A 115,343-nucleotide genomic window follows, 5' to 3' on the forward strand; every position below is an offset into this window, starting at 1 on the left:
GATAAGATTTCCCACCGTAAGGGTAAGACCCCAGGAAGACTACCTGGTTGATAGGTCGGAGGTGGAAGTGCAGTAATGTATGTAGCTTACCGATACTAATAGGTCGAGGACTTGACCAAACTTAAATGATTAAATCATAAATGATATGCAGTTTTTAGAGTACTAACTTAAAAATATCATATATACTTAATGTATAATGTGTTAATATTCTATATGTGTGATAATTTAAAATTATGTGGTTATTATAGCAAAGAGGATACACCTGTTCCCATTCCGAACACAGAAGTTAAGCTCTTTAGCGCTGATGGTACTTGGGGGGCAACCTCCTGGGAGAGTAAGACATAGCCACGTAAAGTGCCGAAGTGGCGGAACTGGCAGACGCACAGGACTTAAAATCCTGCGGGACTTACCTCTCGTACCGGTTCGATTCCGGTCTTCGGCACCATATTTAATATCGCGGGGTGGAGCAGTTGGCAGCTCGTCGGGCTCATAACCCGAAGGTCGCAGGTTCAAGTCCTGCCTCCGCAACCATTAAAATGGCCCATTGGTCAAGCGGTCAAGACACCGCCCTTTCACGGCGGTAACAGGGGTTCGATTCCCCTATGGGTCACCATATATCCCGGGACTATAGCTCAGCTGGGAGAGCACCTGCCTTACAAGCAGGGGGTCACAGGTTCGAGCCCTGTTAGTCCCACCATTTGCGGCCTGGTAGTTCAGCTGGTTAGAATGCCAGCCTGTCACGCTGGAGGTCGAGGGTTCGAGTCCCTTCCAGGTCGCCATTTAAGCGGGAATAGTTCAGTGGTAGAGCGCAACCTTGCCAAGGTTGAAGTCGCGAGTTCGAATCTCGTTTCCCGCTCCATTAATTTAAATATATGGGTGCATAGCTCAGCTGGATAGAGCAACGCCCTTCTAAGGCGTGTGTCCGGGGTTCGAATCCCTGTGCGCTCACCAATATAAAAAGTTTCACTTAGGTGAAACTTTTTTTTTATAAAAATAAATATTCTAAATATAAGTAGATACTAAATAATTTGTATATACTTATATTAATATAGTATAATACATAGTATAAATTAGAAGTAATTATTAAACAGGAGGATAAGACTGTGTTCGATATAAAGTCTTTTTTTGATGGATTTATAGATATAATCTTAAGAATGAGTATATTTGATTTAATAGATATATCTATAGTAGCATATATCTTTTATAAAATTTTTATGTTTATAAAAGATACAAGAGCTGAACAAGTTCTTAAAGGAATAGTATTTTTATTATTAGCAACTCAGCTTAGTTCAACCTTTAAATTACATACACTTTATTGGTTGCTTGTAAATACCCTTCAAATAGGGCTTTTATCGGCAATTATAATTTTCCAACCTGAACTTAGAGCAGGTTTAGAACATATAGGAAGAACTCAGTTCAATTTCTTTGTAAAAGGAAATAATACAAATGAGGATTTAAATAAGACGATAGAAGAAATTATAGAGGCTCTGTACTCTTTATCAAGACAAAAGATAGGTGCACTTATTATAATGGAAAGAAAGACGAAAATATCAGATATAATAAGTACAGGTACTGAAATAGATGGAGATGTATCTAGACAATTGTTAATAAATATATTTATACCAAATACTCCGTTACATGATGGCGCTGTAGTTATAAGGGGATCAAAGGTAAAAGCAGCTGCTTGCTTTTTACCATTAACTCAAAGCAAAGATTTGAGTAAAGATTTAGGTACTAGACATAGAGCAGGTGTAGGAGTAAGTGAAGTATCTGACTGTATAACGTTAATAGTATCAGAAGAGACAGGCGAAGTATCTATAGCTAAATCAGGTAAATTATATAGAAATATTTCAAAGGAGAGAATGACCAATATATTACAGAATAACTTAAAAAGCAATACAGAAGAAAGAAGTTTTTTAAAAGGTGGTATATTTAGATGATAGAAAAGCTTAAAGAAAATACAAAAATAAAATTAATATCTCTCTTAAGTGCAATAGTTTTATGGATGTATGTGATGGCTATAGTTGATCCTCAAGAAACAAAGTTGTTTGAAAACATACCTGTTACAATAACTAATCTTGATGAATTGGATGCTAATGATTTTGTTATATATCCAGAAGTAAATTTAAATACAGATATATATGTTACTGGAAAGTTATCTGTACTAAAAAATATATCAAAAGATGATATAACAGTTTATGGAACTATGACTAATCTCATAGAAGGTAATAATGGTGTATTCTTGAAAGCAAATATATCTAAGGGTGTTACATATGAACTTAAGCCAGATACTATAGTGATTCCTTTAGAAAAGATAGTTGAAGAAAAAAGATCTGTGGATGTAGTAGTCACAGGTAAATATAAAAATAATTTTGATTCAGTTCAATTAGAAGAAGATAGTGTAAAGATATCAGGACCAAGAAGTTTAGTTAAAGAAGTACAAAAATTACAAGCAACACTTGATGTAGATGAAAATAAAGATATTTATACAACAACATTAAACCTTATACCTATTAATGATAAAGGTCAAAAAGTAGAGGGTGTAACTATGGAAACTTCTTCAGTAAACGCTACAGTATCACTATTAGTAGAAAAAAATGTGCCTATAAATCCTGTATTTACAGAAAGCAGTGAAAGCTTAAGTACATATGAATTAAGTCAAAATAATATAACAATTAAAGGTAAAAAGGATATAGTTGATAATATAACATCTATTAATACAAAAGCCATAAATTTAAAGGATGTCAATGCAGGATCATCTAAAGATGTTCAACTAGATATTCCTGTGGGAATTAAAATTGATGAAAGTGTAAGGATAACTATAAAAATAAATGAAGTAAAAAATTTAGTAACTAAATTAACATATACTAATGATGAAGTAGAAATAAGAAATAATAATAACTCTATAGACGTAGCAACCTTAAAAATACCAAACACAATAGATATAGATGTTGAACACAAAGAAAATATTCCAGATTTGAATAAATCTGATATTACTTTATACATAGATTTATCTGATGGTAATGATAGTTTTACTATAAAATATGAATCTAAATATGATTTTGAAAATGTTAAAATAAATCCGGATGTTGTTACAGTTGAATAAAGAAAAATAAGGTGATAATGTAATTTATGTTAATTATGTTATCACCTTATTTTTGTCTGAAAATAGAGTAATTATTAAGCTGATAAATTGTAATAATTGAGCAGAGTATGCACATATATATAACTGTAGAAAAATTAATTTATATAACTACTGATACAATAAAAATATTGATTAATGATGTTAAAGGGTGAAAAAAGATGAGTAAAGTGTTTAAGGTTTTAACTATCAATCCTGGTTCTACATCAACTAAAATAGCAATATTTAAAAACGATGATTTAATACTAGAAAAAACATTAAGGCATTCTGTGGAAGAAATAAATAAATATAAAAGGATATCAGATCAACTTGAATTTAGAAGCAATTTAATTAAAAAATGTTTAATGGAAAATAATATACCAATGACAGAGCTAGATGCAGTAGTAGGTAGAGGAGGATTACTCATGCCTATAGAAGGAGGTACTTATCATGTGAATAGCAAGATGTTATCAGATTTAAGAGAGGGTGTATTAGGAGAACATGCATCAAATTTAGGTGGAATAATTGCTCATGAAATAGCTCAAAAGTTAAATATACCATCTTATATTGTTGACCCTGTAGTAGTAGATGAACTAGATGAGGTTGCAAGGATATCTGGCATACCGGAAATTAAAAGGAAAAGCATATTTCATGCTCTAAATCAAAAAGCAATAGGTAGAAGAGCTGCAAAAGATTTAAATAAGGTATATGAACAATGTAATTTTATAATAGCTCATATGGGTGGTGGGATTTCAGTAGGTGCTCATTCAAAAGGCAGAGTTATAGATGTAACGAATGGATTAGATGGAGAAGGTCCTTTTTCTCCAGAAAGAAGCGGAGGATTACCTGTGGGTGATTTAATAAAGTTATGTTTTAATAAAAAATACTCACAAGATGAAATTAATAAAAAGATAAAAGGAATGGGCGGATTAGTTGCATATTTAAATACCAATGATATAAGGGAAATAGAGAGAAAAATAGATGATGGTGATGAAGATGCAAGGTTAATTCATCATGCTATGGTATATCAAATATGCAAAGAAATAGGAGCGTATTCGACTGTTTTAAAAGGAAATATTGATGCAATACTTTTAACTGGAGGAATAGCATATTCAAATCTTATTACATCAATGATTAAAGAATCTGTAAAGTTTATTGCACCAGTTATAGTATATCCTGGTGAGGATGAAATGATTGCGTTGGCTCAAGGTGCTCTTAGGGTATTAAAATGTGAAGAACAGGAAAAGGTTTACAAATAAAATCTGAAGATATAAATAGGTGATATATATGATAATTAACGATAAAAGAATAAGAATCATAACAGGGCATTATGGGAGTGGAAAGACAGAATTTGCAATAAATTATGTTATGAGATTAAGAGAATTAACAAATAAGAATATAGCTGTAGCAGATTTAGATGTAGTAAATGCATATTTCAGAATAAGAGAGAAAAAGAAAGAACTAGAAAATGCTAACATATTAACTATAGATAGTTCAATTGATGCACCAAACTTAGATTTACCTGCACTATCAGCTCAAATTATGACACCAATAAATGATAAATCTTATGAATATGTAATGGATGTAGGCGGAGATAATGTAGGAGCAAGAGTTGTTGGAAGATTTTCAGATATAATAGAAAAAGAGGAATACGATATGTTATTTGTAGTAAATGCTAATAGAGAGAAAACACAAACACCAGATCAAGTTATACAATATATAAAATCAATAGAAAACTCATCAAAATTAAAAATAACAGGTTTAATCAATAATACACACCTAATTAGAGATACAAGAGTAGAAGACATATTAAAAGGAGAGAAAGTTGTAAAAAAGGTTTCTGAAGATTTATGTATTCCTGTTAAGTATACTTCTTGTTTAGAAAATCTTGTATGTGAATTACCTAAAAATATAGAAGGCGAAATTATTCCTATAAAACTTCATATGAGAGAAGATTGGATGTAATAAATTTAAAAATATATTTTTAAGGGGGATATAAAATGGCTAAAGGAAAGGTTGCTTTCGATAATGAAAGATGTAAAAGTTGTGGTTTATGCATAGAGGCCTGTCCAAATAGAATTATTCAAATTGATAAATCTACTATAAATCAAAAAGGGTATAATCCAGCGATTGTAGTAGATATGGATAAATGCGTGGGTTGTGCAAATTGTGCTCTTATGTGTCCAGATGTAGTTATAACTGTGGAAAGAGAATAATTTTATAAGGGGGGAATTAAAATGGATAAGGTACTTATGAAAGGAAATGAAGCATTTGGTAGAGCTGCCATAGAAGCAGGATGTAAATATTTTTTTGGGTATCCAATAACTCCACAAAGTGAATTACCAGAGTACTTATCAAGAGAATTACCTAAAATAGGTGGAGTCTTCTTGCAAGCAGAATCAGAAATTTCTGCAATAAATATGGTTTATGGTGCAGCAGGTTCAGGCGCTAGAGTAATGACATCTTCATCTTCTCCAGGCATAGCACTTAAACAAGAAGGAATAACATATGCTGCGGGAGCAGAACTTCCATGTGTAATTATAAATGTAATGAGAGGTGGACCAGGATTAGGTAGCATACAAGCATCACAATCAGATTATTTTATGGCAACAAGAGGAGGGGGAAATGGTGATTATAGAACACCTGTATTTGCACCATCTTCTGTACAAGAAGCTGTAGATATGATTATAGAAGCATTTGATGTTGCTGATAAATATAGAACTCCTGTCGTAGTTTTAGCTGATGGTATGATAGGTCAAATGATGGAACCTGTTGAGTTTAACAATGCTAATAAAAAAGATATACCATCAAAAGACTGGGCTACAGTAGGTACTAAGGGGAAAAGAAAACCGAATGTAATAAACTCTTTATATTTAGCTCCAGAAGCATTAGAAGAGCATTGTATTAATTTAGATAAGAAGTTTAAAAAAATAGAAGAAAATGAAGTTCAATATGAAATGTATAAAACAGAAGATGCAGAATTTGTATTTGTAGCTTATGGAACTACATCAAGAATTGTAAAGACTACAATTGAAAATTTAAGAGAAGAAGGAATTAAAGTAGGTTTAATAAGACCTAAAGTTTTATGGCCATTCCCTTTTGAAGCTTTCAAACAAATACCTAATGCGAAGAATATACTTACAGTTGAAATGAGTACAGGGCAGATGGTTGATGATGTTAAGATAGCAGTTGAAGGAAAATTACCAGTATATTTTTATGGTAGAACAGGTGGAATGACACCGTCACCAATAGAAATATCAAATAAAGTAAAGGAAATAATAGGGTATAACATTTGTGCAGGAGGTGCAGAGTAATGGCTGTTGTATTTAAGAAAACTAAAGGTTTAACGGATGCAAAAACACATTATTGTCCAGGATGTACACATGGAATTATTCATAGATTAGTAGCTGAAGTATTAGAAGAGTTGGGGGTATTAGGGGATACTATAGGTGTTGTACCAGTAGGATGTTCCGTATTAGCATATAACTACTTTAATTGTGACGTACAAGAAGCTGCTCACGGAAGAGCTCCAGCTTGTGCGACAGGAGTAAAAAGAGTACATCCTGATAAAATCGTATTTACTTATCAAGGTGATGGAGATTTAGCATCTATAGGTACTGCAGAAATTGTTCATGCAGCAGCTAGAGGTGAAAAAATAACTACTATATTTGTAAACAACACAACATATGGAATGACAGGAGGGCAAATGGCACCAACAACTTTAATTGGTCAAAAAGCGACAACTGCACCATATGGTAGGGATCCAAGATTACAGGGATATCCTATAAAAATGAGTGAGATGTTATCTACTCTAACTGGAGCAGTATTTGTAGAGAGGGTTACTGTGGATACACCAGCAAATGTTAGAAAAGCTAAAAAAGCTATAAAGAAAGCTTTCCAAGTTCAATTATCAGGTTTAGGGTTTGCTATAGTAGAAGTACTATCTACTTGTCCTACTAACTGGGGGTTAGCTCCAAATGATGCACTTAAGTGGTTAAGAGAGAATATGATTCCATACTACCCAATTAAAAACTTTAAAGATATAGAGATTAATGGGGAGGTGAAATAATATGTCTACTTACAGGGTGATTTGTGCAGGATTTGGAGGGCAAGGTGTAATGTCTATGGGTCAATTATTAACATATGCAGGAATGATAGAGGGTAAAGAGGTTTCCTGGTTGCCATCTTATGGTCCTGAAATGCGTGGAGGGACTGCAAATTGTTCGGTTACAGTGTCTGATAAGCCAATAGGATCTCCTATTATATCAGGTGATGCAACTTGTGCTATAATAATGAATTTACCATCTTTAGAAAAATTTGAACAAGAAATAGAGCCAGGAGGAATATTATTGATAAATAGCTCATTAATCCATCAAAAACCTAAGAGAGATGATATTAATTCTTATTACATTCCAGCGAATGAATTATCACAGGAATTAGGAGGAACTAAATTTGCAAATATGATAATGCTAGGTGCATATTTAAAATTAACTAATACAGTAGAAGTAGAATCAGTACTAGAAGCATTTAAAAAAGTATTCGGTCCTAAAAAAGAAAAATATTTAGGTGTAAATAGAGAAGCAATACAACTTGGAATGAAGCAAATATTATAAATTAAGTTAGAAGAAAAATATTCAGATAAAGTAAAAAGATAAAGCAAAGAAGGCAATAGAGTTTTGTTTCTATTGTCTTTTTTTTACTTTAGTATTAAAATACTCATATGACTTATAATATCAAATATAACAAATATAAAAATAATAGAATATAGATAGATATAGAATATATTTATAAAGCTTTTCAACTTGAAAGGAGATTATCAATGAGAAAATATTTTGGTACTGATGGTGTAAGAGGAGTAGCTAATACAGAATTAACATGTGACTTAGCTTATAAGTTAGGTAGAGCAGGGGGGTATGTTTTAGCTCAAGGAGATCACAGAGTTAAAGTTGTAGTAGGAAAAGATACTAGAATATCAGGAGATATGCTAGAGGCAGCTTTAATATCAGGTTTAATGTCTGTAGGCTGTGATGTTATAACAGTTGGAGTAGTACCTACACCAGCAGTTGCTTATTTAACTAAAAAATACAATGCAGACTGTGGGGTAGTTATATCGGCTTCACACAATCCAGTAGAATATAATGGAATAAAATTCTTTAATAAAGATGGATATAAATTAGATGATGCAATAGAACTAGAAATAGAGAAATATATAGACGATATAGATAAGGTAGAATGTTCACCTATAGGAGAGCATGTAGGTAGAAGAATACACAAGCATGATGCTAAAAAAGATTATGTAAATTATCTAAAATCAATTATAAATGTAGATTTTAAAGGATTAAAAGTTGTACTAGACTGTGCTAATGGAGCTGCATACGAAGTGGCACCAACAGTATTTAAAGAATTAGGAGCAGAAGTAGTATCTATAAATAGTAATCCAGATGGAAATAATATAAATGATAAGTGTGGATCAACTCATCCAGAGCAACTGAAAGAAGCTGTTTTAGAATATAAAGCAGACTTAGGTTTAGCATATGATGGTGATGCAGACAGACTAATTGCTGTAAATGAGAAGGGACAAATAGTTGATGGCGACCATATAATGATATTAAGTGCTATCTATTTAAAGAAAAATAATAAATTAGCTCAAGATACTTTAGTTGTAACAGTAATGAGTAATATAGGATTAACTATAGCAGCTAAGGAAAATGGGATAAAATTAGCAACTACATCAGTAGGAGATAGATATGTACTTGAAGAAATGAAAAATAGTGGTTATAATTTAGGAGGAGAACAATCAGGACATATGATTTTCTTAGATTATAATACTACTGGAGATGGAGTTTTAAGTTCTTTAGTTCTTTCTAAAATAGTACTAGAAGAAAATAAAACTTTATCAGAACTTGCATCTGTGATGACTCAATACCCACAAGTATTAGTTAATGCAAGAATCAGCAATGAAAATAAAAATAAATACATGGAAATAAAAGAGATAAGCGATGAAATATCGAGAATAGAAAGCTTATTAGATGGTTGTGGAAGAGTATTAATAAGACCATCAGGAACAGAACCATTAGTAAGAGTTATGTTAGAGGGTAAAGAGGAAGGTCAAATAAAAGAATTAGCTACAAATTTAGCAAATCTTATACAAGAAAAATTATCATAATTAATATAGGTTGCCAATGTATTAAAATGAATTTATACGATATCTAGGTCGAAGAGGAAGTTAAATTTTCCTCTTAAACCTTGATATTATTTAAGTCTTTTGTACATTTAACTATATTTGATAAGCGCCAGAACTTAGATGTCGTCTCTTTAAGATTAAAGCAAATTAGTTCTAAGTTGACGAGGACAGAGTTAATCGAACTATCGGCGGATGCTCTGCGGTGCGTTTACCATCGAAAGAACTTCTTCAAATCATAAGAGTGATCTTGTGGACAAAGAGAAGCTCAAGTAAACTTATATGACCTACTCTTAAAAAATATAATTTTTTTAGGAGGCTACAATATATGTGTGGTATAGTTGGATATTTAGGAAATAGACAGGCAACAGAAGTACTTGTTGAAGGACTTTCAAAGTTAGAGTACAGAGGATATGACTCAGCAGGTGTTGCAGTAAATGTTGGAAATGAATTAGAAATAAGAAAGTTTAAAGGAAGACTTGCAATTCTTGCAGAAGATTTAGAAAAAAATCCTATTAATGGTGGATTAGGAATAGGACATACAAGATGGGCAACTCATGGAGAACCATCAGATGTAAATTCACATCCTCATTTCAATATGGCGAAAACAATAGCTGTAGTGCACAATGGTATAATAGAAAACTACATGGAATTAAGAGAAGAATTACAAGCAGAAGGTGTTGTATTCTTATCTCAAACAGATACAGAGGTTGTTGCTCACTTAGTAGATAAGTTCTATGAAGGAAACTTATTAGATGCAGTTTATAAGGCAACTGAAAAGTTAAGAGGAGCATATGCATTAGGTGTTATATGTAAAGATAATAATAATGAATTAGTTGCTGTAAGAAAAGATAGTCCATTAATAGTAGGTATAGGAGAAGATGAAAACTTTATAGCATCTGATATACCTGCAATATTAAAATATACTAGAAATGTTTATTTCTTAGAAAATGATGAATATGTTCATATTCAAGGATCTAATGTAACTATTTTAGATGAAAATAGAAATGTTGTAGAAAAGGAATTAAATGAAATAACTTGGGATGTAGAGGCTGCTTCTAAAGCTGGGTATGATCATTTTATGTTAAAAGAGATATATGAACAACCAAGCGGGGTTAAAGAAACTTTAATAAGACGATTAAATTCTGATGGAGAAATCCAATTAGATGATATAAAAATGACTAAGGAAGACCTAGATAAAATAAATAGAGTTTATATAGTTGCATGTGGTACTGCATATCATGCAGGGCTTGTTGGAAAATTTGCAATAGAGAAGTTTGCTCATATACCAGTAATAACTGATATAGCATCTGAATTTAGATACAGAGATCCATTTATAGATGATAAGACTTTATTAATATTAGTAAGTCAATCAGGTGAAACTGCTGATACTTTAGCATCTTTAAGATATGCAAAAGAAAAAGGAGCTAGAATATTATCGGTAACTAATGTTGTTGGTTCTTCTATAGCTAGAGAATCAGATGATGTATTCTACACTTGGGCAGGACCTGAAATCTCAGTTGCATCAACTAAAGCATATACAACTCAATTAGTATCATTCTATATGATAGCGTTAGACTTTGCTATAAGGAAAGGTACTATAAGCAGAGAATACTACAATGAAATGATAGAAAAATTAAAAGATATGCCTGAATTAGTTTCTAAAGCTTTAGAACAAGAAACTCATATAAAAGAAGATGTAGCTAAAGAGTTAAAAAATGCAACTAGTGCATTCTATTTAGGTAGAGGATTAGATTATAATTTAGCTATGGAAGGTGCATTAAAGATAAAAGAAATATCTTATATCCATGCAGAAGCTTTTGCAGCTGGAGAATTAAAGCATGGTACAATAGCATTAATAGAAGAAGGAACTCCTGTTATCGCAATAGCTACTCAAGAAGAGCTATTTGAAAAAATGGTTTCTAATATGCAAGAAGTTAAGGCTAGAGGAGCTTACGTTATAGCAGTAGCTCAAGAGCATAATAAAGAAGTAGAAAAAGCAGCAGATAAGGTAATATATATACCAAATGTTGATGATATATTATCAAGTATATTAACTGTTTTACCACTTCAATTATTATCTTACTATGTTGCAGTTCAAAGGGGCTGTGATGTAGATAAACCAAGAAACTTAGCAAAATCGGTAACTGTAGAATAGATGAAAAATAAAGGTAGAAATATCTTAAAATTAAGTTAATTGTAAGGCTTTTGGGCTGGAATTAAATTTTAGATTCCAGTCCTTATTTATTATTACTAAAAAATATTTTAAGACAATAACATATTTATTTTTTAGATGAATAATAGTTTGACAAGCAGTATATCCTCCTTAAAGTTGTCAATAATTTAAGTATAAATTATAAACTTAAGGGGGATTTATTATGAATAAAATAAAATATATTGCTATATTTATAGTGTTGTTATTATTAGGAGCTATATCATCCTATGCTGATATTAAGTTTGATAATTCATATGATAGATTTTTAGAAGCTTTTGAAAATAGTGAAGCTAAATTTAAATTTTATAGTATGAAAGCTAATGTTCCTATAGAATATGATATAAATAGTGATGAAATAAAAAGTATATGCATAGAATTAATGAGTAATCTAGGGATGGAAGAAAGTAATGTAAAGATAGAAGATAAATGGAATAAAGAAGAAAAACAAATATACCTTCAGGCCAAGGATGAAGATACTAGTATATCAATTATCGGAATCAAAAAAAGTAGTTCTGAATCATATATAATGGTTGACATATTAGATAATAAAGTATATAAAAATATAGTAGATATTTATGCCATTTTGGAAAATAATCTGAATAAGTATTCTCAAGAGGTTGAAATCTATACTTGTATAGCTGGAGAATATGGCAAAAAGTTACAAATCGATAAATATGATGATATTTTGAATAAAATATTATATAATATGAATGCTGAAGTTATAGATAAAGTACAAGAAGAAAACTTTTTATCTATAACAGCATATAGTAAAGTATTAAAAGAAAATTACTTAGAATGTTTTGGAAATAAGATAAATTTAAATATAGGAATTAGGTATAGCGAGGACGATGAAAAAACTTTAATATATATTGCTACACCGATTATAAAATTAGATTATTAATGAGGAGAGGCAAATAACATGGCTAAAATAATTGTAAAAAAGAGTAACCCACTTAAAGGTAGTGTTAAAATAGATGGAGCAAAGAATGCTGTATTACCGATAATAGCAGCAACATTATTAGCAAAAGGAAAATCAGTAATAAAGGAAGTTCCTAACTTAAGAGATGTTCACGTTATATCAGATTTATTAAGACATTTAGGTGCAGAAGTTGAATACGAAGGGAAAACTTTAACTGTAGATGCTACGAATATAACTACATGTGAAGCACCATATGAATTAGTAAGAAAAATGAGAGCGTCATTCTTAGTTATGGGACCATTATTGTCTAGATTTAATCATACAAAAATATCTATGCCAGGAGGATGTGCTATAGGAACAAGACCTATAGACTTACATTTAAAAGGATTTAAATGTTTAGGTGCAGATGTTGAAATAGACCACGGATTTGTAGAAGCTAGAACAGAAAAGTTAAAAGGGGCTAAATTATATTTAGATTTCCCATCTGTTGGAGCAACTGAAAATATAATGATGGCGGCATGTTTAGCAGAAGGAACTACTATAATTGAGAATGCAGCGGAAGAACCAGAGATAGTAGACTTAGCTAATTTCTTAAATGAAATGGGTGCAGATGTAAAAGGTGCAGGGACAAATACTATAAGAATAAAAGGTGTTAAAGAATTAATAGGTGCAGAGCATACTGTTATACCTGATAGAATAGAAGCAGCGACTTATATGGTTGCAGCAGCTATGACTAAGGGAGATATAGTTATAGAGAACGTATTAATGGAGCATTTGAAGCCTGTTACTGCAAAATTAAAAGAAGCAGGATGTAAAATCATAGAATTAGAAAATGCTGTTAGAGTTATAGGCCCTGAAACTTTAAAGCCTATAGATATAAAAACTTTACCACATCCAGGATTCCCTACAGATGTTCAAGCTCAATTTATGGCAATGCTTACTGTAGCTAAAGGAACTGGTGTAGTTATAGAAACTGTTTTTGAAAATAGATATATGCACGTAGCTGAATTTAATAGAATGGGTGCAAATATAAAAATAGAAGGAAGAACAGCTGTGGTAAAAGGTGTAGACCAATTATACGGAGCAAAGGTAAATGCTACAGACTTAAGAGCTGGTGCAGCTCTTATACTATGTGGACTTATAGCAGAAGGAGATACTGAAATAGGTGAAATATACCACATACAAAGAGGTTATGTAGATATAGATAAAAAAATAACTGCATTAGGTGGAAATATAGAAATAGTAGAAGACTAATTAATATAAATAGTTCAGTAATAAATATACAGGGTTTTTCATATACTTTAAGGATATTAGCTAAGCTAAGGAGGAAAGAATATGAAAAACCCTTTAGTAATTTTAGCGGGATTAGTTTTTTTATGTATATCTATACCCGTTATTTTAAGTACAGCATTTTATAAAGATTCAGAAATAAGTAGCATAAATGAAGACATTAAAATAGATGTCGAGACTAAGAAAGATAAACAAGAACAAAAAGAGAAAGAAGTAATAAGCTATGAGACTGTAGATAAAGAGGCACCAAAAATAAAGGTATATAATCATAATAAAGGTATAATAGAATCTATGGACATAGAAACTTATCTTTATGGTGTTCTATCAGGTGAAATGTCTGCAAAATTTAATATAGAGGCATTGAAGGCTCAAGCAATAGCAGCAAGAACATTTGTAATTAATAAAAAAGAAAATACTGCTTCGAGTGGTCATAAGAATGCAGTAGTTTGTACCAACTATAAACATTGTCAAGAATATAAAAGTTATGAAGAGTTAAAATCAACTAATGGAACTCAATGGATGGAGGAATACTATCCAAAAATAAAAAAAGCTGTAGATGAAACCAAAGGTCAAATTATAGTTTATGAAGATAAGCCGATATTACCATTATACTTCTCTACATCATCAGGAAAAACTGAAAATAGTGAAGAAGTTTTTTCGACACAATATCCGTATTTAAAATCTGTGGACAGCCCATATGATGGACAATCTCCTAAATACACATCAAAAGTAGTTATAAGCAAATTTGATTTCATTAACAATATGAAGAAGAGTTATCCGAACATAAGCATAAATTCAAATAATCTAAAAGATGATGTTAAAATATTAAATAGGAATGAAGGTGGATCTGTAGACAAAATAAAAATCGGTAATAAAGAACTTACGGGTGTAAATATTAGAAGTATATTTACCCTTAATTCTGCTAATTTTGAAATAGAATTTAAGGATGATAATGTGATATTTAATGTAAAAGGATATGGTCATGGAGTAGGGATGAGTCAATGGGGAGCAGAAGGTATGGCAGAAGAAGGATTTTTATATTATGAAATATTAAGATATTATTATACAGGTACGGAAATTAAAGACCTATATTAAATAAAAATATATGGACAAATTGTATAAAAATAGAAAATAGAGGAAACACTCCAAATGTATTAATATATTTGGAGGTGCTGTATGAAAAAGAAGTTATTAGAAAATGATATTTTTTATCTATCGTTATTTGTATGCGTATGCTTAGTAGCAGTAGGCGGAGTTTGGCTTACAAATAGTAATGTTAATAAATTGGCTAGTAATGATGCAGAGAGAAATGAAGAGATACATTTAATAGATAATGATAAAAAAGAAGATGCAATACCAACGACTACTGATTCTGATCAAAATTTAGCTAAGGCGAAAGAAGAGAAAGAAAATAGTAGTGATAAATTAAGTTTCTTAGGGACTAAGGTAATAAGAGATTTCTCAGAAAAAGAGCCTAGTTACTCAGAAACACTAAATGTATGGGAAATACATAAAGGTATTGATGTAAGTACAAAAAAAGGTCAAGAAATAAAGTCATTATTAAATGGAAAAGTAATAGACGTTTATAAAGATGATGAACATGGTATGTCTGTTAAAGTGAAATATGATAATGACATTATAGTGGTTTATTCAAATTTAAGTGAAGATATTAAAGTAGAAAAAAATCAAGAAGTAAAAGAAGGACAATGTATAGGCTTAGCAGGAAATACAACAACTGTTGAAAGTAAAAGTGAACAACATGTACATGTAGAGGCATTTAAAGGAGAAGAGTCTATAAATCCAATGTCTTTAATAGATTAAAAAATATAACAGACTTAATCATTATGATTAAGTCTGTTATATTTTTTGCTGTTTTTACATATATATCATTAAGGCTATTAGGTTAGGGGGGGAAATCTTGAAGTCGCATATAGAGGAAAGAGCCATAGTTGTAGCAAAATATATACTAGAGAAAAATACTACAGTTAGACAAACAGCCAAAACCTTTGGAGTAAGTAAAAGTACAATCCATAAAGATGTAACCGAACGATTAGAAGAAATAAACCCATCTCTAGCGAAAGAGGTTAAGAAGGTTTTAGAAAAAAATAAATCTGAGAGACACATCAGAGGGGGATTAGCTACAAAACTAAAATATGAAAAAGAAAACAAAAAAGATGTAGGGTAAAACCTACATTTTTTCTTGACTAAAGCAAATTTTTTGTATATCTTGTATCTAGGAGTATAAAGACAAATAAGATATGAAAATAAAGAGGAGTTGAAGAAATGGCTAGAGTTGACATAGGTATAGACTTAGGGACGGCAAACGTAATAGTTTATGTAAGTGGGAAAGGTATTGTTTTAGAAGAGCCATCTGTAGTAGCTATAGATAAAAGAACGAATTCTGTATTAGCTGTAGGAGCAGAAGCTAGGAAAATGATAGGGAGAACACCAGGCAATATAGTAGCAATAAGACCTTTAAGAGATGGTGTAATATCAGATTATGATGTAACGGAAAAAATGTTAAAATATTTCGTAGAGAAGGTAGTGGATAAAAAAGGCTTCGGAAGATTTTTTATGCCTAGAATAATGGTATGTGTTCCAACAGGGGTTACAGAGGTTGAAAAAAGAGCGGTAGAAGAAGCTACAAGACAAGCTGGTGCAAGAGAAGTTTATATAATTGAAGAACCTATAGCAGCAGCAATAGGAGCTGGAATAGACATATCTCAGCCTAATGGAAATATGGTAATAGATATAGGTGGAGGTACAGCTGATATAGCTGTAATATCTCTAGGAGGAGCTGTTGTTAGTGAATCTATTAAAATCGGTGGAGATAGATTTGACGAAGCTATAGTTAGATATATCAAAAAGCAAAAAAATCTTCTAATAGGGGAAAGAAGTGCAGAAAAATTAAAGATGGAAATAGGAACTGCAATTAAACCAAAAGAAGAAAAATATATGAAAATCAGTGGAAGAAATTTAGTTACAGGTCTTCCTGAATCTATGGAAATAGCATCTTCAGAAATATTAGAAGCTGTTAGTGAATGTGTAGAGCAAATAGTCATTGCAACTCGTTATGTTTTAGAGCAAACACCTCCAGAGCTAGCTGCAGACATAAGTGATAGAGGCATAATAATGACAGGTGGTGGATCTTTACTAAAAGGTTTAGATAAAAAGATACAGGAAAGTACTAATATAAAAGTATCAGTAGCAGAAGATGCCCTATCATGTGTAGCAAAAGGAACTGGAAGTTCATTAAGTTCGTTAGATTTATTAGAAATGGGCGGGACTTTTAAAAAGAAATAATTAAATTTTATATAAAAGAGCTATCTAAATTTTCTTAGATAGCTCTTTACTTTGATTGTGAAATTACGATTAAGTCGCTAAAAGAAGAGATAGTGCAATAGTTTCAGCTAACTCTAGTACAAAGCTAAGTCTGACATTATTGAATGAAAATCTATTGTTTTCATCAATTTTATCTACTATACCTACTATTGAAAAGTTTCCAACTTGAGGAAGTTTTTTACCGACTCCTTTTCCAGGAAGAATAGGTCCTTTTCTAATTTGTATATTACCTATACTATTTTTAGATCCGAGACAAGCATCAATGGCTAAAAACTCACCTTTAGGGTGAAGTTTTTTTACTTCTTCAATTGACTCATATATATTTAAAGCATGGATAGGATTATCTAAGGTACCGTAAACTGGGCATTTAAAATCGCTATTTTTTAGCATAGTTCCAACTAAAGGGCCTAGAGCATCACCTATAGCCCGATCTGTTCCTATACAAATAACAATAGTATTTTCATTTATAATATCTTTTAGTATTAAGCTTAATACTTGAGCTACATTCTCTTTTTTATAATTTACTTTAGCTAGATACATAGGAACACCCCCTTCAAAAATATATGAACTTTCAATATGAAAAATGCCTAACTTTAGATTACATATAAATATCATATTTATAATATGTAACCAATGATTAAATAATCATACCTACTATATAGTATATAGTTATAAGGTTTAAAAATTGTTATATACTAAAGAATAATTATCAAATTATAAATGCTTGACAGAAAAATTAAAAAATAGTAACATATAGTTAATTAATAAACAGAATATAAATTGATTTTAATAAATATGAAAATATTTATTACCTTATCAAGAGTGGCAGAGGGATAGGCCCTGTGAAGCCCGGCAACCGCCCGAAAGGGAAACGGTGCTAAATCCTACAAGATTTTATAATCTTGAAAGATGAGGTTAGTTAATTAATGCATAAAATTTGTGATAATTAGCCTCTTCTTTTTAAGAAGAGGTTTTTTTATTTTTATACTTTTATATGCAAATTAATATAAACTCAGAAAATAAACAAAATAAATATAGAACTAAGAAAATTTAAAGGAGGAAATAAAAATGGCAAGACATTTATTTACATCAGAATCAGTTACAGAAGGTCATCCAGATAAAATATGTGATCAAATATCAGATGCAATACTAGATGCTTTATTAGAAAAAGATCCACTATCAAGGGTAGCATGTGAGACAACTGTTACAACAGGGTTAGTTCTAGTTGCGGGAGAAATAACTACATCGGCATATGTTGATATTCCTAAACTAGTAAGAAATACTGTTGAAGAAATAGGATATACAAGAGCTAAGTTTGGATTTGACTGTAATACTTGTGCTGTTATAACATCTATAGATGAGCAATCAGGGGATATAGCTATGGGTGTTGATGAAGCTTTAGAAAATAAAGTTGGAGAAGAAACAGAAGATGAAATAGAAAAAGTAGGTGCTGGAGATCAAGGTATAATGTTTGGTTTTGCATGTAACGAAACAGAAGAATTAATGCCACTTCCAATATCTTTAGCTCATAAATTAGCAAGAAGATTAACTGAAGTTAGAAAATCTGGATTATTAGATTACTTAAGACCAGATGGAAAAACTCAGGTTACAGTTGAATATGATGGAAATAAAGCTGTTAGAGTACATACAGTTCTTATATCTACTCAACACTCAGAAGATGTAGACAATAATACAATAAGAAAAGATTTAATAGAACAAGTAATAAAGCATGTGATACCTGCTGAATTGCTTGATGAAGAAACTATGATATATATAAACCCTACAGGAAGATTCGTTATAGGAGGACCTCAAGGGGATACAGGACTTACTGGTAGAAAAATAATAATAGATACTTATGGTGGATACTCTAGACACGGAGGGGGAGCATTCTCAGGAAAAGATCCTACTAAGGTTGATAGATCAGCTGCATATGCTGCAAGATATGTTGCTAAAAATATAGTAGCAGCCGGACTTGCTGATAAGTGTGAAATAGAATTAGCTTACGCTATCGGGGTTGCTAAACCATTATCAATATTTATAGATACTTTTGGAACTGGAAAAGTTTCAGAAGAAAAATTAGTTGAATTAGTAAATAATAATTTTGACTTAAGACCAGGAGCTATAATAAGAGATTTAGATTTAAGAAAACCTATGTATAAGCAAGTTGCTGCTTATGGACACTTTGGAAGAACTGACTTAGATTTACCATGGGAAAGAACTGATAAAGCAGAAGCATTAAAACAACAAGCATTAAAAGCATAATAATAGATAAGGGCTGTTTCAAATTTGAATTTGAAACATGCCCTTTATTTTATTGTTTATAAAATGTATAATAATTACAAATTAAGTATATTATAAAAACACTATTTGTTTGTAGGAGAAAAGATATGGAAAGATTAGAAGGAATGATAAGTGATATAGTATTTAAAAATGAAGAAAATGGATATACTATAGCTCATTTAGCCAACAGCATGGATGATATTGTAATAGTAGGATGTATGCCGACTTTATCAGTAGGAGAGAGTATAGAGGTAGAGGGAAAATGGGTAAATCACAAAACTTATGGAACTCAATTTGAAGTAAGTAAATTTATGCCGGTTATACCATCTTCATTAGAAGGAATATATGCCTATTTAGCATCCGGAATGATACATGGTATAGGTGAAAAAATGGCTAAAAGGATTGTTGATAAATTTGGTGTTAGTACCTTAGATATAATACAAAATAATCCAGAACGTTTAGAAGAAGTAGAAGGTATTGGCGGTAAAAAATTAAAACAAATAGTAAAAAGCTATGAAGAAAATAGAGAACTGAGAAATATAATAATAGAACTATCTCCATATGGTATAACTCCTAATTACTGTTTAAAAATATACAAAAAATATAAGAATAAATCGATAGAAGTTATTAATAAAAATCCATATAAACTAGCAGAAGATATAAGAGGTATTGGATTTAAAATAGCCGATGAAATAGCTAATAAAATAGGAATAGATAAATATTCAGATGATAGAATATGTCAAGGTATCCTGTATGCTTTAAATCAATCATTAGGAAGTGGACATACTTATTTACCAAAATCCATTTTGATACAAGAGGCTAAAAAAATATTAGATGTAGAAGCATCTATGATAGATAATTGCATTATGGCATTAGCATACGATCAGAAAATTCACTTAGAACAATTAAACAATCAACAATTGATTTATTTGATGCCATATTATATGTCTGAGAATGGAGTATGTAAACAAATAATAAAGCTATCGCAATGTGAGTTCGATGATTTAAATATTGATATAGATGAAGAGATTAGATCTTTAGAAAAAGAAGAAAATATAAAGTTAGCGAATAACCAAGTCTTAGCAGTTAAAGAAGCTATTAATACAGGGGTATTGGTAATTACGGGTGGCCCAGGTACTGGTAAAACTACAACTATAAATACAATAATTAAAATATTTGAAAATAATAAGAAGAAAGTTGTTTTAGCGGCTCCAACAGGTCGTGCTGCGAAAAGAATGAGTGAGACATCTCAAAGAGAAGCTAAAACTATACATAGATTGTTAGAAATGGGATTTGCAACAGATAGTGATGACTTAATGTTCTTAAAGAATGAAGAAGATCCTATTAATGCAGATGTAATTATTTTAGATGAAGTATCAATGGTAGATGTATTACTGATGTATAGTATGTTAAGAGCTATAAAGCCAGGGACAAGGGTGATATTGGTTGGAGACAGTGATCAGCTACCATCAGTAGGAGCAGGTAATGTCCTAAAAGACATAATAGAATCTAACGTTATTAATGTAGTTAAATTAAATGAAATTTTTAGACAAGCTCAAGAGAGTATGATAGTAGTAAACGCTCATAAAATAAATAAAGGAGAGCCATTATTCTTAAATTCTAAGGGAAAAGATTTTTTCTTTATAAGAAAAAATACTAATGAAGAAATTATCGATGAAATAGTAGAAATAGTTAGCGAAAGATTACCTAAGTTTTATAAACTTGATAAATTGAAAGATATACAAGTGCTAGCATCTATGAGAAAAGGAGATGTTGGAGTAACTAACCTTAATATGGCATTGCAAAAAAGTCTAAATAAACCTGAGAAGTTTAAAGTTGAAGAAAATTTTGCAAAGAGAATATTTAGAGTTGGTGATAAGGTAATGCAAATAAAAAATAACTACACTAAAAAATGGGAAAGTGAAGATAGAAAAGATAGTGGAGAAGGTATATACAATGGAGATATTGGATATATATACCACATAGATAAAGAAAATAAAAAAGTCCATGTATTATTTGACCAAGTAAAAATTGTTGATTATACCTATGATGAGTTAGATGAATTAGATCATAGTTTTTGTACAACTATACATAAAAGCCAAGGAAGTGAATTTCCTGTAGTGGTTATACCAATAACTTGGGCTCCACCTATGTTGTTAAGTAGGAACTTACTATATACAGCGGTTACTAGAGCGAAAAAATTAGTTGTACTAGTAGGAGATGTTAAATACTTAGAGTATATGATTAAGAACAATAGAACTAATGACAGATATTCAAATTTAGCAAATAAGTTAAATAAATTTAAACAAGAAGGGCTGTTGTTAAAATAAAATGAGTTTTTATGAAGTGTTAAATTTTGTTTTAGATTTTATTTATCCAGAAAATATAAGTTGTATACTATGTGATAAACCTATAAAGAAAGTAAATACATATTCATTATGTAAAGATTGTTTTAAAGAGTTAAATTTTATACAAGATGGCTGTATTAAATGTGGGAAGCCAATAATATATCATTCATTAGAAAAAATAGATATATGTGGATGCAGTTATTGTTTTAATAAAAGTTTTTATTTTGATAAATCTATATCATGTATAGAGTATAGTGACATTAGTAAATCTATGATACTAGGATTTAAATATAAAAATAAAACTTATATGGCTAAATATATATCTAATATAATGAAAGAAAAATTAGACTTAGAGAACATTGAATTTGATTATATTACATTTGTACCACTTCATAAAAAAAGAATGAGAAAAAGAGGATTTAATCAATCTGAAAAAATTGCTAAGGAACTGAGTAAAATCATAAATATACCAATATTAGATTGTATATATAGGAAGTCAAATACTAATAGACTATACAATTTAAATAGACAAGAAAGAAAAATAGAATTAAAAAATGCTTTTTTAGTTAAAGAAAATATAAATTATGCTAATGGTAAGAATATTTTATTAATAGATGATATATTTACAACTGGCTCAACGGTAAATGAAATATCGAAATTATTAAGGTTAAATAATGTAAATAGAATATTCGTAATGACTTTACTAACGAAGAGTAATGATAATTATATAAAAGCAGAAAATTAGCTTGACATATAATTAGAAAAATAATAAAATAAATAGGTAATATTTTAGGTCTGTGGTTGAAAGTCCAAGCCAGTTGCAGGCAAAAGGATCCACGTAAGTTAATCCTAAAAATGGGATTGATGATCATGGTGCAGCTTAGAAGTAAGTCCTACCGGTATTAAATCGAGAGAGTTAGTAGTGCGGCAAACCCAAGCAAAACCTCCAGTAGGCGAGTGTGGGGTCAAAAACCAGGTCAGCTAAATATTCAAAAGTACCTTTATTAGGTGCTTTTTTTTATGCAAAAAATTATAATATTAAACCAATATCAAATATTGACATATTATGTTGAAAGTTGACAACAATACACATATTAATAACAGTATATGCAAAAATATGTGGATATGTATATATTGATAAATAGCCTAAAATACACATTCATTAAAGTTATTAACATATTTATTCACATTATCCACAGGATATGTTCTTGAAATTAATCCACATATAAACAAGATAAAAATTAAATAATATTCTTTAATATTTTATTCGACAGTATATAAAATTAATAAAAGCTAACAATAAAAATAAAGGATTACATAAGTAAATGAAGAATATATTTATAAAGTATAAATTAATTTTATACTGCTATAACTGAAGGGAGATGTTCTTATGAATATAATAATATCTGGTAAACAAATGGATTTAACTAGTGGAATAAAAGGAGCAATTGAAGAGAAAATAGGTCGATTAGATTATTACCTTCACCCAGAAACAGAAGTAAAAGTTACAGTAAGCGCTAGGAAAGCTCGTCATACAATAGAAGTAACAATAATCCCTATAAGTGGACCAATTATTAGAGCCGAAGATAGTGAAGAAAGTTTATATGCTGCTATAGATATCGTATATGATAAGTTAAATAAGCAATTAAGAAAATATAAAAATAGATTGCAAGATAGACATCAGTCAAATGAAAGTATAAGATTTGATGGTGTTGATTTAAATAATGAAGATGATTTTGATGATGAAGATGAAAGTTTAGATATAGTAATAGAAAGAAATAAAAAATTTGATATGAAACCAATGAGTGCAGAAGAAGCTGTGTTACAAATGGAGTTAATAGAACATGAATTTTATATGTTTAGAAATATAGATACTGATGAAATATCTGTAGTTTATAAACGTAAAAATGGTGGATATGGGATGATAGAACACGAATAATAAAATTTGAAATGAAAAAGCTACCAATAATTTTATTGGTAGTTTTTTATTTATATGTACGATAAGTAATTATAAATATTTTTTGTTAGTTATACTATGATTTATATAATTTGTAGATACGGTCAATATTAATATTAAATATAGTATTTTTATGGTAAAATATATAATAGTAATAATATATGGACGAGGAGAGATGCCAACGATGGGTTTTTTAGATAATTTATTTAATATAGCAGATAAAAGAGAATTGAAAAATTTTAATAAAACAGTTGATAAAATAGATCAGCTTGAACCTAAATTTGAATCTATGTCAGATAAAGAGCTTAAAGAAATGACTAATATATTTAGAGATAGATTAGATAAGGGAGAAACAGTAGATGATATATTACCGGAAGCTTTTGCAGTAGTAAGGGAAGCGTCTAAAAGGGTATTAGGATTAAGGCATTATAGAGTTCAGCTTATAGGTGGAATAGTTCTTCATCAGGGAAGAATAGCTGAGATGAAAACTGGTGAAGGGAAAACATTAGTTGGAACAGCTCCAGTTTATTTAAATGCCCTTTCTGGTAAAGGTGTACATGTAGTTACAGTAAATGATTACCTAGCAAAACGTGACAAAGAGCAAATGGGAAAAGTATATGAATTTTTAGGTCTTACTGTGGGGGTAATCGTTCATGGACAAAATCCAGCAGTTAGAAAAGCTCAATATGAATGCGATATAACTTATGGAACGAATAATGAATATGGATTCGATTACTTAAAAGATAACATGGTAATTCATAAAGAACAAAAAGTTCAAAGACCTTTAAATTATGCAATCGTAGATGAGGTAGACTCAATACTAATAGATGAGGCAAGAACTCCTCTTATAATATCTGGACCTGGGGACAAATCAACACATTTATATTCAGATGCTAATACATTTGTATTAACGTTAAAACCAGATGATTATGAATTGGAAGAAAAGCAAAAAGCTGTGGCATTAACAGAATCCGGAATACAAAAAGCAGAAGTTTATTTTAATGTTGAAAATATAACGGATATATCTCATACAGAGTTATACCATCATATAAACCAAGCATTAAAAGCTCATACAATAATGAAGCGTGATGTTGATTACGTATGCAAAGATGGAGAAATAGTAATAGTTGATGAATTTACAGGAAGACTTATGTTCGGTAGAAGATACTCAGAAGGATTACATCAAGCAATAGAAGCTAAAGAAGGATTAAGAATTCAAAGAGAGTCTAAAACATTAGCAACAATAACATTCCAAAATTACTTTAGAATGTATAAGAAACTTTCTGGTATGACAGGTACTGCAAAAACAGAAGAAGAAGAATTTAAAGCAATATACAAAATGGATGTTGTTCAAATACCAACAAATAAAGAAATATTAAGACAAGACTTAGCAGACTCTGTTTATAAGAATGAAAAAGGAAAGTTTAATGCAGTAGCAGAAGATATAATTGAAAGAAATAAGAATAAACAACCAGTATTAGTTGGTACTGTATCTATAGAAAAATCAGAATTATTATCTCAACTTCTAAAAAGAAGAGGAGTTAAGCATGAGGTATTAAATGCTAAGCATCATGATAAAGAAGCTGAAATAATAGCTCAAGCTGGTAGATTAGGAGCGGTGACTATAGCAACTAATATGGCAGGTCGTGGTACAGATATAGTTCTAGGTGGTAACCCTGTGTTCTTAACTAAGAAAGAAATGAAAAGGTTAGGTTACAATGAAGACATAATAAATAAAGTGGATTCACCTTTAGAAGTACAACAAACAGAAGAAAATGAAGAATTATTTAAGGCAAGAGCAGAATATGAAAATTTATTTAATAGATTCAAGAAAGAATCTGAAGCTGAACAGCAAGAAGTTTTAAATGCTGGTGGACTTGCTATAATAGGTACAGAAAGACACGAATCTCGTAGAATAGATAATCAGTTAAGAGGTCGTGCAGGCCGTCAAGGTGACCCAGGTAGTTCAAGATTCTATATAGCATTAGATGATGATCTTATGAGATTATTCGGAAGTGAAAGAATACAGGGAGTTGTAGAAAAAATAGGTCTTGAAGAGGACATGCCTATAGAGCATAAGATGTTAACTAAATCTATAGAAAGTGCTCAAAAGAAGGTTGAAGGAAAGAACTTTGGAATAAGAAAGCACGTACTTCAATATGATGATGTTATGAATAAACAAAGAGAAATAATATATGCTGAAAGAAGTCGTGTATTAGAAGGTGAAAATCTAGATGAACAAATACAATCAATGGTAAAAGATATAATTATAGAAGCAGCTGATATAGCTGTTAAAGAAAATGGAATTGATACAGAGGTATTTAAAGCTCATCTATATGCTATATTCATGCCGAAGGGAAGTATTGAGATAGAGAATATAGAAAAGCTTTCTAAAGAAGAACTTGTAGATCAAGTGTATGAGATAGCGCATAAAATTTATTCAGCTAAAGAGGAGCAAATAGGTTCTGAGAGAATGAGAGAAGTGGAAAGAGTTATACTTCTTCAATCAGTTGATAGCCATTGGATAGATCATATAGATGCTATGGACCAATTACGTCAAGGTATAGGTCTTCGTGCTATAGGACAACAAGATCCAGTTGTTGCATATAAAATGGAAGGTTTTGATATGTTTGACGATATGACTAAGCATATACAAGAAGACACTATTAGATACTTATTCAATATAACTATAGAGCAACCTGTTGAAAGAAAACAAGTTATAGATGTTGATCATTTATCTTCAAGTGCAACTGATGAACCAGGTAACAAAACTGTTAAAAAGGACGAAGAAACAGGAAGAAATGACTTATGCCCATGTGGTAGTGGTAAAAAATATAAAAAATGTTGTGGAAGATAATTTTGGAGGTTTAAATGTTAAATATACAAGAGTATAGACATAGTATAGACAAAATGTCTTCAAATCTAAAAGAGATGAGGGACTCTCTTTGACATTGCTTCATTATTAGTTGCAATTGAACAAAATGAGGAAGAGATGAATAAACAAGAGTTTTGGAATGATAATGAAAAAGCTCAAAAAGTTATTCAAGAAAATAAATCCCTAAAAGATACAGTTGAAGAATACAATCAATTAAGTGAAAGTTTAGAAGAAATAGAACTATTAATAGAAATTGGATTAGAAGAAAGTGATGATTCAATTTGTAAGGAAATAGAAAAGAGTATAGATAATCTTGAAAAGGATATAGATAATATGCGAATAAAAACTCTTTTAAGTGGGGAGTATGATAGAAATAATGCGATATTATCTATTAATGCAGGTACAGGAGGACTAGATGCTCAAGATTGGGCTCAGATGCTTCTTAGAATGTACACAAGATGGGGAGAAAGAAAAGGATATAAGGTTAGACTCTTAGATATACTTTCTGATCCAGAAGCAGGTATAAAAAGTGCTACCTTATTAATCGAAGGGTTGAATGCTTATGGATATTTAAAAAGTGAAAAAGGCGTTCATCGTATAGTTAGAATATCTCCCTTTGACCCATCGGGTAAGAGACACACATCCTTTGCATCTATAGATGTTACTCCTGAACTTGATGATAGTATAGAAATAGAGATTAATCAAAGTGATTTAAAAATAGACACATATAGAGCTTCTGGTGCTGGAGGCCAGCATGTAAATACTACAGACTCCGCAGTAAGAATTACACATATTCCTACAGGAGTTGTAGTTCAATGCCAAAATGAAAGATCTCAGCATATGAACAAAGATAGAGCTATGAGAATGCTTATGGCTAAACTTATTGAGCTAAAAGAACTAGAGCAAAAAGAAAAAATTGAAGATATTCAAGGTAAATATTCTCAAATAACTTGGGGAAGCCAAATAAGATCGTATGTATTCCAACCATATAAAATGGTAAAAGATCATAGAACTAATGCAGAAATAGGAAATGTAGATAGTGTTATGGATGGTAATATAGATTTATTTATAAATGAGTATCTTAAAATGAATAAAATCAAAAAATAATTCAAATAAGGCTGGAGAATTTAATTCTTGAGCCTTATTTTAAAATTTTAATTTGAATAAATTTAATTTATGGAAAGAAGGATGTATTGTGGATATAAATCAAATATTAAAAACAGAATTTAACTTAAAAGATGAGCACATAAATAACACAATAAAGTTAATTGATGAAGGTAATACAATACCATTTATAGCTAGATATAGAAAAGAAATGACAGGTGCTATGAGTGATGTAACATTAAGAGAATTAAATGATAGATTAACTTATTTAAGAAACTTAGAAAGTAGGAAAGAAGATGTTAGCAGAATAATTGAAGAGCAAGGAAAACTAACAGAAGAAATAAATAAAAAAATAGCAAAAGCTAAAACTCTTCAAGAAGTAGAAGATATATATGCTCCATTCAAACAAAAGAAAAGAACAAGAGCTACTATAGCAAAAGAAAAAGGCTTAGAAAAATTAGCAATGAGTATTCTTAATGAAAAAATAGCTAATATAGAAATAGAAGCACAAAAATACATAAATGAAGAAAAAGAAGTAAACTCAGTAGAAGATGCATTAAAAGGTGCAAGAGATATAATTGCTGAAATAGTTTCAGATGATGCAGATGTTAGAAAATATATAAGAGAGCTTGCATTAAGAGAAGGTGTTATAGTTACTAAAAATGCTACTGATGAAAAGTCAGTATACGATATGTATTATGATTATAGTGAAGGAGTTAAAAATATTGCCCCACATAGAACATTAGCAATTAACAGAGGAGAAAAAGAAAATTTCTTAAAAGTAAAATTAGAAATAAATAATGATAAAGTATTAAATTATATTATAAATAAATATATAAATAATGGGAATATATCAAATAAAGAAGAAATTGTACAAGCAATAGAGGATTCTTACAAGAGATTAATATTCCCTTCTATAGAAAGAGAAGTTAGAAATTCTTTAACGGAAGTAGCTCAAGAAAGAGCTATAAATGTATTTGGGCAAAATGTAAAAAGTTTATTACTACAACCACCAGTTAAAGGAAAGGTAGTAATAGGATTTGATCCAGGGTTTAGAACTGGATGTAAGGTTGCTGTAGTTGATAAGAATGGTAAGTTTTTAGATTATGCAACAGTTTATCCAACTGAACCTAAAAATGATGTAGAGGGTACAAAGAAAACTTTAAAAGATTTTATACATAAATATGATGTAGATATAATAGCTATAGGAAATGGTACAGCATCAAGAGAATCAGAAAGTATTATATCTGATATGATAAAGGAAATTGATAAAGAAGTACAATATGTAATAGTAAGTGAGGCTGGCGCATCTGTTTATTCAGCATCAGAGCTTGCTAATGAGGAACATCCGGATGTGGATGTATCTATAAGGGGGGCGATATCTATAGGTAGAAGACTACAAGATCCATTAGCAGAACTTGTAAAAATAGATCCAAAGAGTATAGGTGTTGGTCAATATCAACACGATTTAAATCAAAAAAGACTTGAAGGTGTATTAGACGGAGTAGTGGAAGATTCAGTAAATAGTGTTGGACTGGATTTAAATACAGCATCTTACTCTTTACTTGAACATATTGCAGGTATAAGTAAAACTATAGCTAAAAATATAATTGCTTATAGAGAGGAAAATGGAGCATTTACATCAAGAACTCAATTAAAGAAAGTAAAAAGATTAGGGCCTCAAGCCTTTACTCAATGTGCAGGGTTTATGAGAATATCAAGTGCTAAGAATCCTCTAGATAATACTGGAGTACATCCAGAAAGTTATGATATATGCAAAAGCTTATTAGAGATGATAGGTTACTCTTTAGAAGATGTAAAAAATAGAAATATACAAGATATTGATGAAAGAGTACAAAAAATAGGTATAATGGAAATAAGTAAAATGTTAGAAGTAGGGGAAATTACTCTAAGAGATATAATTGCAGAAATTAAAAAACCAGGAAGAGATCCAAGAGAAGAAGGGATTAAACCTATACTTAGAACGGATGTATTAAAAATAGAAGATATAACAGAGGGTATGATATTAAAAGGAACTGTAAGAAACGTAGTAGATTTTGGAGCTTTTGTTGATATTGGAATAAAAAATGATGGTTTAGTTCACAAATCTCAAATGAGTAATAAATTTGTTAAAGACCCTATGGATGTAGTTACGGTAGGAGATATAGTTGATGTAAAAGTTATTGGCATCGACTTAGACAAGAAAAGAGTTTCTTTATCAATGAAGATGTAAGAATCTCTAGGAGGAGGTTGAAATGATTTTAATAAAAAATGGAACTATAGACACAATAACTAATGGTGTATTTGTAGGAGATATTCTTATAGAAGGAAAGAAGATAGCAAAAATAGAAGAAGAAATTGAAGTTTCAAAGGATATGCAGGTCATAGATGCACAAGGAAAATTTGTTTTTCCAGGATTTATAGATGCTCATACTCATCTAGGTTTATGGGAAGATGGTATGGGGTTTGAAGGTGCTGATGGAAATGAAGAAACAGATCCTATAACTCCTCAATTAAATCCAATAGATGGTATAAATCCTATGGATAGAACTTTTGAAGAAGCTGTAGCTGGTGGTATAACGGCTGTTTGCACAACACCAGGAAGTGCAAACGTAATGGGTGGAGAATGTATAGCAATTAAAACTCATGGTAGAAGAATAGACAATATGGTTATAAAAAACCCTGTTGCATCAAAAATAGCATTTGGAGAAAATCCAAAGAGTTGTTATGGAAGAGATGAAAAAACTCCTCAAACTAGAATGGCAATAGCTTCTTTATTAAGAGAAAATCTTAAAAAAGCAGAAGAATATTTAGAAGAGATAGAGTTATACGAAGAACATGAAGATCATGATAGACCAGAGTATGATATAAAGATGGAAAGCTTAATACCGGTATTAAGAAAAGAAATTCCATTTAAGGTTCATGCACATAGAGCTGATGATATGTTTACAGCTATAAGAATAGCTAAAGAGTTTGATTTAAGACTTACCTTAGATCATTGTACAGAAGGTCATCTTATAGCAGAGGATTTAGTTGAAGAAGGATACCCTGTGATAGTTGGACCATCTTTATCTGAAAGATCTAAGATAGAATTAAGAAATCTAACTTTTGATACTGCAGGTATTTTATCAAATGCAGGAGCTCGAGTTTCTTTAATGACAGACCATCCAGTTATACCAATACAATATCTTCCTATATGTGCAGGTATTGCAGTTAAACATGGTATGAAAAAGGATAAAGCTATAGAAGCTATAACAATAAATCCAGCAAAAACTCTAGGGATAGAAGATAGAGTGGGTTCTATAGAGGTTGGAAAAGATGCTGATATAGTTATTTGGGATGGATGTCCTTTAGAAATACAAAGCAATGTATTATTTACTATAATAGATGGAAAAATAGTTTATAAGAGAGCTTAATTAACTCATAAATTTTCGTATAAAAAATAAATTTTATTTTTAGTTGAGTTGACAATGAAATAAAATTTAATTAGTATATAAGTATAAATTAAATAGAAATATGAAATCTTCGGGGCAGGGTGAAATTCCCTACCGGCGGTTATAGCCCGCGAGCTACATTTGTAGCATGATTTGGTGAGATTCCAAAGCCGACAGTAAAGTCTGGATGAGAGAAGATGGTTAAAAGCGTAAACTAATAGATTATTATTAGTATACAAACTATATCCATAAAAATAAGCTCGAAGAATAATTTCTTCGAGTTTTTTAATTTCCGGATTTTTTTATTTCTAATTTATTTAAATTTTTATTTAAATATATTGGGAGGTAATTTTATGCAAGGAACAATTAAAAAAAACAAGTCAATTTCTGTAAAAACGTTAGCTAAAATAGGTATATTAGCAGCAGTAGCATACATACTTATGTTCATATCGGTTCCATTACCAATATTTCCAAGTTTCTTAAAGTTGGATGTATCAGATATACCAGCAATATTTGGTGGAATGGCAATGGGACCTTTAGCAGGATTTATAATTGCGCTTATAAAGAATTTACTTCAAATAGGAGCAACTTTTACTGGTGGAGTAGGAGAAATAGCAAATGCAATCATAGGTGGAACTTATGTAGTTATAATATCTTATGTTTATAAAAAAAGAAGTAATTTAAAAGGTGTACTTATAGGATCATTATTAGGAATAATAGGGATGACTGCTATGGGATGCTTAGCGAACTATTTTGTGGTAACACCGATATATGGTCAAGTATTTGGAAGTTTAGATGCAATAATAGCTATGGGAAGTGCAATAAATCCAAGAATACATGATTTGTTTACCTTTGTAATATGGGTGTATGCACCATTTAATATAATAAAATCAAGTATAATAACTATATGTATATTACCTTTATATAAAAAGATGAATAAACTATTAAAAAAATAGAATAAAAAAGCTTATGGAATAAGTTTCATAAGCTTTTTTTAATTTATAAAAATATTCTAAGGTCATCAAGAAACTTTTCTTGTGATTTAATAATGTCTTTTGCAAGACCTTTAACATCGTTATTAGCATTAGGATATTTATTTAAATATCTATAAATAGACTTTATACCCATATTGCATCCGTCAGTCATTAAATCAGCTATTTGTTCATCTACATCGCTTCCTTGTAATAACTTAATATTTGTTTTAAACCAACTCATAGTTTTTGCTATAGGATTAGGTTCTTTACCAGAATCATGAAATTGATTTAAATACTCATGAGTTTTATCTCCAAGATTTTTATTATCTTCTAAATACTTATTTAAAATATTACGAAGATCATCATTTTTCACGCGATCTATAACTTCATTTATTGATTCAACTCCCATTTTTATACCAGCATTACATTCGTTTAAGAGTTTTATAGTATCGTCACTAGGCATATTAAGAACTCCTCCTTATATTTAATTATTTATTTTATTATTTATCTAAATATAAATTATTATTCTATGTAATACAGTATAAAAATATATTAATTTATAGCAAATGTAAAGATATTAACTATTTGCTGTGTAAAATTTTGATTAAAGTTAATTATTATAATATAATAATATTTATCAAATTAATAAATACTTAGAAATATAATGGAGATGAAGTCATGGTTAAAATATATTTGGACGGAGAAGAACAAACTAAAGAAATAGGATATAAACTAGGAAAATTACTTACGCCAGGAAGTGTGATTTGTTTAATAGGAGACTTAGGAGCAGGTAAAACTACTATGACTCAAAGTTTAGCAAAAGCTATTGGCGTAGATGATTATATAACTAGTCCTACTTTTACAATAGTAAATGAATATGAAGGAAATATGCCTTTATACCATTTTGATGTTTATAGAATCGGAAGTAGTGAAGAAATGTATGATATTGGGTATGATGAGTATATAAACTCAGATGGTGTGTGTATAATAGAATGGGCTAACTTAATAGAAGATATACTTCCTGATGAGTATTTAGATATAGAATTAAGTTATAAAGATATGGGAAGAGAAATGATATTAAAACCAGTTGGAGAAAAATATAAAAAAATTGTTGAGGAGCTGACAAAATAATGAAAATACTAGGTATAGATACATCTTCAAATGCATCGAGCGTTGCTGTAATTGAAGATAATAAATTAATATGTGAATATACTGTAAATACAAAAACAACACATTCTCAAAAGCTTATGCCAATGATAGAAAATATGTTATCAATGAGTCAAGTAAATATAAAAGATATAGATGCTATAGCAATATGTATAGGACCTGGTTCATTTACAGGACTAAGAATAGGTATGGCAACTGCAAAAGCAATAGCACATGTGAATAATTTACCTATAATAGGAGTAAATTCATTAGAAATATTAGGTGGAAATATGAATCTTTGTGATAAGAAAATATGCTCTATACTAGATGCACAAAGAAATCAAGTTTATACAGGAAGATATAAATTTGAAGATGGAAATATAGTTGAAATACAGCCAGTAGATGTAGTTGAAATAGAAAATCTATTAGAAGAAATATCTAATGATAACGAAGAATGGATTTTAGTTGGAGAAGCTGTTTATAAGTATGAAGATGAGATAAAAGAGATAAAAAATATAAAAGTACCCGCTCCATCACACAATGTGACAAAAGCAAGTAGCTTATGTTCTATTGCTAAAGAAAAGTATAATAAAAATATAGATGTTCATAATTGTTACGATATAAATCCAATGTATATAAGGAAATCTCAAGCAGAGGTTCAATACGAAGAGAAGATGAAGAGGTTAGATAATGGTAAATAATCTTGTAATAGAAGAAATGAAAGTTGATGATATTGATGGAGTTTTTGAAGTAGAGAAAAGTTGCTTTGAAGATTATTGGTCAAAAGATTCATTTAAAAAAGAATTATCTAATAATCTAGCTAAATATCTTGTGGCAAAGGTAGATGGAAAAATAGCAGGTTATGTGGGGATATGGTTTGTAGTAGATGAAGGTCATATAACAAATGTAGCAGTGCATGAAGATTATAGAGGTAAAAAAATCGGAGATAAATTAATAAATGAATTAGTACAAGTATGTAAAGATAATAAAATTGTATCAATGACATTAGAAGTAAGAGCTTCAAATAAAATTGCTCAAAACTTATATAGAAAATACGGATTCAAGATGGCTGGGATTAGGAAAGAATATTATAGTAATAATAAAGAAGATGCCATAATAATGTGGAATGATATAAAAGAGGTGTAAGAATGAAAGATGTAATAACATTAGCTATAGAAAGTAGTTGTGATGAAACATCAGCAGCCATATTAAAAAATGGTAGAGAAGTTTTATCAAATATAATATCAACTCAAATTGAAACACACAAAAAATTCGGTGGAGTAGTACCTGAAGTGGCATCAAGAAAACATATAGAAAGTATTGATGAAGTTGTACAAGAAGCCTTAGATACAGCTAACATGGATTTTAAAGATATAGACCATATAGCAGTAACATATGGACCAGGACTTGCAGGAGCTCTTTTAGTAGGTCTATCACATGCGAAAGCATTAGCTTATACATTAGATATTCCGTTGGTAGGAGTTAATCATATAGAAGGGCATGTTAGTGCAAACTATATAGAACATAGAGATTTAAAGCCTCCATTTATAACTTTAATAGTATCAGGAGGGCATACTCATTTAGTTGAAGTTAAAGATTATGGAGTTTATGAAATATTAGGTAGAACAAGAGATGATGCATCTGGAGAAGCATTTGATAAAATAGCTAGAGCTATGGGACTTGGATATCCAGGTGGACCAATAATAGATAGATTAGCTAAATTAGGTAATAAGTATGCGATAGAATTCCCAAGGGCCCATATGGATGAAGAATATGACTTTAGCTTTAGTGGGCTTAAGTCAGCAGTATTAAACTATTTAAATGCAAAAAAAATGAAGAATGAAGAAATAATAGTTGAAGATGTAGCAGCATCTTTCCAAGAAGCAGTAGTAGAAGTATTATCAAGCAAAGCAATAAAAGCAGCTTTAGATAAAAATTACAAAACAATAGCTTTAGCGGGAGGTGTTGCATGTAACTCATCACTTAGAGAAAAAATAACTGAAATGGCTAAAGAACATGGAATTGAAATTAAATATCCACCATTAGTATTATGTACAGATAATGCAGCAATGATAGGGTGTGCAGGATATTACAGTTACATAAACGGAAGAAGAGATGACATGTCACTAAATGCTGTACCAGGCTTAAAAATAGGTCAAAAATAAAAAAAGTGACTACCATTTGCAGAATTTTTACATCTGCATGGTAGTCACTTTTTATTTTTTACTCGAGCGGTCAATCGCCGAATAACTAAACTAAATCATTTCTTTTACTAAGTTAGTAGCCCATTTTTTAGATAACGCTCTAGGGACACCAAATATAAACTTAGCAATTTCTTCAGTATAAGTTAATAAAACTAACATAAATATAGGGGCACCTTTAAACGCAGCTAAAAATGTTAGTGGAAGGGAGACTAACCACATACATCCTAACTCTAAAAATAATGAGTATTTCGTATCTCCACCACTTCTTAAAACACCAATGACTATAAATGTATTAAAAGCTTTTAATGCCATTAATAGACCCATTATAATAAATATTTTTATTATATCTGGAGATAATTCCTTTGATACATTAAATACTTTTAATAATAATGGTATATTGGCTATTAATAAAATACCAAATAGTAAGCCTGTTAAAGAAACTAAAATAGAGAATTTTTTAGAATATCGTATAGCTTTTTCTATTTGGTCTGCACCTAATTCATTTCCAAGCATAATAGCAGCTCCATTTGCGACACATACAGAAGTCATAATAAAGAAATTCCCTGTACTAGTAGCTATTTGACTGGCTGCTATAGCAGAAGTGCCAGCCTGAGAATATGCTACAGAATATAAAACAGTTCCAAATGCCCATAGACTATCATTTAAGAATATAGGTAAACTCTTAGATGCAAAAGTTTTTAGGAATTCAGTTTTTATTCTTTTTACATCTTTTAGATTAAATCTTAGTATATAGTCCTTTTTCATAAAGTAAACATAAGAGATTATAAGTACTAATTCAATAATCCTAGCAATAACAGTAGCTAAAGCAGCTCCTTTAACACCTAAAGCAGGTAATCCAAAATTACCTAATATAAGTCCGTAGTTTAATACTATATTTGTGCCTAATGCTATGGTACTGCAAATCATACCTAGTTTAGGGTTTCTAACACTTCTTGCACCCATACTAAATACTGTACTTATTGCAATTATTGGATATGAAAAAGAAATAATACTAAAGTATTCAATACATAGTTTCACAACTTCTGAATCATGAGAAAATATGTTTATGATTAATTTAGGAGCTATTAACGCTGGAATGAAAAATAAGCAACTAACTAAGAAAGCTAAAATTGCACTTAATCCAGTAACACTTCTAATATTATTTATATCTTTTTTACCAAAAAATTGAGAGATAAATATACCAGCACCACCTGTTATTCCATATAAAGTCATGTTAAATAGGAAGAAAAATTGGTTTGCAACGCCAATAGATGCTACTGATGATTCTCCAAGACTACTAATCATAACTGTATCTATTACATTTACAGAAGATGAAATTAAATTCTGTACGATCATAGGAATGCAAAGTGATATTAGTAATCTATAAAAATTTTTATTTTCTTTATCTAATTTAAATAATCCTTGCAAATAATCACCTCGTTATAAATTTTTACATGTTAAATAATAACACAATAATAGGTATAGTTGGCAAGTTAAATAAAAGCAATTAGTTTATTAAACTAATTGCTCCCAGTCTTCATAAAGAGATTCTAGTTTAGTTTCAAGATTAGTTTTATCTTGACTTACTTCTTTAGCTCTTTCAGGATTAGAATAGACTTCTTCTTGGCATAGTAACATGTCTAATTCTTCTATTTTAGATTCAGTAGTCTCAATTTCTTTTTCTATATTTTGTCTTTTTACTCTATTTTTCTTTTCAGCTTCTCTTTGTTCTCTTTCTTTTCTTTTTTCTTCCTTTAGCTGAGTTTTAGTTTTTTCTTCTTTGTCATTTTCTTGAATAAGGCTCATCTCTTGAACTTGTCTTTTTTTGAACATATAATAATCATAATTTCCAAGATATTCAGTTATCCCATTCTCATCTAAGACTAATATTTTATCGACAACGGTATTTAAGAAATATCTATCATGAGAAATAGTGAATATAGTACCAGTATAACTTGATAAAGCTTCTTCAAGAACTTCTTTGGAATCTATATCTAAGTGGTTAGTAGGTTCGTCTAGAAGTAAAAAGTTTGCATTTGAAAGTATTAGTTTTAAAATAGCAACCCTAGCCCTTTCTCCACCACTTAAAGTTGAAATTTTCTTGAAAACTTCTTCGTCTTCAAATAAAAATGCACCAAGCATACTTCTAATTTGAGTTTGAGTTAAGTGTTTATTGCTATCCCAAATTTCATCTATAATGGTGTTATCTAGGTTAAGTGTTTTTTGCTCTTGGTGGAAATAAGAAACATTGACATTAGTGCCTAACGTAACACTACCACTTAGAGGAATTATTTCGTTCATTATTATTTTAAATAAAGTAGACTTACCTATACCATTAGCACCTATAAGAGCAACTTTTTCTTCTCTATAAATATCTAAGTTTAAATCTTTAAATAGAATTCTATTCCCATATCCCATAGATACATCTCTAACTTGGAGAACATCATTACCACTAACTACAGATGGGTTGAACTCAATCCGAGCTTTTTTTCGATAAGCTTCAGGTTTGTCTAGAACATCTATTTTATCTAGGGCTTTTTCTTTGCTACGTGCTCTTTTTAAATGCTTTTCACGACCATATGCTTTAAGTCTTTCTATAGATTCCTCTTGTTTCTTTAAATCTTTTTGTTGGTCTTCGTATTTTTTTAATTCTAATTCTTTTTCAACTTTTGATAGTTCTAGGAATTTAGAATAGTTTCCATTATAAGTTTTTAATTTTTTATTATGAATCTCAAAGGTTCTATTAACCACTTGATCTAAGAAATATCTATCATGGGAAATTAACATAACTGTTCCCTTATATTGTTTTAAAAATATTTCTAGCCATTCTATTGCTTCAGAATCTAAGTGGTTAGTAGGTTCGTCTAGCATTAATAAAGTTGGTTTTTTCAATAATAATTTACCTAAAAGTATTCTTGTTTTTTCGCCACCAGAAAGTATGCTTATAGGTTTATTAATATCATTATCGTTAAACCCTAAACCTTTTAGTACACCTTTAGCTTCTGATTTATATCCATATCCATTTTTATCAGCAAATAGTTCTAGCTTATGAGAGTATTCGTTCATAAGTTTATCTAAATCAGCAGAGTTTGATTTTTCACTTTCTTCAGCAATCTTTAATTCTAGATTTCTTAAATAAGCTTCCATATCTATTAAATCTCTAAAAACGTCTAGAACCTCATCTAGAATTGTATTTTCAGAGTGGAAATTCATGTTTTGTTCTAAATATCCAATTTCACAATCTTTAGCTGTATATATATCACCGCTATCATATCCATATACACCTGAAATTATTTTAAACAAAGTAGTTTTACCAGTACCATTAATACCAATTATACCGATTTTATCTCCTTCATTTACCGTGAAAGATACGTCCTCTAGTATAGAATCTATTCCAAAACTTTTATTTAAGTTATTACACGACAGTACGATCATAAATTTTATACCTCCTTAAACTACCTAAAATTATAATGTTTTGATATAATATAATCAAGGATATATAAGATGTTTTGAAAAAAGAAACATTTAAGGTGAATAGTTAATTAAAATTTAAACGATTAGGAGGTGAAGCTGTGGGTAATAAAAACATATCTATGGCTGTAATTAGAAGGTTGCCAAAGTACTACAGATATTTAGGTGACTTATTAGATAGAGATATACAGAGAATATCATCAAAAGAATTAAGTGATATTATAGGATTTACTGCATCTCAAATTAGACAAGATTTAAATAATTTTGGAGGATTTGGGCAACAGGGATACGGGTATAATGTTGATGCTCTACACAAAGAAATAGGAAAGATTTTGGGACTTGATACAAAATATAATGCGGTACTTATAGGTGCTGGTAACTTAGGTCAAGCAATAGCAAATTATTCAGGATTTAGAAAAGCTGGTTTTGAAATCAAGGCATTATTTGATGCAAACCCAAGAATGATTGGATTAAAGATAAGAGATTTCGAGATACTAGATTCAGAAGATATAGAAGAATTTATAAAAGAAAATGATGTTGATATAGCTATAATGTGTATTCCTAAAAAAGGAAGTCAAGAACTTGCAGATAGATTAGTAAATGCAGGGATAAAAGGTATATGGAACTTTGTACCTGTAGATTTAGATGTTCCAGAATCTGTCATAGTTGAAAATGTAAATTTAACAGAAAGTTTATTTACATTATCATACTTAATGAAAGCAGAAGACTAAACAAACGTTCATTTGGGGGATTTATTCTTAAAAAATTGGGGGGAAAGGTCAGAAGGCATAAGTCTTGTGACTTTTTTATTATTAGGATTTTTACTACATAGAAATCCTACAATAATAAAAGTAAGTGTATTTTACAGGTTTATACAATTTATGAAATCAAGTGTAAATATAAAATCACTACCATTTGCAATGTTTTTGCTGCATGGTAGTGATTTCATATTTTACACTCGAGCTGAAGATATTTAAAGCAAGCAAAACAGCCCAAATAATTTTTTAATTACTCACCTTGTTGTGGAGCATCCACAGGACAAACTTCTGCGCAAGATCCGCAATCAACACATTCATCTGAATTTATAACGTATCTTTCATCCCCTTCAGATATACATTCAACTGGACATTCATCAGCGCAAGCACCACAGCTTATACAAGCTTCGTTTATTATGTAAGACATATTAAAATCCTCCCCTTTTTTAAATTATTATCAGTAATATTATATCAAAATTGGGATAATATAACAAACATAACCATTCTACATAAAGCTGTATTATACGACAAGACAATGTTTTCATAAGATGAAATTAATTATAAAACTACAATTTAAAAAATCAAATTTAGAGTAAAAAATCTTAGATATATAAAGTAAAGTTTGTTAAAAATAATTTAAAAAATATGTTTGAATAAAATAACTAGTGGTATTAATAGAAATAGATTATGTTAAAAATTTAATTATCGCAACTCAAATATCACTTCTTGAATATAGTCAGAAAGAATTAAAAATGTTTTAAGGGGGATTTTTTATGGATTGTAATAGTTGTAAAATGTGTAAAAGTGCAGATGGTAAGTTAGAAAGTTTTGTGGCATCAAAACAATTTGAAACCGCATTTCACAGAACAGAAGACCAGAAACAAAAATGTGGATTTGGATTGCAAGGAGTCTGTTGTAGATTGTGTGCAAATGGTCCCTGTAGGATAACTTCTAAATCACCAAGAGGAATATGTGGTGCAGATGCAGATACAATAGTAGCTAGAAACTTTTTAAGGGCAGTAGCATCAGGTTCTGCATGTTATATTCATATTGTCGAGAATACTGCTTTAAATCTAAAGCATGTTGGAGAGACAAAGGGATTAATAAAGAGCCAAAAAGCATTGGATTATTTAGCTGATAAATTAGGAATAGACGAATTGGATAAATATGAAAAATGCATAAAAGTAGCAGATGTAGTTTTAGACGACTTATATAAACCAAGACATAAAAAAATGGAATTAGTAGATAAAATAGCTTATGAACCTAGAATTAAAAAATGGAAAGAATTAGGTATAATGCCAGGTGGAGCGAAATCAGAAGTATTTGATGGGGTAGTAAAATCCTCAACTAACTTAAATAGTGATCCAGTAGATATGTTAATGCACTGTTTAAGCTTAGGGATCTCAACTGGATTATATGGGTTGACATTAACAAATCTTATAAATGACATAATGCTAGGAGATCCAGTTATAAGAATGGCTCCAGTAGGATTTAGAGTAATAGACGAAGACTATATAAACATAATGATAACAGGTCATCAACATTCAACTTTCTCAAGTTTCCAAGAAAAATTAACACAACCAGAAGTAGTAAAATTAGCGAAAAAAGCAGGTGCAAAAGGATTTAGATTAGTAGGATGTACTTGTGTAGGCCAAGATTTACAGCTAAGAGGAGAACATTATCAAGATATATTTTCAGGCCATGCAGGGAATAACTTTACAAGTGAAGCAGTTTTATCTACAGGGGCTATAGATATGGTAATATCTGAATTTAACTGCACAATACCTGGATTAGAGCCAATAGCAGATAAACTAAATGTAAAAATGATATGTTTGGATGACGTTGCTAAAAAGAAAAATGCTGAATATATTTACTTAGATAGAAATAAGTATGATGAAATAGATATGAAATTAATAAATGAAGCTTTAGAGTCTTTTAAATCAAGAAGAAGTAAAGTCCAAATAGACATACCTAGAGATCATGGATATGAAGAGTCTTTGACAGGCGTAAGTGAAAAAAACTTAAAAGAATTTTTAGGTAATTCATGGAAACCACTTGTAGATTTAATAGCCAATGGAACTATAAAAGGAGTTGCAGCTATAGTTGGATGCTCAAATATGACTGCAGGAGGTCATGACATAAATACAGTTGAATTAACTAAAGAATTAATTAAGAGAGATATATTAGTTCTTTCTGCTGGATGTTCAACGGGAGGGCTTGAAAATGTTGGGCTTATGTCTCCAGGATCAGAGGAACTTGCAGGTGAGAATTTAAAAACCGTATGTAAAACATTAGGGATACCACCTGTGTTAAATTTTGGACCATGTCTAGCGATAGGTAGATTAGAAATAGTAGCGACTGAATTAGCAGAATATCTAGGAATAGATTTACCTCAACTTCCACTTGTACTTTCTGCACCACAATGGTTAGAAGAACAAGCTTTAGCAGATGGAGCTTTTGGGTTAGCATTAGGATTACCACTTCATTTAGCGTTGCCTCCATTTATAACAGGAAGCAAGGTAGTTACTGAGGTATTAACAGAATCATTAAAAGATATAACAGGAGGTCATGTAATAGTGAATCAAGATCCTAAGTCTTCAGCAGATCAATTAGAAGAAATAATAATCGATAGAAGACAAAAACTAGGATTAAAGGAAGTGGAAATCTATGCATAGAATTTTAATAAATAAAGAATTATGTATGGGATGTAAAAGTTGTGTATTAGCATGTATGCTAAAGCATAGCAAGGCTAAAAATATGTATTTATTAGATTTAGAAAGTATAGATGCAGAAAGTATGGGCCATATAGAACTTGATAAAGATAATAAGCCAGTTCCGATACTTTGTAGACATTGTGAAGAGCCGGAATGCGTATTAACTTGTATGAGTGGAGCTATGACTAAAGATAGAGAGACTGGTGTTGTTTTGTATGATAATCAAAAATGTGGTTCTTGCTATATGTGCGTTATGTCCTGTCCATATGGAATTTTAAAGGTAGATGATAGAACAAAGCAAAATATATTAAAATGTGATTTATGTAAAGATGAAGAATGTCCTAAATGTGTAGCTAATTGCCCTACTGGAGCTATAGAGTTATAAGAGGAGGAAGCCTATGCTGAATAAGGTTATTAATAAATTGGTTTCGAATAAAGAAAAAAATGAAGAAAATAAATCAAATAAAAAGAATTATTTAATATTAGGAGCGAGTGCAGCAGGTATAAATGCTGCAAAGACGTTAAGAGATTTGGACCTAGATTCAAATATAACTATAATATCAAAAGATGAAAAAGTATACTCTAGATGCATGTTACATCATGTTATATCAAATCATAGAACTGTAGAAGAAATAAATTTTGTAGAAGATAACTTTATGGAAAATAATAATATTTATTGGATAAAAAATAAATCCATAAAAAGCATAGACACTAAGAAAAAGAAGGTTGTTATTGAGGGTCAAGAGATAGGTTATGATAAACTACTAATTGCTACTGGAGCATCTTCTTTTATACCTCCTATAAAAAATATAAAAGAAGGGAACTATATTTATACATTAAGAAATATAGATGATGTATATAAAATAAAAGAAAAAGCAAAAATTTCAAAAAAGGCAGCTATAATAGGAGCTGGGTTAATAGGAATAGATGCTTTAACAGGATTAATGGAATATGAAAGTTTAGAATTATCATTAATATATCCAAGTAACTATATATTAGATAGACAGTTAGATGAATATTCAGCGAAGGTATATGAAAGCAAATTTATAGAAAAGGGTGTAAGTCTATATTCTGGCCAATCTGTTAATGAAATTATTTTAGATGAAGAAAATAATGTTTCAGGAGTACAATTAGGTAATGGAACGGTGGTAGAGTGTGATTTATTAATAGTTTCAACTGGAGTTACGCCAAATATAGATTTCATAAGAGAGACCGGTATAGAAAATAATAGAGGCATAGTAATAAATGATAAATGTGAATCAACGGTAAATGATGTGTATGCAGCAGGAGATGTAGTAGGTAAAAATGCAATTTGGCCACTGGCAGTTAAGCAGGGAATAGTAGCAGCATATAATATGGTTGGAATCGAAAGAAATATAGATGATAATTTCACATTAAAAAATAGTATGAATTTTATGGGAATACCAACTGTATCTTTAGGTATAGTAAATTCAGAGGGGGATGACTATGACATAATAACTAGATATGATAATGGTAGTTATAAAAAGTTTATATATAAAGACAATATAATATATGGTCTTATATCTCAAGGTGATATTTCTTATATTGGAGTATTAACACAGCTTATAAAAAATAAAGTTGAGATACCAGACTTAAAAAGTAGAATCTTTGATGTAGGATATTCAGACTTCTTTGCTATGAAAGAAAATGGAGAATTTGAATATAGCATATAAATTAAATAGATTAATTAAAAAGGGCATTAATGTGTTTAAAAATAGTTGATTTTCACCTATTAAAAACAACATTAGCCCTTTTTAAGTTAAATAATTTAGTCGCAAAATAGCTAAAACTTATATTAAAAAATCTAACTATTGTGTGTTACAATAATGTTGAAAGCTTAGTATATGTTGTCATAAAGGAAATAAAATATATGTAATTTTATTAAGGGGGCCTTTAAATGGCAGAAAAAACTTTAAATGTATTTGAAATAGCAAAATCACAAGTAAAAGCAGCTTGTGATAAATTAGGAACAGACCCTGCAGTTTATGAAATATTAAAAAATCCAATGAGAGTACTTGAAGTATCTTTCCCTGTGAAAATGGATGATGGGACAACTAAATCGTTTACTGGATATAGATCGCAGCATAATAATGCATGTGGACCTTTTAAAGGTGGAATAAGATTCCATCCTAATGTAACTATGGACGAAGTTAAAGCCTTATCAACATGGATGACTTTTAAGTGTGGAGTAGTAGGAATTCCTTATGGTGGAGGAAAGGGTGGAATGGCTATAGATCCAAATGATTACTCTAAATCTGAATTAGAGAGAATATCTAGGGGTTATGCAGCAGCGATATCACCAATTATTGGAGAGAAAGAAGATATTCCAGCTCCGGATGTTAATACAAATGGAGATATAATGTCTTGGATGGTAGATGAGTATTCAAAAGTAACAGGGAAATTCCAACCAGGTGCATTTACAGGAAAACCTGTTAATTTTTATGGGTCTTTGGCAAGAACTGAAGCTACTGGATATGGAGTAGCTTTAACAGCAATGGAGGCCGCTAAGAAACTTAATATAGATTTAGGCGAAGTGACAGTAGCTCTTCAAGGTTTCGGAAATGTTGGGAGTTATGCAGGTAAGTACATAACTGACTTTGGTGCAAAAGTAGTTATGGTTGAAGATTCTAGTGGAGTTATATATAACAAAGAAGGAATAGATATGGAAAAACTTATGGTTTATGCTAAGCAACATAGGAGTATAAGTGGTTTTTCAGGTGCTAAAGCTATAGGTAGTAGTGTATTAGTGGCAGATGTAGATATATTAATGCCTTGTGCTCTAGAGAATCAATTAACATCAGAAAATGCAGATAAAGTAAAAGCTAAAATAATTTGTGAAGGCGCGAATGGTCCAACGACTCCAGAAGCAGATGAAATATTTAAAAAAAATGGAGTAGTAGTAGTTCCAGATATATTAGCTAATAGCGGGGGAGTTACAGTTTCTTATTTTGAATGGGTACAGAATTTAATGAGATATACATGGTCATTTGAAGAAGTTCAAAAAAAACAAGAAATATTAATGAAAAATGCTTTTGAAGAAATATGGAATTTAGCTGAAGAATATGATGTGAACCTAAGAACAGCGGCATATATGATGTCAATTAAAAGAGTTGCAATAGCAATGGAAAAAAGAGGCTGGTATGCTGAAATCTCATCAAAGTCATTAGCAAATAATTAATATATATATATATATATATAAAGCTACAGTATATTACTGTAGCTTTAATTATTTAAAATAAAATATAAAATATTAAATTTCTGCATAAGAAAATAGAAGAAGTTACAAAAAACTTTACTTCTCCTTGATGTTCATATATAATTAAATTAAAATGAATAATTAGAATTAATTTTGGATAAAATAATTAATTTAATTATATATTACAAGATGTAAATTTTACTTTGTTTCGCTAACATAAGAATACTATAAAAGTGTAAAAAATAAATTACAAATTAGTTACAAATTTACTACAATCTTGTGTATTAATATTTTATCCGTGTATTTATATAGATTATATAGAGAATTTTGGGAGGAAGTACATATGAAGAAAAAAATATTAGTACCAATGTTTGCATCAGTAATGGCATTATCAATGAATGCAGTAGTAAATGCAGATGAAGTTAAAGATAATAATATAGATAATACTGAAGATAAGACTAGTCAAGATATTATAGATTTAGGTAAATATGAAGAAATTACATATAAAACTGCAGTAGTTAAAGATGGAGTTGCAGTAAAGATAAGAAATGGTGGTAAGGTTAAGCTTGTAGCATATACAGGTGATAGCTTTAAAGCTCTAGCGACTCAAGGGGAATGGGTTGAAGTTTCTGTAAATGGTGAAGACGGATGGATTCCTTCTAGATTTGTTGACATAAAATCAGCTCCAGGTTTTGTTACAGAAGAAAAGGTAAACTTTAGAAAAAATGCAAATACTGATTCTGAAATAATTGAAGAATTATCTAAAGGAAGTAAATTAGAAGTATTAGAAGATAAAGGAGAATGGATAAAGGTTAAAAATGGAGATAAAGAAGGGTATATAAGTTCTAAATATATATCTGATGAAGCTCCAGTAATAGAAGAAGTAGTTGTTGAAGAAACAGTTTCTGAAGAAGCTACAACTAGAGTTTCAAATAATCAATCTTCAAGTAACCAAAGTTCAAATACTCAAAAATCTGATAAGAAAAATAATAGTTCATCAAATAAAACAGAGCAAAGCAATGAGAATGTTCCAGCAGCTAATACATCATCAGCTCAAGCTGTAGTTAATTTAGCTTATTCTAAAATAGGATCTCCATATGTATGGGGAGCAGAAGGACCAAATAGCTTTGATTGTTCTGGTTTAACATCTTACGTATATAAGAAAGCTGCAGGAGTGTCTTTACCTAGAACATCTTCAGCTCAATCAGGATATGGAAAAACAGTAAGTAAATCAAACTTACAACCAGGAGACTTAGTATTCTTCGGTAGTGGAAGTGTAAGCCACGTTGGTATATACATAGGTGGAGGAAATATGATACATTCACCAAAGCCAGGAGAATCAGTTAAAATAACAAGTATAAACTCATCTTACTATTCAGGTAGATTTATAACTGCTAAGAGAGTTTTATAATATATAAATTATAAGGATGCTAAAATGATTGCAAAATCAGGACTAGCATCCTTTTTTGATAATAAATTATTTTAATATATTGACATAAATTTGTAAAAATGATAACCTAACTTAAAGAATAAAATACTTTTAATTTTAGTCCAGAGAGGCTAAAAAAGGAGGAACTAGAAAAATGCTAAAAGGAAGAAATTTAATCCAACCAGAAGACTTTTCTGTTGAAGAAATAGATGAAATATTAGAATTATCTCAAAAAATAATTGACAATCCGTCAAAATATTCCCGTATATGTGAAGGTAAATTAATGGCTACTTTATTTTATGAGCCATCAACAAGAACAAGGTTAAGCTTTGAATCTGCTATGAAAAGATTAGGTGGGCAAGTAATAGGTTTTTCAGAACCTAATTCGTCATCAGTATCAAAAGGAGAATCTCTAGGAGATACAATTAGAACAGTATCAAGTTATGTAGATGTAATAGTTATGAGACATCCGCAATTTGGAGCTGCAAATGAAGCTGTTAAATACACTGAAGTACCTTTTATAAACGCGGGAGATGGAGGAAATCAACATCCAACTCAAACACTTACCGATTTACTTACAATAAAATCTCTTAAAGGAAATTTAGAAAATCATACAATTGGTCTATGTGGAGACTTAAAAAATGGAAGAACAGTACATTCTTTAGTTAAAGCAATGGCTAGATATAAAAATACTAAATTTGTATTTATATCACCGAAGGAACTTGAAATGCCTGAATATATAAAGGAGGCAATAAAAGGTCATGAATACTATGAAACTACTAACTTAGATGAAGCTATAGAAAAATTAGATGTATTATATATGACAAGAGTTCAACAAGAAAGATTTGAAGATAAAGCTGAATATGATAGATTAAAAGATTATTATATTTTAAATAAAGCTAAACTTAATCATGCAAAAAAAGATATGTTAGTTATGCATCCATTACCGAGAGTAAATGAGATAGATACTGATGTAGATGCAGATGAAAGAGCAGTTTATTTTAAACAAGCGAAGTATGGGATGTTCGTAAGAATGGCTTTAATAACAAGACTTTTAGGGGTGGATATAAATGAATAATATATTATTTAGAAATGTTAGAATTGTAGATGCTAATAAAGACTTTAAGACAGATTTACTTGTATCAAATGGTGTAATTTCAAAAATAGATGAAAATATAGAAATTGAACATGAAAGTATAAATATAGTAGATGGAAATGGTTACGTATTAATGCCTTCTTTCATAGATTTACATACACATTTAAGAGACCCAGGATTGACGCATAAAGAAGATTTAGAAACGGGTCAAAAAGCTGCACTAAGGGGTGGATTTACGGTACTTTGTCCAATGGCAAATACAAAACCTGTTTGTGATAATAAAGAAGTTATGGAGTACGTACTTAATAAAGCAAAAGATTTAGATTTATGTGATATAAAGCAAGTATGTGCAATAACTAAAAATTTAGATGGTCAAGAAATGATAGATATAGAACCAATGAGAAAGTATACAGATTTATTCTCAGACGATGGGTACACATTATTTAATGAAGAAATAATGGAAAATATTTTAAGGTTATCTTCTGAATTAGATTTTAAAGTATTAACTCACTGTCAACCAGAGTATGAAATAGTTCAAAGAGACCTAAAGATGTTAAAAGAAGTTGGTGGAAATTTACATATATGTCATATAAGCTTAGAAGATACGTTAAACGAAATAAAAAAATATAAAGATGAAGGCCACAAGTTTACTTGTGAAGTAGGACCACATCACATATATGGATATGGATTAGACTATAAAGTAAATCCATCGTTTGCAAAAGAAGAAGACATGAAAGCTCTAATCCAAGGGATTAAAGATGGATATATAGACATGATAGGAACAGACCATGCACCTCATACAGAAGACGACAAAAAAGCAGGATCCCCTGGAATATCAAATATAGAAGTAGCCTTTTCAATGGTTAATAAGGTATTTAAAGAAAATAATATATCTTTAAATAAACTAAGTGAAATGATGAGTGCTAATCCTGCTAAACTTCTTGGATTAAGCCAAGGATTAATAGAAGAAGGTTTAAGAGCAGATTTAGTTTTAATAGATGAAAATGAAATTGATGTAATAGATACTAGAAAGTTTGTATCTAAAGGAAAAAATAATCCTTTTAATAATCAAAAAGTTATAGGAAAAGTAATAATGACGATAAGAGACGGGAAAATAGCTTATAAAGTAGAGGGGGATATGTAATGTATAAGGTTCTAGAAAACAGATACGTAGGAGAAGATATGTATCTAATGAGAGTTGAAGGTAAATTTGAAGGTAAAATGGGTCAATTCTATATGTTAAGGGCTTGGGATACATATCCATTACTTTCAAGACCAATAAGTATACATGATATAGATGACAATAGTATAAGTTTCTTATATAAAGTATTTGGAGAAGGTACTCAAATATTTAGTAGATTAAAAGAAGGAGATACTATAAAATTAGAGGGTCCATATGGAAATGGATACGAAAAAGTTGAAGGTAAGGTAGCTTTAGTTGGTGGAGGAATCGGGATAGCGCCATTATACTTAGTAGCTAAAAATATAGAAAATTGTGATGCTTATCTTGGGTTTAGAAATGAAGCTATATTAACGAAAGAATATAAAGAATTATGCAATGAAGTTCATATAGTTACAGGAAATACTTTTGTAACAGATATATTAGACGTAGAAAAGTATGATTACATACTAACTTGTGGGCCAACTCCAATGATGGAAAAGTTAGTTAAGATGGTAGAAGGAACTAAAACAAAAATAATGGTATCTCTAGAAAATCATATGGCATGTGGAGTAGGAGCTTGCCTAGTTTGTACTTGTAAGACTCAGTTTGGAAATAAAAAGACTTGTAAAGATGGACCAGTATTTTGGGGAGAGGACGTGATTTTCTAATGGCTAATTTAAATGTTAAGTTTGGAAACATAGATTTTAAAAATCCAGTAGTAATGGCATCAGGAACTTTTGGGTTTGGAAAAGAATATAACGAAATTTATGATATACAAAAGTTAGGTGGAGTTAGTAGTAAAGGACTTACTCTGCAAAAAAGAGATGGAAATAATGGTATGAGAGTTTGGGAGACTCCATCGGGAATGATGAATAGTGTTGGTCTTGAAAATCCAGGGATTCAAGGGTTTATAGATAATGAGTTACAATTTTTTAAAGACTTAGATTTTATAAGAATAGCTAATGTAGGTGGAGGAACACTAGAAGATTACATAGAAGGCGTAAAATTATTAAATAATCAACCAGTAGATATGATTGAACTTAATATATCTTGTCCGAATGTAAAAGCAGGAGGAATGGCTTTTGGTATAAAAAATGAAGTAGCAAGAGATGTAGTAAAAGCAGTGAGAAAAGTTACAGATTTACCACTAATAGTAAAATTATCACCAAATGCTGAAGATATAGTTGGAATGGCTAAAGTATGTGAAGAAGAAGGAGCAGATGGGATTTCTTTAGTAAATACTTTTAAAGCAATGGCAATTGATATAAATAAAAGAAAGCCGATATTTGAAAATGTATATGCAGGACTATCTGGTCCTGCTATAAAGCCAATAGCACTTAGAATGGTTCATGAAGTATGTAAAGCTGTAAATATACCAGTAATGGGCATGGGCGGAATAACAACTTGGGAAGATGCTATAGAATTTATTATGGCAGGAGCAACATGCATACAAGTTGGTACTGCAAACTTTATTAATCCTAAGATAGGCCTTGATATAATAGCTGGAATAGAAAGTTATATGCAGAGAGAAGGAATAGAAAGTCTAGATGAAATAAGAGGAATATTATAAATAATTAAATAAAAAACAATTGATATAATTTGGAGGAGAATATTATGAGTAAAGTAGATGTAGTAGAAATATTAAAGAAAAGTGATGCATTATTAGAAGGACACTTCTTATTATCTTCAGGAAAGCACAGTAATAGATACGTACAATGTGCAAAGGTATTAAGATTCCCACAATATGCAGAGCAAGTTTTAAGTACAGTTGTTGAACAAATAAAAGATTTAGATATAGATTTAGTAGTTGGACCTGCTATGGGTGGGGTTATAGTTTCATATGAATTAGGAAGACAATTAAATAAAGAAACAGTGTTCACTGAAAGAAAAGATGGAGTAATGGAATTAAGAAGAGGCTTTGAAGTAAAACCAGGAGCTAAGATAATAATAGCTGAAGATGTTGTTACAACTGGTAAATCAACTATAGAAACAAAAGAAGCATTAGAGAAGTTAGGTGGAGAAGTAATAGGTGTTGCTTGTATAGCTAATAGAACTTCTAAAGATATCGGAATGCCTATATACAGTGCTATAAAGCTTGAAATAGAAGTACATGAGTCAGATAATTGTCCTTTATGTAAAGAAGGAAAAGTAGACTTAGTGAAACCAGGAAGTAGAGAATTCAAAGAAATCGGAATGTAGTATTATTAGTGTTTTTAAGTAAGGTATTAGGTGATCGGAGCTCGGTGAAATATTTATTTTTCACTGAGCTTTGGATACCTAGATTTGTTTACTTAAGAGCACTTTATTTTTTATGGGAGAATTTAATATAATGATGCTGCGTATAATTTTAATTCTCTTAGGAATAGTTGTGTTATGTCTGAGGTATTTACATCCTTTGGTAGTATGTATGAGAAGTTTCTAGTGAATGTACTATCCAATTCTATTATAGAAACTTCATTATTTTCTACTGCTGGATAAGCTATAAATTTCGATATTATGCTTACTCCAAGTCCATTTTTTACTGATTCTTTTACGGCATAGTTGCTTCCAACTATCATTATATTTTTAGGTAATATCTTATATTTACTTAAGAATAAATCTAAGTACTCTCTAGTACCTGAGCCGTTTTCTCTTAGTATCCATTTTTGATCCTGAAGACTGCTAAATGAAAAATCTTCTGTGTACAAGCGTGGATTATAAGGTAAAATTAAGGCTAACTTGTCTTTTAAAAAATACCCTTTGTTAAAGTTTGAATCATTTAAATTACCTTCGATTAATCCTATATCTAGTATAAAGTTTCTTATATCAGCGCATACCGATGATGTATTTTCTATGAAAATCTCAACATTTATATCCGGATATTTCTCTGAGAATATAGATAGAAATTTAGGTAAAATATAATCTCCGATAGTAGAGCTGGCACCTATTTTTATAGTTCCAGTAATTGTATTAGAATTATTACTAATCTCCCTATATGTTACATCCATTAAGTTTATAATTTCTTTTGCCCTTTTATATAATATATAACCTTTTTCTGTAATAAAAATATTTTTTTGCTTAATAGATCTATTAATTAAAGTTGTGCCAAAATAGTTTTCTAAGTTTTTAATATGGGTACTAACTGTCGGTTGAGATAAATTAAGATGATTTCCTGCTTTTGTAAAATTTTTAAATTCAACGACTGAAATAAATGTTTTTAGCTCTTCAAACAAATTAAACAACTCCTATTATAATTTTATATATGTAAATTTAATTGAAATTAAGTCTGTATAAAAAGTATTTACAGTTATAAGTATATAATAATCATAAAAAAAATCAATGATTATTATTATATATATTCATTTTACTTATGGTTTTTATAAATATATACTATAAATATAAACAAGATTTATACAGAAAATATAAATATGACTTATATAGAAAGGACAGATTATATGAACAAAAAGCATAAAGATTTTACTAAAATTATAAAAGATATAATGCCGGGTTTTGTGGTAGCAGTTTTAGTAGCTGGGTTAAGCATGTTACTTGCTAAGTTTATTCCAAAACTTGGTGCAGCATCAATAGCTATATTTTTAGGAATGTTTGTAGGTAATGTATTTTTAAATCAAGAAATATTTCAAAAAGGATATAAATTTTCTGAAACGGACTTATTATCATATTCAATAGTATTACTAGGAGCAACATTAAGTATATCAACTATATCAGAAATAGGAATTTCGGGAGTTATATTTATAGTATTACAAATGACAATAACTATAATAGGGGCCTTATATATAGGAAAAAAGTTAGGTTTTACAGATAACTTTAGATATATGATGGCTAGTGGAAATGCAGTTTGTGGTTCTTCTGCCATTGCAGCAACTGCACCAGTTATTGAAGCAGATGACAAGGAAAAAGGAATTGCTATAACAATTGTTAATGTTACAGGGATTGTCTTAATGTTTTTACTTCCTGTAATCTCACAGTTTTTATATAATCATGATCTTACTCAAACTTCAGCTATGATAGGGGGTACATTACAGTCTGTAGGACAAGTTGTAGCTAGTGGAGCGATGGTAAGTGAACATACTAAAGACCTATCTACTATTTTCAAAATAGTACGTATAATATTTTTAGTAGTAGTAGTATTTGCATTAGGTCATTTAAAGCATAAATCTAATAAAGAAATATTAAAAGAGGAAGTAACTGATATTGAAAGAGGAAAGATAAAGGTACCATGGTATGTAATAGGATTTTTTATAACATGCGCTTTATTTTCTTTTAATATAATTACTCAAAATGTATCTATGATATGTAAGGAGTTAAGTAATAAGTTTGAAATAATAGCTTTAGCTGCTATTGGTTTAAGGGTAAATGTAAAGGATTTAATTAAGCAAGGAAAAGCAGTTTCATTATATGGATTATTTATAGGAATATTACAAATAGTATCTGCAATAATACTGATCGGAATATTATTATAAAAAATATTTTTAATATATATTAATGATATACTTTTTTATTTAATAGTGTTATAATATTATTCCTTTATCATTTTACTTATATTATAGAATAATAGAGGAATAATATATTACTAAATAGAAAGGTTAGGTTGAATTTATGATAGATGCAAAACTACTAGTTGAAAAAGCTTTTGAAGCTCAAAAATTTGCTTATACACCATACTCTAATTTTAATGTTGGAGCAGCATTACTTGGTACAAATGGTAAGATATATCAAGGTTGTAATGTGGAAAATGCAGCTTATACGCCAACAAACTGTGCGGAAAGAACAGCATTTTTCAAAGCTATTTCTGAAGGACAACGTACATTCTCAGCAATAGCTATAGTTGGAAATAAAGCTGATTCTGAAGAATATGATTACTGTGCACCTTGTGCTGTATGTAGACAAGTTATGGCTGAATTCTGTGATCTTAAAGAATTTAAAATTTATCTAGCTAGAAGTAAAGATGATTACAAAGAATATACTTTAGAGGAACTTCTTCCACTAGCATTTACAGGAGCAAATTTAAAATAAATTAAAATAGGAATGTAGATATCTACATTCCTAATATTTTTCTTATTTCATTACATAGCATATCAAGGTGTTCTGGGTTATTTACTAAATCAACTTCGTTTATGTTTACATATAAAACAGGTGATTGATCATATTCAGCTATCCATTTTTCATATCTATTATGAAGGTTTTTCCAGTATTCTAAATCAACAGTTTTTTCCATTTCACGTCCTCTAAGGTTTATTCTGTTAATTATAGTATCTATAGAACCATCTAAGTATATCATTAAATCCGGTTTCTTTAAATAAGGGACCATATCGTTGAATAAATCTCTATAAGTTATATAATCTCTCTTTGTCATTTTTCCGTTATCGTATAAGTTTCTAGCAAATATTTCCACATCTTCGTATATACTTCTATCTTGAATATTATTTAGCCCATTAGCGTGGATTTCTTTTTGTTGCTTGAATCTTTGAGCTAAGAAATAAAGTTGTAAATGGAATCCCCATTTCTCTTGGTCAGCGTAGAAATCTTCTAAGTACGGATTTCCGTCAACTTTTTCAAAGTGAGTTTCAAACCCAAGTTTATTTCCAACTAAAGTTGTTAAAGTTGATTTACCAGCACCTACATTACCGGCTACAGTTATAAATAAATCTCTACTAGCGGGTGTATTACTTTGGTTTACTAGTTTAAACATTTTATTGTCCTCCTAAAATTGTCATGGCTTCTTTTACTTTGTTTATTATAAATTGTCTATCATTATCATTATTTAAGAAATCTAAATTAGAGTTATCTATTTCTATAATAATAGGTTCTTTGCCCATAAAATTATGTTTTATTGATAATGGATTAAAGTAATATTTATATTCCGTTCCTAATTCTTCAATATAATTTCTATCCATTTGTCTTTCGAAACTTCTATCTCTCATAGCTATTCTTTTCATTAAAACATCGGTACTAGAATTTAAATAGACTATTATATCTGGTTGAGGTAAATCATTTACAAAAGTATTATAAACTTGTTTATATCTATGAAATTGCATTTTATCCAGTGTTAAACCTGCAAATATAAGATTTTTTATTATATGGTAATCACTAACAACTCCGTTACCTTTTGATAATAGATTTTTTTCAGTATCTTCTAATTGTTTTACCCTGTTAAATAGAAAAAATGCTTCAGTTTGTAAAGCATAGCCTTTTATATCTGTATAAAATTTTGATAAAAAAGGATTTTCTTCAACTATCTCTCTAAGAAGAGTATAATTAAAGTATTCATTAAGTATTGTTGCAAGGGTAGTTTTTCCAACTCCTATTGGACCTTCTATAGCAATAAAAATACCTCTCTCGTTCATATAAGTTCACCTTCTACTAATTAATGTCTTATGTATTTTATCAAAAAAGTTTTATTATTTCTACTCTAGACATTTTAAAACAAATTTGCATAGAGTAAAAAGTTTATTTAAATTTACAATATTATGGGTAAATTAAAGTTATAAAATAGAAATAATCGCAGAAATAAGGAGATATAAAATATGAAAGTATACGAAAAAAATAATTCAGTAATATTAGAAGGAATAACAGATTTTGATCCTAAGCATATATTTGAGTGTGGGCAATGCTTTAGGTGGCATAAACAAGAAGATGATTCTTATACAGGTGTAGCGAAAGGAAAAATATTAAATGTAAAAAGAGAAGGAGATACAGTTTATTTAAATAATACTAATCTAGAGGATTTTAATAATATTTGGTTTGATTATTTTGATTTAGGTAGAGACTATACAGAAATAAAGAATATTTTAAAAGGTATGGATGAATACTTAGATAAGGCAAGTGATTTTGGATGGGGAATAAGAATTTTACAACAAGATGGATGGGAAATGCTTATATCATTTATTATTTCATCAAATAATAGGATACCTATGATTCAAAAAGCTATAGAAAATTTATCTAAGAAGTTTGGAAAATATATAGGGGAGTATAATGGAAAAGAATACTACTCATTCCCGACACCAGAAGAATTAAATAAGGCTTCACAAGAGGATATAAGAGCTTGCCAGACTGGATTTAGAGATAAGTATATAAAGAGTACAACTGAGTCAATAGTTAATAATAAAGATGATGTTCGTAGATATATTAATTTAAGTACAGAAGAGTGTTTAAAAGAACTTTTAAAATTTAATGGAGTAGGACCTAAGGTTGGGGATTGTATAGCTTTATTTGGAATGAGAAAATATGATACATTCCCAGTTGATGTTTGGGTTAAAAGGGTAATGCAAGAATTTTATGTAAATGAAGATATGAGTTTACCAAAAATAAGGGCATATGCTATAGATAAATTTGGAGATCTAGCAGGTTTTGCACAACAATACTTATTCTACTATGCAAGGGAATTAGGTATAGGAAGATAGTTCAATAGGGAGGGAATATGAATATTGTACAGGGTTTAATATTAGGATTTTTAGCTATATCCTATATATCAGGGACCATAGTAGCAATGACTATATTACTTGAAAATAGAGATCCTTCTAAAACTGTCACATGGTTATTAATATTTATTTTACTTCCAGGAATAGGTCTAATTATTTATGCTGTTTTTGGAAGAAATTTAAGAAAGATAAAAATATTTAAGACTCAAGAATTAGCAAGTAATATGAAGGAAGAAAAGCTTTTTCAAAATTTAGATGAAATAAACAATCTAATTAGATTAGAGCAAGATACAATAAGTGTAAGTAAATTACTAAAAGATAATGAAGAAGATAATATCAAATTAAAAATAATAAGTTTATTATTAAACACAGGTATGTTTCCTTTCACTACAAATAATAAAGTTGATATATTTGTAGATGGGAATGAAAAGTTTGAACGCCTTATTAAAGATATAGAAAACGCAAAAGATCATATACACCTAGAGTATTTTATAATAAAAGATAGTGATATAGGGCAAAAGATAAAGAACTTATTGATTAAAAAATCTAAGGAAAATGTAAAAATAAGAATACTTTATGATGATGTTGGTTGTTGGAGATTTTGGTTTCACAGAGAATTTTTTAATGAAATGAAGTCTCATGGAATAGAAATAGTACCTTTTTTACCAACAAAATTCCCTCTAATAGGAGGAAAATTGAACTATAGGAATCACAGAAAGATTGTTGTCATAGATGGACGTATAGGGTATACGGGTGGCATAAATATAGGTGATGAATATATGGGGAAAAATAAAAAATTTGGATACTGGAGAGACACTCATATTAGAATAGAAGGAACTTCTGTATATATGTTGCAAATGACATTTTTAATAGATTGGTATTACAACACAAAAGAAGTTTTATTGAATAAGAATCATTTTCCTAGACTAAATAACTTTGGGAATGCGATGATACAGGTGGTAGCAAGTGGTCCAGATAGTGACTGGGAAGCAATACATTATGCTTATTTCTTAGCTATATGCCAAGCTAAAAAAAGTATCTATATTGAGACTCCATATTTTATACCCGATGAAAGTATACTAAGAGCCTTAAAAAGTGCTGCTTTAAGTGGAGTAGATGTAAGAATTATATTTCCTAAGATAGCTGATCATAAAATAGTTAATATAGCTTCTTATTCTTATTTTGATGATATATTAAAGTCAGGAGGAAGAGTGTATCTATATGAAAAAGGATTTATACATTCGAAGATTATTATAATAGATGATTCTATAGCTTCTACTGGATCTGCTAATATGGATTTAAGAAGTTTTATGTTAAATTTTGAAATAAATGCATTTATATATGATAGAAAAGTGATAGATTTAATGAAAGAAGATTTTTTTGAAGATATGAAAAACAGTAAAGAAATTAATAAAGAGGAATTTAAAAATAGAAGTATAGTTCAAAAATCTAAGGAATCTGTAGCTAGATTATTTTCGCCTATTTTATAATTTAAGAATGTCTTAATAAGGGGGATTATGTCTAAAATATGACTTAAAAAAAAACTAAAAAGTGTTGAAAATTATAGGTGATTAGTATATCATAATAATTGTTAGCACTCTTACTTATAGAGTGATAAAAACAGATTGATTAGTATTTTTATTATACATATATTATAAAAACATTTAGGAGGGATAAACAATGAAAATAAGACCATTAGCTGACAGAGTTGTTATTAAAAAAGTTGAAGCAGAAGAAAAAACTGCAAGTGGTATAGTTTTACCCGGAACTGCTAAAGAACAACCTCAAATAGCAGAGGTAGTTGAAGTTGGTCCAGGAGGAATTGTTGATGGAAAAGAGATAAAAATGGAATTAAAGGTTGGAGATAGAGTTATATTCCAAAAATACTCTGGAACTGAAGTTAAAATAGAAGGGCAAGAATACACGATATTAAGACAAAGTGAAATACTTGCTGTTGTTGAATAATTTTTAGGAGGGGTTAAGATGGCTAAAGAAATTAAATTTGCTGAAGATACAAGAAAAGCTTTAGAAACTGGTGTAAATAAACTTGCTGATACAGTAAAAGTAACACTAGGACCAAAAGGAAGAAATGTAATATTAGATAAAAAATTTGGTGCACCGCTAATAACTAATGATGGTGTTACTATAGCTAAGGAAATAGAGTTAGAAGATAGATTTGAAAATATGGGAGCTCAACTTGTTAAGGAAGTTGCTATAAAAACTAATGATGTAGCAGGTGATGGTACTACTACAGCTACAGTTTTAGCGCAAGCTATAATAAGAGAAGGCTTAAAAAATGTAACTGCTGGAGCAAACCCTATACTTATAAGAAAAGGTATACAAAAAGCTGTAGAAGTTGCTGTTGAGGAATTAAAAAATCAATCAAGAACTATAGAAAGTAAAGAGTCTATATCTCAAATAGCTTCTATATCTGCTGGAGATGAAGAAGTAGGTAAGTTAATAGCTGAAGCTATGGAAATAGTAGGAAGAGATGGAGTTATAACAGTTGAAGAATCTAAGACGATGCATACAGAACTAGATACTGTTGAAGGTATGCAATTTGATAGAGGTTTTGTGTCTGCATACATGGTTACAGACGTAGATAAGATGGAAGCTGTTTTAAATGACCCATATATATTAATAACAGATAAGAAGATATCTAATATACAAGAAATTTTACCTGTACTTGAACAAATAGTTCAACAAGGCAGAAAATTATTAATAATAGCTGAAGATGTTGATGGTGAAGCATTATCTACATTAGTAGTTAATAAATTAAGAGGAACATTTGAAGTAGTTGCTGTTAAAGCTCCTGGATTTGGAGATAGAAGAAAGCAAATGTTAGAAGATATAGCTATACTTACAGGTGGTACAGTAATATCTGAAGAATTAGGATATGAATTAAAAGAAGCAGATTTATCATTATTAGGTAGAGCATCATCTGTTAAAGTTAATAAAGAAACTACTACAATAGTAGATGGATCTGGAGAAAAAACTGATATAGAAAATAGAGTTAATCAAATAAAACATCAAATATCAGAAACTACTTCTGAGTTTGATAAAGAAAAGCTAATGGAGAGATTAGCTAAACTTTCTGGTGGAGTAGCTGTAGTTAAGGTGGGAGCTGCTACAGAAGTTGAGATGAAAGAAAGAAAGCTAAGAATAGAAGATGCTTTAAATGCAACTAGAGCAGGTGTTGAAGAAGGTATGGTAGCTGGTGGAGGAACTGCATTAGTAAGCGTAATACCAGCTGTTGAAGAATTAGTAAATACTTTAGATGGTGAAGCTAAAATAGGGGCTCAAATAGTAAGAAGAGCTTTAGAAGAACCATTAAGACAAATAGCTATAAATGCAGGTCTTGAAGGTGCTGTAATTATACAAAATGTTATGAATGCAGATACAGAAATAGGATTTGATGCATTAAATGAAAAATATGTAAATATGATAGAAGCAGGTATAGTTGACCCAACTAAGGTTACTAGAAGTGCATTACAAAATGCTGCATCAATAGCAGGAGTGTTCTTAACAACGGAGGCTGCTGTAGCAGATATTCCTAGTGAAGAACCAATGCCGGGTATGGGCGGCGGAATGCCAGGTATGATGTAATAACGTAGAAAAATAATTTTTAAGTATATATAAGCTGTGTATAATATAAATTTATATTATACACAGCTTTTTTATATACTAAGGGGATTATAAATTATCTGTTTTATTGATTATTTATAATTCGAACTATTAAATATGTAAATAAGAAATTTTGCTTCGAAGAGTTTGAAAATTTAGAATCAATACATAATATGGAAATAAAGTTGTTGAATTTTTAACATAAATATGTTAGTATACTAATATAGTAAGGAAAACGTATTTTAAAAAGGGTTTAGGTGTTAAAATAGGTTTGATTTAGTAAAAAAACTTATAATTAGATTTTGTGTCGAATATTAAAATGAGCAATTTTGGTTAAGAAAATAACAATTGAAATCAAGAAAAGGGGGAAGTGTATGTTAGAAAATATACATGTATCTGGTTTCTCAGATGAAATAAGCAGCGATTTTGATACTCAGCTAGAAACAGTTAAAAACTTAGGTATGGAATACATATCTATAAGAGGAGTAAATGAGAAAAATTTTAGTGAATACACAATTGAAGAAGTTAAGGAATATATAAAACCTAAATTAGATGAATACAAAGTAAAAGTTTCTTCTATAGGGTCTCCTATAGGAAAAGTGTTTATTGATGATGAAGAAGGATTTGAAAAACAAGTTTGTTTACTAGAAAAGATTTGTCAGATGGCTAAGATTCTAGATTGTAAGTATATAAGAATGTTTAGTTTTTATATGCCAAAGGATAAAAATCCAGAAGACTATAAAGATGAAGTTATTAATAAGTTAAGGATATTTACGAAAATAGCTGAAAAATATGATATAGTTCTTCTTCATGAAAATGAAAAAGATATATATGGAGATATATCTAGTAGATGTTTAACAATATTTAATGAAGTTGGTTCTGAACATTTTAAGGGAATATTTGATTTTGCTAACTTTGTTCAATGTATGGAAGACACTAGAGAATGCTATGAATTGTTAAAAGAACACATAGTTTACTACCATATAAAAGATGCTGTGAAAGAAGATAAAGAAAACGTAGTATGTGGAACTGGTCAAGGTAAAATAGAAGAAATTTTAACTGATGCAATAAAAAATGGTTACAAAGGTTTCTTAACTTTAGAACCACATCTTGTTATATTTGATTCATTAAAAGATTTAGAACTAGAAGATGTAAACAGTATAATAAAAAAAGACAAGGGATTAGATGGTAAAAGTGCTTATGCACTTCAATATAACTCTTTAGTTAACATATTAAAGAGCATAGATTTTAGAATAAAGAAAATGGGGGTAGAAAATATGAAACAAGTAAGATTTGGTATAGTTGGTATAGGACAAATGGGTGGATCACATTCAGAATGGTTAGCTGGAGGAAAAGTTGAAAATGCAGTTTTAACAGCTGTTTGTGATGTTAACCCACAAAAGAAAGAATGGGCAGCAGAAAAATTACCTCAAGACGTTAAATTCTACGATAATTATATAGATATGTTAGATAGTGGGGAAATAGATGCAGTTCTTATAGCTACACCTCACTACGATCATCCAGTAATAGCAATAGAAGCATTAAATAGAGATTTACATACATTAGTTGAAAAGCCAGCTGGTGTTTATACAAAAAAAGTAAGAGAAATGAATGAATTAGCAGAATCTAAACCACACTTAGTATTTGGAATGATGTTTAATCAAAGAACAAATCCTTTATACCAAAGAATAAAAGAGATAGTTGCTAATGGAGAAATAGGGGAAATAAGAAGAACTAACTGGATAATAACTACTTGGTGGAGACCACAAGCTTACTATGATATGAGTAGCTGGAGAGCAACATGGAATGGAGAAGGTGGAGGAGTTCTTGCTAATCAAGCACCTCATCAAATAGATTTATGGCAATGGATATGTGGAATGCCTACAAAGGTAAGAGCTAATTTACAATATGGTTCTCATAGAAATATAGTTGTTGAAGATGATGTTACAGCTTTCGTTGAGTATGAAAATGGAGCTACTGGTACATTCATAACTTGTACACATGACATAATGGGAACTGATAGATTTGAAATACATGGAGATAAAGGTAAGATATTAGTTGAAGGAAGTAAAAAAGTAACTGTTAGCAGATTAAAAGAATCTGAAACTGAATTAAATGAAAAAATGACATTTGCAGATGTTGCTAACTTATTTAGAGGACAAGGTATGTCTGATTTAATGGATGTCGAAGAATTTGAAATACCAGACCAATGGGGAACTCAACATATAAATGTTATGATAAACTTTACAAAAGCAATATTAGAAGGAACTCCATTATTAGCACCTGGAACAGATGGAATAAAAGGTGTTACTATAGCAAATGCTATGCACTTATCTAGTTGGTTAGGACAAGATGTAGAAATACCATTTGATGAAGATTTATTCTTAGAAGAATTAGAAAAGAGAAAAGCAGAGGAATTAGAAGCTAAAAAAGAGGCTGAATTAGAAACTGTATAATATATAAACGAAAGAGGGAATATATATGGCACTTAGGGTTGGTGTTATAGGTTTAGGAGATGTTTCAACAGTTCATATTAATGCAATTAAGTTAAGTGATAAAGCTGAACTTGTAGCTGTATGTGACATAGATGAGACTAAAATGAATTTAGTAGAAGGTGCTAATTTTTATACTGACTACAATGAAATGATTGAAAAAGAAAATTTAGATTGCGTTCATATATGTTTACCACATTACCTTCATTATCCAGTTACTAAAGAAATAACTTCTAAAAAGGTCAATGTACTTTTAGAAAAACCTCTTTGTCTTAATACAGAAGAAGTGGAAAAGTTTAATGAATTAGATAAAGAAACAGATGCAAATATTTGCATCTGTTTACAAAATAGATATAACCATACAGTTAAAACTTTATTAGAAGTGATAGAATCGAAAAAGTATGGAAATGTAAAGGCAATAAAAGGTATAGTAGCTTGGAATAGACCAGAGTCATATTATACTACTAAGCCTTGGAGAGGCAAAATGGAGTATTCTGGCGGTGGTGTAATGATAAACCAAGCAATACACACAATAGACTTAATTCAACTACTTGGTGGAGAGATAGAGTCTGTTAAAGGTAATATAAGTAATTTATTAAATTATGATATTGAAGTTGAAGATACAGCTATGGCTAATATAAACTTTAAGAATGGTGCTAGAGGTACTTTTATATCGACTATAGCTTATGCAGATAATTCTAGTGTTGAAATAGAAGCCATATTTGAAAATATAAGATTTGTGATAAAAGATAGTACACTTTACAAGTATGAGAATGGAACTCAAGAAATAGTTGTTAAAGATAAATTATTTGAAGGTGCAAAGCATTATTATGGATCAAGTCATGCAGAGCTTATATCTAACTACTATAATTGTCTAATTAATGATACAGATAATTATATTAGAGTCAGTGATGCATCTAATTCCATGAGAATTATTGACAGTATTAGGAATTCATCTAAAGAAGAAAAATTAATTAATTGGGGGAATTAATATGAATAAACCAACAATAGGCGTTCAAATGATGATGCTTAGAAATAAGATAGAAGAATTAGGTATAAAAGAAACTTTTAAAAAGGTTAAAGAAATAGGATTTTCTACAGTAGAACTATCTCAAGTTCCTATGACTCCAGAAAATGTTGAAGCAATAAGAGAATCATTAGACGAATTAGGTATGAGAGTTTGCGCAACTAGTGGAGCTTTAAAAGCGATGGCTCCAGGTATGAAAATGGAAAACTTAAGAGATGATTTTGATAAAATAGTTGCAGATACTAAAGCTTTAGGATGTAAATATATAAGAATAGGTATGATATCTTTTGATTGTTTAGGCTCTAAAGAGAAAATAGTTGAGTATACAAAAGAATTAAATGAAATGGGAAGAAGGCTTAAAGAGCAAGGTTTAGAGTTATATTATCATAATCATCATGTTGAATTTGCCAAATATGATGGTAAATACATAATGGATATAATGGCTGAGGAAAGTGATCCAGAGTACTTAGGATTTGAGCTTGATGTTCATTGGTTACAAAGGGGTGGAGTTAATCCTTTAGAGTGGATTAAGAAACTAGAAGGAAGAACTAAAATACTACACATAAAAGACTATAGAATAGCTCAAACTTTAGATTTATCAGGTGGTATGCAAGAAATAATGAGAAGTTTAGCTGAAATGGTACAATTTGCTGAAATTGGTGAAGGAAGCTTAGATATGAAAGCAATAATAGATTTAGCAACAGAAACAGGCGTAGAGCATATATTCATAGAGCAAGATGATACATATGGTAAAGATCCATTTGAAAGCTTAGAAATAAGTGCTAGAAACTTAAGAAAATTAGGTTTTGGAGATAGATTTTAATTTATTCTTCATGTAAGTTTATAGATTTATTATATTGTTTAGCATTGTTGTGATATTAAAATTTCGACAATGCTAAACTTTAAAATATGAAAGTTAAAGAAATATCAAAATTTTTAGAGAATATATTGCGGATAGTATTTGAGTATGTTAGTATTCTAGTATAGAAAACGTTATCCTTTTGTGGATTATATATAAAGTAGAAGGATGGAATTATAAGGGTTATCAAATGCGCAAGGGGGATTTTAAGCGTTTGGTTTCATTTTTAACGATTAGGAAAACGTTATTCTAAAACCGAAAAAGGGGGAGTTAAAAATGAGTAATATGCAAAGTGAAGTAAAAAAATTAAATAAGTCTTTTGAAAATGAAAATTTATACAATGATTGTCCTAGCTGGCGTTTAGCTCTATTTGCTTTAAACAATACAGCTACGAATCTTTATATGTGGGGTATGATGTACTTAGCTAATTATGCCACAGGTATTGCTGGATTAATGGTTACTGTAGTTGGATTTATATTAACTGCAATGCGTATATTTGATGGTATAACAGACCCAGTTGTTGGATTCTTAATAGATAAAACAGATGGTAAATTTGGTAAGTTCAGGCCATATATGGTTATAGGTAATATTATATTAGGTATAATGACTTTTGTAATATATAAAACAGTTCATTTAGTTCCAGAAAACTTTAGATTAATATACTTTGTATTATGTTATGCAGTATATATAATTGGTTATACTTGCCAAACAGCTTGTACAAAAGCAGGTCAAGCATGTATGACTAATAATCCAGCAAAAAGGCCTAAATTTGGTTTATTCGATGCAATATACAATGCAATACTTTTTACTGGAATGCAAATGTACGTTGCAAGTTACTTAGTTCCAAAACATGGGGGATTTGGAAATATTTCATTATATCATGAATTAATAACTTTAGTTATAATAGGTTCAGCCATATTAACAGTTTTAGCAGTATATGGTATATGGCCAAAAGATAGAACAGAGTTTTTTGGTCTAGGAAATAAATCTGTAGAAGTTAAATTCCGTGATTACTGGCCAGTATTAAAAGGAAATAGAGCGCTACAAATGCTTGTAGTAGCTGCTTGTACAGATAAGATAGCATTAAGTGTTGCTCAAAATGCTACAGTGGGTATAATGTTCTTTGGTATAGTTATGGGAGATTATTCTTTAAGTGGTACAATTGGTATGATTGTTTTGATACCAAATATAATAATAACTATGATAGGAACAAAATACGCTCAAAAGCTTGGACAAAAGAAAGCTTTAGTTGTAGGAACTTGGGTCTCAATGATTTCATACGTAGTATTAGTTGCAGTATTAGTTTTAGGTGATCCTACACAAATACGTTTAAACGATATGGGATTAATGACTATAGTATTCTTAGTAGTTTATATAATAGCAAAAGGAGCTACTGGAGTTTCTGGAGCCTTTGTTATACCTATGATATCGGACTGCGCGGATTATGAAACTTACTTAAGTGGACGTTTCGTACCAGGAATGATGGGAACATTATTCTCATTTATAGATAAGTTAATATCTTCATTTGCAACAACGATAGTAGCATTTTCAGTTGCAGCAATAGGGTTTACGGATAAAATGCCAGATATAACAGATGCATATACTCCACAATTATTTTGGGTAACTATGTTCTTATTTGCAGGTATGCCAATAATAGGATGGATATGCTCATTAATTGCTATGAAGTTCTATCCGCTTGATAAAGAAAAAATGGAAGAAGTTCAAACTCATATACAAGAAATTAAGAACTCTGAGCCTGAATTAGTTTAATATATAAAATGTGGTTTAAGGATGAACTCATATAGAGTTCATCCTTTTTGCATATATTTATATATGAAAGGTGACATTGTATATAAATAATGGGTAATTTTATTATTAAATTTAAGAAAATAAGTAAGAAGAAATATTTGTTTTGAATAATTTTAAAAAGTATTATTAGGAAATTAAGATAGTTAAAAAAATATCAAAAAATACATAAATTTATTGAAAAAAGTATTTAAGTATGTTAGTATTCTAGTATGAAGAAAAACGTTATCCCTAGGTTAAATACAGAAATGTAAGGAATCTTATATTAATAAAATGCAAGATAAAAAAATAACATTAAATTATAAAAATGGGAAATCGTTAAAAATAATAAAGGGGAGAGTAAATACAAGATGAGTCAACAAACAACTAATTACAACCGCGCAAAAACTTGGCAAATAGGATTATTTGCATTTAACAACACGGCAACAAATGTTGCAATGTGTTTAATGGGGTACTTAGCATTTTTCTCACAAAACGTTCTTGGAATAATGGCAGCAGTAATAGGGGTTATACTTACAAGTATGAGAATATTTGATGGTATAACAGATCCAATAATAGGCTTATTTATTGATAAAACAGATGGTAAGTTTGGTAAATTCAGACCATTCATGCTAGTCGGGAATATAATTATAGTAACTTGTATGTATTTAATATTTGCAGTTGTACCAACTTTAGATAATGACATTAAACTTCCGGTTTTAATAGGTGTATATATAATATACATATTTGGTTATACATTCCAAACAGCTTGTACAAAAGCAGCACAAGCTGTCTTAACTAATGATCCAATGCAAAGACCAATATTCGCAATATTTGATAGTATATATAATACAATTCTATTTGCAGTTGCTGGTCTTATAATAACATCTATATTACCGCCTAAGTTTGAAAAAGGAATGTTAGATCCAGGATTATGGAAACAAGTAGCAATTATGTTTGGAGGATTATCATTCTTCCTAACAATATTAGCGATGATAGGAATATGGGGAAAAGATAGAAAAGAATTCTTTGGTGTAGGAAAAAAAGATGAACAAGTTAAGATAAAAGATTACTGGCCGATAATAAAGGGAAATAGAGCTATACAAATGTTAGTTGTTGCGGCATCTACTGATAAATTAGCAGGGAGTTTAGCCCAAGCAGCTACAATATACTTCTATGGAAATGTATTATTAAATGTATCTTTATCAGGAGAGATAGGAGCGATAATGACACCGATGACAATATTAGTAACATTCATAGGTGTTGGTTATGCGAGAAAGATGGGACAAAAGAAAGCATTTGTAGTTACAACTTGGGGAAGTATGGCAATGCTTATAGCACTTTTAATTATACAGCCATTCGATAATATATCATTAACAGCTTTAAACTTTAATACAATATTATTTATGGGATTAACATTATTACAAAGAGGTTTTATGAATGTATCAGGAAATATGGTTATACCAATGATAGCAGATTGTGCAGATTATGAAACATATAGAAGCGGAAAATTTGTACCAGGTATGATGGGAACATTATTTTCTTTTGTAGATAAATTAATATCCTCATTCTCATCAACATTATTAGGAGTAGGATTAGCTATGATAGGACTTGGAAATGCAATAATAGAACCAGGTACAGCAGCAACAGGAAGTTTCTTCTGGTTAATTATGGGATGTATGTATATAGTACCTATATTAGGTCATTTAGCGTCTATAATAGCTATGAAGTTTTATCCATTAACTGCAGAGAAAATGGAAGAAGTACAATATGAAATAGAAGCATTAAAAAATAAAAATACAGTTGCTTAATATACATAAAGCTGAGTTGTTAAAAATCAACTCAGCTTTATGTATATATTGAATATATAATATATTATGTAAAGTAAAATATAAAGTCATTGGGTTAGTAAAGAGGGTAGGGACAATGGAGTTAAATAATAATAATATAAAAATGGTTTATGATCATATAAGTGAACTTGTATGTTTAAATCTTATTATTTTTAACAATTTAGAAAATTCATTATCAAGAATCAATAGTTACAAAACATCTGAAAAGATAGAGCAGATTGAACATGACGTATATAAATTAATTAACAATGCTATAAAAATTAAAGATAGTACATACGTATATTTTGTTGAGAATGAAATGAAATTAAGGTATATGGGATTTGGAATATATGATAATGAAAAATACGTAGGAGTTATTATTGCTGGACCATATGTTAAGAGTGAAGTAGATGAAGTATCACAAGGAAATAGTTACTTTGGAGAGATTTATGATGTATTACCGATTATAAGTGATAAGAAAGAAAAATCTATATCATACATATTTAAAAATTTAATCAGTGATAGTTTGATAAAAGTTTCTTACTTGGAAATTGATAATAAGAAAGATTTGTTAAAAGACGTCAAAAAAGTTTCTAATAACTATGATATGGATGTAGTATCTGTAAAAAGAAGATATTTAATGGAAAATGAATTAATACATTGTATTGTTCAAAATAACCCAGAAAAAGCTTTAGGGATTATCTCAAATAAATTTTTTCAATTTGGAAATAAATTTTCAAATTATAAATTAAAAGATAAAAAAATTTTTGCATTAGATATGAATACTTTAATGAGAAGGGCATCTGTAGAAAGCAACGTAGATCCATATATAGTCCATAATATTTCTGAAAAAGTTATAAAGAATATAGAGTGGTCAAGGGAAGCTAAAGAAATAGATATAGTAATAAATAAAATGGTTAGGGAGTATTGCTTTTTAATTAGCAATCATGTAACACAAGGATACTCTATATTAGTTGCAAAGGCTATAAAGTACATTACTTTGAATTTTACTGAGGATATAAGTTTAAAGGATGTGGCAAAAGCACTTTGTGTAAATCCATCTCATTTAGCTAGAAAATTCAAATTTGAAACTGGAAGCACGGTTTCTCATTGGATAAATAAAAGTAGAATAAGGGAATCTAAACTCCTTCTTAAAAATAGACTATTAAGTATAGAGGAAATAGCATATCGGGTTGGATATAACAATAAAAATTATTTTACAAAGATTTTCAAACAATTTGAAAATAAAACTCCAAAAGAGTATAAGTTAAGTGATAACTAATTTATATTTTAGAGACTATGAAAATGTAAAAATAGTAATTTTCTTTTAAAAAATTACTATTTTTCTATTTTATATAAAATAAAAACAGAAAGTAAGAAAACTTAAAATAAATATGTAGAAAAGTATGGAATCTAAAGGAAAAAGCTAAATAAAGGTCTGCTTTCTAACTAGGTTAAAAAAATATCAATATACGATAAAAAAATATCAAAAAAGTATTGTAATGGTAAAACTAGTATGCTAATATTGTAACATAGCAACGAAGGAAAACGATAACAAATAGTTAGAAAATCGAAGTAAATATTGAAATTAATAGATTTGTAAAGGAATTATAGATTATTATAACTGAATGATAAAAAACTAACAAAATCCTTCGTGGTTGGTAAAATAAATCATAGAATACTAGGGGGAAGTAAAATGTCAGCAAATACAAATAACATAACTTATAACAGAGCTAAGACATGGCAAATAGGTCTTTTTGCTCTAAACAACATTGCAACAAACTTTTATATGTTCTTAATGATGTACGTATCTTATTATGCAACTGGTGCAGCAGGAATAGCAGTTGTTCTTATATCTTCTTTATTAACATCTATGCGTATGTTCGATGCAGTAACTGATCCAATAATAGGATTTATAATTGATAAAACAAATACTAAATTTGGGAAATTTAGACCTATGATGGTAATAGGGAATATTATATTAGCAATTAGTACATTAATATTATACAATTTTACTCATAGATTACCTGAGGGAAATCCAAGAGTGATATTCTTTGTAGTAATGTATGCAATTTATGTTATAGGATACACATTCCAAACAGCTTGTACAAAAGCAGCTCAAGCTTGTTTAACAAATGATCCAGCTCAAAGACCATTATTTACAAGATTCGATAGTTCTTATATGTTATTAATGGGAAGTGGTATAGCTATGTATACTTCTTCATACCTAGTACCTAAGTACGGTGGATTTACATTACCAGCGATGACAGAATTCTCAACATCAGCTGTTATAGCATCAGCAATATGTACAGTGCTTGCTATAATAGGTTTATGGGAAAAGGATAGAGAAGAGTTCTTTGGTATAGGTGATAAAGGTGCCAAAGTTAAGTTTAAAGATTATTTAAGTGTATTAAAGGGAAATAGAGCTATACAAATGCTTATAGTATCAGCTGCAACTGATAAATTAGCATTACAAGCGGCAGGAAACTCTTCTGTTATGGTTATGTTATACGGAATAGTAATGGGTAACTATGCTTTATATGGAAAAATGTCATTAATAACAATGTTACCAACATTTATAATAATATTAGTTGGAACTAAGTATGCGAGTAAATTCGGTTCTAAAAAGGCATTAGTTGCCACAACTTGGTTATCAATAATAGGATATTTAGCATTATTCTTAGTAATATTTATAGGAGATCCAGCTCAAATATCATTAGATAACTTTGGTATAATGACAGCTCTTTGGATAGGTATATATTGCTTAGCGAACGGTGTTAAATCTGTTTCAAGTAGTATAGTTATACCAATGATAGCAGACTGTGCAGATTATGAAACTTATTTAACTGGAAGATACGTTCCAGGTATGATGGGAACTTTATTCTCATTCGTTGATAAAATGATATCATCATTTGCGACTACAGTTGTTGGATTTGTTGTAGCAGGAATAGGATACACAGCTACAATGCCAGAAGTAACAGATGCATATACACCTGCGTTATTCTGGGCAACAGCATTCTTATTCATAGGTCTTCCAATAATAGGATGGGTATGTTCATTAATAGCAATGAAATTCTATCCATTAGATGATAAGAAAATGCTAGAAGTTCAAGCTAAATTAGATGAAATAAGAAAAGATGAAAATCAAGCTTTAAATGCATAATAGTTAAATATATATAAAGAGTATTATTTTATAAATTCTATATTTATTATAGATTGTAAAGTAATACTCTTTTTTTATAAAAAATTATTATTTTATAATAATCTACATTATAAATACTGTATAATATATAGAAATAGTATTTATGTAAAGGGAGCTATATATGGACTTAAGAGAATTATTAGATGATGTGAAAAATAATAAGATAGATATAGATGTAGCTATGAAAAAGCTTAAAAATTTACCTTATGAAGATTTAGGGTATGCAAATATAGATCATCATAGAGAGGTAAGGACTGGTTACCCAGAAGTAATATATTGTGAAGGTAAAAGTGATTATCAAATTTTAGGTATAATTGAGAAAATGATAAAAAAAGATAGCAATATATTAGGTACAAGATGTAGAAAAGAAACTTATGAAAAAATAAAACCAATTTATCCTAATGCGGAATATGATCAACTTTCAAAAATATTAAAGATACAAAATCACCCTATAGAAAATATAGGAAAAGGAAAAATTGTGGTTGTTACAGGTGGAACTTCGGATATACCAGTAGCGGATGAAGCTTATCACACTGCTCTTTTTTTGGGAAACACTGTTGAAAGAGTATATGATGTAGGAGTAGCTGGAATACATAGATTACTAAGTAAAAAACACATAATAGATAGCGCAAGAGTAATCATAGTAGTTGCAGGAATGGAAGGAGCTCTTCCGAGCGTAGTAGGTGGGCTTGTAGATGTACCTGTTATAGCAGTACCAACTTCTGTAGGTTATGGAGCCAATTTTGGTGGGTTATCAGCGCTTCTTACCATGTTAAATAGTTGTGCATCTGGTATATCAGTAGTTAATATAGATAACGGTTTTGGAGCAGGATATTTAGCTTCAATGATCAATAAACTAAATTAAGGGGAAAGTAAAATGGAACAAAGAATTCTTTACTTTGATATAGTAAATGGAATATCTGGAGATATGACATTGGCAACACTGTTAAATCTAGGAATACCGAAAGAAATATTTTTAGAAGAATTAAGTAAGTTAAATTTAAATGATGAGTTTGAAATAAAAATAGTTTCTAAAATTGAAAGTGGAATAAAGGGAACAAATGTAGATGTTATTATAAAAGAAGAAAATGCACATAGACATTTAGTAGACATATTTAGTATTATCGATAATAGTAGATTAAATGATAATGTAAAAAATATGGCTAAAAAAATATTTATGGTTATAGGTGAAGCTGAGGCTAATGTACATGGAACAACTATTGACAAAATACATTTTCATGAAGTTGGAGCCATAGACTCTATAGTAGATATTGTGGGGACATCGATACTTATTGATTTATTATGCGTAGATAAAATATATGCAACAAACGTTCCTGTGGGATCAGGGTTTGTAAAATGTGATCATGGAATAATGCCTGTTCCAGCACCTGCAACCTTAGAAATATTAAAGGGGGTTCCTATAAAGTTAAATTCAGTTAAGGGAGAATGTACAACTCCTACTGGAGCAGCTATAATAAAGGCCTTATGCCATGAATTTATAGATGAGTTGGAGTTTGAGCCAAAACAAATAGGATATGGAATGGGACATAAAAAATTTGAATTACCGAACATGCTAAGAAGTGTTTTAGGCATAAAAAAAAACAAAAAATAGTTTATGAGATAATCTGTAATATTGATGATATGTCTTCTGAAATATATTCTTATTTATATGAGAAAGTTTTAGAAGAAGGTGCATTAGATATATATACAGAAAGTATATATATGAAAAAAAATAGACCTGCAATTAAATTATGTATTTTATGCAAAGAATCAGATTTAGATAAGTTTATAAAAATTTTGCTTAAAGAAACAAGTACTTTTGGAGTAAGATATAATACATATAACAGAGAAGAGCTCAAGAGAAAATTTGAAACAATAGATACCAAATATGGAAAAATTAAAGTTAAGCTGGGATACTATGATAATGAATTAATTAAGGCAACTCCTGAGTATGATGAATGTAAATTAATAGCAAAAAACTACGATATTAGCTTGAATGAGGTGTTTTTTGAAATAAACTGTATAATAAAGCAGAAAATTGATACGAAATTATTGACATAGTAAATAAATTTTGATAAATTTATATACACCTAAAGAAATAAAAATTGAAATTAAAAGTCACTCGTATATACCCAAAAATAAGGTTTGGGAGTCTCTACCGGGATACCGTAAATATCTTGACTATGAGTGGAATTATTATTAGCAAAACATCAGATAAAGTGAATGTATAGGCTGATTATATATCCCTGTATGTTAGCTATAAGTAGATGTTTTGAAGACCTGTATAGTAATTTCACTTCTAAGAAAATTATTGAAGTTACTATACAGGTTTTTTATTAACTATTTTTAATACGAACAAAATTTAAAATATATAATAAAAAATTCGATAAAGCAAATAATGAAAGGAGAAACACTATGGCAACGATAATAAAAGAAGGTTTAACGTTTGATGATGTTTTATTAGTTCCACAAAAATCTGAAGTATTACCACAAAATGTAAGGACGGAAACGCATCTGACAAAAAAGATAAAACTTAATATACCTTTAATGAGTGCTGGAATGGACACTGTAACAGAATCTAAAATGGCTATATCTATGGCTAGACAAGGTGGAATAGGTATAATTCATAAGAATATGACGATTGAAGAACAAGCGTTAGAGGTTGATAAAGTAAAAAGAAGTGAAAGTGGTGTTATAGTAGATCCTTTCTATTTAACTAAAAATCATACAATACAAGATGCAGATAATATTATGGCTAGATATAAAATATCTGGAGTTCCTATTGTAGATGAAGATAATAAATTAATTGGAATAATTACAAACAGAGATATAAAGTTTGAAGATGATATGGAGAAAAGTATTGAAGAAGCTATGACTAAAGAAAATTTAGTTACTGCTAGAGAAGGAATTGATTTAGTAGAAGCACAAGCAATACTAAAGAAAAATAAAATAGAAAAATTACCTATTGTAGATGGTGAAGGCCATTTAAAAGGTTTAATAACAATAAAAGATATAGAAAAGAAAATACAATATCCTAATTCAGCTAAAGATTCACATGGAAGACTTTTATGTGGAGCAGCAGTAGGAATAGGTTCAGACCTTATAGAAAGAGTTACAGCATTGGTTAAGGCTAACGTAGACGTAATAGTTTTAGATAGTGCACATGGTCATTCTAGAGGGGTAATAAATGCAGTAACAAGAATAAAAGAAGTATATCCAGAACTTCAGGTAATAGCAGGAAATGTTGCTACTGCACAAGCTACAGAAGATTTAATAAAGGCAGGGGCAGATTGTGTTAAAGTTGGGATAGGGCCTGGATCAATATGCACAACAAGAGTTGTTGCAGGAATTGGTGTCCCTCAGTTAACAGCAGTTATGGATTGTGCTGAAGTTGCATCAAAATATGATACACCGATAATAGCAGATGGTGGTATAAAATACTCTGGAGATATAGTTAAAGCATTAGCAGGTGGAGCAGCGGTTTGTATGATGGGATCAATGTTTGCTGGTACAGAAGAAAGTCCAGGGGAAACAGTTCTTTATAAAGGAAGATCATACAAAACATATAGAGGTATGGGATCTATAGCAGCTATGGAAAGAGGATCTAAAGATAGATACTTCCAAAATGATGCTAAGAAGTTAGTTCCAGAAGGTGTTGAAGGAATGGTACCGTACAAAGGCAAAGTTGAAGATATAGTATTCCAAATGATAGGTGGAATAAGATCAGGACTTGGATACTGTGGGTCGGAAACGATAGTTGATTTACAAGAAAAAGCTCAATTTGTAAAAATTACAGCGGCATCTTTAAAAGAAAGTCATCCACATGATATAACAATAAGTAAAGAAGCACCAAATTATAGTTCACAAGGAGATATGTAAACAAATGAAAAAGCATGAATTAGTACTTGTAGTTGATTTTGGGGGACAATATAATCAATTAATAGCAAGAAGAGTAAGAGAAAATAATGTATATTGTGAAATAATACCATATACTACAGATATAGAGACAATAAAAGCAAAAAATCCAAAAGGAATAATATTTACAGGTGGACCTAATAGTGCATACTTAGAAAATTCTCCTTCAATATCAAAAGAAATATTTGAAATTGGAGTGCCAATACTAGGGATATGTTACGGAGTACAAATAATGTCTCATGTATTAGGTGGTAACGTAAGAAAAGGTAATGCGAGTGAAAAAGAATATGGAAGAACTGAAATAACATATGAAGAGTCAGCTTTATTTGAAGGAATGTCTACAAATATAGTTTGGATGAGTCATACAGATTTAATAGATAGAACTCCAGAAGGATTTAAAATAGTTGCTCATACTAAAGATTGTCCAGTAGCAGCTATGGAAAATACAGAAAAGAAACTATATGGTGTACAATTCCACCCAGAAGTTGAACACTGTTTAGAGGGAGACAAAGTTCTTACAAACTTCTTATATAATATTTGTAAAGTAAGTGGAGATTGGACTACAGATACATTTATAGAAGATAAAATAAACGAATTAAAAGCTATAATAGGTGACAAGAAAGTATTATGTGCATTAAGTGGTGGGGTTGACTCATCAGTAGCTGCAGTGCTTGTACACAGAGCTATAGGAGATAACTTAACTTGTGTATTCGTTGACCATGGTTTACTTAGAAAAAATGAAGGTGACGATGTAGAAAGAATATTCAGAGATAAGTTTGATATGAACTTAATAAGAGTTAACTGTGAAGATAGGTTCTTAGGCAAGTTAAAGGGAGTAACTGAGCCAGAAGCTAAGAGAAAAATAATAGGCGAAGAATTTATTAGAGTATTTGAAGAAGAGTCTGCTAAATTAGGGAAAATGGACTTCTTAGTACAAGGAACGATATATCCAGACGTAGTAGAAAGTGGACATGGAGAAGCTGCTACTATAAAATCACACCATAATGTTGGTGGAATACCTGAAGATATAGAATTCCAAATAGTTGAACCATTAAGAGAATTATTCAAAGATGAAGTTAGAAAAATAGGTTTAGAATTAGGGATAGAAGAAGGATTAATATTCAGACATCCATTCCCAGGACCAGGATTAGGAATTAGAGTTATAGGAGAAGTTACAAAAGAAAGATGTGACATCTTAAGAGAAGCTGATGCTATATATATGGATGAACTTAAAAAAGCTGGTTTATATAGGGAAATATGGCAAGCATTTGCTACATTACCAGACGTAAAGACTGTTGGAGTTATGGGAGATGAAAGAACTTATGCTTACTTAGTAGGTTTAAGAGCCGTTACATCTTCTGACGGAATGACTTCTGACTGGTATAAAATGCCATACGATGTTTTAGAGAAAATATCAAATAGAATAGTAAATGAAGTTGATGGAGCAAACAGAGTAGTTTATGATATAACTTCTAAACCACCAGGAACAATAGAGTGGGAATAATATAAAAATAGGGGGCAAATTTAATTATAATAAATTAATTTATTATAATTAAATTGCTCTTTTTTATTTTAAAATATAGACAACATGTAATGACATCTAGGAGGAAACAAAATGAAATTTAGGAAAATAGTAGCTTTAAGTACAGTTGCAATTTTATCTGCATCTATGTTAGTTGGTTGTGGAGATAAATCATCTCAAGGAAGTACAAGTAAAACTGTAAAAGTAGGTATGGTAGCAGATACTGGTGGAATAAATGATGAATCGTTTAACCAAAGTGCATGGGAAGGTCTTCAACAAGCAAAGAATGATTTTGGCATTGAAATAAAGGTTATAGAATCTAAACAAGCATCGGAGTATATATCGAATATAGATAGCCTTATAGATGAAGGTATGGACTTAGTTATAGGTGTAGGAAATACAATGAAGGATGATATAGAAACAGAAGCTAAAAATTATCCAGAACAAAAATTTGCAATAATAGACGAAACTTATGACTCAATACCTGAAAATGTAACACCTATATTATTTAAGGAAAATGAAGCGACATTCTTGACTGGCCTTATAGCAGGAAAAATGACTAAGACTAATGAAGTTGGATTTATAGGTGGTATGGAAAATAGTGTTATATCTAGATTTGAATATGGATTCAAGTATGGTGTAAAAATATCTAATAAAGATGCAGATGTTAAAGCTCAATATGCAGGTACATTTGCAGATGCAGCAAAAGGTAAATCTATAGCAAATCAAATGTATGGAAATAACATAGATATAATCTTATCTGCTGCAGGTGGAACTGGGCTAGGTGCTATCGAATCTGCAAAAGAAAATAATAAATATGCAATAGGTGTTGATAAAGATCAAAGTAGTTTAGCACCAGATAATGTATTAACTTCAGCATTAAAAAAGGTAAATGTTGGTGTATATGATACAGTTAAAGAATTAGTAGAAGGAAGTTTAAAAGGCGGAGAAGCTAAAATATATGGTTTAAAAGAAAATGGAGTTGGAATACCGGATTCTACTGAAAAACTTGTACCTAAAGATGTACTAGATTATGTAAATACAATGATGGAAAAAGTTAAAAATGACGAGATAAAAGTTCCTGCTACTAAAGCAGAGTATGATTCTAAAAAATAAATAAAGTAGGCTAGGTTAATGAGATTAAATATGAATTTAACCTAGCTATTTTTATTTTTAAATAAAACACGAACTATTTTGTTGAAAAAAATAGAAATGTTTAAATTCTATTGCAAAAATATGTACTATATAATATAATAACTAATGTAAAGTTAGCAATTATTCGAACTATAAAAATAAAAATAATAAAAAGTAATTGGAGGGTGAATATGCAAGCTACTCAAGCCAGTAATAAAGGTTTATTAGAAAAAGTATTCAAATTATCAGAGCATAATACAGATGTAAAAACGGAAATAATAGCAGGTATAACAACATTTATGACTATGGCATATATACTTGTTGTTAATGTAAATATTCTTGGTGAAACAGGGATGGATAAGAATGCAGTATTTGCAGCGACAGCAATAGCAGCATTCATAGGATGTGCAGCGATGGCACTTTTAGCAAACTACCCTATAGCATTAGCACCAGGCATGGGTCTAAATGCATTCTTTGCTTATACAGTAGTATTAGGAATGGGACATACATGGCAATTTGCTTTATGTGCAGTACTAATAGAAGGAATTATATTTATAATACTTACAGCGACAAATGTTAGAGAGAAAATTATAGATTGCATACCACCCGTATTAAAACATGCAGTTACTGCAGGTATAGGTCTTTTTATAGCTTTTATAGGATTAGCAAATGCAGGATTAGTAGTAAATGGATCAACAATATTAGCGTTAGGTAATATGAGAGACCCGTTAGTTTTATTAACAATAGCGGGAATTATAATAGCGAGTATATTAATCGCTAAGAACGTAAAAGGAGCATTCCTTATAGCTATGTTAGTTATATCAGCAATAGGTATGACTTTTGGACTTGTAAATTTACCTCAAGGTATAATATCAACAAATGTACCGTCTGTAAAACCATTATTCTTACAAGCATTCAGCGTACCAACTAATGAAATATTTAGTTTAAAGATGTTAGTAATAGTGATAACATTCTTATTTGTAGATTTATTTGATACAGTTGGATGTTTAGTAGGTGTAGCATCAAAAGGAAATTTACTAGATGAGAATGGAAAACTTCCGAGGGCTAAGCAAGCTTTATTTGCAGATGCAATAGCAACAACAGCAGGTGCATTATTAGGAACATCAACAGTAACATCATATGTAGAAAGTGCATCTGGTATCGGAGAAGGTGGAAGAACTGGATTAACAGCAATGACAACAGGAATACTATTTTTATTATCATTATTCCTATCACCATTATTTATAGCAGTACCTACGCAAGCTACATCACCAGTACTTATAATAGTAGGTGTAATGATGGCTAGCTCATTAAAAGAAATAGACTTTAATGACTTTACTAATGCAATACCAGCGTTCTTAACATTAGCAATGATGCCATTTGCATATAGTATAGCTGATGGAATAATATTTGGTATAATATCATTCACAATATTAAAATTAGCAACAGGAAAATCAAAAGAGGTTAATATATACTTAATAGTATTATCAATACTATTTGCCTTAAAGTTTGTATTTATAAACCATTAAAATAAAATTTATTATAAAGTAAAGGCTATAAACTTAGTAATTTCTAAGTTTATAGCCTTTTAATTTTAAAATACTTAATTATATTTAATTATAATTAATGAGCAGGTTATGATTAGAATAAACCAGAAATAACTCCATCTTCATTTATATCAATCTTTTCAGCAGCAGGAACTTTTGGTAGTCCAGGCATCTTCATTATATTTCCCGTAAGAGCGACAATGAATCCTGCACCAGCAGATACATTTAATTGTCTAACAGTTATTTTGAATCCACTAGGCCTTCCTAATTTAGTTGCATCATCAGTTAAAGAATACTGAGTTTTAGCCATGCATATTGGCATATTTCCAAAACCTAAGGATTCTAGCTTATCTAATTCTTTTTTAGCTTGGGATGTGAAGATTACACCATCAGCACCATAAATCTTTGTAGCAATAGCATTTATCTTATCTTCAATACCTAATTCATTTTCGTAGCAAAATTGGAAGTTGTTTTCTTCTTCGTCTATTAATCTTAATACTTCCTCAGCTAGTTCAATTCCACCTTCACCACCATTAGCCCATACTTTTGACACAGCAACATTAACACCTAGTTCTTGACACTTTTTCTTAACTAAATCAACTTCAGCTTCTGTATCAGTAGGGAATTCATTTATAGCAACTACAGCCGGTAGTTTGAATACTTGTGTGATATTTTCTACATGTTTTAATAAATTTGGAAGACCAGCTTCTAAAGCTTCTAGATTTTCATTATTTAATTCTGTTTTAGAGGCTCCACCATTGTATTTTAGTGCTCTAACGGTAGCTACTATTATGACTGCAGACGGTTGAATATCAGCCATTCTACATTTTATATCTAGGAATTTTTCTGCACCAAGGTCTGCACCAAATCCACCTTCAGTAACTACATAATCAGCAAAATTCATAGCCATTTTAGTAGCTATTACAGAATTACATCCATGAGCTATATTTGCAAATGGTCCACCGTGTATAAATGCAGGAGTACCTTCTAATGTTTGAACTAAATTAGGCTTTAATGCATCTTTTAATAAAGCTGCCATAGCACCGTTAGCTTTTAAATTAGATGCTGTGACTGGTTGCCCTTCATAGTTATAAGCTACGATTATTTTTCCTAATCTTTCTTTTAAATCAGCAATATCATTTGCAAGACAGAATGCAGCCATTACTTCTGAAGCGACAGTTATATCGAATCCATCTTCTCTAGTAACTCCGTCTACCCTTGAACCTAGTCCATCGACTATATTTCTAAGTTGTCTATCATTCATATCTACGCATCTTCTCCAAGTTATGCTTCTTAGATCTATATTTAGCTCATTTCCTTGATGTATATGATTATCTAACATAGCAGCCAATAAGTTATTTGCAGCTCCTATAGCATGTAAATCTCCTGTAAAGTGTAAGTTTATATCTTCCATAGGTATTACTTGAGAATAACCTCCACCAGCAGCACCACCTTTTATTCCGAACACAGGCCCTAAAGATGGTTCTCTTAAAGCAACTAATGTGTTTTTGCCTAGTTTAGATAAAGCATCAGCAACACCGATAGTTGTTGTAGTCTTTCCTTCTCCAGCTGGTGTTGGGTTTATTGCAGTTGTTAATATAACTTTTGCTTTTTTATTAGTATTATTTCTTTTTAATAAATTATAATCAACTTTAGCTTTATATTTCCCATATAAATCTATATCATCTTCTTTTATATTTAGTTTTTTTGCTATATCTCTAATATCTTTGGGCTTAGCTTCTTGAGCTATCTCAATGTCTGATTTAAATGCCATAAATAATCTCCTCCATAAGTTATAAGTATTCAATAATTTATCTATAAATAAATAATAAATATAAAATAAAAGTTATTATTGAATTTTAATTTAGTATTGATAATTATACCATTAATTTACTTTCTAAAACTATTTATCTAAATTATATCATAAAATTCGTATTGGTACATATAATTTAAATTTTATGTCTAAAAGTAATTGATAATATGAAATAATATTAAATATTGAAATATCAACGAAATTACTTCATTAATTAGATTTAAAAGGTTGGTAAAATAAAAATATTAGTTGCAATAATGTGTATATTATAATAATATTTAGTTATAAAGTTCGTATTATAGCACGGATGATATGCGGTTAAATAAATTTAGATATAAAGAAAAGAGGGAAATTGATGAAAGTAGCAGTAGTTATGGGATCAAAATCAGATTATCCTAAAGTTCAAGAAGGTATAGAGTTATTAGAAAAATATGGTGTAGAGGTAATAGCAAGAGCCTTATCAGCACATAGAACTCCTGTGCAATTAGCTCAGTTTTTAAATGAAATAGAAGGTGAAGTCGATGTAATAATAGGAGCAGCAGGAAAAGCTGCACATCTACCAGGAGTAATAGCTTCGCAGACATTAATTCCTGTTATTGGATTACCAATAAAGTCATCGACTATGGATGGATTAGATTCACTTTTATCAATAGTTCAAATGCCAAAAGGAGTTCCAGTTGCTACAGTAGCAATTGATGGGGGGGTAAATGCCGCTTTATTGGCACTTCAAATAATGAGTTTAAAATATCCGAAGATTAAAGACGATTTAGTTTTATATAGAGAAGAAATGGAACAAAAAGTATTAGAAGACGATAAAAACTTAAGGGGGTAATACAATGTTATTATATGAGGGAAAAGCAAAACAAGTTTATTCAACAGAAAATGAAAATGAGTTTATAGTTTATTTTAAAGACGATGCAACAGCATTCAATGGAGAAAAAAAAGCAACAATATCATCAAAAGGAATATTAAATAACAAAATATCAACAATCATGTTTGAAATGTTACACGATAATCAAATCAATACACACTTCGTAAAAAGTTTATCAGATAGAGAAATGTTAGTAAAAAAAGTTGAAATATTGCCACTTGAAGTAATAATTAGAAACATAACAGCGGGTTCATTCTGTAAAAGATATGGAATAGAAGAAGGTTTAGTTTTAGATGAACCAATATTTGAACTAAGCTATAAAAATGATGAATATGGAGATCCGATGTTAAATGAAGATCATGCAGTTGCAATGAAACTAGCAACTAGAGGAGAAATAGCATTCTTAAAAGATCAAACCTTAAAAATTAATGAATTAATGAAAGAGTTTTTCTTAAAAATGAACTTGAAATTAGTAGATTTCAAATTAGAATTCGGTAAAGATGTAGATGGAAATATTATATTAGCTGATGAAATATCACCTGATACTTGTAGACTATGGGATGTACACACAAATGAAAAGTTAGATAAAGATAGATTTAGAAGAGATCTAGGTGACCTTGTTCAAGGTTATGAAGAAGTTCTTGCTAGAATGAATTGTAAATAGGGGGAAATTCTTATGTGTGGTGTTGTAGGTATTTATTCGAAAGATAAAGATATAGCTAAAGAATTATACTATTCTTTATATTCTATACAACATAGAGGTCAAGAAAGCTGCGGGATAGCAGTTGTTGATGGAGATAATATAAAATACAAAAAAGATATGGGATTAGTTGGAGATGTATTTAAGGAAGATGAACTGTCTAAATTAAGTGGAAATATGGGCATTGGTCATGTTAGGTACTCTACAGCAGGTGGAAGTACTTTGGCAAACTGTCAACCTTTAGTTGGAAGTTGTAGGAAGAGGAAACTTGCAATTGCTCATAATGGTAATCTTGTAAATGCAAATTATCTAAAAGATATGTTAGAAGAAGATGGATACATGTTTCAAGCTAATTCGGATACAGAAGTAATACTTTATATACTTGCTAGATATTACAAGGGAGATATAGTGGAAAGTTTAAAGATAACTATGGACTATATAAAGGGAGCGTATTCTCTGGTAGTTATGGGAGAAGATTCTTTAGTAGGAGTAAGAGACCCACATGGATTTAGACCTCTTATTTTAGGAAAAAAAGGCGATGAATATATATTTGCATCAGAAAGTTGTGCAATAGATATACTTGGTGGAGAAATAATAAGGGACGTAGAACCAGGAGAGATAATTGTAGTTAAGGATGGGAAAGTTAAGTCTTATCACTATTCTGAGAACTACAAACCGTTAATGAGAAGTTGTATATTTGAGCATATTTATTTTGCTAGAAATGATGCAACTATAGATAATGTAAATGTATATAATTTTAGAGTAAAATGTGGAGAAATATTAGCACAAGATGAAGATATAAATGCAGATATAGTAGTACCAGTTCCAGATTCTGGTTGGGCAGGAGCTATAGGATATTCTAATGCAAGTGGATTAAAGGTAAGTGAAGGTCTTGTAAAAAATAGATATGTTGGAAGAACGTTTATAAAGCCAACCCAAGAAGAAAGGGAGATAGGGGTTAAGATAAAACTAAATCCATTGTCTACAATAGTGAAAGGAAAATCAGTAGTATTAGTAGATGATTCAGTGGTTAGGGGAACTACTTCTAAAAAAATAGTTCAGTCTCTAAAAGAAGCAGGAGCAAGTGAAATACATCTTAGAATTACGTCTCCTCCAGTGGAATATTCATGCTACTACGGAATAGATACACCAAATCGTTCTAATTTAATAGCTTCAAGTAATAGCGTGGAAGAGATGAAGGAATATATTGGATGTGACTCATTAAAGTTTTTAAGCATAGAAGGGATGATAGATGCTACAGAAAATAAAGCTACTTTCTGTAAAGCTTGTTTTGATGGAGACTACCCGGTAAAGAAAATTGACAAGGAGGAACAGTTATCATGTTAACTTACAAGCAATCAGGTGTTGATATAGATGAAGGAAATAGAGCAGTTGATCTTATAAAAGGAAAGATAAAAACAACTTATGATAATAATGTAATTGGAGATTTAGGAAATTTTAGTGGCTTATATAGTTTAAAAGATTTTACGAATATGACAGAACCTGTATTACTTTCATCTACAGATGGAGTTGGAACTAAATTAAAGCTAGCTCAAATGATGGATAAACATGATACAGTTGGTATAGATTTAGTGGCAATGTGTGTAAATGATTTAATATGCCAAGGTGCAAAACCCTTATTTTTCTTAGATTATATAGCTACTGGAAAATTAGTTGCAGAACAAGTGGAACAAATTGTTAGTGGAATAGTAGAAGGATGTAAAATGGCAGGATGTGCACTTGTTGGTGGAGAAACTGCTGAAATGCCTGGTATGTATTCAGAAGGTGAATATGATTTAGCTGGATTCTCTGTTGGTATAGCAGATAGAGAAAATATAGTTTATGGTAATAACGTAAAATCAGGGGATACATTAATTGGTATAGCATCAAGCGGTGTACATAGTAATGGATTCTCTTTTGTAAGAAAAATATTCTTAGACAAATATGGATACACATTAGATCAACATATAGAAGAATTAGGAATGACTTTAGGAGAAGCTCTTTTAACTCCTACAAAAATATATGTTAAATTAGTTTTAGATTTAATGGCAAAGCATGAGTTAAAAGCTATTGCTCACATTACTGGTGGTGGTGTAATAGAAAATATAACTAGAGTTATACCAAAAGGTTTAGGAATAAATATAGAGAAAAATTCTTGGGAAAAACCAGCTATATTTAAGATGATAGAGAGCTTTAATACAGTAGATGATAGAGAACTTCACAAGAGTTTTAATATGGGTATTGGCTTAGTTTTAATAGTGGATAAGGAAAATGCTAATAAAATAGTTGATTATATAAATACTACAGATGAAAAAGCTTATATCGTAGGTGAAGTAGTAGATACTCATGAAGGAGTAGAATTATGCTAAATATAGGTGTTTTAGTTTCTGGTGGAGGAACTAATTTACAAGCTATAATAGATGAAACTTTGGCAGGAAATATAAATGGTAAAGTTAAGGTTGTAATATCAAATAAAGAGAATGCTTATGGATTAGAAAGAGCAAGACAAAACAATATAGATGCAATTTTTGAAACTGATGAAGATGGGATAATAGATGTTTTAAAGGAACATAATATTGATTTAGTTGTTTTAGCGGGATATTTAAAAATAATAAGCCCTAAGTTTGTTAATGAGTTTAGAAATAAAATGATAAATATTCACCCATCATTAATACCTTCATTTTGTGGTAAAGGATATTATGGACAAAAGGTTCATCAAGGTGTTATTGATTATGGAGCTAAGGTAACTGGTGCTACAGTTCACTTTGTAGACGAAGGTGCAGATACAGGACCAATTATTATGCAAGAAACTGTGGTAGTAAAAGATAACGATGATGCAAGCTCTTTAGCAAAAAGAGTCTTAGAAATAGAACATAAGATTTTAAAGAAGAGTATTAGTCTTTTCTGTGAAAATAAATTAAGTATTCATGGTAGGAGAGTGTTTATAAATGAGTAAAAGAGCATTGATAAGTGTAACAGACAAAAGCGGAGTAGTTGAATTTGCAAAAGAATTAAACAATCTTGGATATGAAGTTATATCTACAGGAAATACATTCAAAATGTTAAAAGAAAATGGCGTTAATGCTATTCAAATAGATGAAGTTACTAAATTTCCAGAAATGTTAGATGGAAGAGTGAAAACCCTAAATCCATATATACATGGTGGAATTCTTTATAAAAGAGATGATGAAAATCATGTAAAAACAGTAGAAGAGTTTAATATAGGTTCAATAGATTTAGTAGTTGTAAACTTATATGATTTTGAAGGGACTTTAAAGGCTGGAAAATCTCATGAAGAAATAATAGAAAATATAGATATAGGTGGACCATCTATGATACGTTCTGCTGCTAAAAACTATAAGGATGTAACAGTGATAGTAGATATAAAGGATTATGATATGGTAATAGATAAATTAAAGAACGATGATTTAACTTTAGAAGATAGAAAAAAACTATCATATAAAGCATTTTCAACTACAGCTAGGTATGATGCACTTATATCAAGCTACTTTGCAGGAGAAGTAGGAGATAATTATCCTGAAATATTAAATTTAACATTCCAGAAAGAACAAACTTTAAGATATGGAGAAAATCCACATCAACATGGAGTATTATACTCTCAACCGAATGCGAAAAATCCAATATTAAATTATGAACAATTAAACGGAAAAGAGTTATCTTTCAACAATATAAATGATTTACATGGTTGTTTAGAAGTTATGAGAGAATTTAAAGATAATGAAGAAGTAGTTTCAGTGGCTATAAAACATACCAACCCATGTGGAGTTGGTTTAGGGAAAAATTCTCTAGAAGCATATACTAAATGTTATGAGGCTGATACAGTTTCAATATTTGGTGGAATAGTTGGTATAACTTCTACAGTAGATGCAGCTACAGCTCAAAAATTAAATGAAATATTCTTAGAAATAGTAGCTGCTTATGATTTTACTGAAGAAGCTTTAGAAATACTTAAGAAAAAGAAAAATTTAAGAGTTCTAAAGTTAGCTAAGATAGAAAAAAGTTTACAACCATATGATATGAAATTTTTAGATGGAAAACTATTAATACAAGATAAAAATAACTCCTTAGCAGATAAGTATGAAACTGTAACAAAAGTAGCTCCTACTAAAGAGCAATTAGAAGATATGGAATTTGGTATGAAGGTTGTTAAAAATATGAAATCAAATGCTATAGCTATAGTTAAAGATGGAATGACTTTAGCTTTAGGATGTGGGCAAACTTCAAGAATATGGGCTTTAAAAAATGCTTTAGAAAATAATAGTGACAAAGATTTTAATGGTGCAGTACTTGCTTCAGATGCATTCTTCCCATTTAATGACTGTGTAACATTAGCAAATGAATATGGAATTAAAGCGGTTGTTCAACCAGGTGGTTCAATGAAAGACCAAGATTCTATAGATGCTTGTAATAAATATGAAATGACAATGGTGTTTACAGGAATAAGACATTTCAAACACTAGGAGGATAAATTATGAGAGTGTTAGTTGTAGGTGGTGGCGGAAGAGAACACGCTATCTGTTGGAAATTAAGTAATGAACAAAATATAGAAGCAATATTTTGTGCACCAGGGAACGCAGGAATTGAAAGTGTGGCTAAGTGTATAAGGATTGGTGACAGTGATATAGATGAACTTCTAAGTTTTGCAAAAGATAATGCAATAGACTTAACAATAGTAGGACCAGAGGTTCCACTTGTTAAGGGTATAGTTGATGCTTTTGAGAAAGAAGGTTTAAGAATCTTTGGACCAAATAAAAATTGTGCTCAATTAGAAGGTAGTAAAGCCTTCTCTAAGGATTTTATGATAAGACACAACATACCTACTGCAAAGTATAAAGAGTATACGGATTTAGATGAGGCCATCATTGAGGTAGACAGCTTTGGTTATCCAGTAGTAATAAAAGCCGATGGTTTAGCAGCAGGAAAAGGTGTTGTAATCCCTACAAATAAAGAAGAAGCAGTGGCTAATTTAAGAGAAATGATGCAAGATAAGAAGTTTGGAGATGCTGGTAATAAAATAGTAATAGAAGAGTTTCTAAAGGGAACTGAAACATCTATATTAGCCTTTGTAGACAATAACACTATAATGCCTATGGTAAGTGCAAAAGACCATAAGAAAATATATAACTATGAAGAAGGTCCGAATACAGGTGGTATGGGTACTTTCTCTCCAAGTGAGATATATACAGATGAGTTAGCTGAAAATATAAAAACTAATGTATTAGATGCAACATTAGAAGGATTTAGAAAAGATAACTTAAATTACAAAGGTATATTATTTGTAGGGCTTATGATAACTGAGGATGGGCCTAAAGTTCTTGAGTATAATACAAGATTTGGAGATCCTGAAACACAATCAGTTTTATTTAGATTAGATACAGATTTAAATAAAATAATGAATGCAATTATAGATAATAAATTAAGTGAAATAGAAATAAATTATAAGAATGAAGAAGCGGTTTGTGTAATGCTTACATCAGGAGGATATCCTGATTCTTATGAAAGAGGGAAAATAATAACTGGGATACAAAATCTAGATAAAGATATAGTGGTTTTTCATAGTGGAACTAAGATGGTAGATGGAAACTTAGTTACAAATGGAGGAAGAGTAATTGGAATAACTGCAAAAGCAGAGACAGTAAAGGATGCAGCAGCAAAGGTATATGAAAATATTAAGAAAATAAGTTTTGAAGGTATGCATTATAGAACTGATATAGGAGTTTAAATTTTTCTAAAAAGATGGGGGAAAAGGCATGTTAAATACTGAAAATGTCAAAAGAATATTAGTTGAAAAAAGACAAGGCTTTGACCTTGAAGCTAAAGCTTTAAAGAAAGATTTAGTAGAAAGTTTACACATAGATACTATAGAAGATATAAGAGTATTAAATAGATACGATATAGAAGGTATATCTGATGAAGCTTATGAGAATGCAGCAGAAAGTATATTTTCTGAGCCAAATCTAGATGTTGTTTATCATGAAGAAATATCTAATCTAGATAAAAAAAATAAAAGAGTATTTGCGATAGAGTATTTACCAGGTCAATATGATCAAAGAGGAGACTGGGCAGCTCAATGTATACAAATAGTTAATAATGGTGTTAGACCTACTATAAATACAGCAAGAGTATACATATTAAGTGGTAATATAACTGATGAGCAATTTGATAGAATAAAAAGCTACTGTATAAATCCAGTAGATAGTAGAGAAGCAAATTTAAATAAGCCACAAACTTTAAAGATAGAAACTGAAATACCTACTTCAGTAGAAATATTAGATGGATTTACTGATTTAAGTAATGAAGGGTTACAAGATTTCTTAAAAACAAGAGGTCTCGCAATGACAATACTTGACTTAGAACATATTCAAAAATACTTTAGAGATACGGAAAAAAGAAATCCTACTATAACAGAAATAAAAGTGTTAGATACTTATTGGTCAGATCACTGTAGACATACTACTTTTATGACTGAAATAGAAGATGTTCAAATAGATGAAGGTAAGTATACAAATATAGTTAAAGAAGCTTATGATATGTATCTTGATTCAAGAAGAAAAGTTTATGTAGATAGACAAAAAGATATATGTCTAATGGATATAGCTACTATAGCTATGAAAGAGTTAAGAAAAGATGGTAAGTTAGAAGACTTAGATGTAAGTGAAGAAATAAATGCATGTAGCATAAATGTAGATGTTGAAATAGATGGTAAAGTTGAGCAATATTTAGTAATGTTCAAAAATGAAACACATAACCATCCAACTGAAATAGAGCCATTTGGTGGTGCAGCTACTTGCTTAGGTGGAGCTATAAGAGACCCATTATCAGGGAGAAGTTATGTATATCAAGCTATGCGTGTAACTGGAAGTGCAGATCCTAGAACGTCTTTAGAAGATACTTTACCAGGAAAGCTAATGCAAAGAAAAATAACTACTGAAGCAGCTCATGGATACAGTTCGTATGGTAACCAAATAGGGTTAACTACAGGTCAAGTTGCTGAAGTTTATGATGAAGATTTTGTGGCTAAGAGAATGGAAATAGGTGCAGTTATAGCAGCAGTTCCTAAAGAAAATGTAGTTAGAGAAAGACCTAAGGCAGGAGATGTTATAATACTTCTTGGTGGGAAAACAGGAAGAGATGGATGTGGAGGAGCAACAGGTTCTTCTAAAGAGCATAGTGAAGAATCTATACTTACTTGTAGTGCTGAAGTACAAAAAGGTGATGCACCTAATGAGAGAAAGTTACAAAGATTCTTTAGGCATAAAGAAGTCGCTCAGATGATAAAGAGATGTAATGACTTTGGGGCAGGTGGAGTTTGTGTTGCTATAGGTGAGATAGCTGATAGTTTAGATATAAACTTAGACTTAGTTCCTAAAAAATATGATGGACTTGATGGAACTGAACTTGCAATATCAGAATCTCAAGAACGTATGGCAGTTGCTATAAATAAAGAAAATAAAGATAAATTTATAGAATTAGCTAAAAAAGAAAACTTAGAAGCTACTCATGTTGCTACAGTAACTAATACAGGATATTTAAGAATGTTTTGGAATGGAAAAGCAATAGTAGATGTTAATAGAGAATTCTTAGATACAAATGGTGTGAAACAAACTACGAAGGTTCATGTTAGTAAGGTAAATGAGGAAAAAACTTTCTTTAATTTTAATAAAGATACAAATAATAGTGGGTGTTCATCAACTGATGGAGTTTGTAGATGCAAGATATCAGAAGGTTTATTAGATATAGCTATAGCTAAAGAAGTTTCATTAAAAGACAAATTTATAGAAATTTTATCTGATTTAAATGTTTGTTCACAAAAAGGGTTAGTAGAAAAATTCGATAATACGATAGGAAGTAATACTGTACTTATGCCGTTTGGAGGTAAATACCAAAGTACACCTTCCCAAGGTATGGTTGCAAAGATACCTGTTCTTGGTGGAGAAACAGATACTTCTACAATAATGACATATGGATACAATCCTAAAATAGGAAAATGGAGTCCGTTCCATGGAGCTTTATATGCAGTAGTTGAATCTGTGTGTAAACTTGTGGCTATTGGGGGTAACTATAAGACAACAAGGCTTACTTTACAAGAATATTTTGAAAAGCTTGGGGATAACCCAACTAAGTGGGGGAAACCATTCTCTGCTTTACTTGGGGCATTCTATGCTCAAAATAAACTTGAAATACCTGCAATAGGTGGTAAGGATAGTATGTCTGGAACATTTAAAGATATAGAAGTTCCTCCAACATTAGTATCATTTGCTGTGGATACTGTGGATGCAAAACAAGTAGTATCACCAGAATTTAAGAAAATTAATTCTAAGGTAGTAATGTTATGCACAGAAAGATTAGAAAATGGTGTTGTTAACTTTGATGAATTAAAGAAAAACTTAGAGAAATTAAGGGAACTTATACACAATAATCAAGTGTTATCAACATATGCACTAGGGTTTGCAGGTTTAGGTGAAGCTATAAGTAAGATGGCTTTTGGTAATAAGATTGGATTTGAATTTAATGAAGAATCTAGTGACTTATATGAAGATGTAAATAAATTATTTGAAGCTAACTATGGAAATATAGTTATTGAATTAGCTGAAGATAATTTAAGTTTATTAAATGGATATAACTATATTTTATTAGGTAGTACAACAGAAAGAGAAAGTATAGTTATATCAGAAGAAGAAATAGAATTAGATGAACTATACAAAGTGCATTGTGATACTTTAGAGTCAATATTCCCTACTAAAACTATAGACGTTGATGATAAGATAGAAACTATTAACTTTATATCAGATGGAAAAGCTAAAAAATCATCTATAAGTATAGCATCACCTAAGGTGTTTATACCGGTATTTCCAGGAACAAACTGTGAATATGACTCAGCTAGATCATTTGAAAAAGCAGGTGCGAATGCAAGTGTAAAAGTATTTAGAAATTTAACTTATCAAGATATAGAAGAATCTATAGACACAATAGTTAAAGAAATAAAATCTTCACAAATGATTATGATACCAGGAGGATTTAGTGCAGGAGATGAACCGGATGGATCAGCTAAATTCATAGCTACAGTATTTAGAAATGAAAGAGTGTCAGAAGCTGTAAATGAATTTTTAACTAAGCAAGATGGACTAATGTTAGGAATTTGTAATGGGTTTCAAGCACTTATAAAACTTGGATTAGTTCCGTATGGTGAAATAATAAAACCAAGTGAAGATGCACCAACGCTTACTTACAACAACATAGGTAGGCATCAATCTAAAATGGTTCAAACTAGAATAGCTTCTAACAAGTCTCCTTGGTTAGCAAATACAAATGTGGGAGATATTCATAGTATAGCTATATCACATGGTGAAGGTAAATTTGTAGCTAATGAAGAAACTATGAAAATGTTGATAGAGAATGGACAAATAGCTACTCAATATGTAGATTTCGATGGAAAAGCAACTTATGATATAGACTTTAATCCTAATGGATCTTTCTATGGTGTTGAAGGTATAACTAGTATAGATGGAAGAATACTAGGTAAGATGGGTCACTCAGAAAGAATTGGAAATCAAGTGTGTAAGAATATATTAGGCGAAAAAGATCAAATGATATTTGAATCAGGAGTTAAATACTTTAAATAGAATCAAGAGCTGCCATTTGGTGGCTCTTATTTTATTGATAAAAATCACTTGTATATAAAATAAAATTTTTATAATAAACTCTTAGCACTCAATGCTTGACAGTGCTAACAAAAGTGTTATAATTAAAGTTGTAAGGAAGGTGATATACATGAAATTAGTACCTAGAAGAAATAGAGGATATTTATTTAGTGATAGTTTTTTTGATGATCTATTCGAAGATGAATTTTTCAAACCAATGAATTATCAAAACATGATGAAAGCTGATATTCAAGATCAAGGTAAAAATTATATTGTAGACATGGACTTACCTGGATTTAAAAAGGAAGATATAAGAATATCTTTAGAAAATGGTTATTTAACAGTTAATGCATCAAAAGATGAATCAACAGAAGAAAAAAATGAAGAAAAAAACTATATTCACAGAGAAAGATATACAGGACAATGTTCACGTAGTTTCTATGTAGGAGATAGTATAAAAGAGGAAGATATAAAAGCTAAATATATTGATGGTATATTACAAATAATAGTTCCTAAATCTAATGTGAGAGAAATAGAGCCTAAAAAATATATATCAATAGATTAAAAATAATATGATAGATAATTATTAAAATTTAAAGTATAGCAAAATAAATTTATAGGATATCAAGGTTAAGGCTAAGATATATGAGTTAATCGTAATTTATATATTTTATCCTTGCCTATAGATATACTATAAATTTTTGATTTTATAAACTAAATGATATTATCAAAAGGAGGTAGTACTAGTGCCAGTACAAAAAGGTAGCATATCAATACATACAGAGAATATTTTTCCTATAATAAAAAAGTGGTTATATTCTGATAAAGATATATTTATAAGGGAGCTTATAAGTAATGGTTGTGATGCAGTAAGTAAGTATAAGAGATTAGTTTCGTTGGGAGAAGCTAATTATAATGGGGAAAATAAGTATAAGATAACTGTATCAATAAACAAAGAGGAAGGAACTCTATGCTTTACTGACAATGGTATAGGTATGACAGAAGAAGAAATTGAAAAATATATAAATCAAGTTGCTTTTTCTGGAGCAGAAGATTTCTTTAATAAATATAAAGATAAGATGGAAGAAGCTAATGATATAATAGGCCATTTTGGTCTAGGATTTTACTCTTCGTTTATGGTATCTAAAAAAGTACAAATAGACACGATGTCTTATATAGAAAATGCAGAACCAGTTAGGTGGGTATCAGAAGATGGCCTTGAGTATGAAATATCTAAATCTGATTATAGAACAGAAAGAGGTACAAGCATAACACTATACTTAGATGATGATAGTAAGGAATTTTTAAATGAGTATGATGTAAGAACTGTGATAGAGAAATACTGTTCATTCTTACCAGTTGAAATATATTTAGAAACTTCTGATAAGAAAGATGGAAATGATAATAATGAAGTTGATATAAAGCCTTTAAATGATGTTAACCCACTATGGTTAAAATCACCTAAGGATTGTACAGATGAAGAATATAAAGAGTTTTATAGAAAAGTATTTAATTCTTTTGATGAGCCATTATTCTGGATTCATTTAAATGTAGACTATCCATTTAATTTAAAAGGGATATTATACTTCCCAAAATTAAATAATGAATTTGAGCTAGTTGAAGGAAAGGTTAAACTTTATAATAACCAAGTATTCGTAGCGGATAATATAAAAGAAGTTATACCAGAATTCTTATTATTACTTAAAGGTGTAATAGACTGTCCAGATTTACCTTTAAATGTATCTAGAAGTTTTTTACAAAATGATAGAGATGTAAGTAAAATATCTAAACATATAGTTAAAAAAGTAGCTGATAAATTAAAATCTTTATTTAAAAATGAAAGAGAAGAATATAATAAATTCTGGGATGATATCCAAGTATTTATAAAATTCGGATGCTTAAAAGATGAAGGTTTCTACGATAAAATAAAAGATTATATACTATTTAAAGATATAGATGGAAATCATATTACTTTAAGTGATTATAAAGAATCCTCAAAAGGAAAACATGAGAATAAAGTGTTTTATATAAGTGATGAAAAACAACAATCTCAATATATAAAATTATTTAAAGACTATGGATTAAACGCAGTAGTATTAGATTCAAGTATAGACAATCATTTTATTTCACTTATGGAGTATAAAGAAGCAGGTACTAGCTTTAATAGAATAGACTCAGATATATCGAGTGTATTAAAAAATAAAGAAGAATCTAGTATATCAGATGAAGATAAAAATCAATTGAAGGATTTATTTAAAAATATATCAGGAGATAAAATAAAAGAGTATTCTGTTGAAAGTTTAAAAAATGAAGAAATACCAGCTATGATACTAGTATCAGAACATACAAGACGAATGATGGAGATGCAATCTAGATTTTCAGGTATGGATTTAGGAATGGGTCTTCAAGAAGAAAAAACTCTTGTTATAAATGAAAAGAATCCTATAATACAAAAAATACTATCATTAAAAGATAATAAGGAAAAGAAAGAAAATATAAACTTAATATGTAATCAAATAATAGATTTAGCGTTATTATCAAATAAAGAATTAAAGCCAGAAGAGCTAGAGGAATTCATACAAAGAAGTAATAAGCTTATGGGAATGGTAATTTCTTTATAGAGTAAACTAATTAGAAATAGGCTAATTTCAACTAACAAATAAGTCAAGTTTGAAATAGCCTATTTTTATATTATTTATATAGTACTAATGTATTCTTTTTGTTTCGAATACATTGTTTTCTTTATTTATTTTTAATATAGAAACACAAGCAATTAGTAAACCTACATAAGCAATTATAGAGTAGATTATAGTAGAAATCCAGGCAATATTCCATCCGAATTTATCTAATGTTACACCAAATATTGGAGTACCAATGGCAAAACCTAAAGCAAAGAATAATTGTATTAAACCAAGTATAGCACCATATTCTCTATCACCGAAAAGTGAACTTGTCATATATGATGGTCCCATAACATATGAAAACATTGATACACCAAACAATAATGTGAATAAGTATCCTAATGCATTTATTTGGCCTATAAATAGTAAGCATAATCCTGATATGACAACTAATATACCTGAAAGACCAAATGATTGCGCTAATCCTAGTTTATCAAATAAAACACCACCAAATAGGTTACCAAATATTGAGAAGAATCCAAATAGAGCTGCTAAAGTAGCTGCTGATATTAACAATACTCCTGAAGATTCTAAACTTTGGAAGTAAGCTATAAATTGTAGGGCCATTCCGCTTACATAGAATCCTATAAAGATAAACGATATACCTATTAACCAGAATTGAGGCATTTTAGTTACTTCACCAACCTTGTAACCCCAACTTACGTGATGAGCAACATCTTCTTGGCCTTTTAGTTTTTTAGGTACGTTGGCTGCTAATTCAGCATCTGATTTTGGCATTCTTATAAAGAATATTGATATTAGTAGTGATGCAACTAATGCGATAAGACCAAATCTTAAATAAGCTCCTCTATATCCTATATTTGGATCAGCTAACCATTTACCAGCTAAAATTTGAAGAAATATATTTCCTATACCACCACCAGAGTATGCAATACCCATAGCAGTACCTTTATTAACTTTAAACCAAGCATTTATAAGAGTAGGAACCCCTATAGCAGAGACAGTCGCATTTCCCAGTTGAACTATGGCAGCTATTGCATAATAAGCATATAAGTTATTTCCAGCAAAAGAATATGCCATAAATCCACCGCCAAGTAATATGGAACCTATTATGAACAATAGTTTAGCATTCATTGTAGAAAACAATTTCCCTATAAAAGGAGAACAAATTGCAGATACAAAGGTACCTATAGTGAATATTAATGTAAATGAAGCGAAGCTAAAACCTTCAGCATTTACAACATAGTTTGTAAATGCTGGTGGTAAATTAGCTGCAACTCCAAATGGTATAGCTTGGATAAGTAAACATGCTATAACAATTACCCAACCATAAAAAAATTTATTTTGTTTACCGTTATCAGGTGTACTCATAACCTAATTTCCTCCTTATTTTTTATATAATCTTTTGTAAAAGTGCAAAATATAATTTTAAGTGCAGTAATAAGTTTTGCATAATTAATTCAAAAAATACATTATTAGAAATATTAATGCTATTCGAATATATTTTAGATATAGATAAAAGCATGCAAAACAATAATTATATAAATTTTTAATATGATTATATTTAGCAATACTTAATAAAAAAATGTATTAATATATAAAAAAATATTAAAAACTAGATTTTTATAAGATTTTGCACTAAAATTTTATTATTTTACAGTTTAGTTAGTTATAGTGAATAAAAAGTATATAATGAGGAAAATTAAAGTCATACATTTAGTGATGCATATAAAAAATAGTAAAATATTAATGATTTATAAATCTAATATATTAAAAGGATAATTAGTTAAGGAGGTTAGTTAATGAGTGAATTACTAGTTAACTTAGAGCATATTATAACCGCAATATCTGATTTTATTTGGCCTATATTCTTACCATTTATATTGGTAATTGGAGCTATAACATCAGTAAGAACTATTTTTATAATACAAAATCAAACTACAATGCCATCGAGATTAAAGTTAAAAAATGTAATAGGTCCAGCATCTATATCTTTAGGTGCTATGATAGGAACTGGAGCAATTATAGGTGTCTTAGGAGCATTGTCTAAGTTATATGCATCAGGACAACGAAATATAGAAGCTATGGCTATATGGGCATTAATAGGTTCTATTATAATGATACCTGTTTCATATTCAGAAACTTTAAATTCTAAGATTATGAAAAAAATGCCTAAAGAATATATATCTATGTTGATTTCACCTTTTTTCGGTAAATTGTATGCAATATGTTTTGTTATACTAGCTGTTTTTGGTTTTGGAGGATTTCAATTTAGTGGAATAGATTCTGTTTCCTCCATATTAATTAATAAATTTGGTGTAATGGAATTTTCTTTGATTCAGAGATACTTATTCATAGTGGTTCCGGTTATAGCAATTGTTTCAATATTAGTACTATCTAAAAAACATGAACTATTTATTAATGCTATGACCTATATGATAGGAACAGCCATAATAGGATATTTTTTATTCTTTACCATATTTTTAATAAAAACTGCTTCGTATGTGCCGATATATTTTAGTAGTATGATTGAAGGGATAAAAAACCCTATAAACGCAATGATAGGAGTTCCGATGGGATTTATATTGGGTCTTCAAAAAGTTTTGCAAACTGCAGAAACTGGTTTAGGAGCTCTTGCTATGGCTGTACAAGAATCTGATTCAGAACCTAGAGAGGCAGCTATGATATCTCTAATACCAACGACTGTTACAGTTGTAATATCTATAGTGGTTACTTCATATATAGCATCATATGGCATATATTCTGGAATAATCGTATACCCTGCAGATGCAGTTACTAGATTAGCTCAATATTTTTCAACTGCTGAAAATGTAACGGGAATATTTGGATTAGTGATATTATCAGCGTTTACTGTATTATCAGCATTAACAACAATATTAGGGTCTTATTATTATACGACTAAATTATTCAAGGATAATAGTATAAATAGAAATATATCAATATATCTATTTCTAGTAATACTAGCAGGTACTTTAGCAGTGTTTGGAGCTGATGTTGTATTTGAATCCGTTGATTTACTATTATTTATTCTTTGTGGAATAAATGTAACGGCATTAACCATATTTACAATAAATAAATGGAAAGATTATAGAGATATAAACTTGCAACAAGATAGAAGAAAAATTTTATAAAAGAAAAAACCTACACTATTAAGTGTAGGTTTTTATATATTAAGCAACATTAGCTTCAGAAGTTTCTTGTTTCTTAACAATATTTAATTTTTGCATTCCAGCAGAAGATACTATTAGTGATAAGTATGCTAATATTATAGCAGCCAATATTACGTACCAAGCTACAGTATATCCAGCTTTATCAACAACAACTCCGAATGCTGATGAACCAAATGCAAATCCTATACCGAATACTAATTGAACTAGACCTAATATTCCAGCGTACTCTTTATTACCGAATAATTCTCCAGTAAGTAAAGCTGGTCCCATTATATAAGCGAATACTGATAATCCTTTAAGTACCGCGAATACGTAAGCAAGTGGAGTTATATTTATAGCATATATTAATGCTAAATCAGAAATAGCAACTATGACACCTGCTACGATAAGCATTTTAGTAGATCCTAATTTATCGAATAGTGTTCCCCCAACTAAGTTACCAGCAAGAGAACATATAGCGAATAATGATCCTATTATACCAACGTTTACAGCATGATTTTGATGTAAATATGCTGGGTATTGAACTGATAATGCAGAAACATATATACCAACGAAGAAATACCCTATAGCTAAGAATTTGAAGTATTTAGTAGACATAGCTTCTTTAACTGTATATCCCCAAGTAGAACTTATTTTAGTAACAGATTCATTATTACCTTTACTTGTTACTATTTCAGAACTATCTTTAGGCATTCTTATCATGAATAATATTAATGGTATAGCAACTACTAATCCGAATACACCAAATCCTATGTAAGAAGCTTTGTATCCGAAATTATCTAAAGCGTATATAACTAAAGATTGTAAGAATATATTTCCTATAGAACCACCAGCCATAGCCATACCTAAAGCTTTACCTCTACTAGCGCTATCAAACCAAGCATTTATTAATAAAGGTACTCCTATTGCAGATAGTATTGCAGCTCCCATTTGCATTATAGCAGCCACAACGTAGAATTGCCATGGAGTTTGACATAAAGAGAATGCAGCGAAACTACCACAACCTAAAATTGCTCCAGCGATATATAAACCTTTTAAGTTGAATTTATCGAATAATTTTCCTATAAATGGCGAACAAAAAGCAGATACTATAGTTCCTAATGAGAATATTAGAGAGAAACTTGTTATAGTAAATCCTAAGTTCTTATCAGCAATTACATAATGCATGAACTGTGGTTGTAAGTTTGCCATTACACCATATGGTATAGCTTGTATTAGCATGCAAGTAACAACTATTGCCCAACCATAAGCGAATTTCTTATTTTGTTTAGTCATGAGACCCTCTCCTTTGATTAATTAATAAAAATACATATTTAAAAATATAAATATTCTAATTAAATATTCCGCTAAAAATAACAGATGAATAAAATATTTAATCATTAATAAAAATAAAAAAGTAAATAATAACATTGAAAATGTCGTGAGTTGTAAATAGGCGTCGAATTATACAACTCATGTTTAATAATAGCACTAAGAAAAGATAAAAATCAAGAAAAAATGAAAAAATGGATTTATTTTTGAGGAAAAAGATTATTTTTAGTCAAAAGTTGAAAAATGAATCAAAATTTGAAAATGTTAATAAGGAAATTTGATGGAAACAATTTCTTTAAAATAAAAAGCATTGACTTTATGTATTGTTAATTGATAAACTAAAAATGTAAATAGGCGATTTTTAAGATTATACAATTCAAACTTTATAGATATAAAGTAAATATAATTTATAAAATGATTAAATTTTATATTAAATATTTACTAATTTTTATAAGGTTTACATTCATGTATTATTTTAAAAATTGCCTATTTTTTATTAGGTTTGAATTTAGAGTGATATGTGTAAATATTTGTCGTATATTTTTTAATTTCATATATTGGTTAGTGTATATAAGTAAAAATAATGTATTTACATTAACGATATTTACATTCGAGAGTTGAGAGAGTATCAAATTATAATGTGTTTGGAAATATTAGGAGAACATCGTTCAAATGCTGAAGTTGACTAATATATACAAAAATAATGTTAAAATATACTCTTCATCAACACGCAAATAAGGAGAGAATACTATGCAAAAAACTATTTATTTTAATGGAAATGTTATAACGGTAGACGAAAATAACTCTATAGCTCAAGCTGTTTTAGTAGAAGATGGAAGAATAATTAAAGTTGGAACTAATGATGAAGTTCTAGCTATAAAAGATGAAAATACTAATATTGTTGATCTAGAAAATAAAACGATGGTTCCAGGATTTATAGACCCTCATGGTCATATAGCAGCTATATCTCAAACATTGTTATTGGTTCAACTTGGAGATGCTACTTCAGTTGAAGAAGTAAAACAAAGATTAAGAGATTATATAGCAAATACTAAATTACCTGAAGGTGCTTGGGTAATAGGATTTGGATATGATAATACTAAATTCGAAGATAAAGAACATCCAACTAAATTTGATTTAGATGATGTAAGTACAGAAGTAGGAATATATTGTACTCATGCATCAGGACATTTAGCTGTTACTAATTCATTTGGTTTAGAAGCTTACGGATATGCAGGAACTGACTATGTAGTACCAGAGGGTGGAGTTGTCCAAACTGTAAGTCCTGACTCAAGAGAGGCTAATGGAATATTAGAAGAAAATGCAATAATGGCAGAAGAGAAAAAGGGTATAGTTCCAGCTCCTCAATTTGAACAAGTTTTAGATAGTTTGGTTAAAGCTCAAGACTTATATGCTCAGTTAGGTATAACAACAGCTCAAGATGCAAGTTTAGACCTAGGATATGATCAAATGTTAACGGTAGCAGGTCAAATGGGTAAATTAAAAATAGACATATTAGGATATGCTTTAATGCCTTTCACGGAAAAGTTAATGAAGACAAATGAAGGAACTCCAAAAAGAGAATATGTAAACCACTATAAAATTGGTGGAGGAAAGACTTTCTTAGATGGTTCCCCTCAAGGAAAAACTGCATGGTTAACTCAACCATACTATGAAGCTCCAGAAGGTGAATCTGCAGATTATCTTGGATATCCTACTCAAACTGATGAAGACATGATATCATACTACAAAATGTGTATAGAAAATAACTGGCAAGTTCATACTCACTCAAATGGAGATGCTGCGATAGATCAGTTCTTAAGATGTTATGAAAAAGCTTTAGAATTAACTGGTAATACAACTAAGAAAACAGACTTAAGACCTGTGTTAGTTCACTGTCAAGCGATAAGAAAAGACCAACTTAAGAAAATGGCTGAATTAGGAGCTGAGCCAACATTCTTCAACGATCATGTTTGGTTCTGGGGAGATTATCACTATGAATCAGTATTTGGGCCAGAAAGAGCTCAAAATATATCACCACTTGGCTGGGCATTAGAAGAGGGTCTAAAGTTTACTATACATCAAGATCCACCAGTAAAAATGCCAGATCAAATATTGGGTATGCATAATGCAGTAAATAGAAAAACTCAATCAGGAAGAGTATTAGGAAAACAACATAAAATATCTCCATTAGAAGCATTAAAGGCCGTAACTATAAATGGTGCTTATCAATACTTCGAAGAAGATATAAAAGGAAGTATAGAGGAAGGTAAATACGCTGACTTCGTAATACTTGACAAGAATATCTTAGATGTTAATCCAGAAGAAATAAAAAATATAAAAGTTCTTGAGACAATAAAAGAGGGAACTACTATATTTAAAGCATAATATTGAATATTTCAAATAAAAAAACCTACACTATATAGTGTAGGTTTTTTATTTGAAGTAACTAAAACTAAACTATTTTTTTTGTTTCAGTTACATTTAATTCTTTATTAGATTTTAATATTGAACTTGTAGATATTAATAGCCCGCCATACGCTATAACAGCATATATCATTGTAAATATCCATCCAGTAGTAAATCCGCTTTTATCAACTACCATACCAAATAATGTAGACCCGGATGCAAATCCAACTGCAAAGAATATTTGAACTACGCCTAGTATAGTACCAAACTCTTTATTTCCAAATAAGGCTCCTGTTAAGTAAGAAGGGCCTATAATATAAGCAAACATAGATATACCTAAGCATACTGCAAATACATATCCAAGAGCGTTTATTTGAGGTGTGAATATCAATGAGAATCCACAAACTATAACTAATAAACCAGCTAATAAAAGTGACTTTGTCGTACCTAATTTATCGAATAATACACCACCAAATAAGTTACCAAAGATTGAAACAAATGCAAATAATGAGCCTATATTAGCTACGAACTGAGGTCCTATTTCTAAGCTGTTAAAGTATGCATAGAATTGAAGAGACATACCACCTACATATAAGCCGACAAATATAAATGATATAGCAAATACCCAGAAGAATTTATTTTTAGTTACTTCTGCGAAAGTATACCCCCAGCTAGATGTCGTTTTAGATTCATTGCTTTTTTTATTTTTAGAAACATTAGCATTTAATTCAGCTTGAGATTTTGGTAATCTTATAAGGAACAATGCTACAGGTATTGCAACTACAGCTGCAATTATACCAAATCTTAAATAAGCTCCAGAATAACCTACTGAAGGATCGTTAAGCCATCTAGATGCTATTTGTTGAAGGAATATATTCCCTAGACCTCCACCAGAGAAAGCTATACCCATAGCTATTCCTTTGTTTTCTGTAAACCAACTATTTATAAGTAAAGGAACACCAATAGAAGAAATAATTGCTGATCCAACTTGAACTAATGCAGATATTGCATAATAAGCATATATATTTCCTCCAGCGAATGAATATAAACTGAATCCACCGCCAAGTAATAGTATACCTAATATATAAAGTACTTTTACGTTTGTATTAGGTTTAGAGAATAGTTTCCCTACAAATGGAGAACATATTGCAGATACTACAGTACCTATAGTAAATACTAGTGAAAATTGAGTTAAGGTAAATCCTTCACCTTTCATTACAAAGTTTGTGAATGCAGGTTGAATATTAGCTGCTATACTGAATGGTACGGCTTGAATAATCATACAAGCTGCGACAATTATCCAACCATAAAAAAATGTTTTCTTAGTTATTTTAGTACTACTTTCCATAGTAAATATCACCTTCTATTGTTAGAGTTTGTTGGCGAACAATATATAACAAATTTCAAAAGAAATAATATACAAGGTTAACGTATAAATCTTAATAAACAAAACGATAATTATGTTTATCAAGATAGATTAATCAATACATTAACTATAACATCATTCGACATAATAAAACAAAGGAGGTAAAATGAATTTGATTGAATTAAATTGAGTCAATAAATTCACTTTTGTATAAATAAATTGATAACGTGATTATATAGGATTTTATAGCAAGTTGTATATATAAGTCATCTATGCTATTATGATTAAAAATATATGACCTGGTTATACCTATTATTGATAATAAGGAGATGGAAATTACATATGCAGGAGATGGAATTTGGTAGACTAATTGAAAAAATAATTCAGTTTTCAGGACAAAAGAATTACTCTTTAGCTGTAGAGTTGGGATATGATGTTTCTTATATAAGTAAATGGGTAAATTCGACGATGTTACCTACAGTTAAAAACATCAAAAATATTTGTAATATAACTGCAAACTTTGTAGTGAATTCGGCAACCGAATCATCTAAAGATGAGATATTAAATTACTTTGATGTATCTATAGATAAAAGTGATGATAAAAATAAAATTTTAAAAGAAACAATAGAAGAAAAATTAAATGATGCTTATATATACAGCTATAACAAGTATAATAAAAAATCTTACAATAAGGATAACTCTGAGTTAAATGGTATAATAGATATAAACCCAAGACTTAGAAAAAGACATTTAGAGAAAGAACTATCTAGTTTTTTACAAGGAACAGATAAACCGGATATATTTATACTTTGTGATTTATTCTCTTTAAATAAAGAAGATAAGGTTAATATAGCAGGATTTAGGAAAGGTGTTAGTTCTGAGTTTAAAAATGGAAAGATTAGATTTTTAATTAGCTTTGATGATACAGTAGATGATGTTATATTCAATATTGAGTTGTTTCTAAGAATGATAACTAGCTCCAATAAGGCTGAATTTGAGTTATATAGTTGCGACTTTTCAGCGAATACATTGATACTTGTAGTCAAGGATAAATGTTTCCATTCAGCTATCTATGATAAAACAAATAAATGTCTTTTTACATCTACATCTACAGATAATGCTGTAATAGATGAAATGTACGATACTCTAGATGAAATGGCAAATACACAGAGTAGGTCGACTTTTTCAGAACTTACACCAGAAGAAATGATATTAAGTCAAAACTATATGAGTTACGTTATGGGTAAGGATTTAAAATGGTTAATGGGTAATATGAATCAATTACTAATGCCTAGTGATTTATTTTTTGAAATAGGAGAAAGTGTATTTGGGAATTATCCAGATGTATTAAGTAGATTAAAAAGAATAGATGCGATACTTCAAAATGCAACATATAATTCAGAAATAGATATACTACTTTATCAATCTGCTCTTGAAAAATATGTAATTAATGGAGAGGCTAATTTTTTTAATATACCAGTAAAACTAACTATAAATCAAAGAGAGAGGCATTTAGCATATATTCAAGAATTATTAGAAAGAGAAAATATAAGATTTAAAACTATTGAAAATTCACTTGTTGAAGATTTTAAAAAGGATGAAAATACCTCTGTTTACTTATCTAAAAATATAAGCTTTTTAAAAGTTGATGCAAATAACAAAGATAATGATTATTTAATTGTAAAAGACAAGAACTTGAGTAAGATATTTGATACATTCTATGAAGAAATTTGGACTAATAGGAAAGACGTAGTTCAAGAGGATATAGAGGAAAATAAAAAGATAATATCTGACTGCTTAAATTACACTAGGATATTAAGTAATAATATGGAATTTTATAGAAAATAAAATGAAAATTTATAATAATATTAATAAACTATATATATAATAGGAAGGCTTTTTTTAACAAAAAAATATTTAATTAGACAAATAAAAAAACAATGTGACAAATGCTTGACAATTACTACATGGATTGATAAAATCAAACTGAATTGGCGAACAATATATAACAAGATATACTAGTAAAAGATACGGATGTAAGATTGATAAGACGAATAGTATAGGAATAATTTATTAATCTTAAGTTTATAAATTAATATTTTACAACTTATTGATCTTAGTTGTGTAAATTAAATTTTTACAAATGTAAATGTATGAGTTGAATTTTCATAAGTTATTTTTTATTTAGTGCAATTATCTTGTTTTTTTATTGATATTTTATTTGATGATTTTTAAATCATAAAACAATAATTATTAAAGGAGACAAGACGCATGTTACATCAATTAGAAGCCGTAATAACGGGTATTTCTGATGCAGTTTGGCCAGTATTCTTACCATTCATGTTAATAGTTGGTGCATTTACATCTATAAGAACTATATTCATGATACAAAAGAAGACTACTAAACCAGCTGGATTAAAATTTAAAAACATAATAGGACCAGCATCTATATCATTAGGTGCGATGATAGGTACAGGAGCTATAATAGGGGTTCTTGGTGCTTTATCTAAATTCTATGCTTCAGGAGAAGTAAATGTTGAATCTATGGCTATATGGGCTTTAATAGGAGCTTGTATAATGGTTCCAGTTTCTTACGCTGAGACTTTAAACTCTAAGATAATGGGTAAAAGTCCAAAGGAATATATAGGTGAATTAATAAATCCTAAACTAGGAATGGTATACGCTATATGTTTCGTTGCTTTAGCAGTATTCGGATTTGGTGGATTCCAATTCTCTGGTATAGATTCAGTTGCTAAGTTAGTTACTGATCAATTTATGGGAATGAACCTTACTTTAGTTCAAAGATATATGTTCATAGTTGTACCAGTAATAGCAGTAGTTGCTGCACTAGTATTATCTAAGAAGCATGAAATATTCATGAATGCTATGACTTATATGATAGGGACAGCGGTTGCAGGTTACTTCATATTCTTCACATTATTCGTTATAAAAACTTCAGGATATATACCTACTTACTTCGCAAATGTATTAGAAGGTATGACTAATCCTGTAAATGGATTCTCAGGAATAATGTTAGGGTTTGTATTAGGTATGCAAAAAGTATTACAAACTGCTGAAACTGGTTTAGGGGCATTAGCTATGGCAGCTCAAGAAGCTGATACTCAACCAAGAGAAGCAGCTATGATATCTTTAATACCAACAGTAGTAACAGTTGTAGTATCTATAGTAGTTACTTCTTATATAGCTTCTTACGGTATAAACGCTGGAATAATAACATTCCAAGGTGGAGCAGCTGAAAGATTAGCGGAATACTTCGGAACAGCTCAACAAGTAACTGGTATGTTTGGATTAGTTGTATTATGTGCATTTACAGTATTATCTGCATTAACAACTATATTAGGTTCTTACTACTACATGACAAAGTTATTCAAGCAAAACCATATAAATAAGAATATAGCAATATACTTAGTATTAATAATAGCTGCTGGTACTTTAGCAGTATTCGGAGCTAACGTAGTATTCGAAGCAGTTGACTTATTATTATTCGTTCTTTGTGGAATAAACGTTACTGCATTAGCTATATTCACAATCAAAAAGTGGAAAGAATATGTAATAGCTGATAAAGAAGAAAAGAAAATAGCTTAATACTATATTTATATAAAGGAGCATCTTGCAAAGGATGCTCTTTATTTGTATAAAAATATTTTGAGTGATCATATTTAAATATTATAAAATAATTAAAAAGTAGACTATTAAAATATAGCCTACTTTTTTTATATTGGGAAGAATATATGTAAACTAAAAGTGATACAAAGAGGTGATAAAAATATTTAAACCAAAACGGGTTATGTTTGAAAAAGGAACTTTAGATACAGAGATAGGTAAAAAAATATATAATGCTTTTAAGGCTAATAAAAATGTAGAAATAATTAATCTTACATCAAATAGAATTAAAGCTTATATACCAGGGGAAGATTTATCGCAACAATATAAATCGGGTAAACAGACTTTAGTAGTTAGTTTTAGAAAAAGTTTGAAGTTTCAAACCTGCAAACCATCTGCTAATTATCAGTTACCTTTAGTAAGTGGATGCATGGGCCAATGCGAGTATTGTTATCTAAATACTCAGTTAGGAGATAAGCCATTTATAAGGGTATTTGTAAACATAGATGAAATACTAATGCAGACTAAAAAGTATATAGATGAAAGAAAACCGCAGATAACCATTTTTGAAGGAGCTGCAACATCAGATCCTGTGCCAGTAGAACCATATACTCATTCCTTAAAGAAAACGATAGAATTTATTGGAAAGGAAGATAAAGCTAGATTTAGATTTGTTACAAAGTATAATGATATAGAGGGTATACTAGATGCTAAACACAATGGCCATACAGAAGTTAGATTTAGTATAAATACTCCTAGAGTAATTAATGAATATGAACATTATACAGCCTCTTCTGATAAAAGAATTGAAGCTGCATCTAAAGTCGCATATGCAGGATATAGAATAGGATTTATAATCGCTCCGGTATTCTTATATGATAATTGGAAAGAAGAATATAAAGAATTGATTAATAGTTTAAAAGAAAAGTTACCAAAGGATATAGATAAAGTTATATTTGAAGTAATATCTCATAGATATACTACAAAAGCAAAAAATAGGATAGTCAGTATATTCCCTAAAACAACTTTACCTATGGACGATGAAAATAGGAAATACAAATATGGTCAATTTGGATATGGAAAGTATGTATATACAAAAGAAGAATTACAAGAGATGAAAGATTTTTTTCAAAAAGAGATTAAATTAGTTTTTCCAAAGAGTATTATTAAATATATTATATAAAGTGGATATTAAAAGTTATTTGTGAATAGAATTAGTATACTTTGAAAATCTTATTGTAGGTATTAAAAAGGGGGAGAATATATGAGGATGAAATTTAAAAGTCATAAGAATAATAGAGTTAATGACAGTAGTATACCGAATGTATTAGCTTTTGGTTTCATAAGAAACTTCTTAATTGAAAGAGAGTATAAAGATATAAGAGAAGAGTATTTTATTGGAGATTTGAATAAATCTCAAGTAAATCAAGCGATGAGTGATATTAAATGGCTATTTAGGAATTATAAAGGGTTAGATGTAATGACGATAGAAGAAGCCAAAGGAGATATTACTAAATTTATACTTTAAGTAAAATATATTATTTATAATTTGCATTTTAGGGTTATTAAAAAGATGATATATTAGATATAAAGTAATAACTTCTATTACAAAACCTAAAAAAGACATGCTTTATAGCATGTCTTTTTTTGTATTAAGCAGCTTTTGAGCTGATATTTTCAGTTTTTTGTTTATTTAATTTAGTCATTCCAATAGTAGCACCTATAAGTAAAATGTATGCCAAAGCAACTGCTACTAACATTAAAGTCCAAGACATATCGTAACCAACTTTTCCTACTAAAACTCCGAATAGTGCAGAACCAGAAGATATACCTACAGCAAATAGTAATTGAACTATACCTAATATACTACCAAATTCTTTATTACCGAAGAATGAACCAGTAAGGTAAGCTGGTCCTATCATATAAGCGTAAACAGCTAATCCTTTTATTGCAGAGAATGCATGTGCAAATATTACATTGTTCTTAGATAATAATAAGCATACTCCAGATACTAATACTAGAATTGAAGATGCAATTAAACACTTTAATGCACCTAATTTATCAAATAAAGATCCTCCTAATACGTTACCTAATAATGAGCATATTGCGAATATTGAACCTGTTATACCTATTGTAGTTGCATCGAATTTTAATTCTCCTTGGAAATAAGCAGCGTATTGTACTGAATAAGCTGACACATATAATCCTACGAATGTAAATCCGAAACACATCATCCAAAAATACTTAGTTTTAGCGGCTTCCTTTAAAGTATAACCTGTTAAAGAAGTTTCTTTTGGATTAGTTTCAGTTTTATCGTTTTTAGCTTTAACTATTTCACTAGAATTTTTAGGCATTCTTACTAAGAATAATGCAATTGGTAGACCTACAGCTAAAGCTAGTATACCTAGTGTTAAATAAGCACTAGTATAACCTTGGCTAGCTATTATTTTAGAAGCTAATGGTTGTAAGAAGAAGTTACCTATAGAACCACCAGCAAATGCAATACCTAAAGCCTTACCTTTAGTTGCTTCATCAAACCAAGCACTTATTAAAAGTGGAGTACCTATACCTGAAATAACCGCAGAACCTATTTGAACTATTCCTGCAAGTACATAGAAATGCCATAGCTCAGTTGCTAAAGAGAATGATAAGAATCCTCCTCCTGCTATTACAGCTCCAACAATATATAATAATTTGATATTTATTTTAGAATATAATTTACCTATAAATGGACCTGCTACAGCTGAAACTATAGTTCCTATTCCGAACATTAATGAAAATGCTGCAAGACTGAATCCTCTCTCAGTTATTACTGGATGTATAAATAAAGCTTGTGTATTTGCTATAACCCCTGCTGGAATAGCTTGAATAAGCATACATGCTATTACTATTATCCATCCAGCTGTTAATTTATTTTTTTTACTACTTAAATTACTCATGAAATCTCTCCTTTGTAATGTGAATTATGTTAAAATGTTTTTTAGTATCTATAAATTAAAAAACTCAGTGTCAAATCTTTAACATAATATTAACATTGAAATTTGAGTTATAGTAGAGAATAATGAGGAATAATGAGGAAAAAGGAAATAAAAGAGGCAGAAATCAGGAACCTGGTATTCCTTTCCTATTCAATAAAGTATAAAAATATTTTAAAATTGTATTTATAAGGTTAAATTAAATGTAATCAAAAGAATGATAGACATAATATTTTAGGAGGTCTAATATTGAATAATATAACATTTGGAAATATTTTAGAAAATTTATTATATATATCAAATCAAAAGAAAAGTAGTTTAGCTAGTAATCTAGGGTATGATATATCTTATATTAATAAGTGGATATCATCAAAACATTTGCCTAGTTCGAAAAGGATAAATGAAATTTGTGAATCTATCGCTGAATTTATTGTAAGTTCTCTTACTGATGTTACTTATGATAGTTTAATAAGTTACTTTGAAATTGACGAAGATAGCGATGAAGAGTATTTAAAGAAATATATTCAAGAAAAATTAAAAGAAGTTTATATGGATGAAACTAGAGGGATGAGTGATAAAACAACTCAAAATATACCTAAAAATACCCACTCAGAAGAATTCTATAATAGTGCGTCTAGTGTTAGACCTACAGTGGTTCAGAAGGGTTTTACTAATGAAATATATTCAATTGTAAATAAGGGTGAAGAGTTAGATATGGTTTTATCTTTTAATCTATTTGATTTGAACTATAAAGATAGAGTATCATTAGGAAATATGAAAAAGATACTATATGAAATTAGTAGAAATACTAAAACTAAGGTTACGTTACTTATGGGCTTAAAAAGTGGACTAGAAGAGAGTGATGATAGAATACTGAATGCTTTATTAGGTATAAACTTAATTTCTACGTATCCAGCTCTAGATTTCGATATTTATAATTGCAACGTAAATCCAAATTCGACTATATCCGTAATAAAGGATAAATTTTTAATAACTACAATGCACTACCCTGATGGAGAGTGTTTATTAAGCACATATTCAAAGGATAAAAAACTTGTTGACGAAGTTTATTATAATCTTATGTATACACAAAGACAAAAAGGGAAACCACTGTGTGAAAAGAAAACACCGTTATCTATGATAGAAGATCAGACTTATATTCAGTATATAATGAATAATGACTTAAGATGTGTATTAGGTTCAATTAATGAATTCTTTATGCCACCAGATTTATTTATGGAAATAGCAGAAAGAACTTTTGGAGAAAATGAAAATATAATGAATGAATTGAAGAAAATAAATATATTCCTTCAAAATATAACTTATAAATCTAAATTAAAGGTTCTTATATATGAAACAGAATTACGAAAGTATCTTTCTTCTGGATGCTTACATTTCTTCAATACGCCTGTTACTTTAACTTTTAAGGAAAGAGAAAGACATATAGAATTCCTTGAAGAAATACTTATGGAATCCAAAGGTGTAGAGATAAGAATGGTTGATGGACACTTTGTAGATGATTTTAGAAATAACGACAATCCATCTTTATATTTGTCTAGAAGTTTAAAAATGAGTAAAATGCATCCGATATCAGGTAAAAATTATTACTCTATAATAAGTGATATTAAATTTAAAGATATGTGTGATGAGTTATTTGAAGCAATCTGGAATGATAAAAGAGACGTAGTAATAGATGATAAAGAAGAAATTATAGAAAGAATATCAAAGTCTATAAGTTATACAAGAATAATGAGTGAAAATTTAACAGAAATTACAAAATAAATAATAAAAAAGGGTTGTCTTTAATTTACTCTATTTATAGACAACTCTTTTTAGATTATATAAGTAATATAAATTTTACTTTATATTAGAGGAGGTAGGAACTTGGTTATTGGGTTAATATCGGATACTCATGGATTAATAAGGGAAGATGTAATAAATAATTTACAAGAGTGTGATTTAATATTACATGCTGGTGATATTGGGAAAAATGCTATAATAGAAAAAATAAAAAAAGTAGCGCCCGTAGAATTTGTATATGGAAATATTGATAAAAATAATGGCCGATCTCATATAGATAAAATCATAAGATTAAATAAAACTAATTTATATCTAATTCACAATATTAATGATATAAAAATAGATTTGATTGATATGAATATTAACGTTATTGTATATGGTCATTCTCATAAGAGTAAAATATATACAAAAGATGGTATACTATATATAAATCCTGGTTCAGTAGGCCCTAAAAGATTTAAATTAGAACCGTTTATGGCTAAACTTTATATTAAGGATGATTATGATAGAGAGATATATAATTCAAATACAGAATTGAAAGTAAACCTAGAAGGAAATATTTATGAATTTAAAAGATATAAGGTTGAATTTATTAAAATAGATGCATAATTAGAGTATTAATTGAAATTTACATAAATAATAGAAAGGAATAAATATGTTCGGATATGTAAAAATAAATAAAATGGATTTAACTTTTAGAGAATATGAACACTATAGGGGATACTATTGTGGTTTATGTAAGTATCTAAAGGATAATCATGGAGAAATATCTAGATTAACATTGAATTATGATATAACATTTTTAATACTAATATTAACTTCTTTGTATAGACCAAAACCAACTGTCATAGAAGAAGGATGTATAACAAATCCATTCAAAAAGAAAAAGAAAATTGTAAATGAGGTAACAGAATATGCAGCTAGCATGAATGTTTTATTGGCGTATTATAAATTAGAAGATAACCTAAAAGATGATAAAGGTATAAAAGACATAATTGCATATAACGTATATAAAGGCAAATTGAAATTAGCCTATGAAAAGTATCCTAAAAAAGCTGAATTTATAAAATCTAAGTTAGAAGATTTGTATAGATTAGAGAAAGACGAGAATATTAATATCGATATGGTCTCAAATACATTTGGAGATCTTATGGGGGAAATATTTGTTTACAAAAATGATGAATATGAAAATGACTTAAGAAATATAGGATTTAATATAGGTAAATATATATATTTATTAGATGCATATGAAGATTTAACAAAAGACTATAAAAAAGGAAGGTATAATCCTTTTATAGAATATATAGATAAAAAAGATGAATTAAAAGAAAGAGTTGATAAATTAATAAGTATATCTTTAGGTATTTTAGCTCAAAGTATTGATAATTTGAAATTAAGAGTTAATATAAATATAATAGAAAATATTGTTTACTCAGGAGTTTATTTAAGATATAAAAATATATTGGATAAAGGGTGTGAAAATAATGTATAGCAATATTTATAATGATGCTTTTTTAAAAGCAAGAATGTTAATTGAAAATAAAGAGTTCAAAAGTGCATATGATTTTTTACAAACAATAAGTAATAAATGTAGTGAGTGGTATTATTTGTCAGGTATATCTGCTATGAATATAGGATATTATGAGCAAGGTGAAGATTATATAAAAAGAGCTAAGTTTATGGAACCAGATAATGAAGAATATAAAGAAGCAGTAAGTAAATTTAGTAGATATAGAGATGACTACAATAATAGAGCATATAATTATAATAGAAGAAGACGCAGTGGGATAGATGGATGCTGTTGCTGTTGTTGTGATGATTGTTGCTGTTGTTTAGGAGATGATTGCTGTGAAGATTGTATGAAACTATGGTGTTTAGATTCATGCTGTGAATGTTTTGGTGGAGATTTGGTAAGTTGTTTTTAGGAGGAGAGAATGAGTAAAAAAGTAGCTTATGGAGGCATATTATTGTCTTTGAATGCTATATTGTTGATACTTGTAAATGTTATTCCAGTTAATACGTTATTTATATTAGCCTTGTCATCTTTGCCTATATCTATAATTATAATGGAGTGGGGACCTTTAAATGGAGTAACATTTTATATAGCATCTGTCATTTTAGGGTTTATAATAATGACAAGTAAAACTCAGTGGCTTATGTATACATTTACTTTTGGTATATATGGGTTTATAAAATATATAATTGAAAAAGATAGACCTATATTGGTTGAGTACATTTTAAAATTAATTTTTGCTAATATGGCAGCTATGATATTATATTTTATAGTAAGAGAATTTATATATGTACCTATAAATATAATTTCTATAGTTACGTTTGAAATTATATTTGTAGTATATGACTATATGTATTCTAGATTTATAGATTACTACAACTTAAAAATTAAAAATATCATTAAAATAAATAAGTAAGGGTATCACTCGAAATAAAAAATATTTCGAGTGATACCCTTTATAATTATAAATTAAAGTATTCTATTTGATATGTACTTAATTCTTTATTGCAATTAGAGCAATGATAAGAGGTATTAGAATTTATAAAACTATTTGATTCTTTATCGTAAACCATCTTTACCTTATCTATAATTCCTGTAGTTGTTAAGTCTAGATTACAAGATGTACAGTTTTGAACAGTGCATAGACTTTCTAAACTTGAAGGAGATACTTCTTTTAAATTAGTGCCACAATTACTGCATGAAACTGAATCTAAAATTTTATTAGACATAGGAATAGCTTTATTTGATTCCTTTGAAAATTTATATATAATCTCTTTTGAAATAGTATATCCAGTACTGAAAATATTTGAGTTACAATTTGGACATATGAATTCAGGAGTATAAGAATTACTTTCTTCTTTGGTTTTAGAAATAGAACATTTTTCTGACACACTATCGGTCTCTATTTGATCACTAATTCCTAAAAGATAATTACGAATTTCAGAATTATTATTTTTATTAGCAATGTTTATTAGATGTTCTCTTATTGAAGAAAAAGTCTTGTTTCTAGAGGGTGAATCTAAATCTATTAAATTATTTTCTACAGCATATTTTATAATTAAAGGATAGTTATGTTTAATAGCAAAGAATAGCACCATTTCATCAAAATTATTACTTTCGATTTTATCGGAAAAATCAATCCATAAATCAGGGGAATCTAAATATAAAATTTTTTTAATACTTTCGATGTCCTCGTTTAACTTATCTAAATTAACTATACTACTTGTTTTCATTTATATATTTCTACCTCCTTAATAATAAGTAAAACGGAATGAGCTAAGCCCATTCCTTTATATATCTAACATAGTTGTACTTGCACTTAAAGAATAGATTATATCTTTTCTCTCAACTATTATTTGAGTATTACTGCATAAT

The 115,343-nt window shown here is 29.7% G+C and carries 95 protein-coding genes, 7 tRNA genes, 2 rRNA genes, 1 pseudogene and 3 riboswitches (1 of these 108 running past the window's edge); of the genes and pseudogenes, 90 read left to right on the forward strand and 15 right to left on the reverse strand.

From position 1 onward, the window contains the following. The 25 genes from H8923_RS13310 to mreB all read left to right on the forward strand — a co-directional run. Positions 1-119 (forward strand): 23S ribosomal RNA (locus H8923_RS13310); the annotation flags it as partial. A 115-nt stretch (positions 120-234) separates the two neighbouring features. Further along, positions 235-351: ribosomal RNA gene (gene rrf, locus H8923_RS13315) — 5S ribosomal RNA — on the forward strand. 5 nt (positions 352-356) lie between these two features. Next, positions 357-445 (forward strand) — tRNA-Leu (locus H8923_RS13320). 10 nt (positions 446-455) lie between these two features. Beyond that, positions 456-531 (forward strand) — tRNA-Met (locus H8923_RS13325). Between the two features lie 7 nt (positions 532-538). Then, positions 539-613 (forward strand) — tRNA-Glu (locus H8923_RS13330). A gap of 8 nt (positions 614-621) precedes the next feature. Next, a tRNA-Val gene (locus tag H8923_RS13335) sits at positions 622-697 on the forward strand. A gap of 5 nt (positions 698-702) precedes the next feature. Then, positions 703-779, forward strand: a tRNA-Asp gene (locus H8923_RS13340). A 5-nt stretch (positions 780-784) separates the two neighbouring features. Further along, positions 785-859: transfer RNA gene (locus tag H8923_RS13345), tRNA-Gly, on the forward strand. A 15-nt stretch (positions 860-874) separates the two neighbouring features. Beyond that, a tRNA-Arg gene (locus tag H8923_RS13350) sits at positions 875-951 on the forward strand. Between the two features lie 152 nt (positions 952-1,103). Then, complete coding sequence (gene cdaA, locus H8923_RS13355) at positions 1,104-1,940, forward strand: diadenylate cyclase CdaA (protein ID WP_187127954.1); 837 nt, start codon at positions 1,104-1,106, stop codon at positions 1,938-1,940. Then, on the forward strand, positions 1,937-3,106 hold the full coding sequence (locus tag H8923_RS13360; protein WP_153972445.1) for a CdaR family protein: 1,170 nt from the start codon (positions 1,937-1,939) through the stop codon (positions 3,104-3,106). Before cdaA ends, H8923_RS13360 begins: the two co-directional genes overlap by 4 nt. 197 nt (positions 3,107-3,303) lie before the next feature. Beyond that, complete coding sequence (buk, locus tag H8923_RS13365; protein WP_153972446.1) at positions 3,304-4,380, forward strand: butyrate kinase; 1,077 nt, start codon at positions 3,304-3,306, stop codon at positions 4,378-4,380. A 28-nt stretch (positions 4,381-4,408) separates the two neighbouring features. Beyond that, the gene (locus tag H8923_RS13370) at positions 4,409-5,086 is read left to right on the forward strand and encodes an ATP-binding protein (protein WP_153972447.1); all 678 of its coding nucleotides are present in this window, start codon (positions 4,409-4,411) and stop codon (positions 5,084-5,086) included. A 35-nt stretch (positions 5,087-5,121) separates the two neighbouring features. Then, the gene (locus H8923_RS13375) at positions 5,122-5,337 is read left to right on the forward strand and encodes a 4Fe-4S binding protein (protein WP_153972448.1); all 216 of its coding nucleotides are present in this window, start codon (positions 5,122-5,124) and stop codon (positions 5,335-5,337) included. Between the two features lie 21 nt (positions 5,338-5,358). Beyond that, positions 5,359-6,435, forward strand: a complete 1,077-nt coding sequence (locus H8923_RS13380) for a 3-methyl-2-oxobutanoate dehydrogenase subunit VorB (protein WP_153972449.1) — start codon at positions 5,359-5,361, stop codon at positions 6,433-6,435. Beyond that, on the forward strand, positions 6,435-7,190 hold the full coding sequence (locus tag H8923_RS13385; RefSeq protein ID WP_153972450.1) for a thiamine pyrophosphate-dependent enzyme: 756 nt from the start codon (positions 6,435-6,437) through the stop codon (positions 7,188-7,190). The genes H8923_RS13380 and H8923_RS13385 overlap by 1 nt, the downstream gene beginning before the upstream one ends. A 1-nt stretch (position 7,191) precedes the next feature. Next, positions 7,192-7,734 (forward strand): 2-oxoacid:acceptor oxidoreductase family protein, encoded by a 543-nt coding sequence (locus H8923_RS13390; protein ID WP_153972451.1) that lies wholly within the window; start codon positions 7,192-7,194, stop codon positions 7,732-7,734. Positions 7,735-7,940: 206 nt separating this feature from the next. After that, positions 7,941-9,287 carry a phosphoglucosamine mutase gene (glmM, locus tag H8923_RS13395; RefSeq protein ID WP_153972452.1) on the forward strand — a complete coding sequence of 449 codons (1,347 nt, stop codon included), beginning with the start codon at positions 7,941-7,943 and terminating at the stop codon, positions 9,285-9,287. A gap of 343 nt (positions 9,288-9,630) precedes the next feature. Beyond that, complete coding sequence (gene glmS / locus H8923_RS13400; protein WP_153972453.1) at positions 9,631-11,460, forward strand: glutamine--fructose-6-phosphate transaminase (isomerizing); 1,830 nt, start codon at positions 9,631-9,633, stop codon at positions 11,458-11,460. Positions 11,461-11,680: 220 nt separating this feature from the next. Next, positions 11,681-12,418 (forward strand): YwmB family TATA-box binding protein, encoded by a 738-nt coding sequence (locus tag H8923_RS13405; RefSeq protein ID WP_153972454.1) that lies wholly within the window; start codon positions 11,681-11,683, stop codon positions 12,416-12,418. A gap of 18 nt (positions 12,419-12,436) precedes the next feature. Next, a complete protein-coding gene (gene murA, locus H8923_RS13410; RefSeq protein WP_153972455.1) occupies positions 12,437-13,690 on the forward strand; it encodes a UDP-N-acetylglucosamine 1-carboxyvinyltransferase in 1,254 nt (417 codons plus the stop codon). A gap of 81 nt (positions 13,691-13,771) precedes the next feature. After that, positions 13,772-14,821, forward strand: coding sequence for a stage II sporulation protein D (gene spoIID / locus H8923_RS13415; protein WP_153972456.1), 1,050 nt, complete (start codon positions 13,772-13,774; stop codon positions 14,819-14,821). Positions 14,822-14,902: 81 nt separating this feature from the next. Beyond that, the gene (locus H8923_RS13420) at positions 14,903-15,547 is read left to right on the forward strand and encodes a M23 family metallopeptidase (protein WP_153972457.1); all 645 of its coding nucleotides are present in this window, start codon (positions 14,903-14,905) and stop codon (positions 15,545-15,547) included. A 97-nt stretch (positions 15,548-15,644) separates the two neighbouring features. Then, a complete protein-coding gene (gene spoIIID / locus H8923_RS13425) occupies positions 15,645-15,911 on the forward strand; it encodes a sporulation transcriptional regulator SpoIIID (protein ID WP_147540461.1) in 267 nt (88 codons plus the stop codon). A 98-nt stretch (positions 15,912-16,009) separates the two neighbouring features. Then, positions 16,010-17,029, forward strand: a complete 1,020-nt coding sequence (gene mreB / locus H8923_RS13430; protein WP_153972458.1) for a rod shape-determining protein — start codon at positions 16,010-16,012, stop codon at positions 17,027-17,029. Between the two features lie 69 nt (positions 17,030-17,098). Here mreB and yyaC read toward each other — a convergent pair whose 3' ends face one another. Continuing rightward, entirely contained in the window at positions 17,099-17,608 is a 510-nt protein-coding gene (yyaC, locus tag H8923_RS13435) for a spore protease YyaC (protein ID WP_153972459.1), read from the reverse strand. 270 nt (positions 17,609-17,878) lie between these two features. After that, positions 17,879-17,984, forward strand: a riboswitch (SAM riboswitch). A 152-nt stretch (positions 17,985-18,136) separates the two neighbouring features. On the opposite strand from yyaC, the gene metK reads away from it, so the two are divergent. The 9 genes from metK (at position 18,137) to H8923_RS13480 (ending at position 32,022) form a co-directional block, all read left to right on the forward strand. Continuing rightward, a complete protein-coding gene (gene metK / locus H8923_RS13440; RefSeq protein ID WP_153972460.1) occupies positions 18,137-19,330 on the forward strand; it encodes a methionine adenosyltransferase in 1,194 nt (397 codons plus the stop codon). A 125-nt stretch (positions 19,331-19,455) separates the two neighbouring features. Next, a complete protein-coding gene (gene recD2, locus H8923_RS13445) occupies positions 19,456-21,678 on the forward strand; it encodes an SF1B family DNA helicase RecD2 (RefSeq protein WP_153972461.1) in 2,223 nt (740 codons plus the stop codon). 16 nt (positions 21,679-21,694) lie between these two features. Next, on the forward strand, positions 21,695-22,441 hold the full coding sequence (locus H8923_RS13450) for a ComF family protein (protein WP_317982878.1): 747 nt from the start codon (positions 21,695-21,697) through the stop codon (positions 22,439-22,441). Positions 22,442-23,086: 645 nt separating this feature from the next. Continuing rightward, positions 23,087-23,635, forward strand: a complete 549-nt coding sequence (hpf, locus tag H8923_RS13455; protein ID WP_153972463.1) for a ribosome hibernation-promoting factor, HPF/YfiA family — start codon at positions 23,087-23,089, stop codon at positions 23,633-23,635. A gap of 202 nt (positions 23,636-23,837) precedes the next feature. Beyond that, positions 23,838-26,510: a preprotein translocase subunit SecA gene (secA, locus tag H8923_RS13460; protein ID WP_153972540.1), complete on the forward strand. Its 2,673-nt coding sequence runs from the start codon at positions 23,838-23,840 to the stop codon at positions 26,508-26,510. Positions 26,511-26,524: 14 nt separating this feature from the next. Then, positions 26,525-27,635, forward strand: a protein-coding gene (gene prfB / locus H8923_RS13465) for a peptide chain release factor 2 (protein ID WP_153972464.1) whose coding sequence is annotated in 2 segments (ribosomal slippage) — positions 26,525-26,599 and positions 26,601-27,635 — 1,110 coding nt in all. Because the reading frame shifts where the segments join, the coding sequence is not laid out codon by codon here. An 88-nt stretch (positions 27,636-27,723) separates the two neighbouring features. Continuing rightward, positions 27,724-29,865: a Tex family protein gene (locus H8923_RS13470; protein ID WP_317982879.1), complete on the forward strand. Its 2,142-nt coding sequence runs from the start codon at positions 27,724-27,726 to the stop codon at positions 29,863-29,865. 22 nt (positions 29,866-29,887) lie between these two features. Further along, on the forward strand, positions 29,888-31,048 hold the full coding sequence (locus H8923_RS13475; protein WP_153972466.1) for an amidohydrolase: 1,161 nt from the start codon (positions 29,888-29,890) through the stop codon (positions 31,046-31,048). A gap of 101 nt (positions 31,049-31,149) precedes the next feature. After that, positions 31,150-31,269: riboswitch (FMN riboswitch) on the forward strand. 150 nt (positions 31,270-31,419) lie between these two features. Further along, positions 31,420-32,022: an ECF transporter S component gene (locus H8923_RS13480; protein ID WP_153972467.1), complete on the forward strand. Its 603-nt coding sequence runs from the start codon at positions 31,420-31,422 to the stop codon at positions 32,020-32,022. A gap of 43 nt (positions 32,023-32,065) precedes the next feature. On the opposite strand, the gene H8923_RS13485 is transcribed toward H8923_RS13480, so the two are convergent. After that, positions 32,066-32,503: a hypothetical protein gene (locus H8923_RS13485; RefSeq protein ID WP_153972468.1), complete on the reverse strand. Its 438-nt coding sequence runs from the start codon at positions 32,501-32,503 to the stop codon at positions 32,066-32,068. A 215-nt stretch (positions 32,504-32,718) separates the two neighbouring features. Between H8923_RS13485 and tsaE the strand changes: the two genes are divergently transcribed. Genes tsaE through tsaD form a run of 4 tightly spaced genes read left to right on the forward strand, consistent with a single transcriptional unit; the run spans position 32,719 to position 35,351 of the window. Next, the gene (gene tsaE / locus H8923_RS13490) at positions 32,719-33,171 is read left to right on the forward strand and encodes a tRNA (adenosine(37)-N6)-threonylcarbamoyltransferase complex ATPase subunit type 1 TsaE (protein WP_153972469.1); all 453 of its coding nucleotides are present in this window, start codon (positions 32,719-32,721) and stop codon (positions 33,169-33,171) included. Then, positions 33,171-33,887: a tRNA (adenosine(37)-N6)-threonylcarbamoyltransferase complex dimerization subunit type 1 TsaB gene (gene tsaB / locus H8923_RS13495; RefSeq protein ID WP_153972470.1), complete on the forward strand. Its 717-nt coding sequence runs from the start codon at positions 33,171-33,173 to the stop codon at positions 33,885-33,887. The genes tsaE and tsaB overlap by 1 nt, the downstream gene beginning before the upstream one ends. Further along, positions 33,877-34,332 carry a ribosomal protein S18-alanine N-acetyltransferase gene (gene rimI, locus H8923_RS13500; protein WP_243139980.1) on the forward strand — a complete coding sequence of 152 codons (456 nt, stop codon included), beginning with the start codon at positions 33,877-33,879 and terminating at the stop codon, positions 34,330-34,332. The genes tsaB and rimI overlap by 11 nt, the downstream gene beginning before the upstream one ends. Before the next feature lie 2 nt (positions 34,333-34,334). Further along, the gene (tsaD, locus tag H8923_RS13505) at positions 34,335-35,351 is read left to right on the forward strand and encodes a tRNA (adenosine(37)-N6)-threonylcarbamoyltransferase complex transferase subunit TsaD (RefSeq protein ID WP_153972471.1); all 1,017 of its coding nucleotides are present in this window, start codon (positions 34,335-34,337) and stop codon (positions 35,349-35,351) included. 90 nt (positions 35,352-35,441) lie between these two features. On the opposite strand, the gene H8923_RS13510 is transcribed toward tsaD, so the two are convergent. Together H8923_RS13510 and H8923_RS13515 are read right to left on the reverse strand one after the other, a co-directional pair. Next, positions 35,442-36,818, reverse strand: a complete 1,377-nt coding sequence (locus H8923_RS13510) for an MATE family efflux transporter (protein WP_153972472.1) — start codon at positions 36,816-36,818, stop codon at positions 35,442-35,444. An 87-nt stretch (positions 36,819-36,905) separates the two neighbouring features. After that, positions 36,906-38,825, reverse strand: coding sequence for an ABC-F family ATP-binding cassette domain-containing protein (locus H8923_RS13515; RefSeq protein WP_153972473.1), 1,920 nt, complete (start codon positions 38,823-38,825; stop codon positions 36,906-36,908). Positions 38,826-38,962: 137 nt separating this feature from the next. Here H8923_RS13515 and H8923_RS13520 point away from each other — a divergent pair, with 137 nt between their 5' ends. Beyond that, positions 38,963-39,592 carry a redox-sensing transcriptional repressor Rex gene (locus H8923_RS13520; RefSeq protein ID WP_187127955.1) on the forward strand — a complete coding sequence of 210 codons (630 nt, stop codon included), beginning with the start codon at positions 38,963-38,965 and terminating at the stop codon, positions 39,590-39,592. A gap of 66 nt (positions 39,593-39,658) precedes the next feature. Further along, positions 39,659-39,838, forward strand: coding sequence for a hypothetical protein (locus tag H8923_RS13525; protein ID WP_153972474.1), 180 nt, complete (start codon positions 39,659-39,661; stop codon positions 39,836-39,838). Positions 39,839-39,869: 31 nt separating this feature from the next. Here the strand turns inward: H8923_RS13525 and H8923_RS13530 are convergent, their stop codons facing one another. After that, positions 39,870-40,043, reverse strand: coding sequence for an indolepyruvate ferredoxin oxidoreductase subunit alpha (locus H8923_RS13530; RefSeq protein ID WP_153972475.1), 174 nt, complete (start codon positions 40,041-40,043; stop codon positions 39,870-39,872). A gap of 346 nt (positions 40,044-40,389) precedes the next feature. Here H8923_RS13530 and cooS point away from each other — a divergent pair, with 346 nt between their 5' ends. The 10 genes from cooS (at position 40,390) to pyrE (ending at position 51,433) form a co-directional block, all read left to right on the forward strand. Then, the gene (gene cooS, locus H8923_RS13535; protein ID WP_153972476.1) at positions 40,390-42,291 is read left to right on the forward strand and encodes an anaerobic carbon-monoxide dehydrogenase catalytic subunit; all 1,902 of its coding nucleotides are present in this window, start codon (positions 40,390-40,392) and stop codon (positions 42,289-42,291) included. Continuing rightward, the gene (locus tag H8923_RS13540; protein WP_153972477.1) at positions 42,284-42,715 is read left to right on the forward strand and encodes a 4Fe-4S dicluster domain-containing protein; all 432 of its coding nucleotides are present in this window, start codon (positions 42,284-42,286) and stop codon (positions 42,713-42,715) included. The genes cooS and H8923_RS13540 overlap by 8 nt, the downstream gene beginning before the upstream one ends. A gap of 13 nt (positions 42,716-42,728) precedes the next feature. Further along, complete coding sequence (locus tag H8923_RS13545; RefSeq protein ID WP_153972478.1) at positions 42,729-44,024, forward strand: NAD(P)/FAD-dependent oxidoreductase; 1,296 nt, start codon at positions 42,729-42,731, stop codon at positions 44,022-44,024. Between the two features lie 224 nt (positions 44,025-44,248). After that, positions 44,249-45,529, forward strand: coding sequence for a Glu/Leu/Phe/Val family dehydrogenase (locus H8923_RS13550; protein WP_153972479.1), 1,281 nt, complete (start codon positions 44,249-44,251; stop codon positions 45,527-45,529). Between the two features lie 361 nt (positions 45,530-45,890). After that, the gene (locus H8923_RS13555) at positions 45,891-46,958 is read left to right on the forward strand and encodes a C40 family peptidase (RefSeq protein ID WP_153972480.1); all 1,068 of its coding nucleotides are present in this window, start codon (positions 45,891-45,893) and stop codon (positions 46,956-46,958) included. A 172-nt stretch (positions 46,959-47,130) separates the two neighbouring features. After that, positions 47,131-48,054, forward strand: a complete 924-nt coding sequence (gene pyrB / locus H8923_RS13560; protein WP_153972481.1) for an aspartate carbamoyltransferase — start codon at positions 47,131-47,133, stop codon at positions 48,052-48,054. Further along, on the forward strand, positions 48,047-49,216 hold the full coding sequence (locus H8923_RS13565) for a dihydroorotase (RefSeq protein WP_153972482.1): 1,170 nt from the start codon (positions 48,047-48,049) through the stop codon (positions 49,214-49,216). The genes pyrB and H8923_RS13565 overlap by 8 nt, the downstream gene beginning before the upstream one ends. Next, complete coding sequence (locus tag H8923_RS13570) at positions 49,216-49,902, forward strand: dihydroorotate dehydrogenase electron transfer subunit (RefSeq protein ID WP_153972483.1); 687 nt, start codon at positions 49,216-49,218, stop codon at positions 49,900-49,902. The genes H8923_RS13565 and H8923_RS13570 overlap by 1 nt, the downstream gene beginning before the upstream one ends. Further along, entirely contained in the window at positions 49,902-50,804 is a 903-nt protein-coding gene (locus H8923_RS13575; RefSeq protein WP_153972484.1) for a dihydroorotate dehydrogenase, read from the forward strand. Before H8923_RS13570 ends, H8923_RS13575 begins: the two co-directional genes overlap by 1 nt. 44 nt (positions 50,805-50,848) lie before the next feature. Then, the gene (pyrE, locus tag H8923_RS13580) at positions 50,849-51,433 is read left to right on the forward strand and encodes an orotate phosphoribosyltransferase (RefSeq protein WP_153972485.1); all 585 of its coding nucleotides are present in this window, start codon (positions 50,849-50,851) and stop codon (positions 51,431-51,433) included. A 122-nt stretch (positions 51,434-51,555) separates the two neighbouring features. Here pyrE and H8923_RS13585 read toward each other — a convergent pair whose 3' ends face one another. Then, positions 51,556-52,446, reverse strand: a complete 891-nt coding sequence (locus H8923_RS13585; protein ID WP_153972486.1) for a LysR substrate-binding domain-containing protein — start codon at positions 52,444-52,446, stop codon at positions 51,556-51,558. 222 nt (positions 52,447-52,668) lie between these two features. Between H8923_RS13585 and H8923_RS13590 the strand changes: the two genes are divergently transcribed. Together H8923_RS13590 and cdd are read left to right on the forward strand one after the other, a co-directional pair. Then, positions 52,669-53,697 (forward strand): YeiH family protein, encoded by a 1,029-nt coding sequence (locus H8923_RS13590; RefSeq protein WP_153972487.1) that lies wholly within the window; start codon positions 52,669-52,671, stop codon positions 53,695-53,697. Between the two features lie 136 nt (positions 53,698-53,833). Further along, positions 53,834-54,250, forward strand: coding sequence for a cytidine deaminase (cdd, locus tag H8923_RS13595; protein WP_153972488.1), 417 nt, complete (start codon positions 53,834-53,836; stop codon positions 54,248-54,250). 22 nt (positions 54,251-54,272) lie between these two features. Here the strand turns inward: cdd and H8923_RS13600 are convergent, their stop codons facing one another. Both H8923_RS13600 and H8923_RS13605 read right to left on the reverse strand, forming a co-directional pair. Continuing rightward, a complete protein-coding gene (locus H8923_RS13600; protein ID WP_153972489.1) occupies positions 54,273-54,926 on the reverse strand; it encodes a deoxynucleoside kinase in 654 nt (217 codons plus the stop codon). Position 54,927: 1 nt separating this feature from the next. After that, positions 54,928-55,581 (reverse strand): deoxynucleoside kinase, encoded by a 654-nt coding sequence (locus H8923_RS13605; RefSeq protein ID WP_153972490.1) that lies wholly within the window; start codon positions 55,579-55,581, stop codon positions 54,928-54,930. A gap of 180 nt (positions 55,582-55,761) precedes the next feature. Between H8923_RS13605 and H8923_RS13610 the strand changes: the two genes are divergently transcribed. The 17 genes and pseudogenes from H8923_RS13610 to H8923_RS13700 all read left to right on the forward strand — a co-directional run bounded on the left by H8923_RS13610 (position 55,762) and on the right by H8923_RS13700 (position 79,573). After that, positions 55,762-56,637, forward strand: coding sequence for a DNA-3-methyladenine glycosylase family protein (locus H8923_RS13610; protein WP_153972491.1), 876 nt, complete (start codon positions 55,762-55,764; stop codon positions 56,635-56,637). A gap of 17 nt (positions 56,638-56,654) precedes the next feature. Then, on the forward strand, positions 56,655-58,145 hold the full coding sequence (cls, locus tag H8923_RS13615) for a cardiolipin synthase (protein WP_153972492.1): 1,491 nt from the start codon (positions 56,655-56,657) through the stop codon (positions 58,143-58,145). Between the two features lie 190 nt (positions 58,146-58,335). Then, positions 58,336-58,620, forward strand: a complete 285-nt coding sequence (locus H8923_RS13620; RefSeq protein WP_153972493.1) for a co-chaperone GroES — start codon at positions 58,336-58,338, stop codon at positions 58,618-58,620. Positions 58,621-58,638: 18 nt separating this feature from the next. After that, complete coding sequence (gene groL / locus H8923_RS13625) at positions 58,639-60,261, forward strand: chaperonin GroEL (protein ID WP_153972494.1); 1,623 nt, start codon at positions 58,639-58,641, stop codon at positions 60,259-60,261. Between the two features lie 392 nt (positions 60,262-60,653). Then, on the forward strand, positions 60,654-62,735 hold the full coding sequence (locus H8923_RS17650; protein ID WP_317982880.1) for a Gfo/Idh/MocA family protein: 2,082 nt from the start codon (positions 60,654-60,656) through the stop codon (positions 62,733-62,735). Between the two features lie 25 nt (positions 62,736-62,760). After that, on the forward strand, positions 62,761-63,762 hold the full coding sequence (locus H8923_RS13640) for a Gfo/Idh/MocA family protein (RefSeq protein WP_153972495.1): 1,002 nt from the start codon (positions 62,761-62,763) through the stop codon (positions 63,760-63,762). A gap of 1 nt (position 63,763) precedes the next feature. After that, positions 63,764-64,621, forward strand: a complete 858-nt coding sequence (locus H8923_RS13645; protein ID WP_153972496.1) for a sugar phosphate isomerase/epimerase family protein — start codon at positions 63,764-63,766, stop codon at positions 64,619-64,621. Positions 64,622-64,933: 312 nt separating this feature from the next. After that, entirely contained in the window at positions 64,934-66,427 is a 1,494-nt protein-coding gene (locus H8923_RS13650) for an MFS transporter (RefSeq protein WP_243139981.1), read from the forward strand. Positions 66,428-66,813: 386 nt separating this feature from the next. Continuing rightward, positions 66,814-68,253 carry an MFS transporter gene (locus H8923_RS13655; protein ID WP_153972497.1) on the forward strand — a complete coding sequence of 480 codons (1,440 nt, stop codon included), beginning with the start codon at positions 66,814-66,816 and terminating at the stop codon, positions 68,251-68,253. 115 nt (positions 68,254-68,368) lie between these two features. Beyond that, a complete protein-coding gene (locus H8923_RS13660; RefSeq protein ID WP_153972498.1) occupies positions 68,369-69,553 on the forward strand; it encodes a helix-turn-helix transcriptional regulator in 1,185 nt (394 codons plus the stop codon). Positions 69,554-69,967: 414 nt separating this feature from the next. Next, entirely contained in the window at positions 69,968-71,434 is a 1,467-nt protein-coding gene (locus tag H8923_RS13665) for an MFS transporter (RefSeq protein ID WP_147540933.1), read from the forward strand. A 160-nt stretch (positions 71,435-71,594) separates the two neighbouring features. Then, on the forward strand, positions 71,595-72,338 hold the full coding sequence (gene larB, locus H8923_RS13670) for a nickel pincer cofactor biosynthesis protein LarB (RefSeq protein ID WP_153972499.1): 744 nt from the start codon (positions 71,595-71,597) through the stop codon (positions 72,336-72,338). Positions 72,339-72,401: 63 nt separating this feature from the next. Further along, positions 72,402-73,534 (forward strand): annotated as a pseudogene (gene larC, locus H8923_RS17655) (nickel pincer cofactor biosynthesis protein LarC). 41 nt (positions 73,535-73,575) lie between these two features. Next, positions 73,576-73,677, forward strand: a riboswitch (purine riboswitch). 211 nt (positions 73,678-73,888) lie between these two features. Next, positions 73,889-75,352, forward strand: coding sequence for an IMP dehydrogenase (gene guaB, locus H8923_RS13685; protein ID WP_153972502.1), 1,464 nt, complete (start codon positions 73,889-73,891; stop codon positions 75,350-75,352). Positions 75,353-75,356: 4 nt separating this feature from the next. Continuing rightward, on the forward strand, positions 75,357-76,892 hold the full coding sequence (guaA, locus tag H8923_RS13690) for a glutamine-hydrolyzing GMP synthase (protein WP_153972503.1): 1,536 nt from the start codon (positions 75,357-75,359) through the stop codon (positions 76,890-76,892). 111 nt (positions 76,893-77,003) lie between these two features. After that, positions 77,004-78,026 carry a BMP family lipoprotein gene (locus H8923_RS13695; RefSeq protein ID WP_153972504.1) on the forward strand — a complete coding sequence of 341 codons (1,023 nt, stop codon included), beginning with the start codon at positions 77,004-77,006 and terminating at the stop codon, positions 78,024-78,026. Positions 78,027-78,235: 209 nt separating this feature from the next. After that, complete coding sequence (locus H8923_RS13700) at positions 78,236-79,573, forward strand: NCS2 family permease (protein WP_153972505.1); 1,338 nt, start codon at positions 78,236-78,238, stop codon at positions 79,571-79,573. A gap of 112 nt (positions 79,574-79,685) precedes the next feature. Here H8923_RS13700 and H8923_RS13705 read toward each other — a convergent pair whose 3' ends face one another. Then, the gene (locus H8923_RS13705) at positions 79,686-81,365 is read right to left on the reverse strand and encodes a formate--tetrahydrofolate ligase (RefSeq protein ID WP_153972506.1); all 1,680 of its coding nucleotides are present in this window, start codon (positions 81,363-81,365) and stop codon (positions 79,686-79,688) included. Positions 81,366-81,759: 394 nt separating this feature from the next. Between H8923_RS13705 and purE the strand changes: the two genes are divergently transcribed. The 10 genes from purE to htpG all read left to right on the forward strand — a co-directional run bounded on the left by purE (position 81,760) and on the right by htpG (position 95,258). Then, a complete protein-coding gene (purE, locus tag H8923_RS13710) occupies positions 81,760-82,236 on the forward strand; it encodes a 5-(carboxyamino)imidazole ribonucleotide mutase (protein WP_153972507.1) in 477 nt (158 codons plus the stop codon). Between the two features lie 4 nt (positions 82,237-82,240). After that, positions 82,241-82,939, forward strand: a complete 699-nt coding sequence (gene purC / locus H8923_RS13715) for a phosphoribosylaminoimidazolesuccinocarboxamide synthase (RefSeq protein ID WP_153972508.1) — start codon at positions 82,241-82,243, stop codon at positions 82,937-82,939. A 12-nt stretch (positions 82,940-82,951) separates the two neighbouring features. Continuing rightward, positions 82,952-84,322, forward strand: coding sequence for an amidophosphoribosyltransferase (gene purF / locus H8923_RS13720; protein ID WP_153972509.1), 1,371 nt, complete (start codon positions 82,952-82,954; stop codon positions 84,320-84,322). Further along, positions 84,316-85,344, forward strand: coding sequence for a phosphoribosylformylglycinamidine cyclo-ligase (purM, locus tag H8923_RS13725; RefSeq protein ID WP_153972510.1), 1,029 nt, complete (start codon positions 84,316-84,318; stop codon positions 85,342-85,344). The genes purF and purM overlap by 7 nt, the downstream gene beginning before the upstream one ends. Beyond that, entirely contained in the window at positions 85,338-85,931 is a 594-nt protein-coding gene (gene purN / locus H8923_RS13730) for a phosphoribosylglycinamide formyltransferase (RefSeq protein ID WP_153972511.1), read from the forward strand. The genes purM and purN overlap by 7 nt, the downstream gene beginning before the upstream one ends. Then, entirely contained in the window at positions 85,924-87,456 is a 1,533-nt protein-coding gene (purH, locus tag H8923_RS13735; protein ID WP_153972512.1) for a bifunctional phosphoribosylaminoimidazolecarboxamide formyltransferase/IMP cyclohydrolase, read from the forward strand. Before purN ends, purH begins: the two co-directional genes overlap by 8 nt. 11 nt (positions 87,457-87,467) lie before the next feature. Continuing rightward, positions 87,468-88,718, forward strand: a complete 1,251-nt coding sequence (gene purD / locus H8923_RS13740; protein WP_153972513.1) for a phosphoribosylamine--glycine ligase — start codon at positions 87,468-87,470, stop codon at positions 88,716-88,718. A gap of 28 nt (positions 88,719-88,746) precedes the next feature. Further along, positions 88,747-92,619 carry a phosphoribosylformylglycinamidine synthase subunit PurQ gene (locus tag H8923_RS13745; protein WP_153972514.1) on the forward strand — a complete coding sequence of 1,291 codons (3,873 nt, stop codon included), beginning with the start codon at positions 88,747-88,749 and terminating at the stop codon, positions 92,617-92,619. Between the two features lie 148 nt (positions 92,620-92,767). Continuing rightward, positions 92,768-93,202, forward strand: coding sequence for an Hsp20/alpha crystallin family protein (locus H8923_RS13750; protein ID WP_153972515.1), 435 nt, complete (start codon positions 92,768-92,770; stop codon positions 93,200-93,202). A gap of 181 nt (positions 93,203-93,383) precedes the next feature. Beyond that, on the forward strand, positions 93,384-95,258 hold the full coding sequence (gene htpG, locus H8923_RS13755; RefSeq protein WP_187127956.1) for a molecular chaperone HtpG: 1,875 nt from the start codon (positions 93,384-93,386) through the stop codon (positions 95,256-95,258). An 84-nt stretch (positions 95,259-95,342) separates the two neighbouring features. On the opposite strand, the gene H8923_RS13760 is transcribed toward htpG, so the two are convergent. After that, positions 95,343-96,650, reverse strand: coding sequence for a conjugated bile salt MFS transporter (locus tag H8923_RS13760; protein ID WP_153972516.1), 1,308 nt, complete (start codon positions 96,648-96,650; stop codon positions 95,343-95,345). Positions 96,651-97,081: 431 nt separating this feature from the next. Here H8923_RS13760 and H8923_RS13765 point away from each other — a divergent pair, with 431 nt between their 5' ends. Then, on the forward strand, positions 97,082-98,431 hold the full coding sequence (locus H8923_RS13765; RefSeq protein WP_153972517.1) for an alanine:cation symporter family protein: 1,350 nt from the start codon (positions 97,082-97,084) through the stop codon (positions 98,429-98,431). A 39-nt stretch (positions 98,432-98,470) separates the two neighbouring features. Here H8923_RS13765 and H8923_RS13770 read toward each other — a convergent pair whose 3' ends face one another. Next, positions 98,471-99,745: a conjugated bile salt MFS transporter gene (locus H8923_RS13770; protein ID WP_153972518.1), complete on the reverse strand. Its 1,275-nt coding sequence runs from the start codon at positions 99,743-99,745 to the stop codon at positions 98,471-98,473. A 786-nt stretch (positions 99,746-100,531) separates the two neighbouring features. Between H8923_RS13770 and H8923_RS13775 the strand changes: the two genes are divergently transcribed. Then, complete coding sequence (locus H8923_RS13775; RefSeq protein WP_153972519.1) at positions 100,532-102,169, forward strand: amidohydrolase; 1,638 nt, start codon at positions 100,532-100,534, stop codon at positions 102,167-102,169. A 67-nt stretch (positions 102,170-102,236) separates the two neighbouring features. Here H8923_RS13775 and H8923_RS13780 read toward each other — a convergent pair whose 3' ends face one another. Further along, positions 102,237-103,538: a conjugated bile salt MFS transporter gene (locus H8923_RS13780; protein WP_153972520.1), complete on the reverse strand. Its 1,302-nt coding sequence runs from the start codon at positions 103,536-103,538 to the stop codon at positions 102,237-102,239. Positions 103,539-103,898: 360 nt separating this feature from the next. On the opposite strand from H8923_RS13780, the gene H8923_RS13785 reads away from it, so the two are divergent. From H8923_RS13785 to H8923_RS13800, 4 genes are all read left to right on the forward strand, one after another. After that, entirely contained in the window at positions 103,899-105,404 is a 1,506-nt protein-coding gene (locus H8923_RS13785) for a hypothetical protein (protein WP_153972521.1), read from the forward strand. A 423-nt stretch (positions 105,405-105,827) separates the two neighbouring features. Then, positions 105,828-107,162 (forward strand): alanine:cation symporter family protein, encoded by a 1,335-nt coding sequence (locus tag H8923_RS13790; protein WP_153972522.1) that lies wholly within the window; start codon positions 105,828-105,830, stop codon positions 107,160-107,162. A 172-nt stretch (positions 107,163-107,334) separates the two neighbouring features. After that, on the forward strand, positions 107,335-108,363 hold the full coding sequence (splB, locus tag H8923_RS13795) for a spore photoproduct lyase (protein ID WP_330596675.1): 1,029 nt from the start codon (positions 107,335-107,337) through the stop codon (positions 108,361-108,363). A gap of 81 nt (positions 108,364-108,444) precedes the next feature. Next, positions 108,445-108,708 (forward strand): hypothetical protein, encoded by a 264-nt coding sequence (locus tag H8923_RS13800; protein WP_153972523.1) that lies wholly within the window; start codon positions 108,445-108,447, stop codon positions 108,706-108,708. Positions 108,709-108,832: 124 nt separating this feature from the next. Here the strand turns inward: H8923_RS13800 and H8923_RS13805 are convergent, their stop codons facing one another. Beyond that, positions 108,833-110,119, reverse strand: a complete 1,287-nt coding sequence (locus H8923_RS13805) for a conjugated bile salt MFS transporter (RefSeq protein ID WP_153972524.1) — start codon at positions 110,117-110,119, stop codon at positions 108,833-108,835. 285 nt (positions 110,120-110,404) lie between these two features. Between H8923_RS13805 and H8923_RS13810 the strand changes: the two genes are divergently transcribed. From H8923_RS13810 to H8923_RS13830, 5 genes are all read left to right on the forward strand, one after another. After that, entirely contained in the window at positions 110,405-111,937 is a 1,533-nt protein-coding gene (locus tag H8923_RS13810) for a hypothetical protein (RefSeq protein ID WP_153972525.1), read from the forward strand. Positions 111,938-112,039: 102 nt separating this feature from the next. Continuing rightward, the gene (locus H8923_RS13815) at positions 112,040-112,564 is read left to right on the forward strand and encodes a metallophosphoesterase family protein (protein WP_153972526.1); all 525 of its coding nucleotides are present in this window, start codon (positions 112,040-112,042) and stop codon (positions 112,562-112,564) included. Positions 112,565-112,610: 46 nt separating this feature from the next. Next, positions 112,611-113,447, forward strand: a complete 837-nt coding sequence (locus tag H8923_RS13820; RefSeq protein WP_153972527.1) for a DUF5685 family protein — start codon at positions 112,611-112,613, stop codon at positions 113,445-113,447. After that, positions 113,440-113,880: a hypothetical protein gene (locus H8923_RS13825; protein ID WP_153972528.1), complete on the forward strand. Its 441-nt coding sequence runs from the start codon at positions 113,440-113,442 to the stop codon at positions 113,878-113,880. Before H8923_RS13820 ends, H8923_RS13825 begins: the two co-directional genes overlap by 8 nt. Positions 113,881-113,889: 9 nt before the next feature. Further along, positions 113,890-114,384 carry a hypothetical protein gene (locus tag H8923_RS13830; RefSeq protein ID WP_153972529.1) on the forward strand — a complete coding sequence of 165 codons (495 nt, stop codon included), beginning with the start codon at positions 113,890-113,892 and terminating at the stop codon, positions 114,382-114,384. Between the two features lie 46 nt (positions 114,385-114,430). On the opposite strand, the gene H8923_RS13835 is transcribed toward H8923_RS13830, so the two are convergent. Together H8923_RS13835 and H8923_RS13840 are read right to left on the reverse strand one after the other, a co-directional pair. Further along, positions 114,431-115,201, reverse strand: a complete 771-nt coding sequence (locus H8923_RS13835) for a hypothetical protein (protein ID WP_153972530.1) — start codon at positions 115,199-115,201, stop codon at positions 114,431-114,433. A gap of 57 nt (positions 115,202-115,258) precedes the next feature. Continuing rightward, positions 115,259-115,343 carry the 3' portion of an HAD family hydrolase gene (locus H8923_RS13840; RefSeq protein WP_153972531.1) on the reverse strand. It continues 644 nt past the right edge of the window, so the window shows 85 of its 729 coding nt (coding positions 645-729); its start codon lies beyond the right edge, outside the window — the gene reads right to left on this strand; its stop codon occupies positions 115,259-115,261.

This window comes from Romboutsia faecis (genome assembly GCF_014323405.1).
In the GTDB taxonomy this organism is placed as follows: Bacteria; Bacillota; Clostridia; order Peptostreptococcales; family Peptostreptococcaceae; genus Romboutsia_E; species Romboutsia_E faecis.

What these genes read in the sequence shown, in the direction of transcription:
- H8923_RS13360 (WP_153972445.1), top strand. Translation starts at nt 1,937, where the DNA reads ATGATAGAAAAGCTTAAAGAAAATACAAAAATAAAATTAATATCTCTC.
- buk (WP_153972446.1), top strand. Translation starts at nt 3,304, where the DNA reads ATGAGTAAAGTGTTTAAGGTTTTAACTATCAATCCTGGTTCTACATCA.
- H8923_RS13370 (WP_153972447.1), top strand. Translation starts at nt 4,409, where the DNA reads ATGATAATTAACGATAAAAGAATAAGAATCATAACAGGGCATTATGGG.
- H8923_RS13375 (WP_153972448.1), top strand. Translation starts at nt 5,122, where the DNA reads ATGGCTAAAGGAAAGGTTGCTTTCGATAATGAAAGATGTAAAAGTTGT.
- H8923_RS13380 (WP_153972449.1), top strand. Translation starts at nt 5,359, where the DNA reads ATGGATAAGGTACTTATGAAAGGAAATGAAGCATTTGGTAGAGCTGCC.
- H8923_RS13385 (WP_153972450.1), top strand. Translation starts at nt 6,435, where the DNA reads ATGGCTGTTGTATTTAAGAAAACTAAAGGTTTAACGGATGCAAAAACA.
- H8923_RS13390 (WP_153972451.1), top strand. Translation starts at nt 7,192, where the DNA reads ATGTCTACTTACAGGGTGATTTGTGCAGGATTTGGAGGGCAAGGTGTA.
- glmM (WP_153972452.1), top strand. Translation starts at nt 7,941, where the DNA reads ATGAGAAAATATTTTGGTACTGATGGTGTAAGAGGAGTAGCTAATACA.
- glmS (WP_153972453.1), top strand. Translation starts at nt 9,631, where the DNA reads ATGTGTGGTATAGTTGGATATTTAGGAAATAGACAGGCAACAGAAGTA.
- H8923_RS13405 (WP_153972454.1), top strand. Translation starts at nt 11,681, where the DNA reads ATGAATAAAATAAAATATATTGCTATATTTATAGTGTTGTTATTATTA.
- murA (WP_153972455.1), top strand. Translation starts at nt 12,437, where the DNA reads ATGGCTAAAATAATTGTAAAAAAGAGTAACCCACTTAAAGGTAGTGTT.
- spoIID (WP_153972456.1), top strand. Translation starts at nt 13,772, where the DNA reads ATGAAAAACCCTTTAGTAATTTTAGCGGGATTAGTTTTTTTATGTATA.
- H8923_RS13420 (WP_153972457.1), top strand. Translation starts at nt 14,903, where the DNA reads ATGAAAAAGAAGTTATTAGAAAATGATATTTTTTATCTATCGTTATTT.
- mreB (WP_153972458.1), top strand. Translation starts at nt 16,010, where the DNA reads ATGGCTAGAGTTGACATAGGTATAGACTTAGGGACGGCAAACGTAATA.
- yyaC (WP_153972459.1), bottom strand. Translation starts at nt 17,608, where the DNA reads ATGTATCTAGCTAAAGTAAATTATAAAAAAGAGAATGTAGCTCAAGTA.
- metK (WP_153972460.1), top strand. Translation starts at nt 18,137, where the DNA reads ATGGCAAGACATTTATTTACATCAGAATCAGTTACAGAAGGTCATCCA.
- recD2 (WP_153972461.1), top strand. Translation starts at nt 19,456, where the DNA reads ATGGAAAGATTAGAAGGAATGATAAGTGATATAGTATTTAAAAATGAA.
- hpf (WP_153972463.1), top strand. Translation starts at nt 23,087, where the DNA reads ATGAATATAATAATATCTGGTAAACAAATGGATTTAACTAGTGGAATA.
- secA (WP_153972540.1), top strand. Translation starts at nt 23,838, where the DNA reads ATGGGTTTTTTAGATAATTTATTTAATATAGCAGATAAAAGAGAATTG.
- H8923_RS13475 (WP_153972466.1), top strand. Translation starts at nt 29,888, where the DNA reads ATGATTTTAATAAAAAATGGAACTATAGACACAATAACTAATGGTGTA.
- H8923_RS13480 (WP_153972467.1), top strand. Translation starts at nt 31,420, where the DNA reads ATGCAAGGAACAATTAAAAAAAACAAGTCAATTTCTGTAAAAACGTTA.
- H8923_RS13485 (WP_153972468.1), bottom strand. Translation starts at nt 32,503, where the DNA reads ATGCCTAGTGACGATACTATAAAACTCTTAAACGAATGTAATGCTGGT.
- tsaE (WP_153972469.1), top strand. Translation starts at nt 32,719, where the DNA reads ATGGTTAAAATATATTTGGACGGAGAAGAACAAACTAAAGAAATAGGA.
- tsaB (WP_153972470.1), top strand. Translation starts at nt 33,171, where the DNA reads ATGAAAATACTAGGTATAGATACATCTTCAAATGCATCGAGCGTTGCT.
- rimI (WP_243139980.1), top strand. Translation starts at nt 33,877, where the DNA reads ATGGTAAATAATCTTGTAATAGAAGAAATGAAAGTTGATGATATTGAT.
- tsaD (WP_153972471.1), top strand. Translation starts at nt 34,335, where the DNA reads ATGAAAGATGTAATAACATTAGCTATAGAAAGTAGTTGTGATGAAACA.
- H8923_RS13515 (WP_153972473.1), bottom strand. Translation starts at nt 38,825, where the DNA reads ATGATCGTACTGTCGTGTAATAACTTAAATAAAAGTTTTGGAATAGAT.
- H8923_RS13530 (WP_153972475.1), bottom strand. Translation starts at nt 40,043, where the DNA reads ATGTCTTACATAATAAACGAAGCTTGTATAAGCTGTGGTGCTTGCGCT.
- cooS (WP_153972476.1), top strand. Translation starts at nt 40,390, where the DNA reads ATGGATTGTAATAGTTGTAAAATGTGTAAAAGTGCAGATGGTAAGTTA.
- H8923_RS13540 (WP_153972477.1), top strand. Translation starts at nt 42,284, where the DNA reads ATGCATAGAATTTTAATAAATAAAGAATTATGTATGGGATGTAAAAGT.
- H8923_RS13545 (WP_153972478.1), top strand. Translation starts at nt 42,729, where the DNA reads ATGCTGAATAAGGTTATTAATAAATTGGTTTCGAATAAAGAAAAAAAT.
- H8923_RS13550 (WP_153972479.1), top strand. Translation starts at nt 44,249, where the DNA reads ATGGCAGAAAAAACTTTAAATGTATTTGAAATAGCAAAATCACAAGTA.
- H8923_RS13555 (WP_153972480.1), top strand. Translation starts at nt 45,891, where the DNA reads ATGAAGAAAAAAATATTAGTACCAATGTTTGCATCAGTAATGGCATTA.
- pyrB (WP_153972481.1), top strand. Translation starts at nt 47,131, where the DNA reads ATGCTAAAAGGAAGAAATTTAATCCAACCAGAAGACTTTTCTGTTGAA.
- H8923_RS13565 (WP_153972482.1), top strand. Translation starts at nt 48,047, where the DNA reads ATGAATAATATATTATTTAGAAATGTTAGAATTGTAGATGCTAATAAA.
- H8923_RS13570 (WP_153972483.1), top strand. Translation starts at nt 49,216, where the DNA reads ATGTATAAGGTTCTAGAAAACAGATACGTAGGAGAAGATATGTATCTA.
- H8923_RS13575 (WP_153972484.1), top strand. Translation starts at nt 49,902, where the DNA reads ATGGCTAATTTAAATGTTAAGTTTGGAAACATAGATTTTAAAAATCCA.
- pyrE (WP_153972485.1), top strand. Translation starts at nt 50,849, where the DNA reads ATGAGTAAAGTAGATGTAGTAGAAATATTAAAGAAAAGTGATGCATTA.
- H8923_RS13590 (WP_153972487.1), top strand. Translation starts at nt 52,669, where the DNA reads ATGAACAAAAAGCATAAAGATTTTACTAAAATTATAAAAGATATAATG.
- cdd (WP_153972488.1), top strand. Translation starts at nt 53,834, where the DNA reads ATGATAGATGCAAAACTACTAGTTGAAAAAGCTTTTGAAGCTCAAAAA.
- H8923_RS13600 (WP_153972489.1), bottom strand. Translation starts at nt 54,926, where the DNA reads ATGTTTAAACTAGTAAACCAAAGTAATACACCCGCTAGTAGAGATTTA.
- H8923_RS13605 (WP_153972490.1), bottom strand. Translation starts at nt 55,581, where the DNA reads ATGAACGAGAGAGGTATTTTTATTGCTATAGAAGGTCCAATAGGAGTT.
- H8923_RS13610 (WP_153972491.1), top strand. Translation starts at nt 55,762, where the DNA reads ATGAAAGTATACGAAAAAAATAATTCAGTAATATTAGAAGGAATAACA.
- cls (WP_153972492.1), top strand. Translation starts at nt 56,655, where the DNA reads ATGAATATTGTACAGGGTTTAATATTAGGATTTTTAGCTATATCCTAT.
- H8923_RS13620 (WP_153972493.1), top strand. Translation starts at nt 58,336, where the DNA reads ATGAAAATAAGACCATTAGCTGACAGAGTTGTTATTAAAAAAGTTGAA.
- groL (WP_153972494.1), top strand. Translation starts at nt 58,639, where the DNA reads ATGGCTAAAGAAATTAAATTTGCTGAAGATACAAGAAAAGCTTTAGAA.
- H8923_RS17650 (WP_317982880.1), top strand. Translation starts at nt 60,654, where the DNA reads ATGTTAGAAAATATACATGTATCTGGTTTCTCAGATGAAATAAGCAGC.
- H8923_RS13640 (WP_153972495.1), top strand. Translation starts at nt 62,761, where the DNA reads ATGGCACTTAGGGTTGGTGTTATAGGTTTAGGAGATGTTTCAACAGTT.
- H8923_RS13645 (WP_153972496.1), top strand. Translation starts at nt 63,764, where the DNA reads ATGAATAAACCAACAATAGGCGTTCAAATGATGATGCTTAGAAATAAG.
- H8923_RS13650 (WP_243139981.1), top strand. Translation starts at nt 64,934, where the DNA reads ATGAGTAATATGCAAAGTGAAGTAAAAAAATTAAATAAGTCTTTTGAA.
- H8923_RS13655 (WP_153972497.1), top strand. Translation starts at nt 66,814, where the DNA reads ATGAGTCAACAAACAACTAATTACAACCGCGCAAAAACTTGGCAAATA.
- H8923_RS13660 (WP_153972498.1), top strand. Translation starts at nt 68,369, where the DNA reads ATGGAGTTAAATAATAATAATATAAAAATGGTTTATGATCATATAAGT.
- H8923_RS13665 (WP_147540933.1), top strand. Translation starts at nt 69,968, where the DNA reads ATGTCAGCAAATACAAATAACATAACTTATAACAGAGCTAAGACATGG.
- larB (WP_153972499.1), top strand. Translation starts at nt 71,595, where the DNA reads ATGGACTTAAGAGAATTATTAGATGATGTGAAAAATAATAAGATAGAT.
- guaB (WP_153972502.1), top strand. Translation starts at nt 73,889, where the DNA reads ATGGCAACGATAATAAAAGAAGGTTTAACGTTTGATGATGTTTTATTA.
- guaA (WP_153972503.1), top strand. Translation starts at nt 75,357, where the DNA reads ATGAAAAAGCATGAATTAGTACTTGTAGTTGATTTTGGGGGACAATAT.
- H8923_RS13695 (WP_153972504.1), top strand. Translation starts at nt 77,004, where the DNA reads ATGAAATTTAGGAAAATAGTAGCTTTAAGTACAGTTGCAATTTTATCT.
- H8923_RS13700 (WP_153972505.1), top strand. Translation starts at nt 78,236, where the DNA reads ATGCAAGCTACTCAAGCCAGTAATAAAGGTTTATTAGAAAAAGTATTC.
- H8923_RS13705 (WP_153972506.1), bottom strand. Translation starts at nt 81,365, where the DNA reads ATGGCATTTAAATCAGACATTGAGATAGCTCAAGAAGCTAAGCCCAAA.
- purE (WP_153972507.1), top strand. Translation starts at nt 81,760, where the DNA reads ATGAAAGTAGCAGTAGTTATGGGATCAAAATCAGATTATCCTAAAGTT.
- purC (WP_153972508.1), top strand. Translation starts at nt 82,241, where the DNA reads ATGTTATTATATGAGGGAAAAGCAAAACAAGTTTATTCAACAGAAAAT.
- purF (WP_153972509.1), top strand. Translation starts at nt 82,952, where the DNA reads ATGTGTGGTGTTGTAGGTATTTATTCGAAAGATAAAGATATAGCTAAA.
- purM (WP_153972510.1), top strand. Translation starts at nt 84,316, where the DNA reads ATGTTAACTTACAAGCAATCAGGTGTTGATATAGATGAAGGAAATAGA.
- purN (WP_153972511.1), top strand. Translation starts at nt 85,338, where the DNA reads ATGCTAAATATAGGTGTTTTAGTTTCTGGTGGAGGAACTAATTTACAA.
- purH (WP_153972512.1), top strand. Translation starts at nt 85,924, where the DNA reads ATGAGTAAAAGAGCATTGATAAGTGTAACAGACAAAAGCGGAGTAGTT.
- purD (WP_153972513.1), top strand. Translation starts at nt 87,468, where the DNA reads ATGAGAGTGTTAGTTGTAGGTGGTGGCGGAAGAGAACACGCTATCTGT.
- H8923_RS13745 (WP_153972514.1), top strand. Translation starts at nt 88,747, where the DNA reads ATGTTAAATACTGAAAATGTCAAAAGAATATTAGTTGAAAAAAGACAA.
- H8923_RS13750 (WP_153972515.1), top strand. Translation starts at nt 92,768, where the DNA reads ATGAAATTAGTACCTAGAAGAAATAGAGGATATTTATTTAGTGATAGT.
- H8923_RS13760 (WP_153972516.1), bottom strand. Translation starts at nt 96,650, where the DNA reads ATGAGTACACCTGATAACGGTAAACAAAATAAATTTTTTTATGGTTGG.
- H8923_RS13765 (WP_153972517.1), top strand. Translation starts at nt 97,082, where the DNA reads ATGAGTGAATTACTAGTTAACTTAGAGCATATTATAACCGCAATATCT.
- H8923_RS13770 (WP_153972518.1), bottom strand. Translation starts at nt 99,745, where the DNA reads ATGACTAAACAAAATAAGAAATTCGCTTATGGTTGGGCAATAGTTGTT.
- H8923_RS13775 (WP_153972519.1), top strand. Translation starts at nt 100,532, where the DNA reads ATGCAAAAAACTATTTATTTTAATGGAAATGTTATAACGGTAGACGAA.
- H8923_RS13780 (WP_153972520.1), bottom strand. Translation starts at nt 103,538, where the DNA reads ATGGAAAGTAGTACTAAAATAACTAAGAAAACATTTTTTTATGGTTGG.
- H8923_RS13785 (WP_153972521.1), top strand. Translation starts at nt 103,899, where the DNA reads ATGCAGGAGATGGAATTTGGTAGACTAATTGAAAAAATAATTCAGTTT.
- H8923_RS13790 (WP_153972522.1), top strand. Translation starts at nt 105,828, where the DNA reads ATGTTACATCAATTAGAAGCCGTAATAACGGGTATTTCTGATGCAGTT.
- H8923_RS13800 (WP_153972523.1), top strand. Translation starts at nt 108,445, where the DNA reads ATGAGGATGAAATTTAAAAGTCATAAGAATAATAGAGTTAATGACAGT.
- H8923_RS13805 (WP_153972524.1), bottom strand. Translation starts at nt 110,119, where the DNA reads ATGAGTAATTTAAGTAGTAAAAAAAATAAATTAACAGCTGGATGGATA.
- H8923_RS13820 (WP_153972527.1), top strand. Translation starts at nt 112,611, where the DNA reads ATGTTCGGATATGTAAAAATAAATAAAATGGATTTAACTTTTAGAGAA.
- H8923_RS13825 (WP_153972528.1), top strand. Translation starts at nt 113,440, where the DNA reads ATGTATAGCAATATTTATAATGATGCTTTTTTAAAAGCAAGAATGTTA.
- H8923_RS13830 (WP_153972529.1), top strand. Translation starts at nt 113,890, where the DNA reads ATGAGTAAAAAAGTAGCTTATGGAGGCATATTATTGTCTTTGAATGCT.
- H8923_RS13835 (WP_153972530.1), bottom strand. Translation starts at nt 115,201, where the DNA reads ATGAAAACAAGTAGTATAGTTAATTTAGATAAGTTAAACGAGGACATC.